This window comes from Streptomyces sp. NPDC050121 (assembly GCF_044460385.1).
Classification (GTDB): Bacteria; Actinomycetota; Actinomycetes; order Streptomycetales; family Streptomycetaceae; genus Streptomyces; species Streptomyces soliscabiei.
The window spans coordinates 113,227-227,213 of the sequence record NZ_JBITJV010000013.1; the positions used below are offsets into that span (position 1 = coordinate 113,227).

The 113,987-nt window shown below is 71.8% G+C and carries 101 protein-coding genes and 2 pseudogenes (2 of these 103 only partly in view); 48 read left to right on the top strand and 55 right to left on the bottom strand.

Annotated features, from left to right (window positions below):
• The 3 genes and pseudogenes from ACIBTS_RS21265 to ACIBTS_RS21275 all read left to right on the top strand — a co-directional run.
• A protein-coding gene (locus ACIBTS_RS21265; RefSeq protein ID WP_399321235.1) for an endoglycosylceramidase crosses the window boundary here: on the top strand, positions 1-774 show its final stretch. The gene continues 1,092 nt to the left of window position 1, outside the view; the window shows 774 of its 1,866 coding nt (coding positions 1,093-1,866); the start codon falls outside the window, past its left edge; its stop codon occupies positions 772-774.
• A 66-nt stretch (positions 775-840) separates the two neighbouring features.
• A complete protein-coding gene (locus ACIBTS_RS21270; protein ID WP_399321237.1) occupies positions 841-1,626 on the top strand; it encodes a MerR family transcriptional regulator in 786 nt (261 codons plus the stop codon).
• Positions 1,623-2,826: pseudogene (locus tag ACIBTS_RS21275) on the top strand (glycosyltransferase). Before ACIBTS_RS21270 ends, ACIBTS_RS21275 begins: the two are co-directional and overlap by 4 nt.
• 23 nt (positions 2,827-2,849) lie before the next feature.
• On the opposite strand, the gene ACIBTS_RS21280 reads toward ACIBTS_RS21275, so the two are convergent.
• The gene (locus tag ACIBTS_RS21280; RefSeq protein ID WP_399321239.1) at positions 2,850-4,112 is read right to left on the bottom strand and encodes a YncE family protein; all 1,263 of its coding nucleotides are present in this window, start codon (positions 4,110-4,112) and stop codon (positions 2,850-2,852) included.
• A gap of 183 nt (positions 4,113-4,295) precedes the next feature.
• Here ACIBTS_RS21280 and ACIBTS_RS21285 point away from each other — a divergent pair, with 183 nt between their 5' ends.
• Positions 4,296-4,958: a TetR/AcrR family transcriptional regulator gene (locus tag ACIBTS_RS21285; protein WP_399321240.1), complete on the top strand. Its 663-nt coding sequence runs from the start codon at positions 4,296-4,298 to the stop codon at positions 4,956-4,958.
• Positions 4,959-5,031: 73 nt separating this feature from the next.
• On the opposite strand, the gene ACIBTS_RS21290 is transcribed toward ACIBTS_RS21285, so the two are convergent.
• On the bottom strand, positions 5,032-6,297 hold the full coding sequence (locus ACIBTS_RS21290; protein WP_399321404.1) for a glycosyltransferase: 1,266 nt from the start codon (positions 6,295-6,297) through the stop codon (positions 5,032-5,034).
• Positions 6,298-6,525: 228 nt separating this feature from the next.
• On the opposite strand from ACIBTS_RS21290, the gene ACIBTS_RS21295 reads away from it, so the two are divergent.
• Positions 6,526-8,484, top strand: a complete 1,959-nt coding sequence (locus ACIBTS_RS21295) for a ricin-type beta-trefoil lectin domain protein (RefSeq protein ID WP_399321242.1) — start codon at positions 6,526-6,528, stop codon at positions 8,482-8,484.
• Positions 8,485-8,533: 49 nt separating this feature from the next.
• On the opposite strand, the gene ACIBTS_RS21300 is transcribed toward ACIBTS_RS21295, so the two are convergent.
• Together ACIBTS_RS21300 and ACIBTS_RS21305 are read right to left on the bottom strand one after the other, a co-directional pair.
• Positions 8,534-8,899: a nuclear transport factor 2 family protein gene (locus ACIBTS_RS21300; protein ID WP_319339019.1), complete on the bottom strand. Its 366-nt coding sequence runs from the start codon at positions 8,897-8,899 to the stop codon at positions 8,534-8,536.
• 418 nt (positions 8,900-9,317) lie between these two features.
• Positions 9,318-11,072 carry an ABC transporter ATP-binding protein gene (locus tag ACIBTS_RS21305; RefSeq protein WP_319673530.1) on the bottom strand — a complete coding sequence of 585 codons (1,755 nt, stop codon included), beginning with the start codon at positions 11,070-11,072 and terminating at the stop codon, positions 9,318-9,320.
• 171 nt (positions 11,073-11,243) lie between these two features.
• Between ACIBTS_RS21305 and ACIBTS_RS21310 the strand changes: the two genes are divergently transcribed.
• The 5 genes from ACIBTS_RS21310 (at position 11,244) to ACIBTS_RS21330 (ending at position 15,242) form a co-directional block, all read left to right on the top strand.
• On the top strand, positions 11,244-12,332 hold the full coding sequence (locus ACIBTS_RS21310) for an S-(hydroxymethyl)mycothiol dehydrogenase (protein WP_399321244.1): 1,089 nt from the start codon (positions 11,244-11,246) through the stop codon (positions 12,330-12,332).
• The gene (locus tag ACIBTS_RS21315) at positions 12,332-12,961 is read left to right on the top strand and encodes an MBL fold metallo-hydrolase (protein WP_399321246.1); all 630 of its coding nucleotides are present in this window, start codon (positions 12,332-12,334) and stop codon (positions 12,959-12,961) included. Before ACIBTS_RS21310 ends, ACIBTS_RS21315 begins: the two co-directional genes overlap by 1 nt.
• A gap of 67 nt (positions 12,962-13,028) precedes the next feature.
• Complete coding sequence (locus ACIBTS_RS21320) at positions 13,029-13,400, top strand: DUF4180 domain-containing protein (RefSeq protein WP_319673532.1); 372 nt, start codon at positions 13,029-13,031, stop codon at positions 13,398-13,400.
• Positions 13,401-13,484: 84 nt separating this feature from the next.
• Positions 13,485-14,399, top strand: coding sequence for an SDR family oxidoreductase (locus ACIBTS_RS21325; RefSeq protein WP_319673533.1), 915 nt, complete (start codon positions 13,485-13,487; stop codon positions 14,397-14,399).
• A gap of 147 nt (positions 14,400-14,546) precedes the next feature.
• Positions 14,547-15,242, top strand: a complete 696-nt coding sequence (locus ACIBTS_RS21330; protein ID WP_319339007.1) for a L,D-transpeptidase family protein — start codon at positions 14,547-14,549, stop codon at positions 15,240-15,242.
• Between the two features lie 39 nt (positions 15,243-15,281).
• On the opposite strand, the gene ACIBTS_RS21335 is transcribed toward ACIBTS_RS21330, so the two are convergent.
• Genes ACIBTS_RS21335 through ACIBTS_RS21350 form a run of 4 tightly spaced genes read right to left on the bottom strand, consistent with a single transcriptional unit; the run spans position 15,282 to position 19,726 of the window.
• The gene (locus tag ACIBTS_RS21335; RefSeq protein WP_399321247.1) at positions 15,282-16,484 is read right to left on the bottom strand and encodes a Gfo/Idh/MocA family protein; all 1,203 of its coding nucleotides are present in this window, start codon (positions 16,482-16,484) and stop codon (positions 15,282-15,284) included.
• 26 nt (positions 16,485-16,510) lie between these two features.
• Positions 16,511-17,857, bottom strand: a complete 1,347-nt coding sequence (locus tag ACIBTS_RS21340) for an ABC transporter substrate-binding protein (RefSeq protein WP_399321249.1) — start codon at positions 17,855-17,857, stop codon at positions 16,511-16,513.
• A 7-nt stretch (positions 17,858-17,864) separates the two neighbouring features.
• Positions 17,865-18,806, bottom strand: a complete 942-nt coding sequence (locus tag ACIBTS_RS21345; RefSeq protein WP_399321250.1) for a carbohydrate ABC transporter permease — start codon at positions 18,804-18,806, stop codon at positions 17,865-17,867.
• A 14-nt stretch (positions 18,807-18,820) separates the two neighbouring features.
• Positions 18,821-19,726 (bottom strand): sugar ABC transporter permease, encoded by a 906-nt coding sequence (locus tag ACIBTS_RS21350; protein WP_319673537.1) that lies wholly within the window; start codon positions 19,724-19,726, stop codon positions 18,821-18,823.
• Positions 19,727-19,895: 169 nt separating this feature from the next.
• Between ACIBTS_RS21350 and ACIBTS_RS21355 the strand changes: the two genes are divergently transcribed.
• A complete protein-coding gene (locus ACIBTS_RS21355) occupies positions 19,896-21,059 on the top strand; it encodes an ROK family protein (RefSeq protein WP_399321251.1) in 1,164 nt (387 codons plus the stop codon).
• A gap of 111 nt (positions 21,060-21,170) precedes the next feature.
• Entirely contained in the window at positions 21,171-21,341 is a 171-nt protein-coding gene (locus ACIBTS_RS21360; protein WP_093770941.1) for a hypothetical protein, read from the top strand.
• A gap of 95 nt (positions 21,342-21,436) precedes the next feature.
• Here the strand turns inward: ACIBTS_RS21360 and ACIBTS_RS21365 are convergent, their stop codons facing one another.
• From ACIBTS_RS21365 to ACIBTS_RS21375, 3 genes are all read right to left on the bottom strand, one after another.
• On the bottom strand, positions 21,437-22,837 hold the full coding sequence (locus ACIBTS_RS21365) for a S1 family peptidase (protein ID WP_399321253.1): 1,401 nt from the start codon (positions 22,835-22,837) through the stop codon (positions 21,437-21,439).
• A 131-nt stretch (positions 22,838-22,968) separates the two neighbouring features.
• The gene (locus ACIBTS_RS21370; RefSeq protein WP_399321254.1) at positions 22,969-23,802 is read right to left on the bottom strand and encodes an SAM-dependent methyltransferase; all 834 of its coding nucleotides are present in this window, start codon (positions 23,800-23,802) and stop codon (positions 22,969-22,971) included.
• 85 nt (positions 23,803-23,887) lie between these two features.
• Positions 23,888-24,922, bottom strand: a complete 1,035-nt coding sequence (locus ACIBTS_RS21375) for a hypothetical protein (protein ID WP_399321255.1) — start codon at positions 24,920-24,922, stop codon at positions 23,888-23,890.
• Between the two features lie 25 nt (positions 24,923-24,947).
• Here ACIBTS_RS21375 and ACIBTS_RS21380 point away from each other — a divergent pair, with 25 nt between their 5' ends.
• Together ACIBTS_RS21380 and ACIBTS_RS21385 are read left to right on the top strand one after the other, a co-directional pair.
• Positions 24,948-26,126 (top strand): MalY/PatB family protein, encoded by a 1,179-nt coding sequence (locus ACIBTS_RS21380; protein ID WP_399321257.1) that lies wholly within the window; start codon positions 24,948-24,950, stop codon positions 26,124-26,126.
• Between the two features lie 139 nt (positions 26,127-26,265).
• Positions 26,266-26,646, top strand: a complete 381-nt coding sequence (locus tag ACIBTS_RS21385) for a PPOX class F420-dependent oxidoreductase (protein WP_399321259.1) — start codon at positions 26,266-26,268, stop codon at positions 26,644-26,646.
• A gap of 72 nt (positions 26,647-26,718) precedes the next feature.
• Here the strand turns inward: ACIBTS_RS21385 and ACIBTS_RS21390 are convergent, their stop codons facing one another.
• On the bottom strand, positions 26,719-29,496 hold the full coding sequence (locus ACIBTS_RS21390) for an alpha/beta hydrolase family protein (protein ID WP_399321260.1): 2,778 nt from the start codon (positions 29,494-29,496) through the stop codon (positions 26,719-26,721).
• Between the two features lie 179 nt (positions 29,497-29,675).
• Between ACIBTS_RS21390 and ACIBTS_RS21395 the strand changes: the two genes are divergently transcribed.
• Positions 29,676-31,034, top strand: coding sequence for a Gfo/Idh/MocA family protein (locus tag ACIBTS_RS21395; protein WP_399321261.1), 1,359 nt, complete (start codon positions 29,676-29,678; stop codon positions 31,032-31,034).
• On the opposite strand, the gene ACIBTS_RS21400 is transcribed toward ACIBTS_RS21395, so the two are convergent.
• From ACIBTS_RS21400 to ACIBTS_RS21410, 3 genes are all read right to left on the bottom strand, one after another.
• A complete protein-coding gene (locus ACIBTS_RS21400) occupies positions 31,031-31,447 on the bottom strand; it encodes a zinc ribbon domain-containing protein (protein WP_319673547.1) in 417 nt (138 codons plus the stop codon). The genes ACIBTS_RS21395 and ACIBTS_RS21400 overlap by 4 nt on opposite strands.
• A gap of 136 nt (positions 31,448-31,583) precedes the next feature.
• Positions 31,584-32,309 (bottom strand): TetR family transcriptional regulator, encoded by a 726-nt coding sequence (locus tag ACIBTS_RS21405; RefSeq protein WP_399321406.1) that lies wholly within the window; start codon positions 32,307-32,309, stop codon positions 31,584-31,586.
• Between the two features lie 138 nt (positions 32,310-32,447).
• Positions 32,448-33,296, bottom strand: coding sequence for a bifunctional methylenetetrahydrofolate dehydrogenase/methenyltetrahydrofolate cyclohydrolase (locus ACIBTS_RS21410; RefSeq protein WP_079657874.1), 849 nt, complete (start codon positions 33,294-33,296; stop codon positions 32,448-32,450).
• Between the two features lie 175 nt (positions 33,297-33,471).
• Here ACIBTS_RS21410 and ACIBTS_RS21415 point away from each other — a divergent pair, with 175 nt between their 5' ends.
• Together ACIBTS_RS21415 and ACIBTS_RS21420 are read left to right on the top strand one after the other, a co-directional pair.
• Positions 33,472-34,299, top strand: a complete 828-nt coding sequence (locus ACIBTS_RS21415; protein WP_399321262.1) for a hypothetical protein — start codon at positions 33,472-33,474, stop codon at positions 34,297-34,299.
• Between the two features lie 96 nt (positions 34,300-34,395).
• A complete protein-coding gene (locus tag ACIBTS_RS21420) occupies positions 34,396-35,187 on the top strand; it encodes a peptidoglycan-binding protein (RefSeq protein WP_399321263.1) in 792 nt (263 codons plus the stop codon).
• Between the two features lie 28 nt (positions 35,188-35,215).
• Here the strand turns inward: ACIBTS_RS21420 and ACIBTS_RS21425 are convergent, their stop codons facing one another.
• The 6 genes from ACIBTS_RS21425 to ACIBTS_RS21450 form a co-directional block, all read right to left on the bottom strand.
• Positions 35,216-37,558, bottom strand: coding sequence for a SpoIIE family protein phosphatase (locus ACIBTS_RS21425; protein WP_399321407.1), 2,343 nt, complete (start codon positions 37,556-37,558; stop codon positions 35,216-35,218).
• 150 nt (positions 37,559-37,708) lie between these two features.
• Positions 37,709-38,089, bottom strand: coding sequence for a hypothetical protein (locus tag ACIBTS_RS21430; protein ID WP_319338986.1), 381 nt, complete (start codon positions 38,087-38,089; stop codon positions 37,709-37,711).
• A 306-nt stretch (positions 38,090-38,395) separates the two neighbouring features.
• Positions 38,396-39,340, bottom strand: a complete 945-nt coding sequence (locus tag ACIBTS_RS21435) for a MurR/RpiR family transcriptional regulator (RefSeq protein WP_319338984.1) — start codon at positions 39,338-39,340, stop codon at positions 38,396-38,398.
• A 76-nt stretch (positions 39,341-39,416) separates the two neighbouring features.
• A complete protein-coding gene (locus ACIBTS_RS21440) occupies positions 39,417-41,078 on the bottom strand; it encodes an ArnT family glycosyltransferase (RefSeq protein WP_399321264.1) in 1,662 nt (553 codons plus the stop codon).
• A 92-nt stretch (positions 41,079-41,170) separates the two neighbouring features.
• Positions 41,171-43,087, bottom strand: a complete 1,917-nt coding sequence (locus ACIBTS_RS21445) for a phosphatase PAP2 family protein (RefSeq protein WP_399321266.1) — start codon at positions 43,085-43,087, stop codon at positions 41,171-41,173.
• 190 nt (positions 43,088-43,277) lie between these two features.
• On the bottom strand, positions 43,278-44,186 hold the full coding sequence (locus tag ACIBTS_RS21450; RefSeq protein ID WP_399321268.1) for a BadF/BadG/BcrA/BcrD ATPase family protein: 909 nt from the start codon (positions 44,184-44,186) through the stop codon (positions 43,278-43,280).
• 332 nt (positions 44,187-44,518) lie between these two features.
• Here ACIBTS_RS21450 and ACIBTS_RS21455 point away from each other — a divergent pair, with 332 nt between their 5' ends.
• The 6 genes from ACIBTS_RS21455 (at position 44,519) to ACIBTS_RS21480 (ending at position 52,726) form a co-directional block, all read left to right on the top strand.
• Positions 44,519-45,652 (top strand): ROK family transcriptional regulator, encoded by a 1,134-nt coding sequence (locus ACIBTS_RS21455; protein WP_399321408.1) that lies wholly within the window; start codon positions 44,519-44,521, stop codon positions 45,650-45,652.
• 273 nt (positions 45,653-45,925) lie between these two features.
• Positions 45,926-47,254, top strand: coding sequence for an extracellular solute-binding protein (locus ACIBTS_RS21460; protein ID WP_399321270.1), 1,329 nt, complete (start codon positions 45,926-45,928; stop codon positions 47,252-47,254).
• 118 nt (positions 47,255-47,372) lie between these two features.
• The gene (locus ACIBTS_RS21465; RefSeq protein ID WP_319670177.1) at positions 47,373-48,287 is read left to right on the top strand and encodes a sugar ABC transporter permease; all 915 of its coding nucleotides are present in this window, start codon (positions 47,373-47,375) and stop codon (positions 48,285-48,287) included.
• Positions 48,284-49,186, top strand: a complete 903-nt coding sequence (locus ACIBTS_RS21470; RefSeq protein ID WP_399321272.1) for a carbohydrate ABC transporter permease — start codon at positions 48,284-48,286, stop codon at positions 49,184-49,186. The genes ACIBTS_RS21465 and ACIBTS_RS21470 overlap by 4 nt, the downstream gene beginning before the upstream one ends.
• Positions 49,187-49,188: 2 nt before the next feature.
• Positions 49,189-50,880, top strand: coding sequence for a hypothetical protein (locus tag ACIBTS_RS21475; RefSeq protein WP_399321274.1), 1,692 nt, complete (start codon positions 49,189-49,191; stop codon positions 50,878-50,880).
• A gap of 13 nt (positions 50,881-50,893) precedes the next feature.
• Positions 50,894-52,726: a hypothetical protein gene (locus ACIBTS_RS21480; protein WP_399321275.1), complete on the top strand. Its 1,833-nt coding sequence runs from the start codon at positions 50,894-50,896 to the stop codon at positions 52,724-52,726.
• A gap of 34 nt (positions 52,727-52,760) precedes the next feature.
• Here the strand turns inward: ACIBTS_RS21480 and ACIBTS_RS21485 are convergent, their stop codons facing one another.
• Entirely contained in the window at positions 52,761-53,414 is a 654-nt protein-coding gene (locus ACIBTS_RS21485; RefSeq protein WP_399321277.1) for a nucleoside/nucleotide kinase family protein, read from the bottom strand.
• Between the two features lie 56 nt (positions 53,415-53,470).
• On the opposite strand from ACIBTS_RS21485, the pseudogene ACIBTS_RS21490 reads away from it, so the two are divergent.
• From ACIBTS_RS21490 to prcB, 3 genes and pseudogenes are all read left to right on the top strand, one after another.
• Positions 53,471-53,863, top strand: a pseudogene (locus ACIBTS_RS21490) (YybH family protein); the annotation flags it as partial.
• A gap of 169 nt (positions 53,864-54,032) precedes the next feature.
• Complete coding sequence (locus ACIBTS_RS21495) at positions 54,033-55,523, top strand: hypothetical protein (RefSeq protein WP_399321278.1); 1,491 nt, start codon at positions 54,033-54,035, stop codon at positions 55,521-55,523.
• 103 nt (positions 55,524-55,626) lie between these two features.
• Entirely contained in the window at positions 55,627-56,481 is an 855-nt protein-coding gene (prcB, locus tag ACIBTS_RS21500) for a proteasome subunit beta (protein WP_399321279.1), read from the top strand.
• Between the two features lie 24 nt (positions 56,482-56,505).
• On the opposite strand, the gene ACIBTS_RS21505 is transcribed toward prcB, so the two are convergent.
• Both ACIBTS_RS21505 and ACIBTS_RS21510 read right to left on the bottom strand, forming a co-directional pair.
• Entirely contained in the window at positions 56,506-57,297 is a 792-nt protein-coding gene (locus ACIBTS_RS21505) for a DUF5995 family protein (RefSeq protein ID WP_399321281.1), read from the bottom strand.
• Positions 57,298-57,388: 91 nt separating this feature from the next.
• Complete coding sequence (locus ACIBTS_RS21510) at positions 57,389-58,324, bottom strand: LysR family transcriptional regulator (RefSeq protein ID WP_399321282.1); 936 nt, start codon at positions 58,322-58,324, stop codon at positions 57,389-57,391.
• Positions 58,325-58,458: 134 nt separating this feature from the next.
• Between ACIBTS_RS21510 and ACIBTS_RS21515 the strand changes: the two genes are divergently transcribed.
• A complete protein-coding gene (locus ACIBTS_RS21515; protein ID WP_399321284.1) occupies positions 58,459-59,703 on the top strand; it encodes an MFS transporter in 1,245 nt (414 codons plus the stop codon).
• Between the two features lie 62 nt (positions 59,704-59,765).
• Here ACIBTS_RS21515 and ACIBTS_RS21520 read toward each other — a convergent pair whose 3' ends face one another.
• The 4 genes from ACIBTS_RS21520 to ACIBTS_RS21535 all read right to left on the bottom strand — a co-directional run bounded on the left by ACIBTS_RS21520 (position 59,766) and on the right by ACIBTS_RS21535 (position 64,165).
• Positions 59,766-60,725: a hypothetical protein gene (locus ACIBTS_RS21520; protein WP_399321286.1), complete on the bottom strand. Its 960-nt coding sequence runs from the start codon at positions 60,723-60,725 to the stop codon at positions 59,766-59,768.
• A gap of 11 nt (positions 60,726-60,736) precedes the next feature.
• Positions 60,737-62,209, bottom strand: coding sequence for an APC family permease (locus ACIBTS_RS21525; RefSeq protein ID WP_399321288.1), 1,473 nt, complete (start codon positions 62,207-62,209; stop codon positions 60,737-60,739).
• 288 nt (positions 62,210-62,497) lie between these two features.
• Positions 62,498-63,901, bottom strand: a complete 1,404-nt coding sequence (gene sthA / locus ACIBTS_RS21530; protein ID WP_399321289.1) for a Si-specific NAD(P)(+) transhydrogenase — start codon at positions 63,899-63,901, stop codon at positions 62,498-62,500.
• Between the two features lie 57 nt (positions 63,902-63,958).
• Positions 63,959-64,165 carry a hypothetical protein gene (locus ACIBTS_RS21535; protein ID WP_079657853.1) on the bottom strand — a complete coding sequence of 69 codons (207 nt, stop codon included), beginning with the start codon at positions 64,163-64,165 and terminating at the stop codon, positions 63,959-63,961.
• 211 nt (positions 64,166-64,376) lie between these two features.
• Between ACIBTS_RS21535 and ACIBTS_RS21540 the strand changes: the two genes are divergently transcribed.
• The gene (locus ACIBTS_RS21540) at positions 64,377-66,623 is read left to right on the top strand and encodes an MMPL family transporter (RefSeq protein WP_399321290.1); all 2,247 of its coding nucleotides are present in this window, start codon (positions 64,377-64,379) and stop codon (positions 66,621-66,623) included.
• On the opposite strand, the gene ACIBTS_RS21545 is transcribed toward ACIBTS_RS21540, so the two are convergent.
• Positions 66,580-67,671, bottom strand: coding sequence for a PP2C family protein-serine/threonine phosphatase (locus ACIBTS_RS21545; RefSeq protein WP_399321292.1), 1,092 nt, complete (start codon positions 67,669-67,671; stop codon positions 66,580-66,582). The genes ACIBTS_RS21540 and ACIBTS_RS21545 overlap by 44 nt on opposite strands.
• Positions 67,672-67,900: 229 nt before the next feature.
• Here ACIBTS_RS21545 and ACIBTS_RS21550 point away from each other — a divergent pair, with 229 nt between their 5' ends.
• Together ACIBTS_RS21550 and ACIBTS_RS21555 are read left to right on the top strand one after the other, a co-directional pair.
• A complete protein-coding gene (locus ACIBTS_RS21550; RefSeq protein WP_319670192.1) occupies positions 67,901-68,788 on the top strand; it encodes a GNAT family N-acetyltransferase in 888 nt (295 codons plus the stop codon).
• Between the two features lie 69 nt (positions 68,789-68,857).
• Positions 68,858-69,184 carry a hypothetical protein gene (locus ACIBTS_RS21555; protein WP_399321294.1) on the top strand — a complete coding sequence of 109 codons (327 nt, stop codon included), beginning with the start codon at positions 68,858-68,860 and terminating at the stop codon, positions 69,182-69,184.
• Between the two features lies 1 nt (position 69,185).
• On the opposite strand, the gene ACIBTS_RS21560 is transcribed toward ACIBTS_RS21555, so the two are convergent.
• The 4 genes from ACIBTS_RS21560 to ACIBTS_RS21575 all read right to left on the bottom strand — a co-directional run bounded on the left by ACIBTS_RS21560 (position 69,186) and on the right by ACIBTS_RS21575 (position 73,617).
• Positions 69,186-70,076 (bottom strand): Gfo/Idh/MocA family protein, encoded by an 891-nt coding sequence (locus ACIBTS_RS21560; protein WP_399321296.1) that lies wholly within the window; start codon positions 70,074-70,076, stop codon positions 69,186-69,188.
• Between the two features lie 95 nt (positions 70,077-70,171).
• The gene (locus ACIBTS_RS21565; protein ID WP_319670195.1) at positions 70,172-70,357 is read right to left on the bottom strand and encodes a hypothetical protein; all 186 of its coding nucleotides are present in this window, start codon (positions 70,355-70,357) and stop codon (positions 70,172-70,174) included.
• Positions 70,358-70,427: 70 nt separating this feature from the next.
• On the bottom strand, positions 70,428-71,786 hold the full coding sequence (locus ACIBTS_RS21570) for a diaminopimelate decarboxylase (RefSeq protein WP_399321298.1): 1,359 nt from the start codon (positions 71,784-71,786) through the stop codon (positions 70,428-70,430).
• 133 nt (positions 71,787-71,919) lie between these two features.
• The gene (locus ACIBTS_RS21575) at positions 71,920-73,617 is read right to left on the bottom strand and encodes a PucR family transcriptional regulator (protein ID WP_399321300.1); all 1,698 of its coding nucleotides are present in this window, start codon (positions 73,615-73,617) and stop codon (positions 71,920-71,922) included.
• 198 nt (positions 73,618-73,815) lie between these two features.
• Between ACIBTS_RS21575 and ACIBTS_RS21580 the strand changes: the two genes are divergently transcribed.
• Positions 73,816-74,676 (top strand): aldo/keto reductase, encoded by an 861-nt coding sequence (locus ACIBTS_RS21580; protein ID WP_319338941.1) that lies wholly within the window; start codon positions 73,816-73,818, stop codon positions 74,674-74,676.
• A gap of 133 nt (positions 74,677-74,809) precedes the next feature.
• Positions 74,810-75,073, top strand: coding sequence for a DUF5133 domain-containing protein (locus tag ACIBTS_RS21585; RefSeq protein WP_399321301.1), 264 nt, complete (start codon positions 74,810-74,812; stop codon positions 75,071-75,073).
• Positions 75,074-75,136: 63 nt separating this feature from the next.
• On the opposite strand, the gene tgmB is transcribed toward ACIBTS_RS21585, so the two are convergent.
• The 7 genes from tgmB to ACIBTS_RS21620 all read right to left on the bottom strand — a co-directional run bounded on the left by tgmB (position 75,137) and on the right by ACIBTS_RS21620 (position 81,509).
• The gene (gene tgmB, locus ACIBTS_RS21590) at positions 75,137-76,123 is read right to left on the bottom strand and encodes an ATP-grasp ribosomal peptide maturase (RefSeq protein ID WP_319670200.1); all 987 of its coding nucleotides are present in this window, start codon (positions 76,121-76,123) and stop codon (positions 75,137-75,139) included.
• Between the two features lie 16 nt (positions 76,124-76,139).
• A complete protein-coding gene (gene tgmA, locus ACIBTS_RS21595; protein ID WP_399321304.1) occupies positions 76,140-76,331 on the bottom strand; it encodes a putative ATP-grasp-modified RiPP in 192 nt (63 codons plus the stop codon).
• Positions 76,332-76,555: 224 nt separating this feature from the next.
• Entirely contained in the window at positions 76,556-76,855 is a 300-nt protein-coding gene (locus ACIBTS_RS21600) for a YkvA family protein (RefSeq protein WP_399321306.1), read from the bottom strand.
• A 230-nt stretch (positions 76,856-77,085) separates the two neighbouring features.
• Entirely contained in the window at positions 77,086-78,297 is a 1,212-nt protein-coding gene (locus tag ACIBTS_RS21605) for a hypothetical protein (RefSeq protein ID WP_399321308.1), read from the bottom strand.
• 436 nt (positions 78,298-78,733) lie between these two features.
• A complete protein-coding gene (locus ACIBTS_RS21610) occupies positions 78,734-79,786 on the bottom strand; it encodes a zinc-binding dehydrogenase (protein WP_399321310.1) in 1,053 nt (350 codons plus the stop codon).
• Positions 79,783-80,643: a fumarylacetoacetate hydrolase family protein gene (locus ACIBTS_RS21615; protein ID WP_319670204.1), complete on the bottom strand. Its 861-nt coding sequence runs from the start codon at positions 80,641-80,643 to the stop codon at positions 79,783-79,785. Before ACIBTS_RS21615 ends, ACIBTS_RS21610 begins: the two co-directional genes overlap by 4 nt.
• A 41-nt stretch (positions 80,644-80,684) precedes the next feature.
• The gene (locus tag ACIBTS_RS21620) at positions 80,685-81,509 is read right to left on the bottom strand and encodes an IclR family transcriptional regulator (RefSeq protein WP_399321312.1); all 825 of its coding nucleotides are present in this window, start codon (positions 81,507-81,509) and stop codon (positions 80,685-80,687) included.
• Between the two features lie 47 nt (positions 81,510-81,556).
• Here ACIBTS_RS21620 and ACIBTS_RS21625 point away from each other — a divergent pair, with 47 nt between their 5' ends.
• Positions 81,557-83,269 (top strand): IlvD/Edd family dehydratase, encoded by a 1,713-nt coding sequence (locus tag ACIBTS_RS21625; RefSeq protein WP_399321313.1) that lies wholly within the window; start codon positions 81,557-81,559, stop codon positions 83,267-83,269.
• Positions 83,270-83,494: 225 nt separating this feature from the next.
• Here the strand turns inward: ACIBTS_RS21625 and ACIBTS_RS21630 are convergent, their stop codons facing one another.
• The 12 genes from ACIBTS_RS21630 to ACIBTS_RS21685 form a co-directional block, all read right to left on the bottom strand.
• Complete coding sequence (locus tag ACIBTS_RS21630; protein WP_399321315.1) at positions 83,495-84,196, bottom strand: FadR/GntR family transcriptional regulator; 702 nt, start codon at positions 84,194-84,196, stop codon at positions 83,495-83,497.
• The gene (locus tag ACIBTS_RS21635) at positions 84,187-85,200 is read right to left on the bottom strand and encodes an aldo/keto reductase (protein WP_399321317.1); all 1,014 of its coding nucleotides are present in this window, start codon (positions 85,198-85,200) and stop codon (positions 84,187-84,189) included. The genes ACIBTS_RS21630 and ACIBTS_RS21635 overlap by 10 nt, the downstream gene beginning before the upstream one ends.
• Positions 85,201-85,247: 47 nt before the next feature.
• Positions 85,248-86,315: a sugar kinase gene (locus ACIBTS_RS21640; RefSeq protein ID WP_399321410.1), complete on the bottom strand. Its 1,068-nt coding sequence runs from the start codon at positions 86,313-86,315 to the stop codon at positions 85,248-85,250.
• Positions 86,316-86,320: 5 nt separating this feature from the next.
• Complete coding sequence (locus tag ACIBTS_RS21645; RefSeq protein ID WP_399321319.1) at positions 86,321-86,968, bottom strand: bifunctional 4-hydroxy-2-oxoglutarate aldolase/2-dehydro-3-deoxy-phosphogluconate aldolase; 648 nt, start codon at positions 86,966-86,968, stop codon at positions 86,321-86,323.
• Complete coding sequence (locus ACIBTS_RS21650) at positions 86,965-87,726, bottom strand: SDR family oxidoreductase (protein ID WP_399321321.1); 762 nt, start codon at positions 87,724-87,726, stop codon at positions 86,965-86,967. Before ACIBTS_RS21650 ends, ACIBTS_RS21645 begins: the two co-directional genes overlap by 4 nt.
• The gene (locus tag ACIBTS_RS21655) at positions 87,723-88,766 is read right to left on the bottom strand and encodes an alcohol dehydrogenase catalytic domain-containing protein (protein ID WP_319670211.1); all 1,044 of its coding nucleotides are present in this window, start codon (positions 88,764-88,766) and stop codon (positions 87,723-87,725) included. Before ACIBTS_RS21655 ends, ACIBTS_RS21650 begins: the two co-directional genes overlap by 4 nt.
• Positions 88,763-89,200: an RbsD/FucU domain-containing protein gene (locus ACIBTS_RS21660; RefSeq protein WP_319338910.1), complete on the bottom strand. Its 438-nt coding sequence runs from the start codon at positions 89,198-89,200 to the stop codon at positions 88,763-88,765. The genes ACIBTS_RS21655 and ACIBTS_RS21660 overlap by 4 nt, the downstream gene beginning before the upstream one ends.
• A gap of 12 nt (positions 89,201-89,212) precedes the next feature.
• Positions 89,213-90,088, bottom strand: coding sequence for an amidohydrolase family protein (locus ACIBTS_RS21665; protein WP_399321324.1), 876 nt, complete (start codon positions 90,086-90,088; stop codon positions 89,213-89,215).
• On the bottom strand, positions 90,081-91,406 hold the full coding sequence (locus ACIBTS_RS21670) for an L-fuconate dehydratase (RefSeq protein WP_399321326.1): 1,326 nt from the start codon (positions 91,404-91,406) through the stop codon (positions 90,081-90,083). Before ACIBTS_RS21670 ends, ACIBTS_RS21665 begins: the two co-directional genes overlap by 8 nt.
• Positions 91,407-91,498: 92 nt before the next feature.
• Positions 91,499-92,539 carry an ABC transporter permease gene (locus ACIBTS_RS21675; protein WP_319338905.1) on the bottom strand — a complete coding sequence of 347 codons (1,041 nt, stop codon included), beginning with the start codon at positions 92,537-92,539 and terminating at the stop codon, positions 91,499-91,501.
• The gene (locus ACIBTS_RS21680; RefSeq protein WP_399321328.1) at positions 92,532-94,094 is read right to left on the bottom strand and encodes a sugar ABC transporter ATP-binding protein; all 1,563 of its coding nucleotides are present in this window, start codon (positions 94,092-94,094) and stop codon (positions 92,532-92,534) included. The genes ACIBTS_RS21675 and ACIBTS_RS21680 overlap by 8 nt, the downstream gene beginning before the upstream one ends.
• Positions 94,095-94,140: 46 nt before the next feature.
• Positions 94,141-95,205 carry a sugar ABC transporter substrate-binding protein gene (locus tag ACIBTS_RS21685; RefSeq protein WP_319670215.1) on the bottom strand — a complete coding sequence of 355 codons (1,065 nt, stop codon included), beginning with the start codon at positions 95,203-95,205 and terminating at the stop codon, positions 94,141-94,143.
• A gap of 445 nt (positions 95,206-95,650) precedes the next feature.
• Here ACIBTS_RS21685 and ACIBTS_RS21690 point away from each other — a divergent pair, with 445 nt between their 5' ends.
• Positions 95,651-97,882: an alpha-L-fucosidase gene (locus ACIBTS_RS21690; RefSeq protein WP_399321331.1), complete on the top strand. Its 2,232-nt coding sequence runs from the start codon at positions 95,651-95,653 to the stop codon at positions 97,880-97,882.
• Between the two features lie 134 nt (positions 97,883-98,016).
• Here the strand turns inward: ACIBTS_RS21690 and ACIBTS_RS21695 are convergent, their stop codons facing one another.
• The 3 genes from ACIBTS_RS21695 to ACIBTS_RS21705 form a co-directional block, all read right to left on the bottom strand.
• Complete coding sequence (locus tag ACIBTS_RS21695) at positions 98,017-98,238, bottom strand: hypothetical protein (protein WP_319338897.1); 222 nt, start codon at positions 98,236-98,238, stop codon at positions 98,017-98,019.
• 228 nt (positions 98,239-98,466) lie between these two features.
• Positions 98,467-101,577, bottom strand: coding sequence for a fibronectin type III domain-containing protein (locus ACIBTS_RS21700; protein WP_399321333.1), 3,111 nt, complete (start codon positions 101,575-101,577; stop codon positions 98,467-98,469).
• Positions 101,578-101,751: 174 nt separating this feature from the next.
• On the bottom strand, positions 101,752-102,654 hold the full coding sequence (locus tag ACIBTS_RS21705; protein ID WP_399321334.1) for a LysR family transcriptional regulator: 903 nt from the start codon (positions 102,652-102,654) through the stop codon (positions 101,752-101,754).
• Positions 102,655-102,789: 135 nt separating this feature from the next.
• On the opposite strand from ACIBTS_RS21705, the gene ACIBTS_RS21710 reads away from it, so the two are divergent.
• The 14 genes from ACIBTS_RS21710 to hypB all read left to right on the top strand — a co-directional run.
• Positions 102,790-103,200 carry a YybH family protein gene (locus ACIBTS_RS21710; RefSeq protein ID WP_399321336.1) on the top strand — a complete coding sequence of 137 codons (411 nt, stop codon included), beginning with the start codon at positions 102,790-102,792 and terminating at the stop codon, positions 103,198-103,200.
• Positions 103,201-103,277: 77 nt separating this feature from the next.
• A complete protein-coding gene (locus ACIBTS_RS21715; protein ID WP_399321338.1) occupies positions 103,278-103,592 on the top strand; it encodes a DUF6400 family protein in 315 nt (104 codons plus the stop codon).
• Positions 103,579-103,836, top strand: a complete 258-nt coding sequence (locus tag ACIBTS_RS21720; protein WP_399321340.1) for a hypothetical protein — start codon at positions 103,579-103,581, stop codon at positions 103,834-103,836. The genes ACIBTS_RS21715 and ACIBTS_RS21720 overlap by 14 nt, the downstream gene beginning before the upstream one ends.
• A gap of 169 nt (positions 103,837-104,005) precedes the next feature.
• Positions 104,006-105,787 carry an enoyl-CoA hydratase-related protein gene (locus ACIBTS_RS21725; protein ID WP_399321342.1) on the top strand — a complete coding sequence of 594 codons (1,782 nt, stop codon included), beginning with the start codon at positions 104,006-104,008 and terminating at the stop codon, positions 105,785-105,787.
• 63 nt (positions 105,788-105,850) lie between these two features.
• The gene (locus tag ACIBTS_RS21730; protein ID WP_399321344.1) at positions 105,851-106,939 is read left to right on the top strand and encodes a hydrogenase expression protein HypE; all 1,089 of its coding nucleotides are present in this window, start codon (positions 105,851-105,853) and stop codon (positions 106,937-106,939) included.
• Between the two features lie 85 nt (positions 106,940-107,024).
• On the top strand, positions 107,025-108,809 hold the full coding sequence (locus tag ACIBTS_RS21735) for a nickel-dependent hydrogenase large subunit (RefSeq protein ID WP_399321345.1): 1,785 nt from the start codon (positions 107,025-107,027) through the stop codon (positions 108,807-108,809).
• Complete coding sequence (locus tag ACIBTS_RS21740) at positions 108,806-109,327, top strand: hypothetical protein (protein ID WP_399321346.1); 522 nt, start codon at positions 108,806-108,808, stop codon at positions 109,325-109,327. Before ACIBTS_RS21735 ends, ACIBTS_RS21740 begins: the two co-directional genes overlap by 4 nt.
• Complete coding sequence (locus ACIBTS_RS21745; protein ID WP_399321348.1) at positions 109,324-109,956, top strand: DUF5947 family protein; 633 nt, start codon at positions 109,324-109,326, stop codon at positions 109,954-109,956. Before ACIBTS_RS21740 ends, ACIBTS_RS21745 begins: the two co-directional genes overlap by 4 nt.
• The gene (locus tag ACIBTS_RS21750; RefSeq protein WP_399321350.1) at positions 109,953-110,639 is read left to right on the top strand and encodes a DUF6084 family protein; all 687 of its coding nucleotides are present in this window, start codon (positions 109,953-109,955) and stop codon (positions 110,637-110,639) included. Before ACIBTS_RS21745 ends, ACIBTS_RS21750 begins: the two co-directional genes overlap by 4 nt.
• Complete coding sequence (locus ACIBTS_RS21755) at positions 110,636-112,093, top strand: hypothetical protein (RefSeq protein ID WP_399321352.1); 1,458 nt, start codon at positions 110,636-110,638, stop codon at positions 112,091-112,093. The genes ACIBTS_RS21750 and ACIBTS_RS21755 overlap by 4 nt, the downstream gene beginning before the upstream one ends.
• Entirely contained in the window at positions 112,090-112,635 is a 546-nt protein-coding gene (locus ACIBTS_RS21760) for a hydrogenase maturation protease (RefSeq protein WP_399321354.1), read from the top strand. The genes ACIBTS_RS21755 and ACIBTS_RS21760 overlap by 4 nt, the downstream gene beginning before the upstream one ends.
• Before the next feature lie 11 nt (positions 112,636-112,646).
• On the top strand, positions 112,647-112,751 hold the full coding sequence (locus ACIBTS_RS21765; protein ID WP_399321355.1) for a DUF6893 family small protein: 105 nt from the start codon (positions 112,647-112,649) through the stop codon (positions 112,749-112,751).
• A gap of 147 nt (positions 112,752-112,898) precedes the next feature.
• On the top strand, positions 112,899-113,297 hold the full coding sequence (locus tag ACIBTS_RS21770) for a hydrogenase maturation nickel metallochaperone HypA (RefSeq protein ID WP_399321357.1): 399 nt from the start codon (positions 112,899-112,901) through the stop codon (positions 113,295-113,297).
• A 3-nt stretch (positions 113,298-113,300) separates the two neighbouring features.
• A protein-coding gene (gene hypB, locus ACIBTS_RS21775; protein WP_079657816.1) for a hydrogenase nickel incorporation protein HypB crosses the window boundary here: on the top strand, positions 113,301-113,987 show its 5' portion. 69 nt of this gene lie beyond the right edge of the window; 687 of the gene's 756 nt are visible here — the first part of the coding sequence; it begins with the start codon at positions 113,301-113,303; its stop codon lies beyond the right edge, outside the window.

Below are 113,987 nucleotides of genomic sequence, written 5' to 3' on the forward strand. Positions count from 1 at the left end.
AGCGAGTTCGGGCACCCGCTGAACGGCTCGACCGCCGGAAAGGCGCCGACCGTCCTGAAGGCGATGTACCAGGCCCTCGACTCCCGGGTGAAGGGCGCCAGTTGGTGGAGCACCCCGGCCACCTCCGGCCCGGTCCTGTCCGGTTCGCAGTGGCAGTGGGACATCTACAACGGCCGTCACCACGAACTGATGAACGCCAACGCCGACAAGGTGCAGACCTCGGGCGACGGCTGGAACGACGAGGACCTCTCGGCCGTGCGCCTCGACGACAGCGGCACGGCGACCCTCCGTCAGGACGCCCGTCTCCTCGACCGGATCTACCCGAGCGCCACCTCCGGCACCTCCGTCGCCTTCACCTACGAGGACCGCTCCCGCGACGGCTCCACCACCCTCACCTGGAACCCGGTCCCCAGCACCCTGCCCAACACGGCACAGCTGGTCGGCTCCGGCCAGTACGGGCTGCTGGTGTGGCGCTCGAACGGCGGCACGGCCCCCACCGAATTGCACCTGCCCGCCTCCTTCCCGACCGCCACCACCACGGTCGTCTCCGACCTCGGCACGGTGTACGGGCCGGCGGCCTACACAACCGGCACAAAGATCGCGGCGGCCCCGGAGCCGGGCGGCACCGGCAGCCGACGCCTGCTGCTCAGCGCCTCCGACTCGGGCACCGTGCACTACGCCCTGGTCACCAACGGCGCCACCGCCCCCTCCGCGACCCTGCTGGCCGCCGCCCGCACGGAACTGTCGGCGTGGGCGGCGCAGAAGGTGGGGTAGCCGCCCGCCGCTTGACCCTCCCCTTGCGTCAGGGTTGAGGCTTGACCTCGACGAAAGGGCAGGTGGATGACGTACTCCGTGAGACAGGTCGCGGCCTTCGCCGGAGTGACGGTGCGCACGCTGCACCACTACGACCGCACGGGGCTGCTGAAGCCCGGCGGTCGCAGCCGGGCCGGATACCGGCTCTACGACGACGCCGATCTGGCCCGGCTCCAGCAGATCCTCTTCTATCGCGAACTCGGCTTCTCCCTCGACGAGATCGCCACCATCCTCACCGACCCGCAGGCGAACGCGCTGGAGCACCTGCGGGCCCGGCAGCGCAGGCTGGGGGAGGAGATCGCCCGGCTCCAGCGGCTGGCGGAGGTCGCCGAGCGGGCCATCGAGGTCCAGCAGACCGGGGTACGCCTCACCCCCGAGGAGCGGTTCGAGGTCTTCGGGGACATCGCCTTCGACCTCAGCTACGCCACCGAGGCCCGGCTGAAGTGGGCCGACTCGGCCGGGCAGCGCGAGGCGATGGCCCGCGCCGCCGCCCACACCAAGGAGGACTGGCGCAGGCTGATGGCCGAGGCCGCCGACTGGCGCGCCGAGCTCCTCGACGCCTTCGAAGCGGAGGAGCCGGCCGACGGCGAGCGGGCCATGGACCTGGCCGAGGAACACCGCCGCCATGTCACCCGGTGGTTCACCGACTGCCCGCCCGCCATGCACCGGCGCGTCGCCGACGACTTCGCGGCCGATCCGCGCGCCTTCGCCCTCGTCGTGCCTCCGCCGCAGCAACGGCCCGGCCTCGCCGCCTACCTGTGCAAGGCCGTCCACGCCAACGCGGCCCGCACCACCGCCGAGGAGAACCCTTGAGAATCCTGATCGCCGCCGCCGGATCCCGCGGCGACATCGCCCCCTACACCGGCCTGGGAGCGCACCTGCACCGCGCCGGACACGACGTCACCCTCGCCGCCACGGACGCCCACGCACCGCTGGTACATGCGGCCGGGCTCGGGTTCCGGGGCCTGCCCGGCCGCCCGGAGGGGGAGGCGGACGGCCGACGCGCACTCCTGCGCACCGCCGCCGCGTTCATCACCGAACTGGGGCAGGGCTTCGCCGACGCGGTGACCGCGAGCGACCCCGAGCTGCTCCTGCTGTCCACCACCACCGCCCCGCTCGGCTGGCATCTCACCGAGGCGAGCGGCCTTCTGGGCCTGGGCGTCTACCTCCAGCCCACCACGCCCACCGGCGACTTCCCGCCCGTCGTCACCGGCGCCCGCTCCCTGGGCCGTCCCGCCAACCGCGCCGCCGGCCGCCTCGCCCTGCGCATGGCCGACCGCCTGTACACACAGGCCGTCTCCGCCCTGCGCCACCGCCTGGAGCTGCCCGCGCTGACGCCCGCCGCGACCCGCCGCCGTCAGGAGCGGGCCGGTGCTGCACGGCTTCAGCACCGCCCTGGTGCCCCGCCCCCGCGACTGGCGCCCCGGCCTGGAGGTGGCCGGCCCCTGGTGGCCGTACGCCGATCCGGCCGAGCGGCTGACCCCCGAGGTGGAGGACTTCCTCGCGGCCGGTCCGCCGCCCGTGTTCGTCGGCTTCGGCAGCATGGCCGCCGGCCACGGGGAGCGGCTGAGCGAGATCGCCGTACGGGCCCTGCGCGCCGCCGGTCTGCGCGGCATCCTGCAGAGCGGCAGCGCCGGGCTTGCCGCCGAAGGCGACGACGACGTCCTGACCGTCGGGGACATGCCCCACGCGCTGCTGTTCCCCCGGACGGCCGCGGTGGTCCACCACGCCGGAGCGGGCACCGCGGCGGCAGGACTGCGCGCCGGGGTGCCCGCGGTACCGGTGCCGGTGACGGCGGACCAGCCGTTCTGGGCGCGGCGGCTGGCCGCGCTCGGCGCCGCCACCGCACCCCTGCCGTTCCGGTCCCTCACCGCCGAACTGCTCACCGACGCCCTCGACCGGGCCGTCCGCGATCCCGCATACACCCGCTCCGCCCAGGCCGCCGCGGAGCGTATGGCGACGGAGGACGGGGCGGGCGCGGTGCTCAAGGCGGTTGAGCAGTACGTCGGTTGAGCAGTACGCCGGTTGACCAGGAGTCAGCTACCCGTCCCCGTCCAGTCGGCGGCGACATGGCCCAGCCGGACCCGCTGCGGGTGGTCGCCCACCGGCACCGACACGACCTTCTGCCCGGTGGCGAAGTCGATCGCGGTGACCTGGTCGGCGCCGCTCTCGGAGATCACGCAGTCCTTGCCGTCGCCGCTGACCGTGGCCCAGTAGGGCTTGGAGGCGGTGACCAGCGGGCCCTCCTGGAGGGTGCTGCGGTTGACGATCGTCGCGTAGTCGTCCATCGTGCCGGCGACGCACAGCTTGCTGCCGTCGGGGCTCATCGAAAGGCCGTGGTGGCGCGAGTCGTTGACGAACGTGGTGCGGTCGTCGCTGGTCGCCGGGTTCTTCGGCAGGGTCTTCGTGCGGGTGATGCGGTCCGAGGCGAGGTCGTACTCGAAGAAACCGTTGAAGAACGAGACCTGGAAGTACAGCTTGGACTCGTCCGGTGAGAAGACCGCCGGGCGCACCGCGTCCGAGTAGTCCTTGAGGCCGATCGCGTCCAGCCGCTGCCGCATGTCGATGATCTTGACCTGCTGGTAGGTGTTCGCGTCGACGACGGTGATGCGCCGGTCGCCCTTGGTGAAGTCCTGCCACGGCGCGTCCATCGAGGTGTTCACGTCGCCGATCGACATGTTGTAGATGTACTTGCCGTCCTTGGTGAAGATGTTCTCGTGCGGCTTGTCGCCGGTCTTGAACGAGCCGACCTGCTTGCCGGTGACGATGTCCAGGACGTGCACCGTGTTCGAGATCGACGCGGAGACCGCGACCCGCTTGCCGTCCGGTGAGACGGCCATGTGGTCCGAGCGGTAACCCGACACGGGGAAACGCCAGTTGATGTTTCCGGTGGCCAGGTTGATGGAGACGACGTCGGCGAAACTCGGTCGCGAGACGACCACCGAGGAGCCGTCCGGCGTGGTGTACATGTCGTCGACGAACTGGTCATGGCCTTCGCCGACGCCGTTGCGGATGGCCGTGAAGTAGATCCATTTGATCGGATCGGCGTTGATCTCCGCCATCCGGGCGTTCTTGTCCGGGATCACGTTGATCCGGCCGACCTTGGCGAAGTCCCCGCTGGACTTGATGACGTCCGCGGTGCCTTCCCAGTTGTTGCCGACGAAGAGCACCTCGCGCAGCGCGGCGGCGGTCGAGGCGTCGGAGGCGGCGGTGGCGGTGGCGGCGGTCGCGGGAGCGGTGACGGTCAGGACGAGGGCGGCGGCTACGGAGCAAAGGTGCCTGGTTCTGAAGGCAGGCATGGCTGCTCTCTCCTCTGGGGGTGGCGGAAGGTACGGGGCAGGGCGAAGCACCCGGCCCGAATCTGAACACGGGCGCGTTCAAAGTTGACTTACTGGAAAGTAAGGAAGGGGTGCCCTTCGCCACAAGAGGCCGTGCACGACAAAATTGGCGGCGGGGGAGCACGCAGCGACGAGGGAGGGTCAGTGACGGGCAGGCTCAGGACGCCGACCGGCAGATACGGCGGCAAGACCGCCGAGCAGCGGCAGGCCGAGCGGCGCGGGAGGTTTCTGGACGCGGCACTGCGGTTGTTCGGGGGCACGCCCGGCTACCGCGGCACCACGGTCGCCTCGCTCAGCGAGGCGGCCGGCCTGTCGACCCGACAGTTCTACGAGGAGTTCCGCACCCTCGAGGACGTCCTGGCGGCGCTGCACCTCCAGGTCAACGCCTGGGCCGAGGAGGCGGTCATGGCCGCCTTCACCGTCGCGCAGGACCTGCCGCTCGTCGACCGCGTCACGGCGATCTTCCACGCCTACGCGGGCAACGTCACGGCGGACCCGTGCCGCATCCGGATCACCTTCGTCGAGATCGTCGGCGTCAGTCCCCGCCTGGAGGAGCAGCGTCTGGCCCGCCGCGCCAGCTGGGTCGACCTCATCTGCGCCGAGGCGACGGCGGCCGCCGCCCGCGGCGAGGCGGCCCCGCGCGACTACCGGCTCGCGGCGGCGGGCTTCATCGGCAGCGTCAACGGCCTCCTCCACGACTGGAGCGCCGGGTGGGTGGACGCGACCCTGGACGAGGTCGTCGACGAACTGGTCCGCCAACTGCTGGGGATACTCCGCCCGCCGGGTTGGGCGCCCGAGGAGCCCTAGTTGTTCTGTCCGCAAAGTCCCGCCTGGCTTCCGGGCAGGCGGCGCTACTTTGCGGATACGACCTGGGGAAGCCTCAGGGCCCGTCCTGGCCGGTGGCGTCGGGACGGTCGGGTGACAGGCGGGCCACCGCCTCCACCACCCGCCCCACGCCGTCCTCCCCGCGCACCCGGCCCCCCACCGTCCGTGCCCGCTCTCGGTACTCGGGCTCGCGGGTGGCCCGCACGAGCGCTGCGGTGAGGGCGTCGGCGGTCAGCCGGCGCAGCGGCAGCGACGCCGGGGCCACCCCGAGGGAGACCAGACGGTCGGCCCAGAAGGTCTCGTCGAACTGGATCGGCACCGGTACCGCGGGCACCCCGGCCCGTACACCGGCCGCCGTGGTGCCCGCGCCGCAGTGGTGGACCACCGCGGCCGTCTCCGGGAAGAGCAGTGCGTGCGGCACCTCGTCGACCGTCAGCATGTCGTCGCCGTCGGCCGCGAGGCCCGCCCAGCCGCGCTGGATCACCCCGCGCAGCCCCGCCCGCCGCAGCGCCCGGACGATCTCGCCGCTCAGCCGTCGCGGGTCGGGCACGGTCGCACTGCCCAGGCCGACGAAGACCGGCGGCGCCCCGGCGTCGAGGAACGTCCGCAGCGCAGGCGGGAGTCGGCTCTCCCGGTCGTACGGCCACCAGTACCCGGTGACCTCCAGTTCGGTCCGCCAGTCCCGGGGCCGGGGCACCACCAGCGGGCTGAAACCGTGCAGGACCGGCCAGCCGCGCCGCTGCCGCGCCCGCAGCGCGGCGCCGGGGCGGGAGGCGGCGGGCAGTCCCAGCCGGGCCCGCACCGTGGGCAGGACGGGCGCGAAGATCTGCTCGACGGCCATCCCGACACCGTGCCCGGCGAGCCGGTTGCCGACCGCTCCCCATGAGCCGCCGCCCAGCATCGGCGGCGCGAACTCCCCTGTGGGGGCGATGGGTTGGAGGTAGAGGCCGAGGCTCGGCAGGGACAGGCCCTCGGCGATGGTGTGCCCCAGGGGCGCCACCGAGGCGGACAGCAGCAGCACGTCGCCGGCGCGGGCGGCGGTCAGGATGTCGTCAGTCATCTGCCCGACCAGTGCCCGCGCCATCCGGGCCACGCGCAGCAACTTGCCCGGGCCGGTGGTGCTGCGGTGCAGACCCCGGCCCCGCTCGGACTCCAACTCGGCCCGCGGATCGACGGGCAGCGCGTGGAAACCCACGCCCGAGCCCGCCACCAGCGGCGCGAACCGGGCGTGGGTGACCAGGGTGACCTCGTGTCCCGCCCGCACGAGAGCGTGCCCCAACCCGGTGAAGGGGGCCACGTCGCCCCGGGATCCCGCCGTCATGATCGCCACTCGCACGACGGACAGTATGGCGGCGCTGGGCCCGGTCGTGGGTGAACGACCCCACGAAAGCGGCCACTTCGTCTGTGGCGGCCAACTTTCGTGACCGGTCACATCACTTCTGTCGCAGCCGTTGACTTCCCTCTCGGGTGGCCCTACTTTCGGCGCGCAATACGTTCGGTTCGCCGACCTTTGTTCGATATTTCGAAGTTCGAATTCCGGAGCCGCCGCATGCTTCCCCCACCCCGCTCCAGCCTCGTCCGGCGCTGCAGATCCGCCGCCGCACGCGTGCTCGCCCTGCTGCTGACCGCGACCGCGGCCCTGCTGTTCGCCCAGCCCGGCCCCGCCGAGGCCGCGACCTCGCGGCAGATCGCCGTGCCCGCCGCCCCGATGGGCTGGGCCTCCTGGAACAGCTTCGCCGCGAAGATCGACTACAACGTCATCAAGCAGCAGGTCGACGTGTTCGTCGCCGCGGGCCTGCCCGCGGCCGGGTACAAGTACATCAACATCGACGAGGGCTGGTGGCAGGGCACCCGTGACAGCGCGGGCAACATCACCGTCGACCAGTCCGAGTGGCCCGGCGGCATGAGCGCCATCGCCGACTACATCCACAGCAAGGGTCTGAAGGCCGGCATCTACACCGACGCCGGCAAGGACGGCTGCGGCTACTACTTCCCGACCGGCCGCCCCGCCGCCCCGGGCAGCGGCAGCGAGGGCCACTACGAGCAGGACATGACCCAGTTCTCCACCTGGGGCTTCGACTTCGTGAAGGTCGACTGGTGCGGCGGTGACGCCGAGGGCCTCGACGCGGCGACGACGTACCAGTCGATCAGCGACGCCATCGCCAAGGCCACGGCCGCCACCGGCCGCCCGATGACCCTGTCGCTGTGCAACTGGGGCCGGCAGAACCCCTGGAACTGGGCGCCCGGGCAGGGCGCGATGTGGCGGACCAACGACGACATCATCCTGTTCGGCAACAAGCCGTCCATGACCAACCTGCTGACCAACTTCGACCGCAACGTGCACCCCACCGTCCAGCACACCGGCTACTACAACGACCCGGACATGCTGATGGTCGGCATGAACGGCTTCACCGCCGCCCAGAATCGCACCCACATGAACCTGTGGGCCATCTCCGGCGCCCCGCTCCTCGCCGGCAACGACCTGAGCACGATGACGACCGAGACGGCGAACATCCTCAAGAACCCCGAGGTCGTCGCCGTCGACCAGGACCCGCGCGGCCTCCAGGGCGTCAAGGTCGCCGAGGACAGCAGCGGCCTCCAGGTGTACGGCAAGGTCCTCGCCGGCACCGGCAAGCGGGCCGTGGTCCTGCTCAACCGCACCTCCGCCGCCGCCGACATCACCGTCCGCTGGTCCGACCTGGGGCTGACCAACGCCTCCGCGACCGTCCGTGACCTGTGGGCGCGCGCCGACCTCGGCTCGTCCGGCACGAGCTACACCGCGAACGTCCCGGCGGGCGGCTCCGTCATGCTCACCGTCACCGGCGGCACCGAGGCGTCGGGCAGCACGTACACCGGCACGTCGAGCTTCTCCGGCGTGGTCGCCGGGAACACCGGCCTGAAGGTCGTCGACGTCGCCTACACCAACACCGCCGCCACCGCCCGCAGCGCGACCCTCAAGGTCAACGGTCAGACGGCGACGACCGTCTCCTTCCCGCCCACGGGCTCCGCGCAGGGCACGATCAGCCTCCAGGTCGCCCTGTCGAAGGGGTCGGCCAACACCCTCACGTTCACGAACGCGCCGACCCTCGCCGACATCACCGTCAAGCCGCTGCCCGGCATGAACGGCACCCTGGTCGTCGGCAAGCAGTCCGGACGCTGCCTGGACATGTACAACACCACCATCACCAACGGCACCCAGGCCGAGATCTGGGACTGCAACGGCGGCTCCAACCAGGCATGGACGTACACCTCCCGCAAGGAACTCGTGGTGTACGGCAACAAGTGCCTGGACGCCTACAACCAGGGCACCACCAACGGCACCAAGGTCGTGATCTGGGACTGCAACGGCCAGAACAACCAGAAGTGGAACGTCAACAGCGACGGCACGATCACCAACGTCAACGCAGGCCTGTGCCTCGACGCCAACGGGGCGGGCACCGCCAACCGCACCCCGATCGTCCTGTGGACCTGCGGCACCGCCGACAACCAGAAGTGGACCCTGACCTGACGCCCCGAGCCGCAGGGCACCTGGCCCTGCGGCTCACCGGTTTTCCTTCCTACTCGTCCCATGCCTGGATCAGCGTCTGCTCGACGATCTTGCCGTCCCGCAGGGTGATCATCGACTCGGCGAGCACGCGCACGCCGTCCGCGTACTGGCAGGACTCGCTGTAGGCGGCGCGATCGCCCTGGACGATGCACTCCTCCAGCTTGTGGGTCATGTCCCTGCCGTAGACGTCCTCGAGCATCAGGGCGATCTCGTCCCGGCCGTGCAGAACCTTCGGCCTGCTGGGCTGGGTGTTGTGGTCGACGACGCGCAGCTCCGCGTCGTCGGCGTAGAGCGACAGCAGCGCCGCCGCCGACTGTCCTTCCACGCCCCTGCGCAGGGTCTCGGTGTCGAATGCGGAGCCTGCCGTGGTGCCCATGGTGACCTCCTCGAAGGGCCGCGGCCGAGGGGAGGACGGAACGCCGGGCCCTCACTTCGAGGCTCCTCCGGCACGGCGGGCTCGGCAAGCGCAGCCGGTCCGCTCCACCTGTCGGGTGAGCGCGGCCGCCCACCCGTGTCCGCCGGCCCGCCCACGGCGCCCCTGAGGGCGTGATCTCCACTCGACGCATCGCCGCAACCGCCGCCGGGGTCACGGGCCTCGCGGCCCCCCTGGCCAGTTGGGCGAGCTCAACAAGGTGAGCGGGCTCGAGCAGCTGAACGAGCTGCACCAGGTCACCGATCTCGTCGCCACCGTCACTGGGCTGCTGCCCGGGATCCAGGGCTGAGTGGCGTACCTCTTCCCCGCTGGGGGCCGTCCGGACGTCCGGACGGCCCCCACCCGCGTTTCGGCCTCCGGGTCACTCGACCGTCGCGAGGAACTGGGTCGCCGCCAGCTCCGCGTAGAGCGGGTCGCCCGCCACCAGCTCACGGTGCGTACCCACCGCCCGCACCCGGCCCGCGTCCATGACGACGATCCGGTCGGCCATCGTGACCGTCGACAACCGGTGCGCGACGACGAGGACCGTGGTCGTCCGGGCGACGTCCGCGACGGTGTCCCGCAGCGCTGCCTCGTTCACCGCGTCCAGCTGGGACGTCGCCTCGTCGAGCAGGAGCAGCCGCGGACGGCGCAGCAGCGCACGGGCGATGGCCACGCGCTGCCGCTCGCCGCCGGACAGCTTCGTCCCGCGGTGCCCGACCAGCGTGTCCAGCCCCTGCGGCAGCCGCGCGACCAGAGCGTCGAGGCGGGTCGTCTTCAGCACACGGCGCACCGTGTCGTCGTCGGCCTCCGCGTTCCCCAGCAGCAGGTTGTCGCGCAGCGAGCCCGACAGCACGGGAGCGTCCTGCTCCACATAGCCGATGGAGGAGCGCAGCTGGGACAGCTCCCAGTCGCCGAGGCCACGGCCGTCGAGGGTGATCGTGCCGGACTCGGGGTCGTAGAACCGCTCGATCAGCGAGAACACCGTGGTCTTGCCGGCTCCCGAGGGTCCGACGAACGCGGTCATGCCCCGGGCCGGCACGGCGAACGTCACCCCGTGGTGGACGTACGGCAGGTCGTCGGCGTACCGGAAGCGGACGTCGGCGAAGGCGAGGGAGGCCGGTTCGGCGGTGGAGGAGGGGAGCGGTGCGGGGCGGGACGCCGGTTCGGCGGGCAGGTGCAGGGCCTCCTGGATGCGGCTCAGGGCGGCGGAACCCGTCTGGTACTGGGTGATCGCCCCGACGACCTGCTGGATCGGCGACATCAGATAGAAGACGTACAGCAGGAACGCCACCAGCGTGCCGACCTCGATCGTGCCCGTCGCGACCCGGGCTCCGCCCACCGCGAGGACGGTGATGAAGGCGGTCTGCATCGCCAGGCCCGCCGTGTTGCCCGCCGCCGCCGACCACTTGGCGGCGCGCACGCTCTGCCGCCAGGACTCCTCGGCCGCCGAGTGCAGCGTCGCCTCCTCGCGCAGCTCGGCGCCCGACGCCTTCACCGTGCGCAGCGCGCCCAGCACCCGCTCCAGCGAGGCCCCCATCACCCCGACCGCGTCCTGCGCGCGCCGGCTCGCCCGGTTGATGCGCGGCACGATCACCCCGAGGACGGTCCCCGCGCCCAGGATCACGGCCAGCGTGACCCCCAGCAGCACCGGATCCACCAGGCCCATCATGACGACGGTGGCGACGAGTGTCAGACCGCCGGTGCCGAGGCCCACCAGCGAGTCGGTGGTGACCTCGCGCAGCAGCGTCGTGTCGGAGGTGATGCGGGCCATCAGATCGCCGGGCTCGCTGCGGTCCACGGCCGGGATCCGCAGCCGCAGCAGATACGAGGACAGCGCCCGCCGGGCACCGAGCACCACCGACTCCGCCGTGCGCCGCAGCACATACGAACCCAGCGCGCCCAGCGCCGAGTTGGCGACCACCAGCGCCGTCAGTGCCAGCAACGCCCCGGTTATCGCCCGGTCATGACCCAGGTCATCGATCAACCCCCGTGCCACCAGCGGCAGTAGCAGCCCGGTGGCGCCGGTGACGAGCGAGAGCGCCGCACCCGCCAGCAGGGCCCAGCGGTGTGGCCGCACATAATCGAGCAACAGTCGCCACGGCGGCCGGCCGCCGGCGGTCTCCGCGATGGTCACAAGGCTCCTCGGAGGTCGGGTCGAAGCCCTCAGGCTACGTCGGCGCAGGCGGGGTGTGGCCGCGGGCACATGTTCAGGGCACGCGTCGGCCCTGCCGCCCATGCGCTTACCGATCAGTCACACGTAGGGTCGGCACCGGGACGGATGACCGCCGAAGAAAGGGGCAACAGCATGCCGCAGGAAGTACGCGGAGTGATCGCGCCGGGCAAGAACGAGCCGGTGCGGGTGGAGACGATCGTGATCCCCGACCCCGGCCCCGGTGAGGCCGTGGTGAAGATCCAGGCCTGCGGGGTCTGCCACACCGACCTGCACTACAAGCAGGGCGGCATCAACGACGAGTTCCCCTTCCTGCTCGGCCACGAGGCGGCCGGTGTCGTGGAGTCGGTCGGCGACGGCGTCACCGACGTCGCGCCCGGCGACTTCGTGATCCTGAACTGGCGTGCGGTGTGCGGACAGTGCCGGGCGTGTCTGCGGGGCCGGCCCTGGTACTGCTTCGACACCCACAACGCCAAGCAGAGGATGACGCTGGCCTCGACCGGTCAGGAGCTGTCTCCGGCACTGGGCATCGGGGCGTTCGCGGAGAAGACGCTGGTGGCGGCCGGGCAGTGCACAAAGGTCGACGCGTCGGTGTCGGCGGCGGTGGCCGGTCTGCTGGGCTGTGGCGTGATGGCGGGCATCGGCGCGGCGATCAACACCGGCAACGTCGGCCGGGGCGACACCGTCGCGGTCATCGGCTGCGGTGGCGTGGGTGACGCGGCGATCGCCGGGGCGAACCTGGCCGGCGCGGCCAAGATCATCGCGGTGGACATCGACGACCGGAAGCTGGAGACGGCGCGGAAGATGGGCGCCACCCACACGGTCAACTCCAAGGAGTCCGACCCGGTCGAGGCGATCCGCGAGCTGACCGGCGGCTTCGGCGCCGACGTCGTCATCGAGGCGGTCGGCCGCCCGGAGACCTACAAGCAGGCCTTCTACGCCCGCGACCTCGCCGGCACGGTCGTCCTGGTCGGCGTGCCCACCCCCGAGATGAAGCTCGAGCTGCCGCTCCTGGACGTGTTCGGGCGGGGCGGGTCGCTGAAGTCGTCCTGGTACGGCGACTGCCTGCCCTCCCGCGATTTCCCGATGCTGATCGACCTGCACCTGCAGGGCCGCCTGGACCTGGGGGCGTTCGTGACCGAGACGATTCAGCTCGACGAGGTGGAGAAGGCGTTCGAGCGGATGCACCACGGAGACGTCCTGCGTTCGGTGGTGGTGCTGTGATGACCGCGCGCATCGAACACCTCGTCACCTCAGGCCGGTTCACCCTCGACGGCGGCACCTGGGACGTCGACAACAACGTGTGGCTCGTCGGCGACGACCACGAGGTCGTCGTCATCGACGCCGCCCACGACGCCGACGCGATCCTGGCCGCCGTGGGCGACCGCAGACTGACGGCCATCGTCTGCACCCACGCCCACAACGACCATGTCTCCGCCGCGCCCGCCCTCGCCGACGCGACCGGCGCCACGATCTGGCTGCACCCCGACGACCTGCCGCTGTGGAAGCTCACCCATCCGCACCGTGAGCCCGACGCCCACCTGGCCGACGGCCAGGTCATCGAGGCCGCCGGCGCCGACCTGACCGTCCTGCACACCCCCGGGCACGCGCCCGGCGCGGTCTGCCTGTACGAGCCCGGGCTCGGCGTGCTGTTCACCGGCGACACCCTCTTCCAGGGCGGCCCCGGCGCCACCGGACGCTCCTACTCCCACTTCCCGACGATCATCACGTCCATCAGGGACCGGCTGCTCGCGCTCCCACCGGAGACGAAGGTGCTGACCGGCCACGGCGACGCGACGACCATCGGCGCGGAGGCGCCCCACCTTCAGGAGTGGATCGCCCGCGGCCACTGACCCGGCCCCGATGCCCGGCAGGAAACACAGCAGCGCCGGTGCGCCGGCCCGCCCTACGATCACGGGCATGACCACTGCACTCGTGACCCTCCATGACACCCGTGTCCTGCGGTGCGCCCCCGACGGCCCACCGCTCGACGGGGAGAGCGCCGCCCTCGACCTGATCGGCGACGCGTTCGGCCAGGACGCCACACTCGTCGCCGTGCCCGCCGAACGGGTCGGGGACGCGTTCTTCCAACTGCGGTCGGGGGTCGCGGGCGCTGTCGTGCAGAAGTTCGCGAACTACCGGCTGAGGCTGGCCGTCGTCGGGGACATCTCCCCGCACGTCGCCGAGAGTTCCGCGTTGCGGGACTTCGTGTACGAGGCGAACCAGGGCGGCCAGCTGTGGTTCGTGGCGGACGACGGCGCGTTGGAGGACCGGCTGCGCCCGGCCGGGTGAGCACCGCAGAAAGGCGACAGAAGATGTCCGGCTTTCCCGGGACCCTCGTAGCGACACCATTCGTTCGAGGCAGGGAGGCCGGACATGTCCGGGCCGCTGGAAGGCAAGGTCGCACTGGTCGCGGGGGCGACCCGGGGCGCGGGGCGCGGGACCGCCGTGGAGCTGGGGGCGGCCGGCGCCACCGTCTATGTGACGGGACGCACCACCCGTGACCGGCGCTCCGAGTACGACCGCCCCGAGACCATCGAGGACACCGCCGACCTGGTCACCGAGGCGGGCGGCCACGGCATCGCCGTCCCCACCGACCACCTCGATCCCGCACAGGTGCGCGCCCTCGTCGACCGCGTCGCGGACGAACAGGGCCGCCTCGACGTCCTGGTCAACGACATCTGGGGCGGCGAGAACCTCTACGAGTGGGACACCCCCCTCTGGGAGCACGACCTCGACAACGGGCTGCGGCTGCTCCGGCTCGCCGTCGAGACCCACGCGATCACCGGTCACCACGCCCTGCCGCTGCTGCTGCGCCACCCGGGCGGCCTGGTCGTCGAGATGACCGACGGCACCGCCGAGTACAACCGCGACACCTACCGCGTGAACTTCTTCTACGACCTCGCCAAGGCGTCCGTGCTGCGCATGGCCTTCGCCCTCGGCCATGAACTCGGCCCGCGCGGCGCCACCGCTGTCGCGCTCACCCCCGGCTGGCTGCGCTCGGAGCTGATGCTCGACCACTTCGGCGTCCGTGAGGACAACTGGCGCGACGCCCTGGACCGGGTCCCCCACTTCGCCATCTCGGAGACACCCCGCTACGTCGGCCGCGCCGTCGCCGCCCTCGCCGCCGACCCCGACGTCGCCCGCCACAACGGACGGTCCCTCTCCAGCGGCGGTCTCGCCCCGGAGTACGGCTTCACCGACCTCGACGGCAGCAGGCCGGACGCGTGGCGCTACCTCGTCGAGGTGCAGGACGCGGGGAAACCGGCGGACACGACGGGCTACCGCTGAGCGCGGGCCTCCCAGCCGCCCGTCGGGCGCTTGGGCGGACAGGAAGTTCACTGTTTCGTCACAGGCTGTGCGGGACTACAACCGCTACCCCCGGACACCGGTCTACGTTGACGAGATCGCCGCAATCGCGCCAGGGAGAGGGCAACCATGGGGGACATACGCAGACGAGGGGCCGTCGTGCTCGGGGTCACCGGCCTTGTCGCACCGCTGACGCTCGCGCTGGGCGCCGCGCCGGCGCAGGCCGCGAGTTGTTCGACGCAGGCCGGGCCGTACCAGAAGCAGGTCGAGAAGTTCCTCGGCCGGCCCGTCGACGGCAGGCAGTCGACCGCCGACTGCAAGGCCATCCAGGCCTTCCAGAACAAGCACGGCATCACCCCGAACATCGGCTACGCCGGGCCCGTCACCTGGGGTGTGATGGACCTCATGAACAAGCAGAAGGCGGTGGGCAACAACCCCAACAAGTCCGGCGCGTGCCCCACCAACAAGGGCCGCATCGCCTGCGTCAACCTCACGCTCCAGCTCAGCTGGATCCAGGACGGCAGCAGGCTCGTCTACGGCCCCGTCCCGGTGCGCACCGGCCGGAACGGGTACGAGACCCGCACCGGTCTGAAGAAGATCTACTGGCGTGACATCGACCACGTCTCGACGATCTACAACGTCCCCATGCCCTACAGCCAGTTCTTCGACGGCGGCCAGGCCTTCCACTCCGTCGGTCTCAGCATGTGGAACCCGCCGGGTTCGCACGGCTGCGTCAACATGACCAGCACGACTGCCAAGAAGTACTGGTCCCTGCTGAAGAACGGCGACGACGTCTTCGTCTACGGCCGCAAGCCGGGCACCTGAGGCCACCGAAGCAGTGCAGGCGCCCGGCGTTGCCGGGCGTCACGCCTCGGGCGCGTCCCCGAAGTCCGGGATCTCCAGCCTCGCCCCACCCTGCCGCGCGGACTCGTGCGCGACGATGCCCGGCAGGGTGTAGCGGGCGGCGACCCAGGCGTTCACGGACGGCAGCGTGCGCGCGTTGACCGCCGTCACGAAGTCGTCCACCAGGAAGTGGTGGCTGCCCTCGTGCCCGTTGTGCAGCTCGTCGAACTCCCGCGGCAGGCGCGCGCGGTCGTGCACCGGCGCCGAACCCGAGGTGAACGCGGCCCGCAGATCGGGCGCGATGTGCTGGAGCGACGGGTCGTCCGGGGACAGCGTGGGCTTCGGCTCCAGCAGCTCACTGATGTCCTTCACGCCCTTCTTGTCCTGCCACAGCGCCACCGTCGCGAGCTGCTCCATGCTCGCCTCCGTACCGAAGAAGCGGAACCGGGACTCTCGGATGTGTGAGGGATAGCCGACCCGCCGGAACTCGTTCGTACGGAACGAGCCGCCGCCGGCCACCTCGAACAGCGCGGTGGCGTTGGAGAAGTCGTTGCCGAACCGGCTCACCTCCTTGTCGAAGACGCCGTCGCCCCGCTCGTCGACCACCCCGATCGCGGACACGCTCACCGCGTGCGTCTGCCAGGCGCCCAGCACCCCGCCCACCGAGTGTGTCGGATACAGCAGCGGGGGATAGCTGGCGGTCGCCTTCCAGTCCGCCCCGCCGCTGTACTGATAGGCCTCGTAGAACCCCAGGTCCATGTCGTGGACGTAGTCGCCCTCGGCGTAGAAGAGCCGCCCGAAGGCGCCCTCGGCGATCTGGTTGCGGGCGTGCACGGTCGCCGGGTTGTACTGGCTCGTCTCGCCCATCATGTACGTCAGTCCGGTCGCCTTGACGGCGTCGATGATCGCCGCGATCTCGGCAGTGGTGATCGCCATGGGGACGGCGGAGTAGACGTGCTTGCCCGCGTTCAGGCCCTGAAGGACCAGCGGGCCGTGCGTCCAGCGCTGGGTGAAGACGGCGACCGCGTCGACCGCCTGTGACTCGAGCATCGCCTCGTACGAGGGGAACGTGCCCGTCAGGCCCACGTCCGCGGCGAGCCGCTCGGCCCTCTCGGGCAGCAGATCGGTGACATGGACGTCGCTGACGCCGGGATGGGCCAGGAACAGCTTGGCGAACTGGCCCGAGAACTGCCCGGCGCCGACGATGCCGAGGGAGAACGTCATGGGTGGCGTGCCCTTCCGAAGTCGATTCACTGGTCGAGGATCAGGTTGATCTGGCTGTTGGTCTCGTCGAGGCTGCTCACCGGCTTGCCGTTGCCGTAGATGTCCTCCATGGCAGGCTGCATGAGCGCCGTGACGTCCGCCGCGTAGTTGGTGATCGGGTAGGAGAAGGTCCGGAAGTCCTTCTTGTCGGCGACCGGCTCCGTGAACGCCGAGACGTCGACGCCCTGCTTCTTGTAGGCGGCGATGGCGGCCTGCGTACCGGCCGGAGTGGCGGGGAGGACGACGCCGTATTTTCCGACGACGGTCTGGCATGCGTCGGAGGCCAGGTAGGCGACCCACTTCCGGGCGCCCGCCTTGTTGTGGGCGCCCTTCGTGATGGAGTCGGCGAGGCCGTTCATCATCGTGGCCCGCTTGCCGGTCGGACCGACGGGAGTCAGGGCGGTCTTGATGTCCTTGCCCTTGAAGCCGTGGTAGGTGGAGATCATCCAGGCGCCGTCGAAGGTGGCGGCCGCCTTGCCGGCGGCGACCTGGGTGTTGCCCTGGTTGGACTGCACGTTGTAGTCGGAGAACGGGGCCATGTACCCCTTCTTCGCCAGCCCGAAGTACCACTTGACGACCGACTGGAAGGTCTTGCTGTCGTACTGGTAGTGGGTGCCCCAGCGCGCCTTCTCCGTGTAACTCCAGCCGGCCGAGGCGGTGAACATGCTCCACTGGGTCTGGCCGTCGCCGTAGCCGCCGCCCTGACTGGCCAGTCCGTAGACCTTCACATGGTTCTTGTCGAAGCCCGGCTCGTCCCCGCGCCGTCCGTTGCGGTCGACGGTGAGGCGGGCGATGGCCTTCTCGAAGGTGCCGCCGTCCTTCGGGTTCCAGGACAGGTCGTCGAGCTGCCCGGCGGTGAGCCCGGCGGCCTTCGCCGACTTCGCGTCGTAGAAGAGGGCGACGGTGTCCCAGTCCTTCGGGGCGCCGTAGCGGTGGCCGTCCTGGCCGATCCAGTTGGCGGCCAGGCCCGGCTGGTAGGCGGAGTTCTCGATGCCGAGGTCGTCCAGCGGCTCCAGCACCTTCAGATCGGCGAACTGGCCGAACTTCTGGATGTGGTCGGTGAACACGTCCGGCTGGGTGCCCGCGATGAACCCGGCGGTGAGCTTGGTCCAGTAGTCGCTCCACCCCAACTGGGTGATCCTGACGTCCAGTCCGGGGTTCTCCCGCTCGAACCCCTTGGCGCAGGCCTGGTAGGCGGGCAGTTGGTTGGCGTCCCACAGCCAGTAGGTCACCGTGCGCGCGGACGCCCCGCTGGAGCCGCCCTGCGCGCAGCCCGTCGCCAGGGACAGCGCGAGCGCCCCGGCCAGCGCGGTGAGCGTACGAAGTCGGTTCACTGTTCCCTCACTTGATCCCGGTGAAGCCGATGGAGCTGACGATGCGGCGGGCGAAGCAGGCGAAGAGCACCAGCATCGGCAGCGCGGCGATCAGCGTCGCCGCGGAGAGCCCTGACCAGTCGACGCCGGTCGCCGGTGTCTGCGCGCGGAAGACCGCCAGCGCCACCGTCAGCACGCGCGAGCTGTCGCTGTAGGAGACCATCAGCGGCCAGAAGTAGTCGTTCCAGGAGGTGATGTACGTCAGCACGGACAGCGTGATGACCGGCGTCGACGCCATGGGCAGGATCACCCGGAAGAAGATCTTCACCTTTCCGGCGCCGTCGAGCAGGGCCGCTTCCTCGATCTCCCCGGGGATGTTCATGAAGAACTGCCTCAGGAAGAAGACCGCGAACGGCGTCATGAAGAGGCTGGGCAGTGCGATGCCCCACAGCGTGTCCACCAGGTGAAGCTGCTTGATGAGGACGAAGTTCGGCAGCAGCGTGAAGATGGTCGGCACCATCAGCCCCGCCAGGAACAGGCCGAACACCTTGTCCCGGCCCCGCCAGCGCAGTCGGGCGAAGGCGTAGGCGGCCATCGCCGAGAAGAAGATCTGGCAGCCGGTGATCAGGGTCGAGACGAACACCGAGTTGAGCAGATAGCGCCAGAAGTCGAGCCCGCCGCCTGCGCCGCCCTGCGCGATCGCCTCCTTCGCGGACTGCAGTCCGAGGGCCCGTTCGAAGCCGCCGGTGCCGAGGCCGACCGGCAGCGGATTGGCCGGGTCGGCGCTGAGGCCCGCGTTGGAGGAGAGCGCGGTGCGCAGGATCCAGTAGAACGGCAGCAGGGTGATGAGCACGATCAGGCCCATCACGGCCCAGGCGGCGGCCCGCCCCAGGGAGATCCTGCGCCGGACTGGCCGGGCGCCGGTCGTCGTGGTGGCCGGTGATGGTGCCGTTGTCGTCGCGACAGCCATGTCCGCGTCTCCTGTCAGCCGAGGTCGGTCCGGCCGGCCCGGGTGAGCCGGTACTGCAGGACGGTGATCGCGCTCAGGACGACCAGCAGGGCGACGGACATCGCCGAGGCGTAGCCGAACTGGAAGCGGCCGAAGGCGGAGCCGTAGATGTAGTACTGGAGGACGTTGGTGGCGTTCGCGGGACCGCCCGCCGTGGTCACCGCCACGGTGTCGAACACCTGGAACGACCCGATCACGGTCATGATCAGCACCACCGCCAGCACCGGACGCAGCAGCGGCATCGTGATCCGCCAGAACATCCGCCACTCGCCCGCGCCGTCGACCCTGGCCGCCTCGTACACGTCGTTCGGGATCGCCTGGAGCCCGGCGAAGAGCAGCAGCGCGGTGTAGCCGACGTGCCGCCAGACGTTGATCATGGCGATCGTCGGGATGGCCCAGGTCTCGTCGGCCAGGAACGGGATCCGGTCGAAGCCGAGCGCCGTGACGATCTCGTTGCCGATGCCGAGCTGGGTGTCGAGGATCCACAGCCAGACGAGGCCCGCGACGACGTTGGACATCAGATACGGGGTGAGCACGATGCCCCGCAGCACCGCCGACTGCGTCAGCCGTTGCAGCAGCACGGCGATGGCGAGGGCCGCGACCGTCTGCACGCCGATGTTGAGGAGCACGTACTCGACGGTGACCTTCAGTGAGTCCCAGAAGATGGGGTCGTGGACCATCCGCACGTAGTTGTCCAGGCCGACCCACTCCGCCGGCGTCAGCAGGTTGAAGCGGGTGAAGCTCAGGTAGACGCCCCGCACCGTCGGCCAGAGCAGGAAGACCGCGAACCCCAGCAGTGCCGGGGCGAGGAACAGCGCGGCGAGCCGGCCGTCACCCCGCCCTTCACGGTGCGACGGGGGACTGCTGGAGGCGATGGTCATCGGGAGACTCCCTCGTCTGCGGCGGCTCGTTCTCGGCGCCACTTACTTTTGGGTCGGAAGAATCCATGCGTCAAGAGGTGCGCAAACATCTTTTCCGGTGGTCAGGTCTGCACCTATAGTGACCTGGATACTTCCAAGACAAAAGAAATCGTGTGGGAGTCTGACCCTCATGACCACAGGTACCGCGGCCGGCTGGCTGCCGCTGAGTTCGGGGGAGCGCTCGGTCGCGATCGAGGTGCTCGTCCACGGCCCGCTGTCGCGCACCGACCTCGCGCGGCGGCTGAACCTCTCCGCGGGCAGCCTCACCCGGCTGACCAAACCGCTGATCGAGTCGGGCCTGCTGGTCGAGAGGCCCGAGGCGGGCGCCACGGCGGAGTCGCGGCAGGGCCGCCCCTCCCAACCGCTCGACGTGGTCGCGGAGTCCGGCTCCTTCCTCGGCTTCAAGATCACCGAGGACATGGTGTACGGCGTCGTCACCACCCTGCGCAGCGACATCGTCGCGCGCCACGACCGCCCGCTCGCCTCGCACGACCCCGACCGGGTCGTCGGCGTGCTGGGCGAGATGGCCGACGAGCTGGCCGGCGCCCACCCGCGCCTCGCCGGGATCGGCATCGGGGTGGGCGGGCTCGTCCAGGACCGCACGGTGGTCGGGGAGTCACGCTTCCTGGGATGGCGGGGCGTGCCGCTGGCCGCGCTGGTCGAGGAACGCACGGGGCTGCCGGTGGTCGTCGAGAACGACGTCGCCGCGCTCGTGGAGGCGGAGACCTGGTTCGGCGCGGGCCGTGGCCTCGACCGCTTCGTGGTCCTCACCATCGGCGCGGGCATCGGCTACGGCCTGGTCCTGGGCGGCAAGCGGGTCTCCTGCGCCGAGGAGGACCGTGACTTCGGCCGGCACTGGATCGTGAACCCCCACGGCCCGCTCACCCCCGACGGCGAGCGCGGCAGCGCCGTCTCGCTGCTGACCATCCCCAACATCCGCTACCAGGTGCAGGCGGCCACCGGCCGGGAGCGGACCTACGAGGAGATCCTCGCCCTGGCCGCAGCCGGGGAGTCCATGCCCGCCCGGGTCGTCGACGAGGCGGCCCGCGCCCTGGGTGCCCTGGTCGCGCAGATCGCCAACTTCGTCATGCCGCAGAAGATCCTGCTCGCTGGTGAGGGCGTCGGTCTGATGGACGTGGGCGGGGCGACGGTGGAGGCCACCATCCGCGCCCACCGGCATCCGCTGGCCGCCCCGGTGGCGCTGGAGACCAAGGTGTCCGACTTCCACGACTGGGCGCAGGGGGCCGCGGTACTGGCGATCCAGGTGCTGGTGCTGGGCGCTGCGGAGGGGTGAAATCGGGTGTGGGGGTTGACAGATGGACGTGATCAGTAACACGTCCGGTATGTCCGGTTCGCGCACGATGACTCACGCTGCCTTCACCTGGGACACCGTAAGATTCACACCATGTCCACCACTGTTGAATCCCTCTCCGAGCGATCGGCCGCGGAGGTCAACGAGGAGATCCGGGCCCTGTGGCTCCGGTCGGGCGGGACACTGAGCGTCGAGCAGCGCGAGGAATATCGGCGGCTCGTCCTGGAGTGGGCCGCCGCGCCCCAGCCCGTCGAGGCGGCCTGACGCTCCCCGAGGACCCCGAGGCTCCCATTCCGAAGCGGGCACCCTGACCGGGTGCCCTTTTCACTGTCCTCCCGGCCCTCCCGGCCCGGCCCCGCTCAGCCCCAGGTCGCCGAGTAGTGCCGCTGGTAGGCCTTGCGGTCCTGCTCGGCGCGGATGTAGCGGGTCGCGACGAGGGCGACCATGCTGCCCGCGATCACCAGCAGCCCGGGGCCGATGTTCCTGGGGTCGGTGAGCCGGGAGGCGAGGGTCGTGCTGCCGCCGATGCCCGTCACGGGAGTGGTCGAGCCCGGCGAGGTCCCGCCCGGGGCGATCGCCGCCTGGGTGTTCGAAGCGGTCGGCTGAGGGGCGCCGGACGCCGCGGGAGCGCCGCCCTGGTTGTTCGCGGCGGACGGCGCGGCCACGATCAGCTGCACCCCGAGCTGGGCCAGCGCCCTCGTCACCGGCTGGAAGAACGTCGTCCCCCCCGACTTGCAGTCGCCGCTGCCGCCCGAGGTGATGCCCAGGGCGACGCCGTCGGAGAACATCGGGCCGCCGCTGTCGCCGGGCTCGGCGCACACGTTCGTCTCGATGAGCCCGCCGACCGTGCCCTCCGGATAGTTCACCGTCGCGTCCAGACCGGTGACCTGCCCGTCGCGCAGCCCGCTGGTGCTGCCGCTGCGGAACACCCGCTGTCCGACGGCCGCGTCGCCCGTGCCCGTGATCTTCACCCCGTTGCCGTTGCCGATCGCCACCACGTCGGCGCCGTCGCCCGCCTTGCCGCTCGCGTACTGCACCAGCGAGAAGTCGCTGCCGGGGAAGTTGGAGTTGACCGTCTGGCCCACCTGCTGGGTGGCCTGGTTGTCCGCGAACCAGGTCGACCCGGTGGGCCCGCAGTGTCCGGCGGTGAGGATGAAGTCGTTCGATCCGTTGGTGACGTTGAAACCGGCCGAACAACGTCCGCCGGTCGACAGGATCGGCAGCGCGCCGTTGATCCGGGTGGTGAACTTGCCGGTGGTGCGCTCCATGCGCACGAAGCTGCCGATGCCGGTGGCGGTCCGCGTCAGCTGCGACCAGTCGGCGGCCGACACGGTGCTGTCCGCCTGCACGACGATCTGGTTCGACCGGTAGTCCATCACCCACGCCGTGCCGGCCACCCTGGGCGCCGAACGCAGCGTGGCCGTGGCCGACTTGAGCTCGTTCATGCTGTGGGAGACGACCTTCGCCTCGGCGCCCGCCGCCCGGACGGCGTCGGCGGTCTGCTGGTCGGTGACCGCCACGACCGGCTGCCCGTCGGAACCGATCCAGGTGCCCGCCGTACGCGCGGTGCCGAGCTTCGTGACGAGCGCCGCCCCCGGATTGGTGACGACGGTCTCCGGCGCACTGCGCGGCACCGCCGACGTGGCGGGTGGCTCGCTCGCCATGGCCGCCTGCGTGACCATGGCCCCTCCCAGGAGGAGTCCGCCGACTGCCGCCAGCCGCGTCACTCGCCGGACGGTCCGTCGTCGTACGTGCCTCATGCATGGCTCCCGAAACCCGAACACGCGGCCTCAACACCGCGGGGCCCTCCGGTCGTTGAGCGCCCTCACTGTCCATACGCGCCGGGACCCGGCAGCGTTCAGCCCGAAAGTGATCACTTGCGTGCCGCGCCTCAGTGTTTACGTGCCACCCCGCCGAACATCGCGACCTCCTCCGGCTCGCCCCCGTCCCCGGTGCCCTCCGGACGCCACCGCGAGCACGACACCACGCCCGGTTCCAGCAGGTCCAGACCCTCGAAGAAGCGGGCCACGTCCGCGGGCGTGCGCTGGGTCAGCCTGGGCGTGCCGTGCTCGTTCCAGAACCGCACCGCCTCGTCCACCTCGGGCATCGCCGGGCTGGTCACGGTGTGCGACAGCACCAGCAGGCTGCCCGAGGGCAGCCGGTCGACCAGCCGCCGCACCAGAGCGTAGGGGTCCTCGTCGTCGCCGATGAAGATGACCACGCTGAGCAGGACCAGTGCGACGGGCTCGCTGAAGTCCAGCGTCCTGGCGGCGTGTTCGAGGATCGCGTCCACGTTGCGCAGATCCTCGTCGAGATAGTCGGTGCGGCCCTCCGGCGTGCTGGTGAGCAGCGCGCGGGCGTGTGCCAGGACCAGCGGGTCGTTGTCGACGTAGACGACCCGGGACTCCGGGGCGAGGCGCTGCGCGACCTCGTGCGTGTTGTCGGCGGTGGGCAGACCGGTGCCGATGTCGAGGAACTGGCGGATTCCCGCCTCGGTCACCAGGTGCTCCACCGCGCGGCCCAGGAAGAGCCGGTCGGCGCGGGCGTACTCACTGATGCCCGGATGCAACTCCCGGATCCGGTCGCCGGCCGCCCGGTCCACCTCGTAGTTGTCCCTGCCGCCCAGCCAGTAGTTCCAGATCCGGGCGGTGTGCGGCTGCCGGGTGTTGATGCGCGTGTACGGGGACGGTGCGGCCACGTCGACGGCCGGCGCGTTCTCGGTCATGGCGGGGGCTCCTGAAGGGAGGCGGAGGAAGGGAGGCGGAGGAAGGGAGGCGGAGGAAGGGCGACGTGCTCGGTCGGCAAGCAATCTAGACAGCCGAGTCGACCGGCGCCGACCGTCCTCCCGATTCCCGGGTCGGGCCGAGCCGCGCCCAGCTCCGTTCGTCGCCCCACACAGCCGCCGTGCCGGTGTAGGGACGCAGCAGCGCGGTGAGCGCAGGGTCGCCGTGGCCATTGAGTTCGTCCGAGGCGATCCTGCGGGCGATGCCGGCGAGGAAGTCGGCGAGCTGCACCCGGGCGTCGAGCCGCGAGACGACCAGCCGCAGCCCGGCGAGCCGGATGCCCCGCTTCCGGGCCGCGTCCTCGATCCAGGCGATGCGCTCCGGGGTGAGCATGTTCTGCCGGTCGTGCGCGAGCCGGACCGGACGTCCCGGGTCGCTCCAGTGCGCGGCCGTGTGCAGGATGGAGGGGAGAAGGGGATTGAGGACCGGGGTGAGGACGAACGGCCCGTCCCGAATTCCGGCACGGTAGGAAAAGGCGCGGGAGCGTTCCTGCGAGAGCCGGGAGAGCGTGTCCGCCGCAGGTGTCCCCGCATATCGCTGCCGCAGTTCCTCGACCGTGCGGAAGAACTCCTCGACGGGTGCGTCCGGTTCGCCTTCGTGGCGCACGCGCAGCAATTGGTTGGCGGCCTCCAGGAATTGCCGCCACTCAGTGTCCGTGAAAATCCGCCGCCCCTCCCGGAAGAGGGGAGCGGCCGCGTCCGGGGCGCCCAGTAGCAGGTCGACGGCCCGGTCCACGACGAAGAAGGCCTTCTCGACGAGGTGCACATGGGCGTGCCCGTACAGCGGGCCGGACGTGGAGAGCAGCCATTCCAGGACGGCCCGGTGCTTCTCCCGGAGCAGATGGTTCGCCTTGTACTCCTCGGCGGGCGAACGGATCCGGTCGCGGATCTCCTGCACATGCCCGGCGGCGGAATCGACCGACAGCCGCACACTGGCATGGGCGAACACGTCCGTGTTTCCGCCAGTGAGATTCTCGCCGTCCGACCCCGACTCGTCGCAGGCGATCTCCAGGATTCCGGCGGCGTCAGCCACGATTGTCCCGTTCACCTGATCCCAGGTCATACCACTGCCCCCTATCTTGTGCCCCATGACCAGCATCCCGCACGAGACGCCCCGTGAGCCGAACCCTTTGCACGCACTCACCCTCGACCGGCTGCGATGTCGTACGAGCATGAAGTGGCGGACCCATCCGGCCGGCGTCCTGCCGTTGTGGGTCGCGGAGATGGACGTACCCCTCGCCGAGCCGGTCGTCCGTGCGGTGACGGAGGCTCTCGCGCTCGGCGACACCGGCTATCCGACGGGCACGGCCTACGCCGAGGCGCTGGCGGGGTTCGCCGCGAAGCGATGGGGCTGGGACGGGCTCGCCGTCGAGCGGACGGCGATCGTGCCCGATGTGATGCTGGGCGTCGTCGAGATGCTGAAGCTGGTGACCGGGCCCGGTGATCCGGTGGTCGTCAACCCGCCGGTTTATCCACCGTTCTTCCAGTTCGTCGAGCACATGGACCGGCGGATCGCCGAGGCGCCCCTCGACGATGACGGGCGGCTCGACCTCGATGTGCTGGAAGAGGCGTACCGGCGGGCGGTCGCGGGAGGCGGACGCGCCGCGCATCTGCTGTGCAGCCCGCACAACCCCACCGGCACCGTGCACACGGCCCGCGAGCTGTCCGCCGTCGCCGAGCTCGCCGGGCGGTACGGCGTCCGGGTCGTCGCCGACGAGATCCACGCCCCGCTCACCGCCCCCGGCGTCGACTTCGTGCCCTACCTCGCCGTCCCCGGCGCGCAGAGCGGACTGTCGCTGATGTCGGCGTCCAAGGGGTGGAACCTGGCCGGCCTCAAGGCGGCGCTGGCCGTCGCGGGCCCCGAGGCGGCGGCCGACCTGGCCCTGCTGCCCGAGGAGGTCGGCCACGGGCCGAGCCATGTCGGCGTGCTCGCCCACACCGCCGCCCTGCGCGAGGGCACGGCCTGGCTGGACGCCCTGCTGGCCGGCCTGGACGAGAACCGGCGCCTGCTCGCGGCCCTCCTGGCCGAGCATCTTCCCGGTGTCGTGCACCGGCCCGGCGAGGCGACCTACCTTGCCTGGCTCGACTGCCGGGCACTGGGCCTCGGGGACGATCCGGCCTCGGTGTTCCTGGAACGAGGCCGGGTGGCGCTCAGCTCCGGGCCGGACTTCGGCACGGGCGGAACCGGGCACGTACGCCTGAATCTGGCCACCTCGCCGGAGATCCTCACCGAGGGCGTACGGCGGATGGCGCAGGCCGTGCGCTGAGTCGCGAGCAGGCCAGGACCCTCGGGCTTCAGCCCGAGGAGCACGTCGGATGCGGCGGTTCCGGCCCGACCACGAGCCGCGACCGCCGCGGTGGTCATGGGCACGCACGCCCGGAGCGCCGGGTGCCTAGACTGCGGGAATGGATGACACGTCGCTCGATCGGCTCGGGGCGGGCAAGTACCTGCTGATCACCAGCTATCGGAAGAACGGGACGGGGGTCGCGACCCCGGTCTGGGTGGTGCGCGACGGGGACGCCCTCGGGGCCTGGTCGGCCGCCGACGCCTGGAAGGTCAAGCGCATCCGGGCCCGCGGCGACGTCCTCGTCGGCCCCTGCGACGTACGCGGCAGGCCGACGGGTGAGCAGGTCCCGGCCACCGCCGAGATCTGCGACGCACAGACCACCGCCCGCTACCGCACGCTGCTCGCGCGCAAGTACGGGATCCTGGGGCGCCTGACGCTCCTGGGCAGCCGGCTGCGGCGAGGGCTCGACGGCACGGTCGGGATCCGCGTGACCCTGTGAGCGACCGGACGCCGGGAACAGGTCAGGGGGCGTGGACCGCTCGGTCCAAGCCCCCTGACTGATCAGCGCGGCTTACGACGCGTCGGTCACCGTCCCCGTCAGGATCGGGGGCAGCGGCTCGACGTTGTCGTCCGTCAGCGCCAGCCGCAGCGACTCGACCGGCTCGGCCAACTGGTCCTTGACCGTCGGCACGGTGAATTCGGTGGTGGTGGTTCCTGCCGGGATGCCCATCCACACCCACAGGTTCGCCTGGGACAGCGGGCGCTCCGGGTCGGGCAGATCACCGGCGTAGTCCATCAGCCACTGCGCGTCCACGTCCTTGGTGGACAGCTCGGCGCCCTCGGTGACCGGGAGCACCCGCAGCGGCTGCCAGATGCCCACGTCGACGGGTTCCGACAGGGAGATCCGCCAGCTCAGCGTCTCGCCCTCGGTCACCTTGTCCGCCACCGGGGTCAGGGTGACCTCGGGCGCGGGGTCGTCGTTCAGCGCCGTGACCCCGCCCCGGTAGGAGCCGACGACCGCACCGTGCACGGCCTTCACGAGAAGGTCGGTCTGCTGGTCGTTGCCGAAGCGCGTGTCACCCTTCACCTCGACCGGCAGGTCGATCGGGGTGCTGCCGGGCCGGACGGTGACCAGCTTCTCCGTGGGTTCGCCGGTCGCCGGGTCGACGACGTAGAAGCGGGCGGTGCCGCTGCCGTGTCCGGACACCTGGACCGGGATGTGGTAGGTGCGGGTGCCGGAGTCGCCCTCCTTGACCGTGATCCGGCCGATGTCGACGCGCGGCAGCGCGGCGGCCTTCACCGCCGAAGTGCCGGGCGCCCAGCCCCAGGCGTCCATGAACCACGCCTGCCCGGACCCCGAACGCGGAGTCAGCTCAAGGGACTTGATGTGCCTGAGGTCGATCCCGGCGCGGGTGGCGGCCGTCAGCGGGACGCGCAGTTCGCGAGCCCAGTAGGAGGCGGTGCGGCCGGAGCCCGGCAGTCCGTCGGCCGTGATGCGGCCGAGGGCGGCGCGCTTGCCGGCGGAGTCGGTGACGGCCACGTCCAGTGCGGTGCCGGTGGTGTTCGGCGGTACGAACACGCGCAGCGCCAGGCTCTTGGCGCCGGCGAGCGAGACGGGAGCGGTGGACGTGATCTTCGCCGGGGTACCCGGCGCCGACCAGTTCAGCGCGATCGCGCTCTTGCCGGAGTCCTTCTCCAGATCCCACCACCCGAAGTGCGGGGACCTCCCCGTGGCGTCCTCGCCCAGACACGCCTTGGCCGGGTCGGGGTCCGCCCAGCACACCCGGCCGCCGGTCACCTTGACCGAGCCGTCGGGCACGAAACCGCCCGTGCGACGGGCGCCGACCGCGTGCGTCAGGACGCGGGCCGGGTCGGCGGAGGGAGCGCGCACCCCCGTGCCGTCGAGCAGCGGGCGAACCCGGTCGTCACCGCCCACGAACAGCCGGGCCGCGGCGGCGATGTAGGTGGCGCCGGCCTGGTGCTGCTGGTCGGCGGTCAGCCGGGTCGGGGCGCCGTTGGAGCACACCGGGTCGGTCTGCTCCGGGTCCTCGGAGAAGTCGTCGAAGGAGGGCGCCACGGCCTTGCCGGGCGTCCACTCCGTGTTGAAGAAGTTGTGGTTGGCGCCGACCACGTACACGGCGCTGTGCAGGGCGGTGCCGCTGCTGATGCCGCGCGTGCCGTCGAGGTACGTCTCGCCCTCGAGGTCGGCGACGTCGCCGTCGCAGCCGGGCAGGATCGTCGCGGACGGGACGTCGGCGACCGGATTCTGGCCGAAGATCGTCGGTCCGATGAGGACGGTGCCGCGGATCTTCCAGCGGACCGGACCGTGATAGCCGTCCTCGGCGGCGGGCGCCAGGTAGAGGCTGTCCATGGCGGCCCGGTTGACGCCCTCGCCGCCGCGCGAGTGGCCGACCAGCAGGACGCGGGAGAGATCGGCCTTCGTCGCGTCGGGCACCGCCGCCGGGGCGGTGGCCGGGTGCGCGGCCCAGTCGGCCCACTTGGCGAGGTGCTGGCGCACCAGCGAGGAACGGGCCTGCGCGCCGGCGTCCTCGGCCTGTGCGTCCTGGCCGTTGATGCCGTTCGCCGAGATCGACACCGTCACATAGCCCTGCGAGGCCAGCAGTTGCTGGTCCTGCAGGTAACCCTTGTAGCTGGGGATCGACTTCATGCCCGCCGGGCAGGGCCAGGAGATGTCGAGGTCGTCGCTGCCGGGCGTGTAGCAGGTGGTGTGCCGGCCGTGCAGGAAGAGCGCGAGCGGCCGCTTGCCGGTGGCGCCCTTCGGCGCGACGACGACCGCCTGCATCTCGATCGGCTGGGCATAGCCGGGCAGCTTCAACGGGGCGAGGTCGTACTCGCCGCTGACCGTGCGGTACGAGCCCGGCTTGCCCGGGTCGACGGAGTTGGCCGGAGCCGGAGCGGGAGTCCGGGCCGGGGGCTGCCCGGCGGCGAGTGAACGCCGCTCGGCCGCAGCGGAGTTGTCGGCGGGTGCGTCCAGACGGCGTCCGCTCGCGAGGACCTGCAGGTCCTTCAGGGGGCTGTCGCCGGCCTCGTCGAGGGAGAGCCGGAACGTGCGGCCGTCCTTCGCCGCCTTCGGTACGCCGAGCAGTCGGTCGCCCGCGTGGAACTCCACACGGGCGTCACCGAAGGGAACGGGCGTGGGCGAGCGCCATATCAGCTCGCGTGCGGCGCCCTGCCCGCCGATCTGCCACCCCTGCGGCAGCCCGCTGTCGGTGGACGAGGTCAACGGTCTTGTCTCGGACGGTTGTTGGGCTTGTGCCAGTCCCGGTGTTCCCGCCAGGGCCGCGATTGCGGCCACGGCGGTGACACCTATGCGCCGGGCACGGATCAAGGGTCCACTCCTCAACACTCGGAGCGCGGGGGCCCCGTCCGTACCGGGAGCCCCTCGCGTCCCGAAGGAAGCCGTACGGGCCCTGTGGGTTGCCTGTGCGGACGGACTGTGCCCTCAGGGGCAGAGAAAACCGGCCAGCAGGACGACTGCCCGGACGACCCCGGGGAAAGGCCTGCTGCATGAGCCGAACTCCCTACCTCCGCACGGCAGTCGTCGGCACCGGACACCGCGCTCGGACCTTCACCCGGGATCTCGCCGCCCGGCCCGGCCACCGCGTCGTCGCCCTCTGCGACCCCAGCCCCACCCGCATGGCCTTTCACAACCGGCTGCTGGCCCGGGCGGGGGCCCCGCCCGCCGCAGAGTGGGACCCGGACCGCTTCGCCGAGCTGCTCATCGAGGAGAGCGTCGACCAGGTCGTCGTCACCACCGTGGACGCCGCGCACGACCGCTACATCGTGCCCGCACTGAAGGCGGGCTGCCGTGTGGTCACCGAGAAGCCGATGACCGTCGACGCGCCCCGCTGCGCCCGCATCCTCGACACCGTCCGCGAGACCGGCAACTCCCTCACCGTCGCCTTCAACTACCGCTTCAATCCCGTGCACGAGCGGGTGCGCGAGATGCTCGCCGAGGGCGCGGTCGGGGAGATCCTCTCCGTCCACTTCGAGTGGCTGCTCGACACCCGGCACGGCGCGGACTACTTCCGCCGCTGGCACCGCGAGAAGCGGCACAGCGGCGGACTGATGGTGCACAAGGCCGGCCACCACTTCGACCTGGTCAACTGGTGGCTCGCCGACGAGCCGGACGAGGTCTTCGGCTATGGCCGGCTCGCCTTCTACGGCCCCGAGGCCGGCGCCCGGCACGGTCTGCGCCGCGCGTACGACCGTGCCCACGGCGCCGAGGAGGCTGCCGACGACCCGTTCGCGCTGGACCTCGCGGCCGACGACACCCTACGGGCGCTGTACCTCGACGCGGAGCGGGACGACGGCTACCACCGCGACCGCAACGTCTTCGGCGGGCCCGTCACCATCGAGGACGACATGGCGGTCCTGGTGCGCTACACGCGGGGCGCGACGATGACGTACCACCTCACCGCCTACTCCCCGTGGGAGGGCTACCGGGTGATGGTCAACGGCAGCGCCGGACGCCTGGAGCTGGAGGTCGAGGAGAGCCGCTGGCAGCCGCCCCGCACCCACATCACCTCCGGCAGCGGTGCGCTGCACTCAGACACGGCGGCCGAGCACGCGGGCGGAGTCCGGTTGACGCTGCGCCCGCTGTGGCGGCCGCCGGTCGACATCCCGGTCACGGCGCGGCACGAGGCGCACGGCGGCGGAGACACCCGGATGCTGGACGCGCTGTTCGGACCCGCGGCGTCCCGGAACACCGGCAGCACGGCCGGGACCGGGAGCACCGCCACCGAACGCGACGGCGCGCTCGCCCTCGCCGTGGGACTCGCCGCGAACCAGTGCTTCGACACGGGACAGCCGGTACGCGTCGGCGACCTGCTGCCGGCCCTCGGTCCGGTGGACGGGCCGTCCTAATGCCAGGCCCGGTAAGGCTCGTCGAGGAGTTGGAAGACCGGCTCGCCCCGTACCGGGTCCTTGACCGTGGACAGGCGGACGCGGTCGCCGCTGTGGATGCCGATGAGCGGGCCCATGACCCGGCCGCGGACGACGAACCCCTCGGCCATCTCGACCAGGGACACATTGCGTGCGGCGGGGGTGTTGCGGTGCACCACGGTGGCGTGGCGGACCGTGCCGGTGCCCTCGCTGCGCTCGGTGCGCAGGTCGCCGCCCTGACACGACGGGCAGAGCAGCCGGTGGTACATGGCGGTGCCGCACCAGGTGCAGCGCTGGAAGAGGATGGTGTCGCCGTCGGCGTTCGCGCGGTCGAGGACGCCCGCCGAGGAGCCGGCGGCCTGCTGGACGGCGTTTCCTGAGTGGTAGTGGTACACGCGGGTCAACTCCCTGCACTCGGCCGGAATCCACGTGCGCGGCTCACCCGTGCACGCACGTGCCCGGTTCACCGTGCCACCGTGCACGCCCACAGCGTATGGCACTCAGTGCCAAGCGTAAAGGCACTGCGTACCCCTATTCTGGCGGGATTCGGTCCCGGCCGAGCGTGGTCTCGATCTCCTGCACCACCCGCCACAGGGGTGCCCCGCGCCGCGAGACCACCACGACGACGTCCTCGTCCGTCGGCCGTTCGTCGGCGGGAGCCGCCAAAGCGGCCGGAGGGATGGGAGCGGCCGGGGCTTCCCGGGTAGTGCCGAACGCCGCCTGTACATACCGCAGAGCGTGGTCCACGGTCGCGCTCGCATCGCCCCGGCCGTCCGAACGCAGCCAGGAACGCAGCGCGTTGTTGTGGGCGGCGACCACCGCGGCCGCGATCACGTCGGCGCGGAGATTGCCGTCGGGCCGGCCGGTGAAGCGGCCCCGCAGATACTCGGCGAGGGCGCGCTCATAGCGCCACACCACCGACAGCTCGTATGCGCGCAGCCCCGGCACCCGCTTGGTGAGCCGGTAGCGCTGCACCGAGAAGGAGGGGTTCTCCGCGTACATCAGCAGCACCAGCCGGGCCGCGTCGCACACGCGGCGCACCGGCTCGTGCTCCGTCCCGCTCGCGGCGAGGAACGCGGTCATGTCGGCCAGGCACCGCTCGTGGTCCGGGAAGACCACGTCCTCCTTGGAGGGGAAGTAGCGGAAGAACGACCGTCGGCCGACCCCCGCGAGCGCCACGATGTCGTCGACGGTGGTCTGCTCGTAGCCCCGCTCCAGGAACAGCCGGAAGGCCGCCGCGACCAGGGCGTCCCGCATGGGCGGCTTGGCCTCCGCCTTGTCAGTGGCGCTCATGGACGGGAACGTAACATCTGAACGCCGCCGATGGCACTCAGTTCCCTGCCCACGGGGAACCGAGTGCCAGGGAGCCGGAGCCGGAGCCGGCCGGGGCCGGCGTCAGATCCGCTCCGCCGCCTCCACCACGTTGGTCAGCAGCATCGCCCGGGTCATCGGGCCCACCCCGCCGATGGGCGGCGCGAAGGAACCGGCGACGTCGCTCACGTCGGGGTGGACGTCGCCGAGGATGCCCTCGACCGTGCGGGTCAGGCCCACCGACAGCACGGTCGCCCCCGGCTTGATCCAGTCCGGCCGGACCAGGTGCGCCACGCCCGCCGCGGCCACCACCACGTCCGCCTCCCGGGCGTGCGCGGCGGTGTCCTGCGTGGCCTCGTGGCACAGGGTCACCGTGGCGTGCTCGGTGCTGCGGGTCAGCATCAGACCCAACGGCCGGCCCACCGTGACACCGCAGCCGATGACGCAGAACTGCTGGCCGGTGATCTCCACGCGGTTGCGGCGCAGCAGGTCGATGATGCCGCGCGGGGTGCACGGCAGCGGCCCGGGGATGCCCAGCACCAGCCGGCCCAGGTTGGTCGGGTGGAGCCCGTCGGCGTCCTTGACGGGGTCGATCAGCTCCAGCACGGCATGGGTGTCGATGTGCGCGGGCAGCGGGAGCTGCACGATGAAGCCGGTGCACGCCGGATCGGCGTTGAGCCGCAGCACGGCGGCCTCGACATCGGCCTGGGAGGCGTCGGCGGGCAGCTCCACCCGGATCGAGGCGATGCCGACCTGCGCGCAGTCGCGGTGCTTGCCGCCCACGTAGGAACGGCTGCCCGCGTCGTCGCCGACGAGGATCGTGCCCAGCCCCGGGGTGACGCCGCGCTCCTTCAACGCCTGGACGCGGAGGGCGAGTTCGCTCTTGATGTCGGCCGCTGCGGCCTTGCCGTCGAGAAGTGTTGCGGTGGTCACGGGAGTCGACGAGCCCTTCAGGAGAAGACGACGGTCCTGTCATCGTACGACCCGCCCGTCCGCCGCCGACCAGGAGTCCCGCCCGTCGCCGCCGTCCCGCCCCCGCTCGCGGCACCCCGCTCGAGCCCGCTGACGTAACCTTTCCGCACCGCTTGACGGACACCAGGAGACCCGTATGCCCGCCGCCCGCCCCCGTCTCCTCTATGTCACCGACCTGGCCTACCCGGCCCGCGGGCGCCGCTACTGCGACGAGGACATCCACCTCACCTCGCGGCTGCGCGCGGAATTCGATCTGGCCCTGTGCCATCCGAAGGACGCGGCGGCCCTGATGCACGCCTTCGACGGCGTCGTCGTCCGCAACAGCGGCCCGGTCCTCGGCTACCAGGAGGAGTACGCGGCCTTCCGGGAGCGCGCGCTCCACGACGGGGTACGCGTCTACAACCCGCTCACGGGCCGCGCCGACATGGCGGGCAAGCAGTACCTCCTCGACCTGACCGCCGAGGGATTCCCCGTCATCCCCACCGTCGACCGCCCCGGGGACCTGCACCTCCTGCCCGCGGCCGACCGGTACGTCGTCAAGCCCAGGGCCGGCGCCGACTCCATGGGCCTGCGGATCGTCACCTCCGACGCCCTGCCCGCCCTGGTGGACGGCTCGGTCCTGGTCCAGCCCCGCGTCGACTTCGTGTACGAGGTGTCGTTCGTCTACGTCGACCACGACTTCCAGTACGCCCTCCACGCCCCCGATCCCGACCGGCGCTGGGAGCTGCAGCCGTACGCCCCCGCCGTCCGGGACCTGGAGTTCGCCCGTCGCTTCGTCGACTGGAACGGTCTCGCGTACGGCATCCAGCGCGTCGACGCCTGCCGCGCCCCCGACGGCGAGCTGCTGCTGATGGAGCTGGAGGACCTCAATCCGTACCTTTCCCTGGACGCCCTCGACGAGGCGGCCCGGGACGCCTTCGTCGCCGCGACGATCCGCTCCCTGCACCGCTTCCTCGCCGACTGAACCCCGCGGCTGATCCCCGCCGTTGATCCGCGCGGCTGAACCGGCCGGCCCGCGCGTCCGTATCCCTCCCGGGGGACCCACGGGAGGGAGACGAGCGTGCCGACACCGGAGGAACCCGGACAGCCGCACGAACGCCCGGTCCTGGAACCCATCCGGGTCCTGCGACCGCGCAACACCGACGCCCTCGCGGAGCTGTTCCGCGAGATGACCGAACTGACCCAGGACACCGACGCCTACGAGGCGATCGCCCTGCCGGCGCGGCAGGCCGTCGACGAGGCGAAGACGGAGGAGCTCCCGCCCCGGGGCCCACGCCCGGCCCTCACCCCGCCGCCCCGCGGCGGCCGGGACTGGACGAGCGAGCGTGGCGGCCCCCGGCCCAGGGCCGTGCCCGGCAGCGGCACAAGCGCGGCGCGCAAGCGGGGCGGATCCCGGGCCGCCCCGGTCCAGGACGGCGCACGGGCACGCGCCCGCACCGACTCCGGTGCGGGCCGGCGCCGGGCCGCCATCACGATCGGGGTGTGCGCGGCGGCACTCGTCGGATTCGCCGGTGCACTGCTGCTGCCCGGCCGGGGAGGCGAGGCCGCCGCTGAGACGCCCGCCGCGAGCTCCGCCCCGACCCCGGCCGCCACGGCGGCCGGCTCCGCCGACCCCGACGGCGCCGGCACCCTGCGCGAGGGAGACAGCGGCCCCGAGGTGAGCGACCTCCAGAGGCGCCTGCTGCGCATCCCGAACGTGTACGACAAGGGCCCCACCGACGGCCGTTACGACACCGTCCTCACCGAGGCCGTGGCCCGTTTCCAGCTCTGGTACGGCATCCGCGGCGACGAGAGCGGCGTCTACGGCGACGACACCCGTCGTGATCTGGAGTCCCGCACGGGCGGCGGATGACCCGACGGCACGGCGCCGACCCGAGGTCCTACCGCGCGGTGTCCCGGGGCCGCGGCACCTGGATGTCGAGCACGCACACGTCGTCGCGGCCCTCGGGGTCCAGCATCGTGGCGAGCAGCCGGTCCAGCGGGGCCGGACCGGTCGCGGCGCGGGGGGCGGCGGCGCCGGCGAGCCGCTCCAGGCCCCGGTCGATGCTCTCCGCGGGTCTTTCGACCAGGCCGTCGGTGTAGAACAGGAGCCGGTCGCCGGGCTCGAGGCGGACCTCCGCCTCCTCGTACTGGGGGGTGTCGGTCGCGCCGAGCAGCATCCCGAAGGGTCGCTCCAGGTAGCGCGCCGCACCGGCCCGTACCAGCAACGGCGGCGGATGGCCGGCCTGCGCCCACTTCAGCCGCCGTCGCTGCGGGCTGTAGCGGGCCAGGACCATGGTCGCCGAGCCGTGCGGGTCGCGGGAGTGCAGCAGCAGCGCGTTGAGCCGGGCGAGCGCGCCGGTCAGCGACGAGCCGGTGATGACCATGCCCTTGGCGGTGAACCGCAACAGGGCCATCGCGGCGACGGCGCCTATGCCGTGACCGGCGACGTCGCCGACCACGAACAGGGCGTCGCCGTCGGGCAGCTCGATGGCGCTGAACCAGTCGCCGCCGACGCTGAGGCCCGACTGCGCGGGCAGGTAGGCGATGTCTATGCGCAGCCCGGCCAGCCGGACGGGCTGCTTCGGCAGGGGCAGCAGCGCGTCCTGCAGCCGGGCCGCCACGGTGCGCTCGGCCTGGAGCACGCCGTGCTGGGTGAGGATGGCCCGCTCGCTGGCGACGAGCGCGAGTTCGGCGCTGCGCTGCGCGGTGAGGTCCTGCACGAAGCCGTGCACCTCGACGGGCGTGCCGTCCATGTCCGGCACCGCTTCGGCGACCACCCGCAGATGCCGTATGCCGTCCTCGTTGACGATCCGGAACGGCACGTCGCACGGCCGCCCGTGCCGCACCAGCTCCCCGATGGCGCGGGCCAGCACGGGCACGTCCTCGGGCAGGGCGAGGCGGGGCAGCCGGGCGAGCGGGACGACGCCCTGAGCGGGATCACGCGCGAAGATGGCGAAGACCTGGGCGGACCAGTTCGTCTCGCCCGTGACCAGGTTCCAGGTCGCCCAGCCGAGGTTGCCGAGCCGCTGCACGTCCGCCAGCCGCTGCTCCTGCCGGTCGGAAGGGTCGTGGCGGCCCCAGCTGACGACCAGTCCGTCGCGCAGCCGTGCCGCCCGCGCGCAGTACGTGGCGAGCTCGCTGACCCCGGCGACCACCTGCTGCCGGGCGAACGGCTCGCCCTCGTACGGTTCTTCGCCGGCCAGGGTGTCCAGACAGCCCTGCCAGAGCCGCTCGTCGGCGATCTCCGGCCAGCACTCCAGGAAGCGCAGACCGACCAGCTCGCGGCCGCTGCGGCCCACGGCGTCGGAGGTGATGCCGGTCGCGGCGTCGATGCGGAAGTCCTCGACGCGCCCCGACGGGGTACGCAAGGGGGCGAGCAGCACGGCGGCGACCGGCAGCCGGTCGAAGACCGTCTGCACCGCGTCCGCGGCGGCGTCCGAGGCAGGACCCTGCCGGGTGCCGAACGTGCGCAGCGGGCCCGCGCACAACCGGGCGACGGCCTGCAGGAGTTCGCGGACCCGGGGCGGGAAGGCGCCCTCGCGGCGGCGCAGGATCCCGAGCACGACGTCGGCCGTGTCCCCGGTGACCACCGGCAGCCAGGCCCGCGACCCCCACTGCTCGGGCGGGTCCCCGATCAGCAGATACCGCTTCCCGTCCTCGCGGAGGTCCTCCAGCCAGCGCGGCCGGCCGGTTTCGAGGGCGTCCAGTGCGGCGATCCCGGCGAGCGGCGGCACCTGGCTCCACTGCGCGGCCAGCGTGTCGTCGAGGCCGGCGTGCCCGACGAGCGTCAGTCCGCCGGCGGGCAGCCGCGTGTAGAGCATCACGGCGTCGGCCGCCACGTCCGGTCCGAGCTGTTCCAGCAGGCACCGGGCGAGATCGTGCGGGGTGCCGACGCGGACGAGGGCCCGGCCCAGCCGGCCGAGGGCGGCGGCGTCGATCTCCTCGGGGTCCGGCGCGGGCGCGGCCGACCGCGCGGAAGCGGCGGCGGCCGGTGTCTGCTCCGGGTCGGCGCGTGGCGGCGGGGTGAGCGCGCCGAGGGTGATCCAGCACTCCTCCAGCAGCGTGCGCCGCGCGTTCTTCGCCCGCAGCTCGAGCTCCTCCTGCGCGATGTCCGGCGAGCAGCCCAGTTGTGCCATCACCGCGCCCTTGGCACGCTCCAGCACGGCCGAGGTGGCCGCCAGGTCCTGCAGCCGGTCCATCTCGGCGCGTTGGCGGGCCACGACCCGGGTCAGCGCGGCCATGTCGGGCACGCCGCCGGATTCCGCGGGCAGGGCGGGTTCGCTCGTCACGTCTTGAGCATGGCACATGGACGAGGATTCGATCGGGGTGTGTTACGGCAACACCCCCGCCAGGCGTGATGCCCTTCGGCGCACCGGAACGGATCGTCCCGTTCAGCGCCCGGCGCTCTGCTCCACGAGGGCCTGGGTGACCGCGCGGACGCTGCGGGCGATGTGCTGCAACTGCATGACCTCGGCCGCATACATCTTGATCGTGTGCTCGATGACCGACTCCGGCAGTCCGAGCCGGGGCAGATCGGCGCGGGCGGTCTGCAGGGCGGTGCGGGCGACCCGGACCTCGTTCTGGACCTGGATCTGCGCATGGCGGGCGAGCAGCACCGGGTGGCGCAGCAGCGCGGGGTAGCTCGCGTAGCGCGCGGGCACCAGCTCGCGCAGCCACTTGGCCGCCGAGCGCTCCCAGTCGTAGCTGCCGGGCGTCTTGACCTGGCACGGCCAGTCCGAGCTGATGCGCGTCGTCGTCAGGGTCATGATCATCGCTTCCGGTGTGTGGCGTCGTGACGGTGGTCCGACTGTTGGGGGCGGTCCCGGCCCAGGGGAAGACCGGGACCGCCACGGGCGCTCGCGCAAGCGATGCCCCGAACACCCCGCGCGCCGACGCGGGTAGGAGACGGCGGCTTGGGGTGCTCGTACGGGAGCCCTTCGCGGGCGGGTGCGGCCGTGAGCAGTATTTATATATGCCGTCGGCTTTGCAAGGAGTATGAAAACATTCATGCGCGAAATGGGTGCAATGATCCCTCTGTGTACTTCTGGGGGAGGGGGGTGGCCTTTCGAAGGAGCCGGTCACTCACGCAGGAAGAACCTGTGCTCTTCGGCGATCTGCTCGTACTCCTCGAGCCGGGCCTGGGTGCGTTCGGGACCGGCGTCGCTCATGGCCTGGAGCAGCGCCGCCGCCATCACCCCGGGGGCCGCGTAGGAGTCGAAGACCAGGCGGGAGCCGGTGCCGGTGGCGAAGGTCGCGTCGGCCTCGTCGGCCACCGGCCCGAGCGCCAGGTCGGTGATCAGCGCGACCTTGAGACCGGCGCTGCGCGCGACCCGTACGGCGGTCAGGGTCTCCTGCGCGTGCCGGGGCATCGAGAACGCCAGCACCCAGGTCCCGCCCGCCTCCCGGGACTGCAGCAGCGCGTCGTAGGCGACGCTGCCGCCCCGGGTCACCAGCCGTACGTCCGGGTGGACCCGGCGGGCGGCGTAGGCGAAGTACTCGGCGAGCGAGGCGGAGATCCGCAGTCCCACGATGGTCAGCGGCGTCGACTGCGACAGCTTGCGGCCGACGTCGATGACCTGGTCCGGGTCGGCGAAGTCGCGCCGAAGGTTCTCCAGGTTCTCGATCTCCGCGTCGACCGCTGCCTGCAACTCGTTGCTCCGGTTCACCTCCGCCGTCGGCCCGACCGCCAGGGTGCCCAGCGCGATCGACTGGAGCCTCTCCCGCAGCGCCGGATACCCGCTGAAGCCGACGGCCGCGGCGAACCGGGTCACCGAGGGCTGGCTGACCCCGACACGGTCCGCGAGGTCGGTGATCGACAGGAACGCCGCCTCGGTGATGTGCTCGATCAGATACTGGGCGATGCGCCGTTGGCCCGGGGACAGATGGGGCCCGTCGAAGAGCGCCCGGAGCCGGGAGGTCGGGGACACCTCCGTCTCCGGACCGGTTCTGCCCGAGGTGATCGCGGATGCCTGTGCGCGTGCCTGTTGCGGCGATGGCACCGGTGCGCCTCCTTTGTCTTCCACGCAACTCAACATACTTCAGGGACCCTGCCGGTCAGGGAGGGCGAAGACGCCCTTTCGCGTCCCCCGCGACCGCGGTTCACCGGCGGTACAGGGTGATCGAGTGCCCGACCTCGTCGACCGGCCGGCTGGAGCGCAGCAGCTCCGCCAGCGGGCCCTTCGCCTTGGCGGCGGCGGAGTCCGACACGACGAGCAGTCCGTGCACCCGGCTCGCGGGCGCCCGGCGTGGATCGGAGGCCTCGATGCCGTAGGCGGCGGGCACCCCGCTGCCCTTGTACACCAGCCACACCCGCTCGCCCCGGTACCGGCTGCGCAACCGGTCCGCGAGCCGTCCCAGGTCCTGGCCCCAGTCCACGTTGGAGTCGTGCAGGCGCAGGTGGGTCTTCGACGGCCCGCCGAACGCCTCGTTGGAGTACGGCAGGTAGTAGGGATACGTCCGCAGCGAGCTGACGGCGACGAACGCCACCAGCGCCGCCACACCCACCGGTGCCCACCGCCGGCGCACCGCCATCACGCATCCCGCGGCCACGGCCAGGAACATCGGCAGGAACACGGCGTACCGGGTGCCCAGGTCCCGTGACCCGGTCACGGCCGAGGCCAGCAGCACGGCCGCCGGGAGCAGCACATACGGCGCCGCGGGCCGCAGCCGGCGCACCGCGACCATCGTGACCGCCCCCGCCGCCCACAGGGCGAGCATGCCGAGCGGGGTCTTCACGACCAGCGCGACCGGCAGGTAGTACCACCGCGAGCCGGAGTACACATGGCCGAAGAGGAAGCCCTGCCACGCCTGGTTCTCCAGCCCGAACTGGATCCGCATGCCGTCCCGGTACGCCTCCGGGAAGGGCAGCAACCGCACGAGGAGCCCGCGCAGACCGTGCACCACGGGCACCTGAACCGACCGCGGATCCCAGCGCAGCAGCGGATCGACGACGAGATACGCGGCCCAGACGACGGCCACGGCGGTCACCGCCACCACACCCGCCGCCCCCAGAGCCCTGCGCAGGTCACGGGGGCGCCGGGCCCACATCGACAGCGCCGCCAGGGCCATCAGGACACAGATCGCGGGCAGCGTGCTCATCTTCGTGGCGAGGCCCGCGCCGAGCGCGACCCCGGCGAGCGGCAGGTACAGGCGCGGCCTGCCCTGTCGGGCCCGCCACAGCAGCCACGCCGACATCAGCAGGAAGCCCGCCGCCGGGACGTCCAGCGTCGCCAGCGAGCCGTGCGCGACGACGTCGGGGGAGAAGGCGTACAGGGCGAGCGCCGTCAGCGCGGGGGCGCGGCCGGCGATATCGCGGGCGAAGGCGAACACCACCAGGCCGAACAGCAGTGTCAGCACGATCACCGGCAGCCTCGCCCACAGCATCACCCGCCAGGGATCGTTGCCCGACTCGTACAGCAGGTGCCGGCCCGCCGCCTCCTGGGTGCCGGTGAACGAGGGATCGACGTGCGGGTCGGCCAAGGCCACGCCGGCGGCCACGACGAGCTTGCCGAGGGGCGGATGCTCCGGGTTGTAGTGCACGCGGTGCTCGTGCAGGTAGTCGGCGGCCGTGGCGACGTACACCGGCTCGTCGATCGTCGGCGTCTGCCGCACCGCGGTGGTGACCATCGCGACGGCCATCTGGGCGAGCAGCACGGCCACCAGGAGCGGGACGAGCCGGCGCCGGCGGGCCGGCCACGAAGGCTCTCGCGGCCCCGCGTCGGAGGAGGGCTCCAGGACCGTGTGCAGTTCGCGCGCCATCATCCGCCCTGCGGTGACACCGGCCGGGCGGTGGCGGGAGCGATCCGGAGCGGCCTCATGGGCCCACTCTGCATCAGCTCCCGCCACTCGGGGCCCTACCGCTTCAGGAGTCGTACCGACAGACCGTCTGCCGTGTACACGGGTACGGCCCGCAGGCGGTCGGAGTTCAGCTCGACGCGGTCGAACTGACCGCGCAGCGCGCAGGCGTCGATCACCGGGACGGTCGTCCCCGCGGCCGGCGGCTTTTCGGCGTCGAGGCGCAGCTTCAGCACCGAGCCCCGGTCGAGCCGGACCCGCCCGGACACGGTGAGGACGGCCCCGTGGTGTCCACGCAGCGTCAGATCCAGCACCGCGCCGGACTCCTGGGCCCACGCGCCGCGCACCCGCACCGGCGCGCCCGCGCGCAGCGTGCCGCCGGCCAGCCGCACATCGCCCTGACCGAGGGCATCGGCGTGCCCGGCGACGAGCACGCCCTCCTCCAGCACGGTGCCGCCGTGGTAGCGGTTGTGCCCGGTCAGGGTCAGCGTGCCGGAGCCGCGCTTGGTCAGAGAGCCCTCGCCCTCGATGTCGTTGCGCCAGGCGTCGGCCGCCTGGAAGCCGCCCTTGGACGCGTCCAGGGTGACCGTGACGTCGGAGTCGAAGGCGCCGTAACCGTCCGCCGCCGCGAACAGGTTGATCCGGCCCCACTGCTCGAAGCCGTCCAGCAGGACGTACCCGGAGGGCAGCGCGGTCGTGCGCAGCACCTCACGGCGCTGGGCCGCGGTGAGGTACGGCTGCCGGGTCTCCAGCAGCACCTCGGCGCCCTTGGGCACGGTGAGGGGCTTGTTGCCGCCCTGCCGGGTGAGGACGTAGGTCAGCCGCGGCCGGACGGCGCGGGCGTTGGCCTCCCGGTCGGCGTACTCGTCGGAGGCGTCGGAGTGCGCGTAGGAGTACAGCGTGTCGGGCGTGGTGCCGGTCTTCTCGGTGAAGTAGGCCAGGGCCTGGGCACGGGCGGCCGCTTTGAGGTCGGCGTTGGCCGGGTCGGCGAGCGTGGCGGCGGCGAGCGCGGTGGCGAGGACGCGGCCGCCGATCACGTCGACAGGGGAGTGCATGCCGGAGACGATCCGGGTGTGGCTGAGCTCGAGGGCGCGCGTCACCAGCTCCTGGAACCGCTCCGGGACGGCGTACGCGTATGCCAGCGACGCCAGGTGGAACGCGTTGGTGTGGCCGCTCGGGAAACCGCCGTCGTCCGTGGGGGAGGTGCTGCGCTGGCGCAGCAGCTGCGGCACCACGACCACCCTCGAGTCGTACACCGGGAAGCCGAGCGTGTCGGTCTTCCCGGTGTCGACGACCTGACTGTTCTCGTTCATGCGCCAGGGCCGCGGGTACTGGAAGGCGTACTTGCTCGGGTTACCGGAGGCGAACGGGCCGCGGACGGTGTCCACCAGTTTGGCGACCAGGCCCAGGTCGGAGGTGTACGAGCCGGCGCCGAGCGTGGAGCCGGCGGGCGCGCCGGCGGGCACGGCGTCGTCGATCTTGGTGGCGGGGGTGGTGTCCGGCGCGCTGGTGATCGAGGTGACCGCCTTGGCTCCGGCCTTGTACAGGTCCGCCAGGGGGCCCAGGCCGGCGATCATCGCGTAGCTCTGGTGCTGGCGGTCGTAGACGAACGCCTTCTTGCCCTGCGCCTCCGTGCGCGCCCCGGTGATCGCGGCGCAGTAGCGCATGTTGGCGCGGAGTGTCTCCGGGCGCAGCGGACTGCCGGTGTTCCAGGCGGAGCCGGTCTTCCACACCTGCGCGAAGCCGCTGAGGATGCGCACCGCCGCGTTGGTCTCGGGCGTGGAGTTGGCGACCAGGTTCGTCTTGTAGTCGTCGACGAACGGCAGCGGCGCGGTGGCGGCCTTGGCGTCGGCGGCGGCCAGCCAGGAGACCAGCGTCGGGGACGCGACCAGGGCCGCGGAGCCACCGAAGGAGACCTTCAGGAAGCGCCTTCTGTTCACGGCCGAGGGGGAGCTGAGCCCGGCGGATGACGGCATGGGTGTACCTCTCTTGAGTTCTGCGGCCGTGAGGCCAGAGGGGAGGTGCGATCATGTGCGGCTCGTACGCCTTCTGTTGACCTGTGAGCCGGACGACGCGTACGAGCGAAGATCTACGGCCGGGCTGTGTCTCTTCTGCGATGGCCCGGCGACCGGTACATGGCGTGCAGGTGAACGTGAGATCGGCGGCTCACAGAAGTGAACGCGCCAGCGCCACCGCGCCCTCGACCGGCGCCGCGGTGAGCGGCTGCGGCCGGGCCCCCGGTACGGCGTCGGCGAGGGCCGCGGCGAACGCTTCGTACAGCACCGGCTGGCCGAGCACCGTGCCGCCCGCCACGACCACGTCGTCGACCGGGACCCCGCGTGCGGCGAGCCGGCCGACGAGCGCGGCGAGCGCGGCGCCTGCCTCGGCGATCACGGTCCGGGCGAGCGCGGAGCCCTCGGCGGCGGCCGCGAAGACGACGGGGGCGCGCCGTCCCCACTCGGCGGAGACGTCCGTGGCGCTCTCCAGGGCCGCGCCGAGCGCCGGGACCTCGGGCACGCCGAAGGAGGCGACCAGGCCGCGCGCGAGGGCGTCGGGTTCCTCGCCCCGGTCGTGCGCGGCCCACACCGCCCGGGCCGCCTCGCGGACCAGGCCGGCGGCGCCGCCCTCGTCGCCGAGGACCGCGCCCCAGCCGCCCACCTGGACGGGCGCCCCGTCGGGCAGCCGGCCCACGGCCACCGAACCGGTGCCGGCGACGAGGCCGACGCCCTTGTCCAGCCCGGCCGCGGGAACGAGCAACTCGGCGTCCCCCACGAGGTAGGTGGGAACGCCGAGCAGTTCCTGAAGCGCGACCCGGATCCGTGCGCATTGGAGGGGGGTCTCGCAGGCGTGCGCCCCCACCGCGAGCGCGGCGGGGTGCGCGGCCTCGGGCAGCGCCTCACGGAGGAGGGCGGCCAGCCAGTGTGCGGCGGCGGCCGGGTCGTGCGGTCGCCAGCCGCTGCTGGCACGGACGTGGTCGGACACGACGTCGTCGCCCGCGGTGGCGCGCAGGTGCGTCTTGGTACCGCCCACGTCGATGCCGACCACAAGGGGGCGCGAAGGGGGAGAGTCCTGCACGGATCCTCTTTCGTCGATGCGTTGAGCTGCGACGGCGGGCGAACCGTGACCGAAGGATGGTCGGGCCTGGATGCATGCTTGAGCGAACTAGGGAAGCCCCGGGACGGGCTTCTGACGAACACGGCAGGCGTATACCGTGAAGTTCGTTAGGAAGTTAACTAACGAAGTACAGTGCGTCAAGAGGAATCGCGCACTCGACCACCGGGAGGCCCGTCCGGGCCGCCGCGGGGCGGGAACGCGCGACGTCGGAGCATCCCATCGCCGCAGCCCGCCGAGCCGATCGGCGGGCCGCGCGGCCCTGTACCCGTGTGGGGGAAACTGTGGAACTCGACGTGGTGGAGGCCCCCCGCCTGACCGAGAGCGCGAGCGCCGTATTTGCCGTGCTGGCCCAGGCGGGCAGCGCGACCCGGCCCCAGCTCGCGAGCCTCGCGGGACTGTCCAAGCCGACGGTGTCCTCCGCCGTGGCGGAACTTCAGGCCGCCCGGCTCGCCGCGCACTCCGGGACCGCCTCCAGCGGCACCGGCCGCTCCGCCGCCGTCTACTGCCTCGGGCCGGCCGCCGGGGCCGTGCTGGCCGTGGACCTCGGCCCGGCCCTCACCCGGGTCCGGGGTTGCGCCCTGGACGGCGCGCTGCTCGCCGAGGCCACCGCCTCCCGCGAGGACGCCGCCGACGCGGTGCGCGAGGCGCTCGACGCGCTGCCCCACGGCGTACCGCTGCGCTCCATCGTCGTAGCCGTCGGCGATGTCGCCGCGCGGGACCGGCAGGGCAGCGGGATGCGTCCCGCGACCGCCAAGGCGGGCCCGGTCTTCGACGCCATGGCCGTCGCGCTGCCGCCGGGCGTGCCCGTCCACCTGGAGAACAACGTCAACTGCGCGGCCCTGGCCGAACTGCACGAGGGCGCCGCCCGGGGCCGCCACACCTTCGGCTATCTGCGGATCGGTGTGGGCATCGGCCTCGGCATCGTCGTCGGCGGCCAGGTGCTGCGCGGGTCGAACGGGGCCGCCGGAGAGCTGGCCCGGCTGCCCTATCCCTGGGACGACGGCCGTGAGCCGCGCCAGGAGGCCCTGGAGGAGTACATCGGCGCCCGCTCCCTGCTGCGCCGGGCCAGGGAGGCCTGGGAGGCCGCGGACGGGCCGTGCCCGCGCACCACCGAGCGGCTCTTCGCCCTCGCGGGCGAGGGCAGAGCCACAGCCGGCGCCGTCGTCGGCCGCCATGCCGTGGACGTGGGCCGGCTCGCCGCCGCCGTGACGGCGGTCCTGGACCCGGGGCTCATCGTGCTCGGAGGCAGCACCGGCGCGGATCCGCAGCTCCTGCCCGGCGTGCGGGCCGAGCTCGCACGGCTGAGCTGGCCCACCGAGGTGGTCAGCAGCACGGTCGGGGATTCCGGCACCGTCGTGGGCGCCGCGCGGCTCGCGGTCGCCCGGGGAGTCCAAACCGTGACCGAGACCGCGCGGGCTAAGGATTGACGGCCTCCGACTCGGTCTGCCAATGTCCGGACAAGCGCTTTCTAAGTCGGCCGGGACGCCGACTCGGGGTAGCTTCCCGCCCGTACTCGAAGTACGGCAGCCGCACGAGGGCGTGCTTGTGCGACGACGGCCCTCATGGCCGGGGATCCCACCCGTGAAGGCGACGCGGCCGGGCGAGGCCGCGCCCCCGGAAAGCGAAATCTCCTGCAAAATGCACCCGTGCCGCCTCGGCTGGCGCCGTGCTCCGTCCAGTACGACGAAAAGGGATCGAAAATGACCAGTGTGGGTGTGCGGCGCTCCCGCCGACTCGGCCGCGGCGGCATACGCCGGGTGGTTCCCCTCGCTGCCGTGGCCACGGCAGGTGTCCTTCTGCTCTCGGCCTGCGGGTCGGGATCCGACTCGGGCGGGACCTCGAAGTCGCTGACGTTCTGGATCTCCACGGTTCCGGGGCAGGACGCGGGCTGGAAGAAGCTGGTGGCGCAGTACAAGAAGGAACAGGGCGTCGACGTCAAGCTCGTCAACATCCCCTACGACGGCTACACGACGAAGCTGAAGAACGCCGCGCAGGCGAACTCCCTGCCCGACGTGGCGGCCGTGCCGTCGCTGGACCCGATCTGGTCGGCCAAGCTGATCGACCTCAAGTCCATCGCCGAGAACAAGACCAACAAGATCAACGCGAACTTCATCGCGAAGGACTCCTCCGGGAAGGTGCTTGCCATCCCCTCGGACGTCACCGCGTCCGGCCTGTACATCAACAAGTCGCTCTTCGAGAGGGCCGGCGTTGCCTTCCCGACCTCGCCCCAGAAGACCTGGACCTGGACCGACTTCATCGAGGCGGCGAACACGGTCCGCGAGAAGACCAAGGCCAAGTACTCCCTCACCTTCGACCAGTCGCCGTCCCGGCTCCGTGCCATGGTGTACGAGATGGGCGGCAAGTACGTCCACGCGGACGACTCCGGCAAGTTCTCGGTGGACGACGCGACCAAGAAGGCCGTGAACACCTTCGTCGGCTGGAACGACGACAAGACCATGCCGAAGTCGGTGTGGACCAGCGGCGCCGACCCGTCGGCGATGTTCCAGAGCGGTGACGTGGTCGCCTACTGGTCCGGCGTGTGGCAGGTCGCCTCCTTCGCCGAGAGCATCAAGAAGTTCGAGTGGGCGAGCGTCCCGACCCCCGCCCAGCCGGTGCAGGCCTCCGACGTCAACGCCGGCGGCATGATGGTCGGCTTCAACAACAACGGCGACGCGGCCACCGCCACGACCAAGTTCATGTCCTGGCTGTACGAGCCGGACCACTACCGCGTGCTGTGCGAGACGTCCGGCTTCCTGCCGGTCGAGAGCGGGCTGAACCCGAAGTACCCCTTCACCTCGGAGGCGGCGCAGGCGGCGTTCAAGCTGTACAACGAGGAGATCCCGCTCTACGCCCCGATCTCCGGCTACTTCAACGGCGCCCAGACGGAATGGGTGCTGAAGGGCAAGAGCATCACCGAGGACCCGACCAAGACGGAGCTCGGCAAGGCGATCAACGGCCAGCAGTCGGCCGACAAGGCCCTGGAGAACATCGTGGCCGGCTACAACCAGCAGGTCGGCACCGGATCGTAGGCCACAGGGCCGGGCGGCGGGACCTGAACCCCCCCCCCCCGGCCCTGGACGCCCACGTGATGCCGGGCTCATGGCGTGAGCCCACGAAGATCCCTTCCACCAGCACGGAGTCAGGAAGATGACCAAACACGCCCCGGACGTGTCCGTGAGCCCGCCCAGGAGACGACGCAGCCGCTACGTCCTCGCGCCGCTCGTCCTCATCGCGGCCAATGTCGTGCTCTTCTCGCTGTTCTTCGTCTGGCCGGCGGTGATCGGGTTCGTCTACTCCTTCACGAACTACACGGGCGTGGGGGCGTTCAGCTTCGTCGGACTGGACAACTACCACCAGCTGATCGGGGACTCCGCCTTCTACGGCGCGCTGACCCGCACGCTCCTGTACGCCGTGCTCTTCGTCCCGCTCAACTTCGGGGCCTCGCTGCTTATTGCCAACCTGCTGGTCAGCAAGAACGCCAAGGGCACGTCCGTGGCCCGCGTCATCTTCTTCATCCCGTGGCTGCTGTCGCCCATCGTCGTCGGCGTCCTGTGGCGCTGGCTGTTCGGCGAGAACTTCGGACTGGTCAACTACCTCATCGAGCAGCTCGGCGGAAGCGCCGTCCCCTGGCAGTCGAACGCGGACCTCTCGCTGCTCGTGGTGGTGATGGCGGCGTCCTGGACCTGGACGGGCTTCTCGATGCTGCTGTTCATCGCGGCGATCAAGAACGTGCCGGTGTCGTACTACGAGGCGGCCTCGCTCGACGGCGCCGGTCCGTGGCGCCAGTTCTTCAGCATCACGCTGCCGAGCATCGCGCCCACCTCGTTCATCGTCATCCTGCTCAACACGATCAACGCGATGAAGGAGTACCCGGTGTTCGTCGCCCTCAACAACGGCGGACCCGGCACCTCGAACAACCTGCTCGTCCAGTACATCTACGAGACCGGCTTCAAACGGGGCCAGATCGGCTACGCGAGCGCCGCGTCGTTCGTGCTCATGCTCATCCTGATGGCCGTCGCGATCATCCAGCTGATCGTCAACCGACGGGTGGAGAACCGATGACAACCACCGACATCCCGCGCCCGGTCGACGCCGGTTCCGGACGGGCCGTTTCCAAGAAGCGCACCCGCGGCACGGGCAGCGGCGGACTGCGGCAGGCGGTGTCCGCGACGACACTGCTGTGGATCATGGCGTGCCTGTACGGGCTGCCGGTGCTGTGGTTCATCCTCAGCTCCTTCAAGCCGGCCAGCGACCTGTTCTCCTATCCGCTGACCCTGGTTCCGCACAACCCCACTCTGTCGGGCTTCAAGGCGGCCTGGGACAGCGCCAACTTCTCCCAGTACTTCATCAACACCGCCCTCGTGTGCGTCATCACGACGATCCTCACGGTGGGCGTCAGCTGCTGCACCGGGTACGCGCTGGCCAAGTACGACAACCGCTGGCTCAAGGCGTTCTTCCTCTGCATCCTGGCCACCACGATGCTGCCCGGCGAGGTCATGCTCGCCCCGGAGTTCCTGGTGGTCCGCAACCTCGGCCTCTACAACTCGTTCGCCGGCATCATCCTCCCGGCGGTGCTCACCGCCACCGGATGCTTCATGTTCCGCCAGTTCTTCCTGACGGTTCCCGACGAACTCGTGGAAGCCGCACGCATCGACGGCGCCCGCGAACTGTCGATCTTCCTGCGGATCATGGTGCCGCTCTCCCGGCCCATCATGCTGACCCTCGCCATCCTGTCCTTCCAGTGGCGGTGGAACGACTACATCTGGCCGCTGCTGATGCTCAACGACCCCAACAAGTTCACCGTGCAGATCGGCATCCAGTCCATCGTCGGCGCGCAGAACATCAACTGGTCGGTACTGCTCGGCGCCTCGGTCATCTCCATGATCCCGCTGATCGCCATCTTCCTGGTCTTCCAGCGCTACGTCATGGGCGCCGACATCAACGCCGGTCTGAAGGACTGACCTTGCCCGCTCCGATCGACCACGAGTTCGTACGCGCGGCGGCGCTCGCCGCCGACGGGTCGGCCGACCCGTCGGCGGAATTCATTGAGCCGCACCGCGCCCTGGCCCGGCGGGTGAAGACCCTGGTCGCGGCGTACCGCTCGCCGGAGTCGGCCCTGCACGGCAGCGAGCAGGCCGTCGCCGCCGCGCTGACCCACCTGCGTGCCCTGCGGTCCGCGCAGACGGCGTCCGGCCTCTTCGCGGGCGGCGACAACGTGCAGTCGCCGCCGGACTCCGCGTTCACCGTCAACGACGTGTGCGACGCGCACGTCCTCGCCGCGGGCGCGGGGCCCGAACTGGCCGACGTCACGGCGGCGCTCGCCGAAATCGCCGGCGCCGCCACCGAAAGCCTCCTGACCGGTGGGGTGCACACCCCCAACCACCGCTGGGAGCTTTCCGCGGCACTGGCCCGGCTGCACCGGTCGTTCCCCGACGACCGGCTGCTCGCCCGCGCCGAGGAGTGGCTCGCCGAGGGCGTCGACATCGACGCGGAGGGCCTGTACTCGGAACGCAGCGCCGTCTACGCGTCCATCGTGACCAACCCGGCGCTGCTGTTGCTGGCCGAGGTGCTCGGGCGTACCGACCTGCTGGATGCCGTCGAACGCAACCTCACCGCGACCCTGGGCCTGATCAGGCCGGACGGCACGGTGGAGACCGTCCACTCGCGCCGCCAGGACCAGAGGCTGCCGTTCGCGCTGTGGCCGTACCTGCCGCACTACCGGCTGCTCGCGATCCGCACCGGCCGGGGCGACTTCGCCCGCGCGGCCCGCCTGGCGGCCGCCGGCGGCATCCACGACCCCGACCTGCTCGCCCAGATCCTCCTCACGCCGGATCTGTGCCGCGCCCTGCCGGCCCCGGACGCGGAGCAGCTCCCGCGCGACCGGTACCTCCCCACCGCACGCCTCGCCGCACACGCCTCGGACACCGCGCACACGGTGGTGTACGGCGGCTCCGACGTGCCCGAGCATCGGCGCATCCGCTCGGGCCTCGCCTGCAACCCCACCTTCCTGCGCATGTTCGCCGGGGCCGCCGTCCTCGACGCGGTCCGCCTCTCGCGGGTGTTCTTCGACCTGGGCCCGTTCCGCGCCGCCGACATGGAACAGCTCGCCGACAACCGGTACCGGCTCACCCAGACCCTCACCACCGCCTACTACCAGCCGCTCCCGAAGGACCGCAGGCGCGACGACGGCGCCTACCGCCTGGTGGACGAAGGCCGCTTCTCCGCGGCGATGGCCTTCCCGGACCGCCCTCAGGACGAGGTCTCCCACACCACCCGGGTCGAGGTCGACCTGCGGGAGGACGGGGCCGACCTGCGGATCGACATCAGCGGCCCAACGGTGCCCTGGGCCCTCGAACTGACCTTCCGCCCGGGCGGCGAGCCGCAGGGCGCCGTACCGCTGGGCGACGGACGCTGGTGCATGACGACCGAGCCCCTGACCTACCGCGTCGGCGACGACGAGATCCGGGTCGAGGCCGCCGTCGAGACGGGCGAACCGCTCGCGGGACCGGACCGGAGCGACGTACTGCGCTACGACCCGGGGCAGGACTACACCGTGGCCGGCGGCACCGACGCGACGACCGGGAACCGCGTCTACCTCGGTGGGCACGGGCCGCAGACACTGACCCTCACACTGCGCGCCACCTCTCAGGCATGAAGGGCTGATCTCCTTGCACCTCCCACGCCAGCTCGGCCCGCTGCACGACCTGCCGGACACCCCTGAGGCGTACGACGCCGTGCTCGCCGACGTCACCGAGGTTGCCCTCGCGCGCCTCACCCCCGAGGGCAACCTCGAACACCCCGACTGCGACGACGACATCGGTGACACCTCCCTCGGCATCACCTCACTGCTCGCCTTCGCCTGGCAGCGCACCAAGGACGACCGACTGCCGGAGGCGGTCCGCCGCAGCCTCGCCTTCCATTTGCGCGAGCGCGTCTACGTCGACGACAACCCCGGCTACCCGAACCTCAAGGTCCGCAACTCCGGTCTGCCGTACGCCCGTTACACCCTCGTCGCCGGCGCCCACCCGATCGGCGACTGGCCGAGTACGGTGTGGGCGCTGCTCCAGGCGGTGAACCTGCTCGACGCGGCCGACGGTCTGGTCGACGACGCCCAGCGCGCCGAACTCCTCGACGTGGCCCACGGATACTGGCGCTGGCTCACCGAGGCGACCTTCTTCAACCCGCAGGAGGCCGGGAACCAGGCGATCGGCTGTGTCGTCGGCGGCCTGATGCTCGCCCGCCATCTCCCGCCGGAGGAAGGCGAGTCGGTCCGCGCCCGCGCGATCGAGCTGTACGTCGAGAAGATCCGCGACCACCGGGTCGCCGACCGGGGCGCGCTGCTGCCCCCCGAGCACGGCGGCGCCTACGACAACAACTACGGCCCGATCTCCCTCTCCTTCCTCGCCCAGGCCCACCGGATCAGCGGTGAGGAGATCTTCGCCGAGGACGGCGACGCGCTCGCCCGCTACATCGACGCCCGCCTCACCGGCGGCGGCTTCGACAACGGCGGCCCCCGCTACAGCGAGCAGCACTCCGCCTTCGAGTCCGTCCTCGGCCTGCGCTACTTCGGCGCCCGGATCAGCGCCGACCTGGGCCGCTACCGGGGCGACAGCCGCTGGGCCAGGCACGCGGCGAAGGACGACGGCGGGGTCGACGGGCACTTCGCTTGGATGCTGGTCTGGCAGATCCAGGACACCACGCCCTGGCACCGCGAGCCCTCCTCCCGGACCGCGCGCCACCAACTGCGGTCCGGGACGGTCTCGGTGGCCTTCGACGACCGGATGACCCCGGCGGTGATCGAGGCGGCCGGGACGTATTGCCTGCCCGCCGCCGTGGGCCGTCAGCACGGCTTCGGACCCGTCACCGACGGCTTCCTGCTGTGCCGCCCCATGGGCGAGGTCCGTGTGCGTGACGTCCGCGCCGACGGCCTGACCGCCAAGCTCGTCACCAAGCCGGTCGTGGGCCGCGACCACGTCCTGCGCCACGTGCGCTCCCTGTACGTCACCGACGGCGCCACCCTGTGGACGGCCGTCGCCGTGGAACGCCTCGACGGCACGCCGTACCTGCTGGCCGGCCTGCCGTACGCCGAGGACGACGGCGACCGGGTCCGGCGTACGGCGCACGCGGCCGTCTCCTCGGCGGGCGCCCTGCGGCTCACACACCCGCAGGCACCGGGGCCGGAGCACTTCGACGCCCGCGCCGAACTCACCCAGGAACAGGCCGCCTTCGCCCTCGCCGCCGACCCGCGCGGCTACGGCAACCCGGACGAGGGGTGGCGCCATCTGGTCAGCTCGACGGCCCTGGAGGCGGGGCCGGTCGCCGACGCACCGGACGACCTGCATGTGTTCGCCGTGCGGTACGGCACCGAGGAGCCGTTCACGGTGGCGGTCGAGCGGGGCGAGCAGGGGCTGACCGTGCGCACGGACGCCTTCACCGCCGTCCTCGGACCGGACGACGCGCACGCCGAGCCGCAGCTGACGCTCAGCGCGGTCAGCCGCTGACGGCGGCGGGGGAGAGGGAGAGCCCGAACCTCCGCTACCGTGCGCCGGTGGCAGTCGGGGTGACCACCAGATCCGCCCGGTCCCGCGTCGCCGCCACCAGGTCGGCATTGCGCTGGTCGGTGCCCAGGACCCAGGCCACCGCCTCCTCGTGCCCCTTGCCGAACTCCTCGTGGCGGGCGACCAGCCGCCGGACGCGCTCGTCCTCCGCGACCGCGCAGAACCACACCTCGTCCAGCGCGGCCCGCACCCGCTGCCACGCGCCCGTGTCCAACAGCAGGTAGTTGCCCTCCGTCACGATCAGCCGGGCCGTCGGCGGTACCGGCACCGCGCCGGCGACCGGCTGCTCCAGGACCCGCTCGAAGGCCGGCGCGTACACGACCTCGTCGCCGTCGCTCTCCTCCCGCAGCCGCCGCAGCAGGGCCGCGTACCCGGCCGCGTCGAAGGTGTCGGGCGCGCCCTTGCGGTCCCGGCGGCCGAGGCGGTCCAGTTCGACGTCGGCGAGGTGGAAACCGTCCATCGGGACATGCGCGACCCAAGGCTCACCGGCGCCGTTCAGCTCCCGCACCAGGCGCTCTGCGAAGGTCGTCTTGCCCGCGCCGGGGCTGCCGGTGATGCCGAGGAGCGCGCGCCGGCGGCCGTCCCCGGCGAGGGCGCGGGCGCGTATGAGCAGGTCGTCGAAAGTGAGCACACAGCAGAGTGTCGCAGTCTCCTGGAAGGAGACCCGTGGGCGAGAGGAGGACGACCGTGTCCGACGACGAGACACAGATCCGCGCGCTGATCACCCGCTGGGCCGACGCCGTCCACCGGGGCGACCTCGACACCGTCCTCGACCATCACGCGGACGACCTCGTGATGTACGACGTGCCGGCGCCCCACGAGGGCATCCGGGGTCTGGCCGCCTACCGGGCGACCTGGCCGCCGTTCTTCGTGTGGCAGGCCCAGGGCGCCCGCTTCGACATCGACACCCTCGACGTCACCGCCGGCCACGACGTCGCCTACGCCCATGCCCTGCTGCGCTGCGGCACGCCGCAAGAGCTCGCCGCGTGCCCCTCGCTGCGGCTGCGGCTCACCTTCGGCCTGCGCAAGGAGCGCGGCCGCCGGCTGATCGCGCACGAGCACCACTCCTTCCCGCACGACTCAAGCCGAGGGCGAGGCGAGAGCAAGCCGAGAGCAAGCCGAGAGCAAGCCCTGGGCAAGCCCTGGGCAAGCCGAGGGGCGTACGCCACCCTGCATCCCCGAGCGATGCGGGTTAGTTTGTCCGTGTTTTTCTGTTCTTTCGTTATTCGGTTGTTCGAGGGGACGGACGATGGTCAACGGCGCGAACGCCCTGCTCGTGGGCAGGCGACGGCGCGTACCGGCGAGCCGGCCCGGCAGCCCGTGGCGACCACGTGGCCACCGGCTGCTCGCGGCGGTGGCCGGTGCCTTCACCCTGGCCCAACTGCTCCTGGTCCGCCCGGGCATGGGCCTCGGCTGGGACGAGACGGTGTACGTCAGCCAGGTCGCCGCCCAGGCGCCGCCGGCCTTCTTCAGCGCGCCACGCGCCCGGGGGGTCACCCTGCTGGTGGCGCCGGTGACGTCCTGGTCGACGTCGACGGAGCTGCTGAGGATCTATCTGGCCCTCGCGTCGGGCCTCGGCCTGTATCTCGCCCTGCGCGTGTGGCGCGGACTGTTCCCGGCCCGTGTCGTGGCTGTCGCCGGCGCGCTCTTCGCCTCGCTGTGGGTGACCCTGTTCTACGGGCCGCAGGCCATGCCCAACTACTGGGTCGCCCTCGGCGGCCTGGCCTGCGTCGGCTGTTTCCTGCGGGCCCGCGCCCGCCCCGACCGGGCCGCCCTGTGGGGCGTCGCCGCGAGCGGCTCGCTGATGGCATGGATGCGGCCCGCTGACGCCGTGTGGCTGTCGCTGCCGCTGCTCGTCCTGGCAGCCGTCCGCCACCGGCGCGTCGCGCTCCCGCTCCTGGCAGGACTCGCGACGGGCGCCGGACAGTGGGTGATCGAGGCGTACACCACGTACGGCGGCCTCGGCCGGCGGCTGACCGACGCCTCCCGTATCCAGGGCGGACTGGGCTGGAACGTCGCCGTGGACGACCAACTGCGCGCGCTGGCCGGGCGCACCCTGTGCCGCCCGTGCACCGGATCCCTGCCGAATCCGGCGGTCATGGCCTGGTGGTTCGTCCTTCCGGCGCTCGCCGCCGCCGGACTCGTGCTCGCGGTACGAGCCCGGCGCACCGCACCCACGCTGCTGCCGCTGACCTGCGCCACGACGGCCGCCGTCCCCTACCTGTTCCTGATCGGCTATGCCGCCCCCCGCTTCCTGCTGCCCGCCTACGCACTGCTCGCGATCCCGGTCGCCGACGCGCTGCTGCACCTGGTCACCCGGCCGGACGGCCGCCCGCGTCCGATCGTCGCGACGCTGACCGCGCTCGCGCTCGCCGGGCATCTGGCCGTGCAGTACGCCGTCCTGGACCACACCGTGGACCGCACCACCAAGAGCCACCGCGACTGGACCCGCGCCGCCGCGCAACTGCACCGGCTCGGCGTCCGTCCGCCCTGCCTGCTCACCGGGCACGAGGCCGTCCCCGTCGCCTTCTACGCCGGCTGCGCCTCGGCCGGCACGAGCGGCCACGACGCCGACACCACCGAGGCGGCGATCCTGCGCACCGCCCGCCGGATGCCCACGGCCGTGCTCACCCGACCGGGCGATATGCCCCCTGCCTACGCCCGTACCTGGGAAGCCCGTCACACAAGCCGCCTGGACCTGTACATCGCACCGATCGCGCGCGAGCACCGGGCCGCCTGACGTCATCTTCCGGCCATCGGCCTCCGTGCGTCGTACATGTGTTTCCCGGCCGTCCGGCGCAGGTAGGTAGTGGGGTGTCGGAGGCGACGGCGAGGGGAACGGCATGGTGCAGAGCGGAACCGAGGGACGGCCGGCGGACGAGTTCTTCACGGTGGGCGGCTCGTCCTTCCGTGACTTCCTGGCGGCGCACCGACCCGAACTGCTCCCCACCCGCCGACCGTTCCCCGACGGTGTCCGGGCCGCCCCGGACAGCTTCCCGCACGGCACGACCGTGCTGGCCCTCGCCTACCGCGACGGTGTGCTGATCGCCGGTGACCGCCGGGCCACCATGGGCAACCTCATCGCGCAGCGCGACCTGGAGAAGGTGCACCCGGCGGACGACCTCACCGCCGTCGCCTTCGCCGGCAGCGTCGGACTCGCCCTGGACATGGTGAAGCTGTACCAGGTCGAGCTCACGCACTTCGAGAAGGTCGAGGGCGTCCCCATGACCCTCGGCGCGAAGGCGCGCCGGCTGGCCACGATGATCCGGCAGAACCTCGACCAGGCCATGCAGGGTCTAGCCGTCGTCCCGCTCCTCGCCGGCTACGACACCGCCGCCGCCCCGGGCGCCCGGGGCCGCATCTTCAGCTTCGACGTGGCCGGCGGCCTGTACGAGAAGTCGCCCTTCCACGCCGAGGGCTCCGGCTCCCCGTACGCCCGCGGGTCGCTGAAGAAGCTGTACCGCGCCGGCATGTCCCGGCGCGAGGCGGCGCTGGCCGCGCTCCAGGCGCTGTACGACGCCGCCGACGACGACTCCGCCACCGGCGGCCCCGACCTCAACCGCCGTATCTTCCCGATCGTCTCGGTCATCACCGAGGAGGGCTTCGAGCGGCTGCCCGAGTCGGAGACGGAGCAGCTCAGCCGCGAGGTGGTCGACCGGCGCCGAAACAACCCGGACGGCCCGAACGCCACCGCGTGACACCCCGGAGCGATCCGCCGGGCCTCACGCCGTCTCCTGCCGGGCGGAGGGTCGCTCCACGGCGTCGTCCAGATGAGCGATGACGGCCGGCACGTCGTCGCTCTCGGTGCTCCGGATCAGCTCCAGGGCCGGCCGGACGAGGCCGCTGGGCCGGGCTGTCAGACGTGCGAGGACGGCGGCCCGGACGTCGAGCCGCTCGATGGTGGCCTCGCGCTCCCGCTCGCTCTGGCCGGCGAGCAGGACGGCGTTGTACCACGCCTCCTCGCGGGACTGACGGACGCTGAAGTCGAGGATCCGCTCGTCGGTGCGGGCGCCGACCCGATCCAGCAGGAACAGGAGCGGCGACACGGCGCCGACCGACTCCTCCACCGCCAGCACCACCCCGGCGAGGATGTCGTTGATCAGCAGAAAGTCACGCCGCAGTTCGTGGATGGCCTCGCCGGGGCTGGTCCGGGCGGCGGCGACGGCCAGGTCGAGGTTGATGTGCGCGTTCACGCCGAGCAGCAGATGCTGGACGATGACGGTGTCGGCGTCGTCGAGCAGCCCGAACGCCTCACGCCAGCAACGCGGCCCGCTCCGGTCCCGACGCCAGGCGTCGTACGCGTCGAAGTAGCGGTTGCCGAAGTGCGTGTCGAACCGGTCCATTCGGGCGCCGTCGTCGAACTGCCCACCGTGAACGGCCGCCCGGACCCGGACCGTCACCTGCCGGTACAGCGCCGCGAAGTACCCCACCCGGTCACCGGCGCGGCCGGCCTCCCGCACGATCCCGGCAAGCCCGTCCACGACATCGTCGATGTTCTCCGCCGCCGTGCCCAACTCCCCTCTCCCGGTTCCTCGTTCGGCCCGCGCGCCGGCTGTGGCGCGCGGCGCCCACCACAGCCCCGTCCTACCACCGACGTGGCGGCGTTCAGCGGGGAATCACCCAGTCCGGCGTCCAGATGCCGGCGGCGTCGTGGCCGGCCGCGGTGGCGGCGAGGTGGGCGCGGAGAGCGGTCAGCGCCGGGTGGGGGTTGTCGCGGTGCCAGAGGAGCGAGTGCGGGTAGACAGGGGTGGGGCCGGTCACCGGGATGCGGCGCAGGCCGTGGCCGGCGGGCCAGACGAGGCGGGTCTGCTCGCTGATGAAGGTGGCCAGGGCCGGGGTGTCGGCGACGGTGTCGAGGAGCGCGTCGGAGCCGAAGTTGGGGCCGGTCGCCTCGATGGTGAGGCCGAACGCGGCGACGAGGTCGTCGTAGTAGGCGGCCCACTCGGTTCCGGGGACGATGCCGGGCATCCAGATCCGGTGCCCGACGAGCTGGGGGAGGGTCACCGACCGGGCGCCCGCCAACGCGTGGGCGGGGCCGGTCAGGAGCTGGAGCGGCTCGTCGAGCACACGGACGGACTCGATGTCCTCGGGGAGGGGACGGCCCGGCATGGCGACGGCACGGAAGGACGCGTCGATCTCACCGGACCGGATGGCGGCGACGGCCGTCTCGACGTCGAACAGCCACACCACGTCGAGCTCGATCTCGGGGTGCGCGCGGTGGAAGCCGCGCATCAGACCCGACGGCGCGACGCGAGAGGCGATCACGTCGACGCGCAGCGGACGGCGGGCGGGACGCACGGAGGCGACCGCGCGCTCGGCGACGCGCAGCAGCTCGCGCGCGTGGGGCAGGAACGCCTGCCCGTCGATGGTGAGCTGGGCACCGCGCGCGGTGCGGGTGAACAGCCGCACGCCGAGGGTGCGTTCCAGCGCGGCGATGCGCTTGGAGACGGCCTGCTGGGTGACCGCCAGCTCGGCGGCGGCCTCCTGGAACTGCCCCGCGTCGGCGGCGGCGACGAACGTCCGGACGGTGTCGAGGTCCATGTCGCCACCCTAGGGGTACAACCACCAGTTGTGGCCAGGAGGTCCTGCGGTTGTTTGATCCCTACGTACGCTGCTCGCTTTGATGTATCCGATCGCGGATCGGTTGTGCGGGCGAGTGGCGGGGGGCGGCGGGCATGAGAAGCGGGCACCGGCTTGGGCGGCGGTTCGGATGGCTCTGGGGAGCGTACGGGACCAGTGCGCTCGGCACCTGGCTCGCCTTCGGCGCGTTCCCGCTGATCGCCATCCAGGTGTTGCACGCCGGACCGGCCGAGGTCGCCGCGCTGTCCTGCGTCGGGGCCGCGGTGGGCGCGGCCGTGGCGATGCCGCTCGGCCCGTGGGTGGAGTTCCGCCGTAAGCGGCCGGTGCTGATCGCGATGGACCTGGTGCGGTTCGCGGCGCTGCTGACGGTCCCCGCCGCGTTCGCGCTCGGCGTGCTCACCTTCCTTCAGCTCCTGCTGGTCTCGGTCGTCGTCGCGGCGGCCGACATCACCTTCCGCGCCGCCTCCGGCGCGTACCTGAAGACGCTGCTGCCGGCCGAGGACCTGCTCGTCGCGGGCGCCCGGCTGGAGTCCACGGCCTGGACGACCACGATCATCGGACCGCCGCTGGGCGGCGCGGCGATCGGGCTCCTCGGCCCGGTGGCGACGGTGGTGGCCGACGCGGTCAGCTACCTCCTCTCGGCCCTGGGCATCCGCGCGATGGGCGGGGACGAGCCGCGGCCCGAGCGCCGGGAGACCGAACGCATGCGGGCCCGCGACCTGCTCGACGGGTGGCGGTACATCCTCGCCGACGCGACGCTGCGACCGCTGTTCTTCAACACCGCCTTGTTCAACGCCCTGGTGATGGCCGCCCAGCCGCTGCTCGCCGTCCTGATGCTCGGCCGGCTCGGGTTCTCACCGTGGCAGTACGGCCTCGCCTTCGCCGCGCCCTCCATCGCCGGCCTGCTCGGTTCGCGGCTGGCCCGGCCGCTCGTCACCCGGTTCGGGCAGCACCGGGTGCTGGTCGTGGTCGGGGCGCTGCGCGCGATCTGGCCCGTCGGCCTGGCCTTCCTCGGGCCGGGCGCCGGCGGTCTGCTGCTGGTGATCGGCGTCGAGCTCGGGCTCATCTTCTGCTGCGGAGTCTTCAACCCGGTCTCCGCCACCTGTCGCCTGGAGCGCACCGCACCCGACCGGGTCGCCCGCACCCTGTCCGCCTGGGCGGTGACGACCAAGGCCTCGACCGCACTCCTGACGGCCCTCTGGGGCGTCCTGGGCGGTCTGCTCGGGCTGCGCACGGCCATCGGCCTGGCCGGCCTGCTCCTGCTGGCGACCCCGCTGCTGCTCCCCCGCCGCGCGGCAGCGCCACTCGCCGAGCCGCAGCCGGCGCCGAACCGCGCCTGACGGACCGCCGCCGCCGTCACGGACGCTCGGCCCGGCAGCCGACGCGATGTGGGTGCCTGCGCTCAGTCGCGTACCCCCCACTCCTTGCGCCACCGCGCGATCTGCTGGGTCGGGTCTCCCGTGTACGACCAGGGAGTGCGTGTCGCCCGTCGGCCGAGGAGTCCCAGCAGCGGCATCGCCACCTCCGCCACGCCCGCCGAACACGCCGCGTGGGCCAGGTAGTTGACGTCGCGCAGCTCGCCCGGCGCGATGGTGTCCTCCTTGCGGCCCATGATCCAGCGGTCCCAGGTGCGGCGGACGTCGCTGACGGCGCCGTCGTTGTTCCAGTGCTGGCCGAGACCCACCGACGCGGAGCGGCCCTGCGTGGTGTCGAGGGAGTGACGGAACTCCTCCACGCGCGCGTACTGCACCAGCACCGGCAGCGGGCAGCCCGGCGGGGCCACGCCGGCCGCGTCCCGGGCGAAGTCGTACATCAGACCGTGCGAGCCGTGCCAGCGGGCGGAGTAGTAGTGCAGGACCTGGAGGTGACCCTCCATGCTGTAGGGGTCCCGCTGGTACAACTCGTCCCACCAGCGGGCCAGTTCCTGTCGGCGTACCCCGGCCGGGTAGAGGCGGGCGACCGAGATCAGCGAGGTCCACGGCGTCGGATCGCCCAGGTACGCCTCGGCCGCCGCCAGACACGCCAGGACCGCGGCGTCGATCCGCGTCTGGTCGATCGGCATGCCCCGGCCCGCGTTGATCGCCAGGTTGAACGCGCGGGCCGTCTCGGTGGCCGCCCGCAGCACCAGCGCGTCGGCGCTGTGCGGCTCGGCGGCCAGCCAGGTCTCCACCGTCGAACTGCCCGCACAGGCCTGGGCGAGGAGCCGGACCCGGTGACCGCGGGCGAGCCAGTCGGGTCCGGTCGCGCGCAGCAGGTCCCGCAGCCCCTGCCAGCGGCCGATGACGATGTCGTGCCGGGTGGAGGAGAGAGGGGCGTCCCCGCAGTCGGGGTCGAAATCGGGAGCGAAACGGTCCCGCGCCATCGGGTTCCTTCTCAGAAGTCGGTGGACAGACCCTCATGGGCGGTGGGCCGCCCGGCCTGATGCCCGTCGGGCACATAGCCGGCCTCCACGGTCCGTGAGGCGTCCAGCCGGGCGGGCCGGTAGTAGTCGCTGCCCTCCCGCCAGTACCAGAGCATCGGCACCAGTCCCACGGCGAGCCCGCCGAGGCCGATGGCGACCGCCGCCGGGTCCAGCTCACCGAGCGACTCCGCGAAGATCCAGAACATGAACAGGGCGCCGAACAGCGGCCACAGCCCGCCGAGGAGGAAGTCGGACACGGATTTCAGCAGGGTCCTGCGGTACGCGACGACCGCGGCCAGGCCCGCCAGCCCGTAGTAGACGGCGATCTGCAGGCCGATCGCCGAGATCGCGTCGGCCAGGATGTCGCCCACCGAGCCCAGCGCGTTGGAGGCGACGAACAGCACCAGCGCCACGCCGCCCACCACGGCGATCGCCACCCAGGGCGTGTTCCATGTGCGGTGCACCCGGCCCAGCGCGGACGGCATCGTACGGTCGCGGCCCATCGCGAACAGCGAGCGCGTGACCTGGATCAGGGTGGTCTCCAGGGTGGCGACGGTCGACAGCATCACCGCCACGATCAGCAGCTTGCCGCCCCAGCCCGGCCACACCTCCTCGCCCAGCGCCGCCAGCACGTTCGCCCCGTTGTCCTCGATCCGCTGCGAGCTGAGGACGACGTTCACCGCGATGGTGAAGACCTCGAAGAGCAGAAAGACGATGCCGACGCCGATCAGCCCCGCGAGACCGGTCGTACGGCGGCTGTTGCGGGTCTCCTCGCTGAGGTTGCTGGTGACGTCCCAGCCCCAGTAGTAGAACGCGGCGACCAGCGCGCCCGACGCGAACCCGGACACCCCTTGGAAGTGGCTGAACCCGAGCCAGGACCAGTCGAACGGCAGCGCGTTGTCCGTGTGGAAGACGGCGAGCACCGCGAACAGCGCCAGAATCGCCAGCTCCACGCCGGACATGATCAGTTGCGCGCGCACGGTGAGCCGCGCCCCGCCCAGCACCACCGCCAGCATCACCAGGAACCAGGCGGCGCCGACCACGGTCGCCAGCGCGGTGTTGTCGCTGAGGCCCTCGTCGAACAGGGCGAGCGTCATCGACCCGGCCGGCAGCGACCCCGCCACCATGAAGATGGTCGCCGAGATGACCAGCGCCCAGCCGCTGATGAAGCCCAGGAAGGGGTGGAGCGTGCGCCCCACCCAGGAGTAACTGGCCCCCGCGTTGACGTCGATGCGGCTGAGCCGGCTGAACGCCAGCGCGATGCCCAGCATGGGTATCGCGCAGTACAGCAGCGCCGCCGGACCGGCCAGTCCCACGGCGCCGGCCAGGACCGCCGTGGTGGCGGCGATGGAGTACGCCGGGGCGCTGCCCGCGACCGCCATCACCACCGTGTCGAAAGTGCCCAGCACATTCGCCTGGAGCCCTCTTCCCGTGCTGTTGCTCATGGTTGTGCTGCTTTCCTTCGTGCACGCCGCCCGGGTGGGGACCACCCGGCGGCGTATGGGGGGGTGAGGAGTGGAGCAGTGGAGCCGTGGAGCACCGCCGCGCGTCGAGAGGGGGACCTCGGGAGACGTCGGCGGAGAAGAGCGCGCGGAGAGTACCGTGCCAGCACTGCGTCGGCGGACGGTCACACCGAGTGTGCGAGTGACTATAGCCCTAACGCTTGAGCTTTCAAGATTGGCGGATGGGTAATGTTCATGACGGCGAGAGGCCCGCGGGCGGCGCCTCGCGGATCAGTCGCCGATCCGGTCCAACTGCCGTAGCCGATTGGTGGCGTCCAGAGCTGCGACCTTGTACGACTCCGCCAGCGTCGGGTAGTTGAACACCGCGTTGACCAGGTAGTCGACGGTTCCGCCGCAGCCCATCACGGACTGGCCGATGTGGATCAGCTCGGTCGCCCCGCTGCCGAAGCAGTGCACGCCGAGCAACGTCCGGTCCTCGGGCGAGACCAGCAGCTTGAGCATGCCGTGCGCGTCCCCGATGATCTGCCCGCGGGCCAGTTCCCGGTAGCGGGCGACGCCCACCTCGAACGGCACCCGATCCTCGGTGAGCTGGTCCTCCGTGCGCCCCACGAAACTGATCTCCGGGATGGTGTAGATGCCGATCGGCTGCAGGTGGTGCATCTGCCCGACGGGCTCGCCGCAGGCGTGGTACGCGGCCGCCCGGCCCTGCTCCATCGCGGTCGCCGCGAGCGCAGGGAAACCGATGACGTCACCGACGGCGTAGATGTGCGGGACCGGTGTGCGGTAGTGCTCGTCGACCTCGATCCGGCCGCGCCGGTCGGCCGCCAACCCGGCCTTGTCCAGCTCGAGTTCATCGGACAGGCCCTGCCGGCCCGCCGAGTACATCACCGCGTCCGCCGGGATCTTCTTGCCGCTCTCCAGCACGGTCAGCGCACCCCGCGGATGCCGCTCCACGGCGGCGACCGTCTCCCCGAACCGGAACGCCACCGCCAGGTCCCGCAGGTGGTACCTGAGCGACTCGACGACCTCGACGTCGCACATGTCGAGCATCCCGGCGCGCTTCTCCACGACCGTCACCCTGCTGCCCAGCGCGGCGAACATGCTGGCGTACTCCATGCCGATCACACCGGCGCCCACGATCACCATCGACCGCGGAACCCGCTCGATGGTCAGGACGTTGTCGGAGTCGAGGATGGTCCGCCCGTCGAACTGCACGCTGTCCGGCCGCGCCGGCCGCGTCCCGGTGGCGATCACGATGTGCTCGGCGCTGATCAGCCGCTCCTGCCCGGTGGTCTCCCGCAGGGCGATCGTGTGGGGGTCGACGAACCGGCCGGTGCCGGCGAACAGGGCGACATGGTTGCGGGACAACTGGCTGCGGATGACGTCGGTCTCCCGCCCCACCACGTGCTGGGTGCGGGCCGTCAGGTCGCCGACGGTGATGTCCTCCTTGAGCCGGTAGCTCTGTCCGTACAGGTCGCGCTGGGTGAGGCCGGTGAGATAGAGCACCGCCTCGCGCAGCGTCTTGGAGGGAATGGTGCCGGTGTGGAGGGAGACCCCGCCGACCATGTCGGGGCGGTCGACGACGGCGACCCGGCGGCCCAGTTTGGCCGCGGCGATGGCGGCCTTCTGACCGCCGGGACCTGATCCGAGGACGAGCATGTCGAAGTCGGGCACCCTCCGCAGTCTGGCAGTGCGAGGGTCCGCCGCGAAAGAGTGTCGCCGGGGCCCGGCCTACGGCAGCAGCTTCTCGATCGCGCTCGGGCCCTCCTCGTCCAGCTTGCGCCGGGCCCACTCGAGGTTGCGCGGAGTGAGGTCCCGGCCGGTGGCGAGGACCATGTCCTCCGGCGACACCTCGGTGCCGGTGCGGGTGTGGAGCAGCTTGTCCGGGGTGGCGCGGTCCGGGGACGGCCGGGACGCGCCGGGCTGTGACGTCGACATGGTCTTGGCTCCTCGGGTCCGGTGGCTGCGACGGCCCGGTGCGCACATCGGGTCCACTAACACCATTCATCCTGGGCGCGCACCCTGCATCCGGAAGGGGCGCAGCGCCGGTCGTCGTCCGAGATGCCGGGGTGATCGGGCTGGCGTCTAATGGGCCGTGGGGCGTCCGAACCGTTCACGCGGCATCCGCGCGGCAGGGAAGGCGCAGGTCATGGAAGCTGCCGACGCGGGGGAACCGCGACCCGGGGGACTGCGAAGGCTCGGCGCCTGGTGCGCCCGCCACTGTGCGATCGTCATCGTCGCCTGGCTCGTGGCGCTGGTCGCCCTCCAGGTGATCGACCGCGCCGTCGGCGGGACCTACGAGGACAACTTCCAGCTGTCGGACGTGCAGTCCCACAAGGGCCAGGAGGTACTGAAGGAGCACGACCCACAGGCCGGCGGATTCAGCAGCCAGATCGTCCTGCACGACGACAAGCAGGCTCTGACCGCACTGAGCTCCCAGATCTCCGGCACCGTGGGCGACCTGCAGAAACTGCCTCATGTGCTGTCGGCCCAGAACCCGCTCTCCCCGACCCCGACCAAGGTCGGCCCCGTCTCCGGCGACGGAAGGACCGGGTACATCACGGTCCGCTTCGACGTCCAGCCCTCAACCCTGGGCGACGGCTACCTGCACGGCGTCGACACCGCCGTCCAGCCGCTGCGGGCCGCCGGCGCCGACGTCGAGTACGGCGGCTCCCTCGGCGAACTCGCCCGCCCCAGAGCCGACGACCGGATCAGCGAACTGATCGGCTTCGCGGTCGCCGTCGTCGTCCTGCTCGTCGGCTTCGGCAGTGTCATCGCCGCCGGCCTGCCCCTGGTCACCGCACTGGTGAGCGTCGTCGCCGGCGTTGCCTGCCTCGGGCTGCTCGCCGCCGTCTTCACCTTTGCGACCGTCTCACCGACCCTCGCCACCATGATCGGCCTGGGCGTCGGCATCGACTACGCCCTCTTCCTGATCACCCGGCACCGCCAGAGCCTCATGGACGGCGCCGACCCGGCACAGGCCGCCGGACACGCCAACGCCACCAGCGGACGGGCCGTCCTCGTCTCCGGCACCACCGTGATCATCGCCCTCGCCGGCCTGAACGCCTCCGGGGTGTCCTTCATCGGCAAACTCGGCCTCGCCGCCGCCGTCACGGTCGTCACCGCCGTCGCCGGCGCCCTCACGCTCGTACCCGCCCTGCTCGGGCTCGTCGGCCGCCGCATCGACCGCTACCACGTGCGCAGACCGGTCGCCGAGACCGACGCCGAACCGGGCGCCACCCCGCACGGCACCTGGCACCGCTACGCCAAACGCGTCGAGCGCAGGCCCTGGCAGTACCTCGGGGCGGGCGTCGCCGTCATCGCGATCCTCGCCATCCCCGCCTTCTCCCTCCAGTTCGGCCACATCGGCGACGGCGCCGACCCGACGTCCTTCACCGACCGGCGCGCCTACGACCTGATGACCGACGCCTTCGGGCCAGGCTCCAACGGCCCCCTCACGGTCGTCATCGACCAGACGTCCGTCCCCACCGCCCAGCGCTCCGCCCTCTCGGCCCAGGCGCAGAAGATCCTGAGCGCCGTCCCCGACGCGGCCACGGTCACCCCGCTGACGGCCACCGAGGACGGCGACGTCCTCGTCGGCACCGTCTACTCCACGCAGGCCCCGCAGGACGCCACCACCACGAACCTGACGAACCGGCTCGTTCACCACACCCTCCCCGACGCGGTCTCCGGCTACGACGCCAACGGCTACGTCACCGGCACCACGGCAGCCCAGGTCGACTTCCGCGACATCGTCGCCAGCCGGCTCCCCCTGATCATCGGCGTGGTCGTCGCGCTCGCCTTCCTGATCATCCTCGCCGTCTTCCGCGGCCTCCTCGTGGCCGTGAAGGCCGCCGTCCTCAACGTCCTGTCGATCACGGCCTCCTACGGTGTCGTCGTCGCCGTCTTCCAGTGGGGCTGGGGCGGCCCCGCGCTGGGCGTCCACGGCGACGTGCCCATCGAGAGCTATGTGCCGATGATGATGTTCGCGATCATCTTCGGCCTGAGCATGGACTACGAGATCTTCCTCCTGTCCCGCGTCCACGAGGCCTGGCTGCGCACCGGCGACGCCGAGGACTCCGTGGCCCACGCCCTGGAGATCACCGCCCGGGTCATCACCTGCGCGGCCCTGATCATGGTGAGCGTGTTCGCGGCGTTCATCGTCAGCGACAACATCGTGGTCAAGATGCTGGGCCTGGGCCTCGCGGTGAGCGTGCTGATCGACGCCACCGTCGTACGGCTGCTCATGGTGCCCGCCGTGATGACGCTGCTGGGCAGACACGCCTGGTGGACGCCGCGATGGCTGGACCGGCTGCTGCCGCACATCGACGCGGAGGGGGACGCCGAGCGGCTCAGCGCCCCTGCGGCCGCACCGGGGCGAGAACGAGCATCGTGACGTCGTCGCGGACGGCGGGGCAGTGGCGCCGGACGTCGTTCCACACACGGTCGGCCGTCGTCGCCGGGTCGGCGTCGGCGGCGAGGGAGGGCAGCCGGTCGAGAAGCGGATAGAAGACGCCGTCGGCGTCCCTGGCCTCCGAGACGCCGTCCGAGGCCAGAAAGAGGCGGTCGCCGGGGTGCAACGGCAGGACGAGAGCGGTCAGCGGGGCGTCCTCCATGAGGCCGAGCCCCAGCGGCGTCCACGGGACGGCGTCCACTTCCGTGGCCGTGCCGTCGCGCAGCAGCACCGGCGCCGGATGCCCGCAGACGACGATGCGCACGGCGTCCGCGCCCGGGGTGAACTCCAGCAGGACGGCCGTCGCGAACAGCTCCGCGTGCGCGACCCGCGCCGAGTCCACCGCCAGCCGCCGGTCCAGGCGGGCGGCCACCGCCTCCAGGGCCGGCTGGTCGAGCACCGCCTCCCGGAACGCGCCGAGCAGCGAGGCCACCGTGGCCACCGCCGCCAGCCCGTGCCCCTGCACATCGCCCAGCACCGCCCGCACCCCGTGGGCGCTCACGCGCACGTCGAAGAAGTCGCCGCCGACCAGCGTCCCGCGCTGCGCCGCCCGGTACAGACCCGCGCAGCGCACCGGACCGACCCGCTCGGGCACCGGCGGCACCAGCGCGTTCTGGGCGGCCTCGGCGATCGTGCGCTCGATGTCCAGCTGAAGGTCCCGGCGCCGGCGCACGAACGCCACGAACACGCTCAGCACGGCGACGAAACACACCGTCAGCACATCGGTCTGACCCGGCTGGTCGAGCTGGAACGCGGGCACGTTCAGCATCACCACCACGGCCGCGCCCAGCACCCCCGTCGCGACCGGACCGTAGGACAGCACGGCCAGCGGCGGGATCGCGCCCAGCACGAAGCCGAGGCCCAGCGGGTCGGGGCTGATCAGCGTGGCCACGCACACGCCCGCGATCAGGAGCAGCGGCAACGCCCGCACCCAGCCGGGCGGCGGCGCGCCCCGCAGCCAGCCCCGCCGGTCCCCGTCGCCTCGTCCCACACCCCCACGCTCCACCCCGGTACGGGCCGCCGCACGCCGAAAAACCGATGGACCTCGACCGCGAACCACCCCTACGGTGTGACCGCACGCCCGGAAACCCACGGAAGGAGGCGAGCGCCATGAAGTCCACACCCGTCCCGCGCTCCCACCCCGTGACCCCGGCGTGCCCCTTCTGACGGTCGTCCGACGCCCGGGAGCGCACCACGCCGTACGCGACCCGGAGGAATCCGTGACCGATCTGGTCATCCGCGCTCTCGACGAGAGCGACGTCCATCTGTTCGACACCCTGCCCGACCCGCTGCGCGCCGCCGAGGCGTTCGGCCATGTGCGGTACCGCCCGCAGTGGAAGCGCGTCGCCCTGCGCGACGGCCGGGTCGTCGCCCGCGCCGCCTGGTGGGGCGGGCCCGAGGACACCGAACCCCTCGCCGTCGAGTGGTTCGACTTCGCCCGAGGCGAGGAGGAGGCCGCCGCCGAACTCCTGCGCACCGCGCCCTGGCAGGTCGGCCTGGAACTGGTGATGCCCGGCGGCTGGCGCGCCGACCCCGTCATGCGGGCCGCCGCCGAGGCCCGGCACCGAGCGGCCCGCGCGGCCGGCCACACCCCGCTCGTGGAACGCTTCGTGTACCGATGGACCCCGCGGTGCGGGCTTCCCGAACGCCCCGGACGCCTGCGCTTCGCCCCCGAACCCGACGACGCCGTCTTCTTCGACGCCCTGCGCCGCATCCACTCCGACACCCTCGACGCCCATGCCCGCAGGGCCGTCGCGAAGGGCGGCCTCGACCTGGCCGCCCAGGAGGAGCTGGACTTCTTCCGCTGGTGCCCGTCCCCACGCGAGTGGTGGCAGATCGCCCGCACCCCCGACGGAGACCTGGCCGGCCTGCACATCCCGGCCCACAACCCCTCCGGCCCCTGCGTCGGCTTCATCGGCGTCCTGCCGGAACACCGGGGCCACGGCTACGCCTACGACCTGCTCGCCGAGTGCACCCACTATCTCGTCGACCGGGGCGCCGAGTTCATCGCCGGCGCGACCGACCAGGGCAACTTCCCCATGGCGGCCCATTTCACGAAGGCCGGCTACCCGGTGGTCCGGGAGCGGGTGAACTTCGAGCTCGGCTGAGAACCGAAATGCCGGACCCGGGTGACAGGCTGTCCTTCGGTGTGATCGGCCGCGGACGACGGAGGCGCGATGGGGTTCGACTCAGAGGTCTGGCGCGTGCACGGCGCCGACGGCCGGGAGGACATCGGCGAGATCGTCGTCGACGAGGCCGACTTCCCCTGGCTGTCGGGACACTTCACCGCCGGACCGGGCTACGCCGCCGTCGAGCCCCTGTTCACCCGGGAACTGGCGCTCCTGGAGGACGAGGACCGGCAGGAGTGGGAGGCCGTCGCGGCCGGGATACGCCGCCGGGTGTCGATGGTCTCGCCCCGGGGGCCGGTCCCCGAGTTCCTGCTGCACATCGAGGGGGACCGGGCCTGGTTCCGGTGGAGCGACGAACCCTTCGAGGACGACTGAGTCAGCGGGCCGCGTCCGTCAACAGGGCCTGTGCGTCGGCGAGTATCTCGGTGACGCGCAGACCGAAGGCGGCGTCGCAGGGGTGGGGGCGGCCGTCGCGGGCCGCGGCGAGGAGGGCGTCGGCGGCCCGGGTGAGAGCGGCGGCGGCGTCCGTGCCGGAGCGGGGGAGCCGGGTGACCCCGGACGTGCCGCGGAGCTCGACGCTCGCGTCCGTCGCCGCGGGCGGGGCCGTCAGGCTCAGCGTCAGGGTGCTGGAGGCGCCGGTGACATGGTCCAGGACCACGTGGACCGTGTCACCGGGGCCGTGGGCCGCCGCCGTCACCCGGCGGACCTCGCCGAGGACCGGCAGCAGCACGGACAGCGCATGCGGCCCCACGTCCCACAGGGCGCCCTTCTCCCCGCGCCAGGGCGTGGCGAACGGATGGCCGCTCTCACCGTGGAAGACGTCCCCCAGCCACTGGGCGTGTCCCGTGAACCACCCCGCGGTGTCCGCCTGTTCGGCGATCCAGTCGCCGGCCTCGGGCATGAACCGGGTGGTGAAGAAGACCACCGACGCGACCCGCGCCTCCCGCACGGCCCGCACCACGGCGCGCGCTCCCGCCGCCGTCGTGGCGACGGGCTTGTCGAGCAGCAGATGACGGCCCGCCCCGGCGGCCCGCACCGCGAGCTGCGCCTGGACGTCCGGCGGGAGCGCGACGGCCACCGCGTCCACGTCCGCGAACAGGGCGTCGACGTCGTCGTAGGGCCGGGTCCCGTGCCGGTCGGCCAGTTCCTTCGCGGCCTCGGGGCGCCGTCCCCACACCCCGACGAAGTCCAGCTGGTCGTGTGCCTGGAGGACGGGCGCGTGCACCATCTGGGCCCAGGGGCCGGTGCCGAGCAGACCGATGCGCATACCGCTGACTCTTCCTGCCGATGCCGAGTGGCCGAAGCCGGCCGTGGGCGAGCCTCGCACACCGGCGGCGTCCAGGACACCCCCGTCCGAGCCGCTCAGGCCGCCCGGGCGTCGTCCGTCCCCGCGCCCGGGGAAGCGCCCCGCACCAGCCGGAGATGCCGCCGCGGGGCGGCATGACGCCGCCTGTCCCCGGCTGGGGCGAACAGGCGGTCCTCGACCCGGTCCAGGAGCGCCAGCAGGACGGACAGCAGCGGCAACAGCAGTACGGCGACCCAGAGCACGGTTCTCTCCTCCTCAGGGGATGGGATGCCGGGTGCTCCGGATCGGGCCGTTGATGCGTGCCGGACGCCGTCAGGGGCGCGCCGGGGCCGCGAAACCCGTCAGCAGGGCGTCCGCCTGGGCCAGGCCGCTCTCCGCGGAGATCTCCCGGAGCGTCTGCGCGGCCCGGACCGTGGCGAACGTGAGCCGACCGGCGTCGGCCAGATACCCGTACACGGCGGGCCTCGGCAGGCTGTTGTACGACCAGTGCGCCGAGAAGTAGTAGCCGCCCGTGTCGTGCAGGACCACCACGTCCCCCTCGGCGAGCGCCGGCAGCGGCCGGTCGTGCGCCACGACGTCCCCGGCGAAACAGAGCGGCCCGGCGACGTCCTGCCGCACGAGGGGCGTCCGCTTGGGCGTTCCGTCCGGGCCGTACGCGGACACCCGCAGCGGCCAGGCCTGCGGCATGAGGACGGTACGGGTGGCGACCTGCCCGCCGACGTGCGTGAGGGCGACCCGCCGGCCGCCGGCGTCCTTGACGTACTCGACGAGCGCCGCCGTGAAGCCGTTCTTGGCGATCAGGGAGCGGCCGAACTCGGTGACCACCTGGTAGCGGCCGTCCAGCAGGGCCGGCTCCGCGGCGGTCAGCGCGGCGACGTAGTCGGCGTACGTGGGCGTGACCGTGTCGTCGGCGAAGTTCACCGGCAGTCCGCCGCCCAGGTCGAGGCTGGTCACCTGGCGGCGGCCGACGTGGTCGTTGATCTCCTCGGCGAGCCGGTGCGTCGCCGCGAGACCCTCCGCGATCAGGGACAGCGGGCAGCCCTGGGAGCCCACGTGCGCGTGCAGCCGGGTCAGCCACGGCCGCCGAGCGAACGCCTCGATCACCCGGGCCCGCGCCCCGGGATCGCGCAGCGCCACCCCGAACTTGGAGTGTGCGGTCGCCGTGCTCATCGCGCCGATGGACCCGCCGCCGACCTGGGGGTTGACCCGCAGTCCGAGCACCGAGGCGCAGTCCGCGGGGCGCAGCGCGTCGATCCGGTCGAGCTCGTCGAGGTTGTCCGCGTTGAGCGCGACCCCCAGGGCGAGGGCCTCCCCGATCTCCTGCCGGGCCTTGGCCGGCGAGTCCAGCACGATCCGCGCCGGCGCGAATCCCGCGTCCAGCGCCAGCCGCAGCTCCCCGGGGCTCGCCACCTCGCAGCCCATGCCGGCGTCGGCGAGCAGCCGCAGCACGGGCACCAGCGAACAGGCCTTGGCGGCGAAGGTGTGCAGGACGTCCGGCACGTGCGCGAACGCCTCGTGCAGGGCGGCGACGCTCTCGCGCACCCCCCGGACGTCGACGAAGCCGGCCACCGGCCGGTCCTCCCCGAGCAGCCCGTCCGTGACGGCCTGCCGGACGGCGAGCGCGACCCGCGAGTCGGCACCGGTGTGATGGTTCTCGGTGGGGAGCAGCACGTTCTGGTCTCCTTCGGACGAGGAAGGGGCGTCACCGAGTGGCGGTGACACGTCCAGACTCGCCCCCGCGCCACCCCTACGTCTTTGGGGTACCGCACAAAGTCAACCGGAACCTTCGTGTCCACGCACAAGGTCAATGTTCCGGCGGCCTCGTTGCCAGCCGCACCGCGAGGGTCAGCAGCAGCCGGGCGTCGGCATCGTCCAGATCCACGCCGTACCGCTCCCTGACCCGGCCCAGCCGGTAACGCAGCGTGTTGGGATGCACGACCAGCCGACGGGCCGCCTCCGCGACGTCGCCCCCGGCGTCGAGGTACGCCGCCAGGGTCCGCACGAGCTCGCCGCCCGCCGCGAGGTCGGTGCGGATCAGGTCGTGGACCGGCCCGCCGCCGGACTCCCACACCGGGCGCGCCGCGTCCAGGATCCGCAGCACCTCCAGCGCCGCGCCCGCCCCGGCCGCGTCGGCGTGCCGCGGCGGCCGGGGCCGTCCGGCGGCCGACGCCCGCGCCTCCCGCTCGCGCAGCGCCCGCACGACCAGCACCGCCCGCTCGTAGGACAGACAGGCCCGCTCCGGAGTGCCGACCGGACCGACGCCCAACCACACCGCCGCCGACCCCGGCAGCGAGGACACGACCGCGTCGAGATCGCGTACGACGCCCCGTACGGCGGCCTCGTGGTCCGCCGCCGAGGCGGCCCCGGTGAGCAGCAGCGCGAGCCGGTCGCCCTCGCGCATGATCCCGGTCCCCGGGCGGTGCGCGGAGACCTCCAGGACGAGGACGTCCAGGGCCCGGTCGTCGGCCGGTGCGCCCGGCTGCCGCTCGGCCACCACCACCGCGCACGGCGCGTCCGGGGACAGACCGAGCGACCAGGCGTGGGTGCGCCGGTCCCCGAGGCCCCGCAGCAGACCGCGCAGCGCGGCCTCCCGACGGTGCGCCGTGCCGCTCTCGCGCAGCCGCTCGCGCACCAGCAGCGGGGCGGCGAGCCCGGCGGCCGTCCGCAGGTACCGGGCGGCGTCCGGGGCGAGGGCGGCGTCGTCCGCGGCGGCCCAGATCGAACCGAGGACCTCGCGCCCGCTGCGCACGGCGACGACCAGGCGCTCCGGGTTGTCGCCGTCGGCGGGCCGGTGGATGACGTCCTCGGAGGTCCACAGCGCGCGCAGCAGCCCGCTGCGCCGCAGTTCGGCGACCCGCCAGTCGGGCACCCGGCCGCCGAGGATCACGGTCCGGCGCAGCGCGTCGGCGCCGGGGCCGGTGGCGGAGTGGGCCAGGACGCGCAACCGGGTGTCCTCGATGGTGATCGACCCCTTCACCTGCGCCGCGACCCGCGCCGCCAGGACGGCGAGGGAGGGCGCCGCCGGGCCCCCGAGCGCGTCGGCGTCCTCGCCGTCGCCGGCCCGGGCGTAGGACAGCGCCGACCGCAGCAGCGCGGCGGCCTCGGCCCAGTCGGCGCCCTCGGCGCGGGCGAGCAGCGCGATGCCGGACTCCCGGGCCGCCGCCACCGGCCCGGTGAGCGGCTCGCCCGCGTCGCCCGCGTCGCCCACCTCGCCCGCGGCCCCCTCGCGCGAGTCCCGCACCTCGCCCAGAACGACGGCGCAGGCGCCCCGCCGGGCGGCCTCCCGCACGGTCCCGGCGTCCGGGGCGGCGCCCACGGCCAGCAGCAGGACACCTTCGCCCTCCGCGGACCCCCGGTGCTGCGGACGCGGACCCAGATCGTCCAGACCGACGGCGATCCGCGTGACGACGGTGTCGGGCGCGGCGGGCGCGCACACCAGCCGCACCACGTCGCCGTCCTCGAAGGCCAGCAGGGACCGCAGGGTCGGCGTCTCCAGGCTCACCGGCCCGAGGATAGTTCGCCGCACGCGCACCCGCCCGCACCACGATTCAGCTCCCGTACTGCTGAATGCGTTCGGTTTCTTCCATTGGACCCACGGCCGACGCCGGGGCCAGGCTGGATGCGTCCGGTGTGCCGCAATCACCTTCCGGAACACCGGACTTCCCGCTTCCGCAGCACATTCGAGAGAGGTCACGCGTACATGGAGACCCGCCGCATCGGGGACGTGGACGTCAGCGCGATCGGCCTGGGCGCGATGCCCATGTCGATCGAGGGGCGGCCGGACGAGGCACGTTCCCTCGCCACCGTGCACGCCGCGCTGGACGCCGGCGTGACGCTGATCGACACCGCGGACGCCTACCACCTCCACGCCGACGAGGTCGGCCACAACGAGACCCTGATCGCCAAGGCCCTCGCCGGCCACGACCGGGGCGGCGACGTCCTGGTCGCCACCAAGGGCGGCCATCTGCGCCCCGGCGACGGCAGTTGGACCCTGGACGGCAGCCCCGCACACCTCAAGGCCGCCTGCGAGGCGTCGCTGCGCCGGCTCGGCGTGGAGGCCATCGGCCTGTACCAGTTCCACCGCCCCGACCCGCGGATCCCCTACGCGGACTCCGTCGGCGCGGTACGGGAACTGCTCGACGAGGGCAAGATCCGCGCGGCCGGCATCTCCAATGCGAACCCCGAGCAGATCCGGCAGGCGAACGACATCCTCGGCGGGCGGCTGGTCTCCGTGCAGAACCAGTTCTCCCCGGCCTTCCGCTCCAGCGAGCCCGAACTGCGCCTGTGCGACGAGCTCGGCATCGCCTTCCTGCCGTGGAGCCCGCTCGGCGGCATCTCCCGCGCCCGTGAACTGGGCTCCTCCTACGCCCCGTTCGCCCATGTCGCCGAGGCCCACGGCGTCAGCCCGCAGCGCGTGTGCCTGGCCTGGATGCTCGCCAAGTCGCCCGTCGTGGTGCCGATCCCGGGCGCGAGCCGTCCCGAGACGATCCTGGACTCGCTCGCCGCGCCGGACCTCCGCCTCACGGCCGACGAACTCGCGGAACTGGACGCCGTCGTCTGACACGGGCACCGGGAGGGCCGCTGGTACGGGCGGGATGGCCGGATCATGACCCCGGCGGGTGACATGACGGGCCGACAGGCATGAATCGCCCAGGTCCGGGCACACGCAGCGCAAAACAGAGAGAGGGGCGCTCGTGATCGTTCCGGACCCTAAGGTCGCCAGGACGTTGCTGACCCGGTACGCGACGCTGAAGATCGCTCAGGCGGAGAGGGAGAGGCCGCAGACGGCTCGTGAACTGCAGGACGTGACGTACACCTTGTGCGTGCTGATGGGCACGGCCGACGTCCGCGAGGCGGTGGCCGCGGCGGACACCCTGCTCGCGTCCGCGGCGCCGCCGCCGCCCGCCGAGGAGCTGCCCGTGAAGGACGGGGAGAGCGGACTGTCCCTGGCTGTCTGAGGACGGTCCGCGGCCGGACCCGGCGCGGCGGTGGCTCCCTGGAGCTCCCGCCGCGTCCGCGCGTCAGGAGGCGGTGGAGCCGCACCGGTCGGCGGGCCGGGCACCGCGCTCCGGGGACGACCCGGCGAGCCACTCCGCGATGGTGCGGGCGATGGGCTGGCCGGTGTCCACCTCCACGAAACCGAACTGCCCCGACTGGTTGCACTCCAGAAACCACCAGGTCCCGTCGGCGTCCTCGGCGAAGTCGAAGGCCCCGTACGCCAGTTCCGCCTCCCGCAGATACACCCGAACGGCCTCGCCGAGGCGCGGCGGGACGTCGACGGGACGCCACGGCGTGGTGGAGGGCGCGAAACGCACGTCCACCACGTCGGGGTCGCCGCCGGGGACCGTCTCCTTGCGGGCGGCCAGCAGGCGGTCGCCGACCGCGGTCAGCCGTATGTCGGCCCGCTTGGCCACCCGGCGTTGCAGCAGCGTCGGACCGTAGGCGACGGCGGCGAAGTCGGCGCCCGGGGGGACCCGGGTGGTGGGCACCGCACGGGGCGGATCCTGCGGATGCGCCCCGGACACCGGCTTGACCACCAGATCCGGGTAGCGGTCCGCGAACTCGCGCGCCGCCTGCGGGAACGTCGTGACGATCGTGGCCGGCACCGGCAGGCCGCTGCGCTGGGCGAGCCGCAGCTGCCAGGGCTTGTGCCGGGCGCGCAGGGACGCGTCCGGGTGGTTCATCCAGCGTGCCCCGGTACCGCGGAGCATGCCGTACAGCGCCTGCGAGGCCTCCTCCGTGAGCCACGCGGACGGCTGCGGCGCCCGGGCCGCCGCGGCGCCGGGCCTGCGGATCCACACCGACCGCAGCCCGTCGAGGCTCACCAGCCGTCCGGCGGACGACAGATGACCCCGAAACGCGCCGTGCACGTACTCGCCGGACAGCGCGACGGTATGGGTGAGGTCGGCGGGATCGAGCCGGACGACCGGGACGCCCGCGGCGTTCAGGTGCACGACCACCATGTCCGCCGTGACGTCCTCTTCACAGGTCAGAATGAGCACGGTCATGTTCGTCGGCCCGTGTTCAGTCGTCGAAGTGGGTCTTGGAGCCCGCCGTCGAGGTCGTGGTCCCGAGTTCTCTCAAAAGCGCGTGGTCACGAGCGGCGATCCGGCCGTCGAGAGTTACGTTCAACTGCATTGCGGGGTCATAGGCGTACGGAGTGCTGAACTCCAACTCGGCCGCAGGGCGTGCGTAGTTGAGCGTGAACGGTTGCATCGTCTCTCCCTCGTCGGTACTGCCTCGATCAAGCGGTGCCGCTGTGCGACGTCACTCGGGCCCGCTGCGTGGTGCTGGATTGGCGCGACCTTCAGTCACTTATACGAATCGAACGGGTGGTTGGTTTCCCTACTCTCCGTGATCATCGGGGAGTGGGGCCACCGAACAGGGCGCGGAGCAGGGGAGATCGGGTCGAGCGGGCGTGAAAACGTCTTCCGGAGCGGTCAGTCGGGGACGTGCTCAGGGGCGTGGTCGGGGGCTCGATCGGGTGCATGGCGCAGGGAACGCAGCGCCAGCAGGAGGACGCCGATGTCGTCGAGGTACACGGGGTCCGGCAGGAGGTCGGTCGGGAGCACGAAATACAGGACCGCACCCCAGAACACCCAGCGCGGGCCGGTGGGAAGCCCCGCCCGCCTCAGGTTCCTGCGGGTGCGGACCAGCCGCACCAGTACCGCGGCCGCCACGGCGAGCAGAGCCGCGGCCGAGACCGCCGCGACGACGACGAGCGTGGTTGGCGCATCCACGGGCCCTCCCAGGTGGTCCGTCGCGCGGCGTCTGCTCTCTTTGTCGTTCTCTGTCCGGACCCGGTCCTGGGGTCCTGTCTGTCGATTTCCCCGCTTTCGGTTTCCGAATTCCCGTTTCCGGCGGGATTACCGCATGGGACGTAGCTCACACGAGCACCATCGCACCACTACTCACTGTCACACCACCGGGAGTGGGGCGCCCCCTCTGGGAGGACGTGCCAGAGCCGGCCTCAGCGGTCGCCCGGCCCCGGTTCGTCGGCGTCTGGGGTGTCGGTCTCGTGCCGCTCGGGAGGGCCGTCCGGTGCGGGGGAGCCGTCCGGTGCGGTAGAGGCGGGCGTCGACGACAGCGGGCGCAGGCTCTTGGTCGACTCCCTGAGGCGCTCCAGGGTCCGGCCGAGCTGCTGGAAGGGGGAGCCGCTCTTCCTGGCCGGCGCCGGACGCGGTTCGCCGGCCTCGGCGGCGGCCTCCCGGTACGCGGCCAGCGCCTCGTGGGCGTGTTCGGCGGCCTCCCGGTACAGGTCGCGGGACTCCGTCATCGCCTCCAGCGCCTCCTTGTACATCGCCACGAGCCGGCGTTCGCGCGCGAGCTCCTCCTCCAAAGTCAGCAGCTGCCACTGCTCCCGCAGCACGGTGAGCGCGGCGTCGCCGCCCTCCGGCAGCGGCTTGGGCAGGGCGGCGAAGCGCCGTACCGCGTCCAGGAGTTCGGTGGGATGCGTGCCGTCGAGGAACACACTGCGCACCGAGAAGCCGGCGGCGTCGTAGTCGGCCGGAGCGGGAGCGCCGGGCAGTACCAGCGCACCGCCGCGCGGCACCTCCACCCCGGACTCCTTGAGCGCCCAGTTCACGGTACGCAGCTGGTGCGGGGCCGCCCGGTGCTCGATCACCCGGTGGTGCAGGCCGGGCGGCAGCAGCGGAACCAGTGACCGGCGGCCCTGCTCGGTGGGCGTCATCGCCTCGTGGACGACGACGTGGACGGCCCAGGTGTCGCGCACGGCGTTGCGGAGCTTCCGCCGCAGTTCCTTCTCGTCGGCCGGCAGCGGGTTGGTGTCGAGGAAGCGCTCGCCCGCCACGGTCTCGTGCCCCCACGCGGTGTCCGCCTCCCAGGGCCAGAACAGGCCGGCGGGCGAGGGCCACCGCAGGTCCCACGGCCGCTCCGCCTCCGCCGTCAGTGTCCACTCCTGGCCGCGGCCCGACCACTCGCCGAGGGTGAGCCGGGCACGGACGGTGACCTCCTCCGCCACCGGCCACCGGGCTTCGAAGGCCGTCTCCCCCTCGGGGGTGTCGGCGTCGGGCAGCTCCATGAAGTCCTGGACGGTCCCGGCGTCCTTGAGCGCCTGGAGGTGGTCGCGCAGGACGTCCGGCGCGGCGGGGCCGGTGTGACGGCCACGGGTCTGCCACACCGTGGAGGGAGTCGTGGGCGCAGCGGTCGCGGAGATGTGCATGAGTCCATTCGTGAGGGCGGGCGACGAGACGAAGGCGTACGCAGGCCAGTATCGCGCGCCGCGGGGCGTGGGCGATCAAGCGGGTCGGTGACGCGGGTGTCCGAAGGCACCCCGTCGGGGCGCGCCTTCCCCACCGGGACACCGGTCACGCGTGCGGAGGGGCGCGGGGTGTGGGTCGCTCGTACGGGGTGTGCGCCGTTCACCACGGCAAGCGCCCCCGCACTCATGGGCTCGACGGGGGCCGGGACCCCAGAATCGGAGGCGGACAGGGCTCGCCCACCATCCGCGTCGGGGCGAGCCCTGCCCGCGTGCCCGAAGCGCCCGCCCCGGCACGCCGGGGAACACCAGGTCCATCATCTGCCGGTCGTCGAGGCCTTCCTGCGCGGCCGGTTCGGCGCAGGTGGCGTCGGGCAGCCGGGAGTCGCGGTCGAGTTCGTCAACGGTCGCTGTGAAGCCCTGGCCGCAGTCGGGGGTCGACGTGGATCTTGGGGCCGGGGCCGGCGCCGGGCGGGCGGTGGCCGGCGAGCACGGGGCCGGCCCCGTCGAGGCTCACGGTGGCGGCGACGAGCGGCCTGGGGTCGACCGTCCCGTCGGCGTAGGCCCGGATGGTCGCGTCGAGGCCGGGGGAGGCGGACAGCACGCCCACGGCCCGCACGTCCTTCAGAGCCAGCGTGCGGGTGTCGATCCTGCTGGGCTCGCCGGCCAGCCCGATGTACACCACACGGCCGCCCGGCTCCACCAACTGCAGGGCGACGTCCGGCAGATGGGCGGCGTTCGAGGCGTCGACGACGGCGTCGAACGGCACATCGGGAAGGCAACCCTCCGTCCACACATGCTCGAAGCCCAGGCCGCGGGCGAAGGCGAGGGAGTCGGCGGTGACGCCCATCAGGTGGACCTCCGTGCCGGCGGCTCGGAGGAACATCGCGACCAGCAGCCCGATCGTCCCGGGGCCCAGGACCAGCGCACGGTCCCCCGGCTGCCGCGCGGCGGCCCGGGCGGCGCGCAGGGCGTTGCCGCCCGGCTCGACGAGTGCACCGAGCACCGCGTCCACGGAGTCGGGCAGGGCGTGCAACGAGGAAGCCGGCACCGCCAGTTGATCCGCCAGCGCACCGGCCTGGCCGCCCCGGATGCCGACCTCCTTCCGCTCCTCGCAGACGTGCTGGTGACCCCGCAGACAGCGGCGGCAGCCGCCGCAGCCGAGCATGGTGTCGCCCATGACGCGCCGGCCGAGCCAGCCGGGGTCGACCCCGTCACCCAGCGCCGCCACCCGGCCGGCCCACTCGTGGCCCGGCCGCATCGGGTAGGAGGAGTGGCCCTGGTGGAGATAGGCCATCGCGCCGGTGAAGAACTCCACGTCGGTGCCGCAGACGCCGACCCGCTCGACGTCGACGACGACCTCGCCGGGGCCGGCCGTCGGCGCCGGGAGCTCCTGGACCTCGTACTCACCGGGACGGGTCAGCACGAAGGCGCGCAGGGAACGGCTGCTCACCTCGGCGCGACCACGCGCTGGCGCTGGGCGCCGAGGCCCTGGATGCCCAGCTCCATGACGTCGCCCGGCCGGAGATACACGGGCGGGGTGAGGCCCATGCCGACGCCGGGCGGGGTGCCGGTGTTGATCAGGTCGCCGGGCTCCAGGACCAGGAACTGGCTCAGGTAGTGCACGATGAAATACGGGTCGAAGATCATCGTTTTGGTGTTGCCGGTCTGGCGGCGGACGCCGTTGACGTCCAGCCACATGTCCAGCGCGAGGACGTCGTCCATCTCATCGGCGGTGGCCAGCCACGGGCCGGCGGGGTTGAAGGTCTCGGCGGACTTGCCCTTGGCCCACTGACCGCCGCGCTCCAACTGGAAGGCGCGCTCGCTTACGTCGTTGACGACGACATACCCGGCGATGGCGTCGCGGGCCTCGTCCACCGAGTCGAGGTAGCTGGTGCGGCGGCCGATGACGATGCCGAGCTCGACCTCCCAGTCGGTCTTGGCGGAGCCGCGCGGGATGCGAACGTCGTCGTGCGGGCCGATCAGGGTGTTGGGGGACTTGGTGAACAGGATCGGCTCGTCGGGGACGGGCATGCCGCTCTCGGCCGCGTGGTCGCGGTAGTTGAGCCCGATGCAGAGGATCTGGTGCGGGCGTGCGACGGGTGCGCCGACGCGCTCTCCGGCGAAGCGGGACACGCGGCCCGCCGCCGCGCGCTCGGCGACGACGGGGCGGACCCGGTCGACGCCCTCCGAGCCGAAGAACGCCTCGTCGAAGTCCGTGACGACGTCGGAGAGGTCGACGTACGTCTCGTCGTCGATGCGGGCAACGGGCTTCTCGGCGCCGGGGGCGCCGATGCGCATGAGGTACACGGGGGCTTTCTCCAGGGTGCGGTCGTCTGCGGGCTGGGGGTTCAGGCGTGGGGTCGGCCCAAAGGTCCGAGCAGGTCGCGGATCTCGTCGAGCGCGTCGACCAGGGTGGCCAGCGGCGTCCGGTAGGCCAGCGCGCTGATGCTGAGGGCGCCGGAGGGCGTCGTCGGGGAGGTCAGGTACACCGGCAGGGCAAGGCAGTTGACGCCCGTCTCGTTCTCCTGGTCGTCGACGCCGTAGCCCCGTTCGAGCGTGGCTGCCAGCTCGTGGTGGAGGTCGGCGGCCGCGCAGAGCGTCCGTGGCGTCCGGCGCTCCGGCGGCGAGCCGCCCATCCATGCCTCGACGTCAGCGGGCGAGCTCAACCGCCGGCTGAGGAGGAGTTTGCCGACGGCGGTGGCGTGGGCCGGGTTGCGGCCGCCGATCGTCGACGTCAGCCGGACGGCGCCGCTGGGCGGGTCGACCTTGGCGCGGTAGACGACCTCATGGCCGTCGAGTACCGCGTAGTGCGCGGTCTCGCCGAACCGGTGGGCCAGTGCGACCAGCACGGGACGGACCCGGACATGCTCGGGACGGGCCTCGTGATGAGCGAACGCCATGCGCAGGAACTCGTCCCCCAGGACATAGCGCCCGTGGGCGTCCTGCTCGGCCAGTCCGGCCCGGCGCAGCGCGCCCAGCGCCCGGTGCACGGTCGGCTTGGGACTGCCCATCACCCGGGTCAGCTCCTCGAGCCCCACCCCTTCGGAATACCGTGCGAGCTCCTTGAGGACCGCGAGCACCCGGTCCGAGCCCACCAGGCGGCCGCCCTCGGTCCCCGGTGCGCCGTGCTCGCCGGGGTCTGTCGATCCGTCGGACGTCTGCGTAGGCTTCATCGCGTTCCGAACAGTAGACCGACGTACCGACTATTGGAAGGGGCATCGTGAAGCTCCGCAGCGCACAGTGGTACGCGGGTCAGGACCGCAACGCCTACATCCACCGGGCGTGGATGCGACGAGGTGTGCCGGGCGACGCCTTCACCGGCCGCCCGCAGATCGCCATCGCCAACACCGCGTCCGACCTGACGCCTTGCAACGCGCATCTGAACGAGGTCGCGGCCTCCGTGCGCAACGGCGTCTACGAGGCGGGCGGGATCCCGCTGGACCTGCCCGTGGTGTCGCTCGGCGAGACACAGGTGCGGCCCACCGCGATGCTCTGGCGCAACATGGCGGCGATGGCCACGGAGGAGATGCTGCGGGCCAACCCCGTCGACGGAGTGGTCCTGCTGGGCGGCTGCGACAAGACCATCCCGTCGCTGCTGATGGCGGCCGCCTCGGTGGACCTGCCCGCCGTCGTGGTGCCCGGCGGTCCGATGCTCACCGGCACCTTCCGCGGCGCCCCGCTGGGCTGCGGCACCGACGTGTGGCGGCTGTCGGAGGAGGTCCGGGCCGGCACGCTCTCCCAGGAGCAGTTCGCCCGCTCCGAGTCGGCGATGATCCGCAGCCGCGGGCACTGCAACACGATGGGCACGGCTTCGACGATGGCGCTGGTGGCGGAGGCGCTGGGCACGGTACTCCCCGGCGTGGCCGGGACCCCCGCGCCGGACAGCCGGCTGCTGGAGGCCGCGCACCGCACCGGCCGGCTGGCGGTGGACATGGTGGGCGCCGACCGGCGGCCGGGAACCTTCCTGACCAAGGCGTCCTTTCACAACGCGATCGTCGCGCTGGCCGCCATCGGCGGCTCCACCAACGCAGTCGTCCATCTCCTGGCGATCGCCGGCCGGTCGGGCATCGCCCTCACGCTGGACGACTTCGACCGGATCGGCTCCCGCGTGCCCGTCCTCGTGGACCTCCAGCCGGCCGGCCGCTTCCTCATGGAGGACTTCCACCGCGCCGGCGGCCTGCTCGCCGTCCTGCGCGAGGTACGCGACCTGCTCGACCCCGACGCGCTGACCGTGACCGGCGCGCCACTCCTCGACTCTCTCGACGACGCCCCCATCTGGGACACCGACGTCATCCGCACCCGCGCCGAGCCGCTGGTCGCCGAGGGCGGCATCGCCGTCCTGCGCGGCAACCTCGCCCCGGACGGCGCGCTCATCAAACCGGCGGCGGCCTCCGCGCACCTGCTGCGCCACCGGGGCCGGGCCGTCGTCTTCGACTCCATCGAGGACTTCCACGCCCGCGTCGACGACCCCGGACTCGACGTGGACGCCGACTCGGTGCTCGTCCTGCGCGGCTGCGGCCCCAAGGGCTACCCGGGCATGCCCGAGGTGGCGAACATGCCACTGCCGAAGAAGCTGCTCGAACAAGGCGTCCGCGACATGGTCCGGGTCTGTGACGGCCGGATGAGCGGCACCGCCTACGGGACCGTGGTCCTGCACGTGGCCCCGGAAGCCGCGGCCGGCGGACCCCTCGCGCTGGTGCGGACCGGCGACTTCATCACCCTCGACGTAGAAGCCCGCCGCATCGACGTCGACGTACCCGCCGACGAACTCGCCCGCAGGACCCCCGACGAGGCCACCCTCACCGGCTTCGCCCGCCCCCGGCGTGGCTGGGAGCGGCTCTACGTGGACCACGTCCTGCAGGCCGACACCGGCGCCGACCTCGACTTTCTCGTCGGCTCGAGCGGGTCCGAGGTGAGCCGCGAGTCGCACTGACCGCGGGCCGGGGGCCGGGGGCCGTCAAGACGATCGCGCGTTCACGGCGGCCGGATGCCCAGGCCGTCTGATCCCCGGCGCCGGCGGCACGGTGGGCCTGCCGCGCCGGATCGGCCGCAGGCGGACCCTGTTCCTGGTCCTCGACGGCCGGACCGTCGCCGTCGACGCGCCCTGGTCCGGGGGCTGGTGGACCGCATCGAGGAGTGAGCCGTCGCGCCGCGCGCCTCAGGCCCCGGTGTCGGTGGAGTCGAGGTGTTCTCTCAGCCACTGTTCGGTGCTGCTCACGTGCAGCAGGGCGGCGGCCTGGCTGAGGGCGGTGTCGCGGCGGGACAGGGCCCGGAAGATCGCCTCGTGCTCGGCGAGGGTCCGGCCCGCCGCGTGGGTGTCGACCAGGCCGCGCCAGATGCGGGCGCGCAGGGTGCGACCGGAGACGCCTTCCAGGAGGGTGAGCAGGCTCTCGTTGCCGGTGGCGGAGACGACGGCGCGGTGGAAGGCCGCGTCGTGGGCGTTGAGCCGCTCGACGTCGTCGCGGGCCTCGCGCATGGCGTCCAGATGCTGCTTCACCTCGGCCAGCTGGGCGTCGGTGATCCGCGTGGCCGCGAGTGCGGTGGCCACCGGTTCGAGGAGCCGTCGTACCTCCATCAGGTCCAGCAGCGCCGCCGAGTCGCCCTGGAGCAGCTCCACGGCACCGCCGAGACCCTCCAGGAGCAGGCTCGGCTGCAGGCTGGTCACATAGGTGCCGTCGCCCCGGCGGACCTCCAGGACCCGGGCGACGGACAACGCCTTGACCGCTTCCCGGGCGAGGTTGCGGGACAGCCCCAGCTGGCCGGCCAGCTCCTGTTCCGGGGGCAGCTTCGAGCCCGGTGGGAGAGCACCGGTCCGGATCAACTCACGGATCTGCTCTATGGCCTTGTCGGTCAGAGACACCGCGAACTCCTTCCGTCAGTGTCCTCGGCGGACACGTCCGACCTGATCAGCCTCCGGGCACGAAGGTCGTCCCAGAGTCCTTCGGGGATGTGCCGACGGTGGAGTTCCACGTTGCGTGTGACCTGTTCCGGATGCCGCATACCCAGGGTGACGTTGATGATAGTGGGGTGCGCGAGCGGGAAGGCGATCGCCGCGGCGGGAAGCGTCGTACCGTGCGCCTCGCAGACCTCGGCGATCGCCCGGGCACGCTCGACCAAATCCTTCGGGGCGTCCTGGTAGTCGTACTTCATGCCCGCGGCGGGCCGCTCGCGGGAAAGCAGCCCCGAATTGAACACACCGACCGCCACCACGCTCTTTCCCAGCTCCTGCGCGGCCGGCAGGACGTCGTCCAGAGCCGACTGGTCCAGCAGCGTATAGCGCCCGGCCAGCATCACCACGTCGGCGGCGGTCTCGCGGAGGAAACGGGCGAGCATGGCCGACTGGTTCATACCGGCGCCGATCGCCCCGATCACCTTCTGGTCGCGCAGTTCCGCCAGCGCCGGCATGGCCTCCTCGGCGGCCTGCCTCCAGTGCTCGTCGGGGTCGTGCAGATAGACCACGTCCAGGCGGTCCAGGCCGGTGCGCTCCAGCGTCGCCTCGATGGAGCGCAGTACGCCGTCCCGGCTGAAGTCCCACTCCCTGCGCAGATCGTCCCGTACGACGAAGCCCTCGCTGTCGACCCCACTCGGCCGTTCGTTGGGGACGAGCAGACGGCCCACCTTGGAGGAGACGACGTACGTGTCCCGAGGGCGGTCCCGCAGCGCCGCTCCCAGGCGGCGCTCGGACAGGCCGAGACCGTAGTGCGGCGCCGTGTCGAAGTACCGGATGCCGGACTCCCAGGCGGCTTCCACCGTGGCCGCCGCCTCGTGGGGCGGGGTGATCCGGTACAGGTTGCCGATCACGGAGGCGCCGAAACCGAGCTCGGTGAGTGCGACCGAGGTGTGGGCGATCTTCCGGTTGCGCAAGGGGAGCTCCTCGAAGGTGCGGTTCGTCGGGCCGGCTGCCGGCGGGATCAACGTCTGACGGCGGCGGAGCCGCCCGCCATGAGGGCCTCGACCTCGGCGAGCGAGGCCATGGAGACGTCTCCGGGCGTGGTCATGGTGAGCGCCCCGTGAGCGGTGCCGTAGGCGAGCGCGCGGCGCAGATCCGCTGCCCCGACGTCGGCGCCGCCCCGCCCGGCGCCGGTCAGCAGCCCGTAGATCAGTCCGGCCGCGAAGCCGTCGCCGGAACCGACCCGGTCCAGAACGTGCAGGCCGGGCATCTCGGGGCCGCCGACGAAGCCGCTCGCCGCCGACCACGCGGCGGAGGACCAGTCGTTCACCCCGGCCGAGGGGACATTGCGCAGCGGGGTCGCCAGCACCTTGGCCTCGGGCACCAGGGCGGCCACTTCGGCGAGCGCGTCCGGCACCTCGGCGGCCGGGACGGGCGAGCCGCCCGGACGCTTCCCGGCCAGGCCCAGCGCGCCCACCACGACGTCGGCGTGGCGGGCGAGCCGCAGATCGGTCTCGCGCGCCCGGTCGGCGCCGCCCCGGCCGGCCCACAGACTTGGGCGGAAGTTGGGGTCGTAGGAGACCGTCACGCCGTGGCGGCGGCCGGCCGCCATGGCCTCCTCCGCGACGTCGGCGGTGGTCTCCGACAGGCCGGCGAAGATGCCGCCGGTGTGGAACCAGCGCGGGCCCGACACGAACAGCGCGTCCCAGTCGACGTCCCCCGCGCGCAGCTGGGACACCGCCGTGTTCGCACGGTCGCTGACGCCCAGCGCGCCCCGGATGCCGAAGCCGCGCTCGACGAAGTTCAGGCCGTTGCGCGCGGTGCGGCCCGCGCCGTCCGCGGACACCCAGCGGAGGAGGGACGTGTCGACGCCGCCCTGCAGAATGAGGTCCTCGACGAGCCGCCCGACCGCGTTGTCGGCCAGCGCCGTGACGACCGCCGTGCGCAGTCCGAAACAGCGGCGCAGGCCGCGTACGACGTTGTACTCGCCGCCGCCCTCCCAGACCTGGAAGGAGCGCGCCGTGCGGATCCGCCCCTCGCCCGGGTCGAAGCGGAGCATCACCTCACCGAGGGCGACCACGTCGGTCACGTCCGTCACGTCGAACTCCTCTCCCACGTCGTACTCCTCTCCACGGCCTCGGCGGTCAGCCGCCGGATCTCCGGGTACGCCGCACGGTCCAGATGGGCGGGGGTGGCCATCCAGCTGCCGCCCACGGCGAGGACCGCGGGGTGACCGAGGTAGTCGCCCAGGCGGTCGGCGCCGATGCCGCCGGTCGGCACGAACTGCGCCCCGGGGAACGGCGCGGCGAGCGCCTGGAGGGTCCGCAGGCCGCCCAGGGGCTCGGCGGGAAACAGCTTCACGGTGTCGACACCGGCCCGCAGGCACCGCATCAGCTCGGTGGCGGTGGCGATGCCCGGCACCACGGGAACGCCCAACTCCCGGCAGGCGGCGACGACTTGCTCGTCGAAGCCGGGGGAGACGACGAAGCGGGCGCCGGCCGCCACCGCGCGCTCCGCCTGCTCGGCGGTGAGTACGGTGCCGGCGCCGACGACCAGCCCGCCGTGCGCCGCCATCGCCCGCACCGCCTGCTCGGCGGCCGGGGTGCGGAAGGTGACCTCGGCGCACCGGGCGCCGCCCGCCGCGAGCGCCTCGGCGAGCGGGCCGGCGGTCGCGGCGGACGGGACGGTGAGCACCGGCATGACTCGGGCGCCGGACAGCACGGAGGCGAGGTCGGCGGTCATCTGCCGAGCCAGCCGCCGTCGACGGGCAGGACGGTGCCGTGGATGTAGGCGGCCGCGTCCGAGGCCAGGAACACGGCGGCCCCCGCGAGGTCGTCGGCGCCGCCCCAGCGTCCGGCCGGAATGCGCTCCAGGATGGCCTTACTGCGCACCGGATCGTCTCGCAGGGCCTGGGTGTTGTCGGTGGCGATATAGCCGGGGGCGATGGCGTTGACGTTGACGCCGTGCGCCGCCCATTCGTTGGCCAGCGCCTTGGTCAGTCCGGTGACGCCGTGCTTGGCGGCGGTGTAGCCGGGGACGTTGATGCCGCCCTGGAAGCTGAGCAGCGACGCCGTGAAGATGATCTTCCCTTGGCCGCGGGCCACCATCGCCGCGCCGACGGCCCGGGTCAGCGCGAACTGCGCGTTGAGATTGACCTGGAGCACCAACTCCCAGTCTGCATCAGGGTGTTCGGCGGCGGGGGCGCGGCGGATGGTGCCCGCGTTGTTCACCAGGATGTCCACCGGCCGCTCCCGCCCCGCGAGGTCCTCCCCCAGGGCCCGTACCGCCTCGGCGTCTGCGAAGTCGGCGCGGATCGCCTCAAAGGCGCGCCCCGCGGCGACGACGTCCTTCTCGACGTCGCTGCCCGACGCCTCGAGAGAGGCACTGACGCCGATGACGTCCGCGCCGGCCTCGGCGAGGGCGCGGGCGACGGCCCGGCCGATGCCGCGCCGCGCGCCGGTGACGACGGCCAGCCTGCCCGTCAGATCGAAGACGTTCATACGGCGGCTCCTTCGGCCTCGTCCGTGCAGTCCACCAGGATCTTCATCACGTCGCCGCCCGCCTCCAGCGCCTCGAACGCCGCGGGCGCCTCGGTGAGCGGCACCACCTTGCTGATCAGCCGCTCGGCGGGGATCGTGCCGTCCGCCACCAGAGCGACGGCCCGCTCGAAGTCGGAGCGGTCGTACAGCCGGGCTCCCACGAGCGTCAGCTCGCGCCAGAAGAAGCGGTGCAGGTTGATCTCGCGGGGCTTGGGGTGGATGGCGACCAGGCAGAGCCGGCCGCGAACGCCGAGTACGTCGACGGCGGTGTTCACGCCGCCGGCGGCGCCGGAGACCTCGAAGGCGACGTCGGCACCCGCGTCGGCGGTCCACTCTCCCACCAGGGCGGTCACGTCGGTGGCGGCCGGGTCCCAGGTGGTCAGGCCCTGTTCCTCGGCGAGCAGCCGCCGGTGGGCGTTGAGTTCCACCACGCGCACCTCGGCACCGGCGGCCCGGGCGACCAGAGCGATGAGGACGCCGACGGGTCCGCCGCCGACCACGACGACCTTCTCGCCCTCTGCGACGGCGGCGCGACGGACGTCGTGCACCGCGACCGCGGTGGGTTCGACGAGGGCGGCCTGGTCCAGCGGGAGGCTGGCGGGCAGGCGGATGAGGGCGGAGGCCGGGACGGTCCAGCGCTGCTGCATCGCGCCGGGGGAGTCGATGCCGATGAAGTCGAGGTGCTGGCAGATATGCCGGTGACCGGCCCGGCAGGCGGGGCAGGTGTCGTCCCACCGCAGGGGCATCACGGTGACCGCGTCGCCGGGCTGCCAGCCCTCCACGCCGACTCCGACGCGGACGACACGGCCGGACATCTCGTGTCCCAGTACTGCGGGCGTGCTGACCCGGGCGTCCATGTCGCCGTGGAAGATGTGCAGGTCGGTGCCGCAGATGCCGACGTAGGCGGGGGCGAGTTCCACCTCGCCGGGGCCTGGCTCCAAGCTGTCTGCGGGCGCGGTGTCCAGGGTGCGGGCGGACGTGTATCGGACGGCGAGTGTCATCGTGTTCTCAGGGTCCCTTCAGCGCGGACGCCGATGGTCAGCAGCAGGTTGGCGTAGGTACGGATGTCGGCGGTGACGACGGCCAGCGCCAGGTCGGGGGAGCGGGCGGCGTCGTAGAACTCGAAGCGGCCGAGCGTCTCGACGGGGATGGGCGCCAGCAGGGAGCGGTACTCGGCGATGGCCGGCGGCTCCGGTTCGCCCTCGGGCGGCACCATCACCTGCGCCGACTCGACGGGCACGGCGCGCAGCAGCACGTCGAGGACGGTGGTCACGTCCAAGGTGCCCGGCGCCAGGTTGAGGTGGACGGTTCTGGCTCGTTCGCCAGTGGCGGTGCCGGCGGGGTAGTGGCCGTCGGCGAGCAGGACGCGGGCGCCGTGCCCGGCTCCGGCGAGCGCTTCGAGGATGCCGGGGTGGAGCAGCTCGGTCAGCAGCACTGCGTTCTCTCCTTACTTCTCGGACAGCCGGTAGAAGGCGGTCGCCGTGTCGCAGAGCACCGCCTGCTTCTCGTGCGGGGAGCAGGCGTTCAGCAGTTCCTCGACGGTGGCGGCCCAGCGGTTCCAGCCGCCGGCGAGGACACAGACGGGCCAGTCGGAGCCGAACATCAGCCGGTCGGGGCCGAAGGCGGCCAGCAGGGTGTTCCAGACCGGGCGGATGTCGTCGAGGGTCCACTCGTGGTGGTCGGCCTCGGTGATCAGTCCCGAGACCTTGCACCGGACCTGGGGACAGCCGGCCAGGACATGCACGTTCCGTGCCCAGTCGGAGATCGTGTGGTGGCCGATGGGAGGCTTTCCCGCGTGGTCCAGGACCAGCGGGAGGTCCGGGAAGCGCTGGGCGAGACGGATCGCCTGGGGGAACTGGTGGCTGCGGATGAGCACGTCGTAGCCGAGATCTCTGTCCTGTACGGCGCGTAGACCCCGCTCGACGGCCGGCTGCTGCAGCCACTCCGCATCGGACTCACCCTGCACGACGTGGCGCAGGGCCCGCAGATACCCGCCTGAAGGCCGGGCGCGCAGTTCGTCGAGTACGTCCCCGACATCGGGCGCGGTCAGCTCCACCCAGCCGACGACCGCGCCGACCATCGGGTCCTGGTCGGCGAGGTCCAGCAACTCCTCCGTCTCGGGGACGGACGCCACGCACTGGACGAGCACCGTACGCGTCAGCCGCCGTCCGGCGACGGGCCGGGTCGCGGCCCGTCGCAGCTCCTCGACGCCGTAGCTGCGACGGATCGGTTCGTGGCCGGGTTCGTCGAGCCATGGCTGGGGGCGCCGGTCCAGGTCCCACACGTGGTGGTGGGCGTCGATCAGGGGCAGCGGCTCAGACACGGGCCGCCCAGACGGGGCCGTCGGGGTAGGTGTACTCCTTCAGGGATTCGGGGTGCATCTGCGCGCTCAGTCCGGGGAGGGTGGGCGCGAGGTAGTGGCCGTCGGTGACGTGCACCGGGTCGACGAAGTGCTCGTGCAGGTGGTCGACGTATTCGATGACCCGGTCCTCGATGGTGCCGGAGACGGCGACGTAGTCGAGCATCGACAGGTGCTGCACCATCTCGCACAGGCCGACGCCGCCGGCGTGCGGGCAGACCGGGACGCCGAACTTCGCGGCGAGCAGCAGGATGGCGAGGTTCTCGTTGACGCCGCCGACGCGAGCCGCGTCGATCTGCACGATGTCCACCGCGCGGGCCTGCAACAGCTGCTTGAAGACGACGCGGTTGGCCACGTGCTCGCCGGTGGCGACCTTGATGGGGGCCACGGCCTTGCGGACGGCGGCGTGGCCGAGGATGTCGTCGGGGGAGGTGGGCTCCTCGATCCAGTACGGGTCGTAGGGAGCCAGGGCCTGCATCCAGTCGATGGCGGGCTGGACGTCCCATCTCTGGTTGGCGTCGACGGCGATGCGGATGTCGGGGCCGACGGTCTCGCGGGCGGTGCGCATGCGCCGTACGTCGTCCTCCAGGTCCGCGCCGACCTTCAGCTTGATCTGGGTGAAGCCGTCCGCGACGGCCTCGCGGGCCAGGCGGGCCAGCTTCTCGTCGGAGTAGCCGAGCCAGCCGGGGGTGGTGGTGTAGGCGGGGTAACCGCGCTCCAGGAGGCGGGCGGTGCGCTCCGCGCGGCCCGGTTCGGCGCGCTTGAGGATCTCCAGGGCCTCCTCGGGGGTGAGGGCGTCGCTCAGCCAGCGGAAGTCGACCTGGGCGACCAGTTCCTCGGGTGACATGTCGGCCAGGAAGCGCCAGACGGGCTTGCCCGCCCGCTTGGCGGCGAGGTCCCAGGCGGCGTTGACGACGGCGCCGGTCGCCATGTGGATGGCGCCCTTCTCCGGCCCGAGCCAGCGCAGTTGGGGATCGTGGACCAGGGTGCGGGAGAACGCTCCGAGGTCGGAGCAGACCTCCTCGACCGACAGGCCCACCACATGCGGGGCCAGGGTCGCGATGGCGGCGGCCTGCGCGTCGTTGCCCCGCCCGGTGGTGAAGGCCAGGGCGTGGCCCTCCAGCCCGTCACCGGCGTCGGTGCGCAGGACGACATAGGCGGCCGAGTAGTCGGGCTCGGGGTTCATGGCGTCCGAGCCGTCGAGATGTTCGGAGGTGGGGAACCGCACGTCCAGGACGTCCAGGGCGGTGATGCGGGCGGATGAGGGCGCGGTGGAGGACATGGCGGCAACTCCTGTGAGGGCAAGGGGAACCCGGTCCCCTTGCGACGAGAGGTGAACACGGCGGAGGTGGGCGGCCGGCGGGGCCGCCCGGGTCACTCCTGGACCTTGCCGCCGGTGATACGGGAGATGGCGAGGGCGACCAGGATGATCAGGCCGTTGAGGGCGCCGATCCACTGGGCGGGGACGCCGGCCAGCGTGAGCACGTTCTGGATCATGAAGAGCAGCAGGACGCCGCAGAACGCGCCGAACATGGTGCCCTTGCCGCCGTTGAGGCTGATGCCTCCGATGACGGCGGCGGCGAAGACGGTGAAGATGTAGCCGTTGCCCTGAGCGGAGGCCACCGAGGCCAGGCGTCCGGAGAGCATCAGCCCGGCGAGGGCGGCGAGCACACTGCCGGTGACGATGACGATCCACAGCACCCGGTCGGTACGAATACCTGCCGCCTTCGCCGCGTCGACGTTGCCGCCGATGGCGTACAGCGAACGGCCGAAGCTGGTCCAGCCCAGGACCACGATGGCGACGGCGAACAGCGCCAGGCAGATCCAGATGGAGGCGGGCATCCCGAACCATTGGGCGGTGCCCAGGTACAGCATGGACTCCGGGAGCTGGAAGAAGGTCTGGCCGCCGGAGACGCCGGTGAGGATGCCGCGCAGGACGATCAGCATGCCGAGGGTGACGATGAAGCCGTTGAGGCCGAAGCGGATGATCAGCAGGGAGTTGATGACGCCGACGAGCGCGCCCACGGCGAGGGTGACGGGGATCGACCAGGCGCCCGGAAGGAGCCCGAGCCCGTGACCCGCACCGACCGGGACCACCAGCCAGGCCGCGATGCCGGGTGCGAGTCCCATGGTGGACTCCAGGGAGAGGTCCATCTTCTTGACGATCAGGATCATCGTCTGGGCGAGGACCAGCAGGGCCATCTCGGACATGGTCTGCAGGACGTTGATGAGGTTGTCGGCCTGCAGGAAGACCGGGTTGACGATCTGGCCGACGATCGCGATGACGACGATCGCGGGGACGAGCGCCAGGTCGCGCAGCCGGGCCAGGGGGATCCGGCCGCCGAGCAGCGCGGTCCGCTTCTGCCGCGGTTCCACGGCGTTGGCGGCGGCGTCCGCGAGGACGGTTTCAGGCATTGAGGTCCACTCCTTCCATCGCGGCCACGAGGTCGTGGTCGTGCCAGCCGCGGGTGATTTCCGAGGTCACTCGGCCCTGGAACATCACCAGGACCCGGTCGCACATCCGCAGGTCGTCGAGTTCGTCGGAGGCGATGAGCACCCCGGTGCCGGCCTCGGCGATCTCCTCGACCTTGCCGAGGAGGAACTCCTTGGAGCGCACGTCGACGCCCGCGGTCGGGTTGATCAGCACCAGCAGCCGGGGGTCGTCGGCGAGAGCGCGCGCCATGACGACCTTCTGCTGGTTGCCGCCGGACAGCGCGGAGACCGGCAGGTCCGGCCCCGGGGTCTTGATCGCCAGCTTCTCGATCATGGCCTCGGCGAGCCGGTCCCGGCGCTGGGCGCTGATGAACCCGTTGTGGCCGAGCCGGCCGGGCACGGAGAGAGTGGCGTTGTCCGCGATCGACATGTCGGGGACGAAGCCCTGGTGGTGCCGGTCCTGCGGGACGAACCCGGCGCCGGCGGCCAGCGCGGCGGGCACGCTACCCGCCCGGGGCCGCTGCCCCGCGATCTCCACATCACCGCTGTCGGCGGCCCGCAGTCCCACCACGGTCTCGGCGATCTCCGTACGGCCGCTGCCGGCCGCTCCGGCGAGTCCGACGATCTCGCCCGCGCCCACCCGGAAGGTGACGTCGCCGTAGGTCTCGCCGGTCAGGGCCCGCACACTCAGCGCGGCCGTCGCCTCGGCGTCCAGGCTGCTCGCCCGTTCCTCACGCCGGTCGGCCGCCGCCTCACCGGTCATGGCGGCGACGAGTTCGGTCCGCGGGAGCTCGGCGACCGGCGCGGTCAGGATGTGCCGGGCGTCCCGGAACACCGTCACCATGTCGCAGATCTCGTAGATCTCCTGGAGGTGGTGGCTGATGAACAGGAAGGTCACGCCCTGGCGTTGCAGGTCGCGGATCCGGTCGAAGAGCCGGCTGATCGCCGCCGCGTCGAGCTGCGCGGTCGGCTCGTCGAGGATGATGAACCGGGCGCCGAACGACAGCGCACGGGCGATCTCGACGAACTGACGCTGTTCGACGTCGAGTTCACCTGCGGGGGTCTGCGGGTCGACGTCCACGGACCACGTCGACAGCGTCTCCTGTGCACGGCGGCGCACGCCCGGCCAGCTGATGAGCCGGCCGCGGCCGTGGTGGTGCCGGTTCAGGAAGAGGTTCTCGGCGACCGTCAGGGTGGGGATGATCGTCGACTTCTGGTAGACGCAGGCCGCGCGCTGCCGCCAGGCGTCACGGTCGGCGAGCCGTGGGGCCGCGCTGCCGCCGAACGTCACCGTGCCCTCGTCCGGGGCCTGCAGACCGGTGAGGACGGAGACCAGGGTCGACTTGCCCGCTCCGTTGCGGCCGACGAGTGCGTGGGTCTCGCCGGGCCTGATGGTGATCCGGGCGCCGTTCAGGGCCACCGTCGGACCGAATCGTTTGACTATGCCCGTCGCCTCGACCACGGGCGGGTCCGCCGGGACCCGTCCGTCGTCCGCCGGGGCGGGCGCGGGGGTGGCTGCTCGCTCCCCGTCACTCATCTCAACCGCCTTGCGTTCGTGAGCCGTTGGATATCCAGGCAAGCCGTCAGCCGAGGTGGTTGCCCCACAGGGAGGTGTCGGTGCTCTTGAGGCTCGGGACTCCGCCGTACGTGCCGCCGTCGGCGGTGACCAGCGGCGCGGAGAGCTGGTCCTCCAGCAGGCCGTCACGCACCTGCACGATGGTGCTGTCGTGGTCGGTCCTGCCCGGCTTGAAGGTCTTTCCGTCGATCGCGGCCTTCAGGTAGTACAGGGCGTACTGGGCGTAGAGGTCGGCCGGCTGGGAGACCGTGGCGTCGATCTTCCCCGCGGCGATGGACTTCAGCTCCTCCGGTATGCCGTCGTTGGAGACGACGAACACATGCTTGCTGTCCTTCGGGTCGACCAACAGGCCCTTCTGCTTCAGGACCTGGAGGGTGCCGGCCAGGGCGAAGCTCGACTCCATGTAGACGCCCTTGATGTCCGGGTTGGCCGTCAGGTCCGTCTGGAGCTTCTGCGCGGCGACGGCGCCGTCCCAGTTGGTGGCCTCGCCGAACACCTTGATGCCGGGGTAGTTCTTCTTCATGCAGTCGTTGAACGCCTCGGTGCGGTCACGGCCGTTGATGGAGTCCAGGCCGCCCTCCAGCATCACGACCTTGCCCTTGCCGCCGAGCTTCGTGCCGAGGTACTGGCACGCCTTCTCGCCGTACGCGCGGTTGTCGGCGCGCACCACCATGAAGACCTTGCCGCTGTCCGGGCGGGTGTCGACGGTGACCACCGGAATCTTCTTCGCCTCCAACTGCGCCAGCGTCGGCGCGATGGCGGCGGTGTCCTGCGGGGCCATGGCGATGCCCTTGACGCCCTGGCTGACGAACGTCTGCACGTTGGCGGTCAGCTTGGCGACGTCGTTCTGCGAGTTCGTGGTCTTGAGCGAGAGGCCGAGCTTCTTCGCGGACTCCGGCGTGTACTTGATGTACGAGTTCCAGAAGTCGGTGTCGGAGCGCGGGTAGTCGACGCCGACCAGCGGCGCGTCGCTCGACGACGCCGAGGTGCTGGAGCCGCTGCCGCAGGCGCTGAGCAGCGCCAGTGCGGACAGGGCGGCGGCGGTGGAACAGAGTGCGTTTCTGAGTCTCATCGGTACTTCCTCGCGCCGGTCCCGTAGCGGGAGATGTTTCGCATGGGCGACAACTGTGTGCCGTCACTTCGAAGAGATGGGATGTTTATAGGGTGCGTGGCGGCGGACTGTCTAGTCCTCGGTGCGATTTCATGCAAAGATGCACGTCAATACGGGTGTTTGAGGCCTGGCGGGTCCTGGGAGGGTGGATCGGTGGCGGGATCCATCCCATCAATCAGGAGGGGCTCCTGGTGTGATCCAGGTGGGCGTCATCCGGCAGACATGCCATGTCTGGGCAGTGAGAAAGCGCAAGAAGAACGAACAAAAGGGGCAAAACGCCTGGCCGGGTAAGTCTTTTCATCCCTGCGCCACCGTTGACATCCCGGGGACGCATGGTCGACCTTCATGCGTAACAACCGGCCGTCCCGGTTCTCCCCCTCCCCCCTTCCGCATCAGGGATGTCTCCATGTCGAGTTCGCTCAACAGACGCCAGTTCCTGGCCGGTGCCACCTTCGTGGCCGCGGCGGCCGTCGCCGGAGGTGTGTTCGCCGCCGGCGGCGCACAAGCGGCGCCCGCCACCTACACGCCCGACTGGAGCTCGGTCGACCAGCACCCACCGGCCCCGGAATGGTTCCAGGATGCCAAGTTCGGCATCTACTTCCACTGGGGCGTCTTCAGCGTCCCCGCCTACGACAACGAGTGGTACCCGCGCAACATGTACATATCCGGCAGCGCGGCCAACCAGCACCACATCGCGACCTTCGGCCAGCCGTCGGCATGGCCGTACCACAACTTCATCAACGGTGCTCAGGACCTGGCGGGCAACACCGTCAAGTTCGCGCCGAAGCTGAAGTCGGCGGGCGGGAACTTCGACCCCGACGAGTGGGCCCAGTTGTTCGTGGACGCCGGTGCCAAGTACGCCGGCCCGGTCGCCGAGCACCACGACGGTTTCTCCATGTGGGACAGCCAGGTCAACGAGTGGAACTCGGTGAACAAGGGCCCGGGGCTGAACCTGCTGCAGCTCTTCTCCACGGCCATCCGCGCCAAGAACCTCAAGCTGCTCGTGGCCATGCACCACGCCTACAACTTCAACGGCTTCTACGACAACGTCCCCGCACAGTCGGACCCGAGCCTCAAGAAGCTCTACGGGCAGCTGGGCTCGGCCGCGGAGAACCAGCTCTGGTACGACAAGCTCAAGGAGGTCATCGACCGCGCCCAGCCCGACATCCTGTGGCAGGACTTCAAACTGGACGCGGTCGACGAGACGCAGCGCCTGAACTTCCTGTCCTACTACTACAACCAGGCCAACGCCTGGGGCCGCGAGGTCGTCGCCACCTACAAGGACGGGTTCAACGGCAAGGGCGAGGTCTTCGACTACGAGCGCGGCGGCCCCGCCGACCTCACCACCCCGTACTGGCTGACCGACGACAGCATCTCCAACAGCAGCTGGTGCTACACCCAGGGCATCGGCTACTACAGCATCAAGCAGATGCTGCACTCGTTCATCGACCGGGTCAGCAAGAACGGCAACGTGCTGCTGAACATCGCGCCGATGGCCGACGGCACGATCCCTCAGGCCCAGAAGGACATCCTGCTCGGCATGGGTGACTATCTGAAGCGCTTCGGCGAGTCGATCTACTCGACCCGCGCCTGGACGGTGTACGGCGAGGGCCCGACGAAGATGGGCGGCGGCGCCTTCACCAACCCGACGGCCGGCACGGCGCAGGACATCCGCTTCACCCGCAACAAGACCAACAATGTCCTGTACGCCACCGTCCTGGGCTGGCCGGGCACCTCGCTGACGATCAAGACGCTCAGCTCGGACCGGATCAACCTCTCGTCGCTGACCTCGGTGAAGCTGCTCGGCTCCACGGCCGGCACCTACATCGACCTGCCCACACCGACGCAGAGCTCCTCCGGCCTCACGGTCACCCTGCCCTCCTCCGCGCCCTACAGTGCCAACGCCTACGTCCTGAAGCTCTCTTTCTCCGGCACCATCCCGGCCATGGCACCGCTCGCCGGCGCCGTCGCCTTCACGGACGTCAACTACACCGGCGGCTCCGCCGCGTTCGCCCTCGGCGACTACACCGCGGCCGATCTGACAGCGGCCGGACTGGGCACGCGCAGCATCTCCTCCCTGCGTCCGGGCCCCGGCTACCAGGTGATCGGCTACTCAGCAGACAACTTCACCGGCACCGCCTGGACGTTCACCGCCGACAACCCCGACCTCAGGGTCACCGGCAACAACGACCAGATCACCTCGCTGAGGGTCCAGTTCAACCCGTCGACGTACTTCCGGCTCACCAACGTCACCGACGGTCTCGCCCTGGACAGCGGTGGCAACGTCGCCTCCGGATCGAACCTCAAGCAGTGGACCTGGGACGGCAGCTCGAACCTCCAGTGGCAGGCGGTCGACGTGGGCGGCGGCTACTACAAGCTGGTCAACCGCACGAACGGCATGGTCGCCGACGGCTGGGGCGCCACCGGCGACGGCTCCGCAGCCCGACAGGCCGCCTGGAACGGCGGCACCAACCAGCAGTGGAAGATCACCCACCGGGGCGGCGGCAGCTACTCGATCGCCAACCGCACCACCGGCCTGGTCCTCGACGGCGGCGGCAACGTCGCCTCGGGTTCCGTCACCAAGCAGTGGACCTACGGCAGCAGCACCAACCTGCTGTGGACCTTCACGGCGCTCTGACAGTTCGAGCCGGTGAAGGATCCGTCCGGCCGTCGCCGGGGGTGCGGGCGGAGAAGGTCTCCGACAGGCGGCGGGGTGACGCGGGGCAGACCACAGCGTCCCCTGCCCCTGCCGGCTCGCGCTCGGTCGCTGCGCTACGGCATTTCCGTGGACACCACACCGCCGAGATTGCTGGGATCGACTTCGAGAAACAGCTTCGCATTCTCAGCCGCCGAGCTCTCGGGTATTGGAGCTGGAGAGAAAACGGAAATGACTCCGACCCGCCCGTCGACTTCGGCGTTGAAGGTCCATCGGAACTGTCCCGATGCTTCGTCTATTCCCTTCTGCCCGGGCCTGAGTATGGTGACGGAAGGCATGTGATCTCCCAGAATAGACATCAGGGAAAAATCGTATCGCCAATATTATTCGGCCGCCATTCGGGTGACGGTGAAACGATCCCTTGGGCAAGGTCTTTCCCACACGCTGTGCGTTTCGTCAGCATCGAGGCGTCCGGTTTCCGCGACTTTCGCAACCGGACCGCCCCGACCCATGAGGAACGGAAATCCAAGCTCAACGCGCTGTTCAAGACCATCCGCCGCGCGCCGTCAGTTCGCGGCAGGCACCGAAGGGCGGGTGCCGGGGACCGCCCCGTAACCCAACTGCTCGGGAGTGCCGCCGTCCTGGCCGTAGATCTGCACCCGATAGTAGGAGGTGGCCCCGGCCGCCGCGGTGGTGTCCAGGTGGGACACGGCGGTGCCGGGCAGGGTCGAGGTCAGCTCGTCCCACACCTGGGTGGCGGGGTTCCAGCGCTCGATCGTGACCGAGGACGGCGCCGGGCACCAGTCGTTCTGGCAGGACCACGTCCAGGTGAGCAGCACACCGTCCGCGGAGCCGCTCGCGGCCAGGCTCATGGAGGCCGCGTAGCCGTCGCCCATCCACGGCAGCACCGCCGCCTCGGATCGCACCCCGGCGGCGTCCACGGCCACCACCGCGTAGTAGCCGTTGGAGGAGGGGTAGGGCGCGGCGGTGTCGGTCACGGTGGTGCCGGTCACGGGCTGGTCCTGGATCCGGGTGCCGGGGTTGGCGGCGTTGCCCCAGTACCGGTAGACCAGGTAGCCGGTGGCGCCCGGGACGGGCTGCCAGGACAGCACCGCGTGGTCGCCGTCCTGCCGCGCGCCGAGCCCCGCGGGCCGGTCGGGACGCGCGGTGCCTTCGGGGTACGGGCGCACCGCGCAGTCGTCGTCGGAGAATCCTGAGCGGCTCCCCGCCGCGTTCACGGCGACGGTCCGGTAGCAGGTGGGTATTCCGGCCGGTGCGCCGGTGTCGGTCCACTCCGGGGTCGTCGTCGCGGGGAGGCCGGCGGTCTTGATGTACACGGCGTCGGTCTCGGAGCGGCGCCAGATCTCGTAGCGGGCTGCGGTCGGGTCGTTGACGGACCAGGTCACCCGGATGCCGTCCGCGGCGCCCACCGTGGTCGGCAGGTCGGGCGCCTGCGGGGCGGGGGCCGGCTCGTCGGATACGTCGATCCAGATCGGGTCGCTGTAGCCGCCCTGGAAGTTGGCCACCGTCAGGCAGTAACGGGCTTTGTGGAACGGTTCGGTGTCCAGGTAGTAGGAGTCGGCCGTGTGGAAGGTGTCGACGCTCGCGCACCGGCTGCCGTACGTCGTGCGGAACAGGTAGTAGAGGTAGACCTCGGACGGTGGGGAGTCGTCCCAGTCGAGCAGGATGCCGCCGCTGTCGTCGCGGGTGGCGGTCAGCCCGGTGGGCGTGGACGGTTTCGGCGCCGGCGGGGGCAGCCGCTTCAACTGCACCACCGTGCCTGCGGAGCGGTTGCCCACCTGGTCGACCGCGACGACCCGGTAGTAGGGGGTGGCGTCGGCGGCGATCGGGCCGTCGGTGAGGACGCAGCGGACCTGCTGCTCGGTGTCGGGTACGGCGGCGCACTGGGGCGTGCGGGGGCTTCCGACGTCGGTGAACGGGCCGTCGGCGGTCGCACTGCGGGTGACCTGGTAGCCGGCGAAGTCCTGCTCATGGCCGGGCGGGCCGTCGGTGGTCCAGGCCAGGGTGGCGGTGGTGCCGCCGTCGGGCGCGGTGACCTCGGGCGCGCCGGGCGCGGTGGGCGGGTTGGTGTCCGGCGGCACCGGGCGGCTGACGGCGACCGGCTCGGTCCAGGCCGAGTACGCGGGCGCAGTGCCGGCCTCGACGGTCCTGCCGACGGCGCGCACCCGGTAGTAGCGGGTGCCGCCCTCGGGCAGGTCGGTGTCGGTGAACTGCGACGGGGTGAGCGGTGCACCGGCACCGGCGCGCACGGTCCAGGGACCGTTGGTCGAGGAGGCGGACTGCACCTGGTAGCCGGCGGTCAGGCCGTGCACGGGACTGCCGACCGGGTTGTCGGCCCAGTCCACCGTGGCGTTGACATCGCTCAGTTCGCCCTTGAGCCCGGTGGGCTGCCGGGGCGGGTAGAGGCCGGTGTCGGGGCGGAGCGCCGAGGCGACGGTTCCGGCGTACTCACCGGGCTCGGTGGTCGCCGCGGCCGACTCGTTGCCGGCGGTGTCGACGGCCGTCACCCGGTAGTACGCGGTGACGCCGATCGGGGCGTCCTTGTCGGCGTAGGCGTTGTCCTGGACCACTCGGGCGTCGGCGCTCCTGATCCTGGCCCACGGGCCGTCAGGGGCGGTGGCACGGTACACGTGGTAACCGGCGAACGAGTCCTGGGTGCTGGAGTCGTCGTCCCAACTCGGCCCCCAGCTCAGGTGGTTCTCGCCGAGGTCGTCGTCGGGGTCGGGCACGCCGTTGCCGTTGAGGTCGATGTCGCCGTAGCCGTCGGCCCCCAGGTCCTCCGGAGCCCGCGGCGGCGTGGTGTCGGCCGGGACGGCCGGGACGGCGGCCGATGCACGGGACTGGTTGCCGGCGCGGTCCACGGCGGTGACGGCGAACCAGTACTTGGTGCCGTTGCGCAGCCCGGTCGAGGTGAACGTCCTCGCGGTCAGCAGGCCGGAGCCGCTGATCCGGTGTGCGGTGTCCAGCGCCACGGGGGTGCTGGTGGAGCGGTAGACCCGGTAACCGGCCAGATCCGCCTCGGCGTTGCGGGCCCAGTTGACGGTGGCCCGGCCGTCACCGCGCACCGCGCTCACGGAGGCGGGAGCCAGCGGGGCCACCCTGTCCGCAGTGGTCGGGGCAAGGTCGGCGGAGACATTGGCCGAGCCCGTGAAAGCCACGTAGTCGACCCGCACGGTGTGCGTTCCGGCGGGCACGGTCACCTTGACGCTCGCGCGCCGGGTGGAGACGTAGTCGCGCCACAGGTTGACGTAGCGCGTGCCGTCGATCCAGACCCGGACGCCGTCCTGGGCCGCGGTCCGCAGCAGGAAAGGGCCACCCCCGCCGAAGTTGCGGCGCATCGTCCAGCGGACGCCGAAGCGGTCGTTGGGCAGGGATGTCCGGGCGGGGTGGCCCGCGCCCCAGTTCTCGTTGACGGAGGCGTCGCACAGTGACGCTCGGGGCGTGCCGGTGAGGGTGGTGTTGGGGTAGTAGTCGGCCTTCCACACCCCGTCGGAGCAGTTCACCGACGCGACCGGCACTGCGTCCGGCGGGGCCGCGCGGGGCGGGCTCTGCACGGTGCCGGCGATGAGCGCGGCTCCGGCGGCGGTGACCGGCCACAGCAGTCGGAGTCGGCGCGACGCGCGGACACGGGATTGCGGGGGAACGGGTCTGCCCATCGGGGGCGTCATCCTTCCTCGGATCCGGTGCACCACCTGGGACATGACGGCTCGTGGGGTCCACCGAGTGATCACTTCCTGCCCCCGCGATGATGGCATGCGAACAGACATTCGTGTGCGAAATCGTGCAGAACTCGTGCAGAACTCGTGTACGTATCGGTCTTCGAGGTCATCTCACTCGGCGTGCTGAGCCGGCTCGGGCTGGGTGAATGCCCGTCGGCTGTGCGCGAGCAGTTCGCGCACCGACGGGTTGTGCGTGCTCTTCCAGATCAGGGCGAGCGATGCCGGCGCTTCGACGTCGTCGATGGTGCGGGCGACGAGCCGGTCGCGGTAGCTCGCGGCCATCGAGGCGCTGAGGACCGCGACGCCGAGCCCGCGGACGGCGAGACCTGCCATGGCGTCCGCGGCGCTGGCTTCCAGCGCGATCGCCGGCCGCAGGCTCTGTGCGGCGCAGGCGCGGTCGAACACCGTGCGCAGGCCGGTGCCGGGTGGCATGCACACGAGGGGGTGGGCCGCCAGGTCGCGCAGCGTGACCCGGCGCCGTTTCGCCAAGGGGTGCCCGGCCGGAACCGCTGCGACGAGCCGCTCACTGACGATGGTCAGCGCCTCCAGCCCCTCCGGCGCGGCGGTCGCGGTACCGACGAGGGCCAGGTCGACGGCGTCGGTGCGGACCTTCTCGACGAGAAGGTCGGAGCTGTCCTCGAGGAGCGAGATCTCCACCCCGGGATGCGCCCGGTGGAACGCGGCGAGGGCGTCGAACAGCGGGGTAACGGTGCAGCCCATGACCATCCCCACCGTGACCCGGCCCCGGATCAGCTCGGTCACCTCACCCACCGCCTGGCCGACCGCTGCAGCGGCGGCGAGTGCGGCGCGGGCCGGTTCGAGGGCGGCCTTGCCTGCCACGGTCAGGGTGGCGGTGCGCGCCGACCGGTCGAACAGCTCGGCGCCGAGCTCACGCTCCAGTTGGCGGATCTGGGCGCTGACGCCGGACTGGCTGATGTGCACCCGCTCGGCGGCCCGCGTGAAGTTCCGCTCCTCGGCGACGGCGACGAAGTACTCCAGCTGCCTCAGTTCCATGACTACAGATTCTAGCTACCAGAAAAACCATCTGTTGGACTTCTGATCGGCAGGCCACCAGGCTGGGAGGCAGGCCAGGAAACACCGAGAAACTCAGCAGCTCAGCAGCACAGAAGCCCGATGGCAGGAGGAACCATGCCGGCGTACGAGAAGGCGCAGTACGAGAAGGCGGAGTACGAGAAGGCGCAGTACGAGAAGGCCCTGCGGCCCGAGGACATCACCCGCTTGTTCGTCGAGCGCTCCAACGCCGGCGACGCGACCGGGGTCGCCGCGCTCTACGAAGAGGACGCGGTGATGGCCTACCCGCCCGGCGAGCTGACCGTGGGGCGGGAGGCGATCCGTGCGCTGTGGGAGAAGGTGCTGGCCCACCGTCCCCGCTTCGAGCCGGAACAGCCGCTGCCGACGCTGATCAGCGGCGACATCGCCCTCACCTCGACGCCGCCCAGGGACGGGGCCGGCGCCCGGGCGCAGGTCGTCCGGCGCCAGCACGACGGAAGCTGGCTGCGCGTGCTCGACCAGCCAGAGTTCGTCCCACCCACCGGCTGAGCGCTCGGCAGGCAAGGGCTGTGACTTCCCCCACCTGCTCTTGCCGGGCCGAGGAACGCTTACCTACGTTCGGTCGCATGTCCCCCCACGGCCGTGCCCTTCCTGACGAACCGGACGATCCCGCTGCGGCGAGCAGGCCCGCAGCCGACCGACCGGACACGCCCCCGTTGGTCGATCTGGCCGTCGACCTGAGCTCACACGAAATGCTCCGGCGCGCCCATGTCCTGGCCGCACTCGGCTCCGACTGGGACCCCGTCACCGCGCTACGCGGCGAGCAAGCGGCGCACGAGCTGCTCTACTCCGGCCTCAGCGCGGAGCAGCAGCGCATGTACGACGAACTGGTGTCGGCCGGTGTGCTGCCGCGGAGAGGCGGCGGCGATGCTGCCGCTTGACCCGCAGGCCGACGTCGGGCGCCGAGCCTGGGTGGCCTGCCCGAACTGCGGCGACCACCGCGGCTGCACCACCTGCGAGCAGGGCCGCACCTGCTCCGAGCACTGGCGCTACCTGCTCTCCAACGTGGGCAGCCTGCTCCACCTGCAGTGCAGTTCGTGCACCCACATCTGGGCTCACGAGACCCACTTCGGCGCCACCCGCTCGCCCTGGGAACGGATCGCAAGCGGTCTGCGACGACGGTGATCCTTCACCACGGCCGCCTCGGCGCGCCGGACAGGTGAGGCCGGACGGCGGATCGGTGCCCGCTTTCGGATGACCTCACCGTCTGTCGTCGAAGGCGACGAGCGGCCGCGGCCGAGGATCGCGATCGGCGGCCGTCCCTGCCTGGCCGTTCGTCCGTCCGGAGGCAGCCGTGCACATCCTGCTCCTAGCCAGCGCGTTCAACAGCCTCACCCAGCGCGTCCACGCCGAACTGCGCGACCGCGGCCACACCATGGCTGTGGAACTCGCCCTGCCCGGCACCGAGTTGCCCGAAGTCGTGCGGCGCCACGCACCCCGGCTCATCGTCGCGCCGATGCTGAAGACGGCGATCCCCGAGGAGGTGTGGTCGGCGTACACATGCCTCGTCGTCCATCCCGGGCCCGTCGGCGACCGAGGACCGTCCTCCCTGGACTGGGCGATCCATGACGGCGTCGACCAGTGGGGCGTCACCGTCCTGCAGGCCGACGGGGAGATGGACGCCGGTGACGTGTGGGCCTGTGTGCCGTGCCGGGTTCCTGCGGTGTCCAAGAGCGAGCTGTACCGGGGGGAGATCGCCGACGCCGCGCTCGAGGCCGTGCTGCTCGCCGTGGAGCGCTTCGCCGGAGGCGCCCACGTTCCGCGCGGGCAGGACGCCGCCTGCGCGTCCGAGGCCGGGCTGTGCCCGCGCCCGTACCTCGACCAGAGCGTCCGGCGGATCGACTGGGCCGAGGACTGCACGCAGGACGTCCTGCGCAGGCTGCGGGCGGCGGACTCGCAGCCCGGTGTGCTGGACACCCTGCTCGGCGGCGAGTGGTACCTGCACGGCGGCCACCCCGACAGCGAGTTGCGGGGCCGGCCGGGCGAGCTGTTGGCCACCCGGGCCGGGGCGCTCTGCCGGGCCACCAAGGACGGCGCCGTGTGGATCCCCGAGCTGCGGCCCCGGCGCGCGCCCGGACAGCCGCCCACGTTCAAGCTGCCTGCCGTGCTCGCCCTGGGCGACCGGCTGCCGCCGCTGCCCGAGCACGCCCTGCCGCCGCTGCCCGAGGCATGGCACCGGACCTGGTCCGACATCCGCTACCGGGAGGACGGGCGGGTGGGCTTCCTGTCGTTCTCGTTCCCCGGCGGGGCCATGAGCACGCAGCAGTGCCGACGTCTGCTGGACGCCTACCGGCAAGCCTGCGCGCGACCCACGTCGGTGCTGGTGCTCGGCGGCGAACGGGACTTCTTCTCCAACGGGATCCACCTCAACGTCATCGAGGCCGCGGCCGACCCCGCCGCCGAGTCCTGGGCGAACATCAACGCCATCGACGATCTGGTCGAGGCCGTGCTCACGACGACGGACCGGCTGGTGGTCTCGGCGGTCGCGGGCAACGCCGCGGCGGGCGGAGTGATGCTGGCCCTGGCGGCCGACGAGGTGTGGTGCCGCGCGGGCGCCGTGCTGAACCCCCACTACCGTCTGATGGGCCTGTACGGCTCGGAGTACTGGACGCACACCCTGCCGCGCAGGGTGGGTCCCGCGACGGCCGGGCGACTCATGCGCGAGGCGCTGCCGGTGAGCTCGGCGAGCGCACTGCGCCTCGGGCTCGTCGACCGGGTCGTCGACTGCGGTCCTGACGCGTTCGCGCGGGAGGTCGGCGACCTGGCGGCACGCCTCGCGTCCCGCCCGGCGACGGCGTCACGGATCACCGCGAAGAAGAGGGAGCTGGACCGGCTGGAGAGCGCGACCCCGCTGGCCGGCTTCCGTGAGCAGGAGCTGGCCCGGATGCGCCGGACCTTCGAGGACCCGGACGCCCCGTACCACGCGCTGCGCCGTTCCTTCGTCCACAAGGAACGGCCGATGTGCACCCCACCGCACCTCGGTCTGTCAGCGGTTGCGCAAACCGGCCGGACCCACTCTGCCGCCGACGTCACCGGAACGGCCCCCGCTGGTGTCTCGTCACGGCCGAACGGCTGATACGAAGAAAGCCGACGGCCGAAATGCAGGCCTTCATCCCTTACCTCCCCAGAAGGCGGTCCCATGACTGAGGCGACGCCGGACACGGTCGGCGCTGCGGACGCGGACGGCGCGCCCGCCGGCGAGACACCCACGATCCACATTCTCTGGATCAACGCGGGGCTGAGTTGCGACGGCGACTCGGTCGCCTTGACGGCGGCCATGCAGCCCAGCATCGAGGAGATCGTGCTCGGCGTGCTGCCGGGGCTTCCGAAGATCGCCGTGCACTGGCCGCTCATCGACTTCGAGTGCGGCCCGGTCGGCGGCTCGGACACGTTCATCGAGTGGTTCTTCAAGGGGGAGCGGGGCGAGATCGACCCGTTCGTCCTGGTCGTCGAAGGCTCCATCCCCAACGAGGCGATCAAGCCCGAGGGCTATTGGTGCGGCTTCGGCGACAACCCGGAGACCGGCCAGCCGATCACCACCAGCGAGTGGATCGACCGGCTCGCCCCGAAGGCGCTGGCGGTCGTCGCGATCGGCACCTGCGCCACCTACGGCGGCATCCACGCCATGGCGGGCAACCCGACCGGCGCGATGGGCGTGCCGGACTACCTCGGCTGGGACTGGAAGTCCCACGCGGGCATCCCCATCGTGTGCGTCCCCGGCTGTCCGATCCAGCCCGACAACTTCTCCGAGACGCTCACCTATCTGCTCTACCAGGCGACCGGTGCCGCCCCGATGATCCCGCTGGACGACAAGCTGCGCCCGACCTGGTTGTTCGGGGCCACCGTGCACGAGGGCTGCGACCGCGCGGGCTACTACGAACAGGGCGAGTTCGCCCTGTCGTACGACTCGCCGAAGTGCCTGGTCAAGCTCGGCTGCTGGGGTCCTGTCGTCAAGTGCAACGTGCCCAAGCGCGGCTGGATGAACGGGATCGGCGGCTGCCCCAACGTCGGCGGCATCTGCATCGCCTGCACCATGCCCGGCTTCCCCGACAAGTTCATGCCGTTCATGGACGAGCCGCCCGGGGCCAAGGTGTCCAGCAGCGCCAGCGGAGCGTACGGCGCCGTGGTCCGCAAACTGCGGTCGATCACCGCCAAAACGGTGGACAAGGAGCCCAGGTGGCGCCGCTCCGGAGACAGGATCACCACCGGATACCGGCCCCCGTGGTGAGCGTCCGCCGCACGTAATCCGCTCCCCGCATCGTGCACTCCCCCCACCCACGTACCTCCCGCGCAACGAAGGGCACGGCACACAGATGGCACCGAAGACGAAGGCGGCCGGCGACGGCAGCGGCCTGGTGGAGATGGCCTGGGACCCGATCACCCGGATCGTCGGCAGCCTGGGCATCCACACCAAGATCGACTTCAAGCAGAAGCGGGTCGCGGAGTGCTACAGCACCTCGTCGGTCTTCCGTGGCTACAGCGTCTTCATGCGCGGCAAGGACCCCCGCGACGCCCACTTCATCACCAGCCGCATCTGCGGCATCTGCGGGGACAACCACGCCACCTGCTCGGTGTACGCGCAGAACATGGCGTACGGCGTGAAGCCCCCGCACCTCGGCGAGTGGATCATCAACCTCGGCGAGTCCGCGGAGTACATGTTCGACCACAACATCTTCCAGGAGAACCTGGTGGGGGTCGACTACTGCGAGAAGATGGTCAGGGAGACCAACCCCGGAGTCCTCGCCCTCGCCGAGCGCACCGAGGCCCCGCACGCGGCCGAGCACGGCTACCGCACCATCGCCGACATCATGCGCTCGCTGAACCCCCTGGAAGGCGAGTTCTACCGCGAGGCCCTCCAGGTGAGCCGTTACACGCGGGAGATGTTCTGCCTGATGGAGGGCCGCCATGTGCACCCCTCCACGCTCTACCCGGGCGGCGTCGGCACCATCGCCTCCGTGCAGCTCTTCACGGACTACCTCAGCCGCCTGATGAAGTACGTGGAGTTCATGAAGCGCGTCGTGCCGCTGCACGACGACCTCTTCGACTTCTTCTACGAGGCGCTGCCCGGCTACGAGGAGGTCGGCCGCCGGCGGGTCCTGCTCGGCTGCTGGGGCGCGCTCAACGACCCCGAGTACTGCGACTTCACCTACGCCAACATGACCGACTGGGGCCGGCGCATGTTCGTCACGCCCGGCATCATCGTCGACGGCAAGCTCGTCACCAACGACCTCACCGAGATCAACCTCGGCATCCGCATCCTGCTGGGCAGCTCCTACTACGAGGACTGGCAGGGCCAGGAACAGTTCGTCACCCACGACCCGCTCGGCAACCCGGTGGACCCGCGCCACCCGTGGAACCAGCACACCATCCCCGCCCCGCAGAAGCGGAACTTCGACGACAAGTACAGCTGGGTCATGTCCCCGCGCTGGTTCGACGGCAAGGACCACCTCGCCCTGGACACTGGCGGCGGCCCCATCGCCCGCCTGTGGTCCACCGCCCTGTCCGGACTCGTCGACACCGGGTATGTGAAGGCCACCGGCCACAGCGTGGTCATCAACCTGCCCCGCACGATGACCAGGCCCGAGACCAGCTTCGAGTGGAAGATCCCGAAGTGGTCCAACGCGCTGGAACGCAACCGCGCGCGCACCTACTTCCAGGCCTACACCGCCGCCGTCGCGCTGCACTTCGCGGAGAAGGGCCTGGAGGAGGTCCGGGCCGGACGCACCCAGACCTGGGAGAAGTTCGAGGTCCCGGACGAGGGGCTCGGCGTCGGCTTCACCGAGGCCGTCCGAGGAGTCCTCTCGCACCACATGGTGATCCGCGACGGCAAGATCGCCAACTACCACCCGTACCCGCCGACGCCCTGGAACGCCAGCACCAGGGACACCTTCGGCACGCCGGGCCCGTACGAGGACGCCGTGCAGAACACGCCGATCTTCGAGGAGAACACCCCGGACAACTTCAAGGGCATCGACATCATGCGCGCCGTCCGCAGCTTCGACCCCTGTCTGCCCTGTGGCGTCCACATGTACGTCGGGCGCGGCAAGACGGTGAAGTCGATGCACGTGCCCACCGGCCTGAGCGGACTGGGCGGATGAGCGCGCTCCCCTCGGCCGAGCAGACCGGACGCCAGGTCGAGGAAGTCCTCGACCAACTGGCCACGAGCGGCGACCCGGCCGCCGCCGCGGCCGCGGAGGAACTCGTCCGCTCCCTCATGGCCTTCTACGGTGCCGGTCTCGCCCGTATCCTCCAGCTGCTGTCCGCCGCGCCCGGCGAACCGACGGCACACCTCCTGCAGGACGAACTGGTCGCGAGCCTTCTCGTCCTGCACGACCTGCACCCCGAGGACCGCGACACCCGTATCGCCCGGGCCCTCGACAGCGTTCGGGAACACGATCTGGACATCGTCGGCTTCGACGAGGACAGCGGCGCCCTGACCCTGCGGGCGGCCTCGGCCTCGGCCTCGGCCTCGGCGGGCGGCGGATGCGGATGCGGTTCCGGAGCGGGAGCCCGGGAGGCCGCCGAGGCGGCGCTGGCCTGTTTCGCGCCGGAGGTCAGGACGGTCGATCTGCGGCAGGCGCCGGCCCTGCTGCAGATCGGGACGAGGACCCGGTGACCGCCGCCACCGCCGGACTGCGCCGGTTCCTCACCGAGCGTCCGCCCCGGCCCGAGCGCTGCGAGCTGTGCGCACTGGCCGTGACCGAAGCGGACCACCGCCACCTGGTCGACACCGAGAAACGCGCCCTGGTCTGCGCCTGCGCCGCCTGCGCGCTGCTGATGGAACAGCCGGGCGCCGCCGCCGGCCGCTTCCGCACGGTCCCCGCCCGCTACCTCACCGACCCCGCACATCGCCTCGACGAGAGCGCGTGGGACACGTTGCAGATCCCGGTCGGCGTCGCCTTCCTCTTCCGCAACGCGGCGCTCGACCGGCTCGTGGCGCTCTACCCGAGCCCGGCAGGCGCCACCGAGAGCGAACTCGAACCGGCCGCCTGGACGGAGGTCCTCGCCGGCAGCCGCCTCGCCCAGCTCCTCGAACCGGACGTGGAGGCGCTGCTGCTGCGCCGCGCCGACGGCCACTGCGAGTGCCACCTCGTACCGATCGACGTCTGCTACGAACTCGTCGGCCGCATGCGCCTGTTGTGGCAGGGCTTCGACGGCGGGGCCGAGGCCCGCGCCGCGCTGGACGCGTTCTTCACGGACGTCGCGCGACGCGCCCGGCCCGTGGAAGCGGGGGTGCGGCCGTGACGGAGTTCTCCTTCACCTGCACCGGCGTCCGCGCCGACCGGTACGCCGCCGGACCGACCCTCGTCTTCCGGCTGCGGGTCACCGCCTCCGGCGGCATGCCCGTGCACGCCCTCGCGCTGCGCTGCCAGATCCGCATCGAACCCGCCCGCCGCGGTTACGCGTCCGCCGAGGCCGACGGTCTCGCGGACCTCTTCGGCGACCGCTCACGTTGGGGCAGCACCCTGCAGCCGGTGCAGTTCGCCCAGGTCCCGCTGATGGTTTCCGGCTTCACCGGGGAGACCGAGGCCGACCTCGTCGTGCCCTGCACCTACGACATGGACATCGCCGCGACCCGCTACCTCGCCGCCCTCACCGACGGCGAGGTCCCCCTGCTGATGCTCTTCTCCGGCACGGCGTTCACCGGGACCGGCGGCTTCCAGGTGGAGCCCGTCCCGTGGGACCGGGAGGCGGCCTTCCGGATGCCGGTCACCGCCTGGCGGGAGATGGTCGAGCAGCACTTCCCCGGCTGCGGCTGGATCCGGCTGCCGCGCGACGCCATGGACGCCCTCCTCGCCTACCGCTCCCGGCACGCCCTGCCCTCCTGGGAAGCGACCGTCGAGACGCTGCTGGACACGGACAGGGCCGACAGGCCCGCGCACGATCCGCTGCGCGCCCTCACCACCACCGGAAGGACCGATCCGTGACCGTGACCGCGTTCGCCCCCGAGACGGAGGAGCGGTTCGCCGTCGCCCGGCAGGTGGCCGACGCCGTCCTCTTCGAGGGCTACGTGCTCTACCCCTACCGGGCCTCGGCGGCCAAGAACCGGCTGCGCTGGCAGTTCGGGGTGCTCGTGCCGCCCGGCTGGGGCACCGAGTGCGAGGAGCACGACTTCCAGCACACCGAATGCCTGATGGAACCGAAGGCCGGCGCGACCCTCTCTCTCGAGGTGCGCTTCCTGCACGCCCGACGGCGCACGGTGCAGCGGGCCCGGCCGGACGGCGGCTACGACACGGTGCCCGAACTCCGCCTCGACGACCGCGTGTTGGTGCCCTGGGACGAGGGGGACGAGGAGCGCGTCGAAGTGGTCGCGTCGGTGGCCGAGCTCCTCGGCGAGGGCGTCACGTATCCCTTCCGACGCCCCGCCCGCGAGGACACCGCACCGGTCCTGGACGCAGCCGGCCGCACCGTGGGCCGACTGATCCGGCGGTGCGAGGAGATCAGCGGGGCGGTCCGGCTGTCCGCCCGCGAACTCGACGGCCCCTACCGGACCGTGCGGCTGACCGCCGTCGTCGAGAACACCAGCGACTGGACACCCCCCGAGGGCCGCGGCGCCGACCGGGACGCGGCACTGCCGCGCTCCCTGGTGGCCACCCACCTCCTCATGGCCCTCAGCGCCGGATCGTTCCTGTCGATGACCGATCCTCCCGAGTGGGCCAAGGGCGCGGTCGCCGCCTGCCGCAACCTGCACACCTGGCCCGTGCTCGCCGGCGAACCCGGCCGCGCCGACCTCGTGCTGTCCTCGCCGATCATCCTGGAGGACCATCCGGCCATCGCACCGGAGAGCCCCGGCGCGCTGTACGACGCCACCGAGATCGACGAGATCCTCGCGCTGCGCACCGCGGCCCTCACCGATGAGGAGAAACGCGAGGCCCGGGGCACCGACGAGCGGGCGGCCGCAGTGATCGAGCTGGCGGACTCGATGCCGGCCGAGGTCCTGGAGCGTCTGCACGGGGCGGTGCGCAGCCTGCGCGAGGCGACCGGCCCGGCCACCCCCGCCCCGGGCCCCGCCGCCCCGGGCCCCGCCCCGCACGTCGGCTTTCCCGACGAGTACGGGGTGCCACGGCCGGACACCCCTTGGTGGGACCCCGCGAGCGACGCGGGCTTCGACCCGGCGCGGGACCGGGTGGTCGTGGACGGCCGGTCGGTGGGCAAGGGCAGCCGTGTCGAACTGCGCCCGGGCCTGCGGCACACCGACGCGCAGGACATCTTCCTTCGGGGCCGCACCGCGAGGGTCGAGGCGGTGCTGCACGACGTCGACGGCGGGGTGCACCTGGCGGTCACCGTGGACGGCGACCCGGGCGCCGACATCCGCCGCGAGCAGGGACGGTTCCTGTACTTCCAGCCCGACGAGGTCACACCGCTGGAGGACGGCGTATGAGCCATCCCCCGCCGACTGCCCCACGGACGCTCGTGGCGGGCATCGGCAACATCTTCCTCGGGGACGACGCGTTCGGGGTGGAGACCGCGCGCCGCCTCGCCGGGCGCGACCTGCCCGGACACATCGAGGTCGTGGACATCGGGGTGCGCGGGATGCACCTCGCCTACCAGCTCCTGGACGGCTACGACACCGTCGTCCTCGTTGACGCCACGGCACGCGGCGAAACCCCCGGCACGCTGTACCTGATCGAACACGACGTCGGCGGCGGAAGTCCCTCGTCCGCCGCCCCGGCGCTGGACGGCCACCGGATGACCCCCGACGCCGTTCTGGCGCTGCTGGGCACCCTGTGTGCCGGGACCGGCGGCGAACCGCCCCGCCGCGTGCTGGTCGTCGGTTGCGAACCGGCCTCGGTGGGCGAGGGCATCGGACTCAGCGCGCAGGTGTCCGACGCCGTGCCGGAGGCCGTCCGGCTGATCGAAGAACTGCTGCGCACCGGCGAGCCGGCCACGGCGCAGGCCTTGACCGCTGAGCGTTCGACATGAGGAGAGACGCGATGAAGAAGATGGTCCTCTGCGGAGCGGCTCTGGCCGCCATGGTCGCCGTCGTCGCCGAGTTGTTCCCCGACCTCAGGCGCTACCTGCGGATCCGACGGATGTGAACCGTGCCCGCCAACCGGTGTGCCGTGCGGTTGCGTCGAACGGCGTACCTCGCACGCCGGTGACGGCGTGCCGGGCCCCACGGCCCGGGTCCGCACGCCTCTAATGAAGGCCGACCGAAGGCCGCCTGCGGAGGGACGGTGGAACCCGTGCACGAGATGTCCGTCGCGCTGGCCGTCGTCGACCAGGTGGCAGAGGCCGCCACCCGGGCCGGCGGTGTCACGGCGGTGCGTTCGGTACGGCTCCAGGTCGGCGAACTGGCCGGCGTCGTACCCGATGCACTCGCCTTCTGCTTCGAACTGGCCTGCGCCGGAACCCTGCTGGAGGGCGCCGAACTGGTCACCGAGGCGGTGCCGGGGCGGGCCCGGTGCACGCCCTGTGCGCACGAATGGGCCGTCGGCATGCCGCCCCGGCTGACCTGCCCCGACTGCGGCGGGACCCGTACCGACCTGCTCGCGGGCCGGGAACTGCAGATCCTCGACGTGCACTGGGAGGACGGCGGCCCGCCGCACCCGCCCACCCGCGAACCGATCTCCGAGGAGAGCTGAACCATGTGCCGTGTCGTCGACCTGCGGCAGGCCGTACTCGCGAAGAACGACGTGAGCGCCCACGGACTGCGCGCGCGACTCGCTGCCCGGGGCACCGCGGTCGTCAACCTGCTGTCCAGTCCGGGCAGCGGCAAGACCGCGCTGCTGGAGCGCGAGTTGCTGCGGGCACGCGAGCGGGCCGTTCCCGTGGCGGCGCTGAGCGCCGATCTCGCCACGGAGAACGACGCGGCACGCCTGGCGCGTTCGGGTGTCCCGGTCAAGCAGGTGCTCACCGACGGACTGTGCCACCTGGAAGCGGGGATGCTCGCCGCGCACCTGGAGGGATGGCTGCCCGACGACACCCGGCTGCTGTTCGTGGAGAACGTCGGCAACCTGGTCTGCCCGGCCTCCTACGACCTGGGGGAGACGCTGAGGGTCACCCTCGCCTCCGTGACGGAGGGCGAGGACAAGCCGCTCAAGTACCCCACCGCCTTCGGTCTCGCCCACCTGGTCGTGGTCACCAAGACCGACATCGCCGAGGCCGTCGAGTTCGACGAGGACGCGTTCCGCGCGAACGTGGAGCAGGTCAACCCCGGAGTCGAGGTGGTGCTGACCTCGGCACGCCGGGGGCAGGGAGTCGGCGCGCTGCTCGACCGGGCGCTGGCCGCCGCCGACGGCGCCCCCGTCCACTCGCCGGTCATGGCCCGGCCG

What these genes read in the sequence shown, in the direction of transcription:
- ACIBTS_RS21710 (WP_399321336.1), top strand. Translation starts at nt 102,790, where the DNA reads ATGCCGGCGTACGAGAAGGCGCAGTACGAGAAGGCGGAGTACGAGAAG.
- ACIBTS_RS21730 (WP_399321344.1), top strand. Translation starts at nt 105,851, where the DNA reads ATGACTGAGGCGACGCCGGACACGGTCGGCGCTGCGGACGCGGACGGC.
- ACIBTS_RS21605 (WP_399321308.1), bottom strand. Translation starts at nt 78,297, where the DNA reads ATGCACATCTCCGCGACCGCTGCGCCCACGACTCCCTCCACGGTGTGG.
- ACIBTS_RS21690 (WP_399321331.1), top strand. Translation starts at nt 95,651, where the DNA reads ATGTCGAGTTCGCTCAACAGACGCCAGTTCCTGGCCGGTGCCACCTTC.
- ACIBTS_RS21525 (WP_399321288.1), bottom strand. Translation starts at nt 62,209, where the DNA reads ATGAGCAACAGCACGGGAAGAGGGCTCCAGGCGAATGTGCTGGGCACT.
- ACIBTS_RS21355 (WP_399321251.1), top strand. Translation starts at nt 19,896, where the DNA reads ATGACCACAGGTACCGCGGCCGGCTGGCTGCCGCTGAGTTCGGGGGAG.
- ACIBTS_RS21430 (WP_319338986.1), bottom strand. Translation starts at nt 38,089, where the DNA reads ATGATCATGACCCTGACGACGACGCGCATCAGCTCGGACTGGCCGTGC.
- ACIBTS_RS21295 (WP_399321242.1), top strand. Translation starts at nt 6,526, where the DNA reads ATGCTTCCCCCACCCCGCTCCAGCCTCGTCCGGCGCTGCAGATCCGCC.
- ACIBTS_RS21765 (WP_399321355.1), top strand. Translation starts at nt 112,647, where the DNA reads ATGAAGAAGATGGTCCTCTGCGGAGCGGCTCTGGCCGCCATGGTCGCC.
- ACIBTS_RS21555 (WP_399321294.1), top strand. Translation starts at nt 68,858, where the DNA reads ATGGGGTTCGACTCAGAGGTCTGGCGCGTGCACGGCGCCGACGGCCGG.
- ACIBTS_RS21445 (WP_399321266.1), bottom strand. Translation starts at nt 43,087, where the DNA reads ATGCCGTCATCCGCCGGGCTCAGCTCCCCCTCGGCCGTGAACAGAAGG.
- ACIBTS_RS21735 (WP_399321345.1), top strand. Translation starts at nt 107,025, where the DNA reads ATGGCACCGAAGACGAAGGCGGCCGGCGACGGCAGCGGCCTGGTGGAG.
- ACIBTS_RS21650 (WP_399321321.1), bottom strand. Translation starts at nt 87,726, where the DNA reads ATGAACGTCTTCGATCTGACGGGCAGGCTGGCCGTCGTCACCGGCGCG.
- ACIBTS_RS21365 (WP_399321253.1), bottom strand. Translation starts at nt 22,837, where the DNA reads ATGAGGCACGTACGACGACGGACCGTCCGGCGAGTGACGCGGCTGGCG.
- ACIBTS_RS21685 (WP_319670215.1), bottom strand. Translation starts at nt 95,205, where the DNA reads ATGAGACTCAGAAACGCACTCTGTTCCACCGCCGCCGCCCTGTCCGCA.
- ACIBTS_RS21580 (WP_319338941.1), top strand. Translation starts at nt 73,816, where the DNA reads ATGGAGACCCGCCGCATCGGGGACGTGGACGTCAGCGCGATCGGCCTG.
- ACIBTS_RS21385 (WP_399321259.1), top strand. Translation starts at nt 26,266, where the DNA reads ATGGATGACACGTCGCTCGATCGGCTCGGGGCGGGCAAGTACCTGCTG.
- ACIBTS_RS21350 (WP_319673537.1), bottom strand. Translation starts at nt 19,726, where the DNA reads ATGACCATCGCCTCCAGCAGTCCCCCGTCGCACCGTGAAGGGCGGGGT.
- ACIBTS_RS21760 (WP_399321354.1), top strand. Translation starts at nt 112,090, where the DNA reads ATGAGCCATCCCCCGCCGACTGCCCCACGGACGCTCGTGGCGGGCATC.
- ACIBTS_RS21405 (WP_399321406.1), bottom strand. Translation starts at nt 32,309, where the DNA reads ATGCGGGACGCCCTGGTCGCGGCGGCCTTCCGGCTGTTCCTGGAGCGG.
- ACIBTS_RS21705 (WP_399321334.1), bottom strand. Translation starts at nt 102,654, where the DNA reads ATGGAACTGAGGCAGCTGGAGTACTTCGTCGCCGTCGCCGAGGAGCGG.
- ACIBTS_RS21655 (WP_319670211.1), bottom strand. Translation starts at nt 88,766, where the DNA reads ATGACACTCGCCGTCCGATACACGTCCGCCCGCACCCTGGACACCGCG.
- ACIBTS_RS21375 (WP_399321255.1), bottom strand. Translation starts at nt 24,922, where the DNA reads ATGACCTGGGATCAGGTGAACGGGACAATCGTGGCTGACGCCGCCGGA.
- ACIBTS_RS21740 (WP_399321346.1), top strand. Translation starts at nt 108,806, where the DNA reads ATGAGCGCGCTCCCCTCGGCCGAGCAGACCGGACGCCAGGTCGAGGAA.
- ACIBTS_RS21360 (WP_093770941.1), top strand. Translation starts at nt 21,171, where the DNA reads ATGTCCACCACTGTTGAATCCCTCTCCGAGCGATCGGCCGCGGAGGTC.
- ACIBTS_RS21720 (WP_399321340.1), top strand. Translation starts at nt 103,579, where the DNA reads ATGCTGCCGCTTGACCCGCAGGCCGACGTCGGGCGCCGAGCCTGGGTG.
- tgmB (WP_319670200.1), bottom strand. Translation starts at nt 76,123, where the DNA reads ATGACCGTGCTCATTCTGACCTGTGAAGAGGACGTCACGGCGGACATG.
- tgmA (WP_399321304.1), bottom strand. Translation starts at nt 76,331, where the DNA reads ATGCAACCGTTCACGCTCAACTACGCACGCCCTGCGGCCGAGTTGGAG.
- ACIBTS_RS21700 (WP_399321333.1), bottom strand. Translation starts at nt 101,577, where the DNA reads ATGGGCAGACCCGTTCCCCCGCAATCCCGTGTCCGCGCGTCGCGCCGA.
- ACIBTS_RS21520 (WP_399321286.1), bottom strand. Translation starts at nt 60,725, where the DNA reads ATGGCGCGGGACCGTTTCGCTCCCGATTTCGACCCCGACTGCGGGGAC.
- ACIBTS_RS21335 (WP_399321247.1), bottom strand. Translation starts at nt 16,484, where the DNA reads ATGACGTTCTCCCTCGGCATCGTCGGCGCCGGGCAGTTCTCGGGCCAG.
- ACIBTS_RS21440 (WP_399321264.1), bottom strand. Translation starts at nt 41,078, where the DNA reads ATGATGGCGCGCGAACTGCACACGGTCCTGGAGCCCTCCTCCGACGCG.
- ACIBTS_RS21345 (WP_399321250.1), bottom strand. Translation starts at nt 18,806, where the DNA reads ATGGCTGTCGCGACGACAACGGCACCATCACCGGCCACCACGACGACC.
- ACIBTS_RS21270 (WP_399321237.1), top strand. Translation starts at nt 841, where the DNA reads ATGACGTACTCCGTGAGACAGGTCGCGGCCTTCGCCGGAGTGACGGTG.
- ACIBTS_RS21415 (WP_399321262.1), top strand. Translation starts at nt 33,472, where the DNA reads ATGCCCGCCGCCCGCCCCCGTCTCCTCTATGTCACCGACCTGGCCTAC.
- ACIBTS_RS21675 (WP_319338905.1), bottom strand. Translation starts at nt 92,539, where the DNA reads ATGCCTGAAACCGTCCTCGCGGACGCCGCCGCCAACGCCGTGGAACCG.
- ACIBTS_RS21515 (WP_399321284.1), top strand. Translation starts at nt 58,459, where the DNA reads ATGAGAAGCGGGCACCGGCTTGGGCGGCGGTTCGGATGGCTCTGGGGA.
- ACIBTS_RS21300 (WP_319339019.1), bottom strand. Translation starts at nt 8,899, where the DNA reads ATGGGCACCACGGCAGGCTCCGCATTCGACACCGAGACCCTGCGCAGG.
- ACIBTS_RS21315 (WP_399321246.1), top strand. Translation starts at nt 12,332, where the DNA reads ATGACCGCGCGCATCGAACACCTCGTCACCTCAGGCCGGTTCACCCTC.
- ACIBTS_RS21460 (WP_399321270.1), top strand. Translation starts at nt 45,926, where the DNA reads ATGACCAGTGTGGGTGTGCGGCGCTCCCGCCGACTCGGCCGCGGCGGC.
- ACIBTS_RS21620 (WP_399321312.1), bottom strand. Translation starts at nt 81,509, where the DNA reads ATGAAGCCTACGCAGACGTCCGACGGATCGACAGACCCCGGCGAGCAC.
- ACIBTS_RS21330 (WP_319339007.1), top strand. Translation starts at nt 14,547, where the DNA reads ATGGGGGACATACGCAGACGAGGGGCCGTCGTGCTCGGGGTCACCGGC.
- ACIBTS_RS21465 (WP_319670177.1), top strand. Translation starts at nt 47,373, where the DNA reads ATGACCAAACACGCCCCGGACGTGTCCGTGAGCCCGCCCAGGAGACGA.
- ACIBTS_RS21290 (WP_399321404.1), bottom strand. Translation starts at nt 6,297, where the DNA reads ATGACGGCGGGATCCCGGGGCGACGTGGCCCCCTTCACCGGGTTGGGG.
- ACIBTS_RS21680 (WP_399321328.1), bottom strand. Translation starts at nt 94,094, where the DNA reads ATGAGTGACGGGGAGCGAGCAGCCACCCCCGCGCCCGCCCCGGCGGAC.
- ACIBTS_RS21280 (WP_399321239.1), bottom strand. Translation starts at nt 4,112, where the DNA reads ATGCCTGCCTTCAGAACCAGGCACCTTTGCTCCGTAGCCGCCGCCCTC.
- ACIBTS_RS21695 (WP_319338897.1), bottom strand. Translation starts at nt 98,238, where the DNA reads ATGCCTTCCGTCACCATACTCAGGCCCGGGCAGAAGGGAATAGACGAA.
- ACIBTS_RS21645 (WP_399321319.1), bottom strand. Translation starts at nt 86,968, where the DNA reads ATGACCGCCGACCTCGCCTCCGTGCTGTCCGGCGCCCGAGTCATGCCG.
- ACIBTS_RS21540 (WP_399321290.1), top strand. Translation starts at nt 64,377, where the DNA reads ATGGAAGCTGCCGACGCGGGGGAACCGCGACCCGGGGGACTGCGAAGG.
- ACIBTS_RS21535 (WP_079657853.1), bottom strand. Translation starts at nt 64,165, where the DNA reads ATGTCGACGTCACAGCCCGGCGCGTCCCGGCCGTCCCCGGACCGCGCC.
- prcB (WP_399321279.1), top strand. Translation starts at nt 55,627, where the DNA reads ATGGTGCAGAGCGGAACCGAGGGACGGCCGGCGGACGAGTTCTTCACG.
- ACIBTS_RS21325 (WP_319673533.1), top strand. Translation starts at nt 13,485, where the DNA reads ATGTCCGGGCCGCTGGAAGGCAAGGTCGCACTGGTCGCGGGGGCGACC.
- ACIBTS_RS21380 (WP_399321257.1), top strand. Translation starts at nt 24,948, where the DNA reads ATGACCAGCATCCCGCACGAGACGCCCCGTGAGCCGAACCCTTTGCAC.
- ACIBTS_RS21510 (WP_399321282.1), bottom strand. Translation starts at nt 58,324, where the DNA reads ATGGACCTCGACACCGTCCGGACGTTCGTCGCCGCCGCCGACGCGGGG.
- ACIBTS_RS21425 (WP_399321407.1), bottom strand. Translation starts at nt 37,558, where the DNA reads ATGGCCGCGCTGACCCGGGTCGTGGCCCGCCAACGCGCCGAGATGGAC.
- ACIBTS_RS21395 (WP_399321261.1), top strand. Translation starts at nt 29,676, where the DNA reads ATGAGCCGAACTCCCTACCTCCGCACGGCAGTCGTCGGCACCGGACAC.
- ACIBTS_RS21715 (WP_399321338.1), top strand. Translation starts at nt 103,278, where the DNA reads ATGTCCCCCCACGGCCGTGCCCTTCCTGACGAACCGGACGATCCCGCT.
- ACIBTS_RS21370 (WP_399321254.1), bottom strand. Translation starts at nt 23,802, where the DNA reads ATGACCGAGAACGCGCCGGCCGTCGACGTGGCCGCACCGTCCCCGTAC.
- ACIBTS_RS21310 (WP_399321244.1), top strand. Translation starts at nt 11,244, where the DNA reads ATGCCGCAGGAAGTACGCGGAGTGATCGCGCCGGGCAAGAACGAGCCG.
- ACIBTS_RS21470 (WP_399321272.1), top strand. Translation starts at nt 48,284, where the DNA reads ATGACAACCACCGACATCCCGCGCCCGGTCGACGCCGGTTCCGGACGG.
- ACIBTS_RS21670 (WP_399321326.1), bottom strand. Translation starts at nt 91,406, where the DNA reads ATGTCCTCCACCGCGCCCTCATCCGCCCGCATCACCGCCCTGGACGTC.
- ACIBTS_RS21320 (WP_319673532.1), top strand. Translation starts at nt 13,029, where the DNA reads ATGACCACTGCACTCGTGACCCTCCATGACACCCGTGTCCTGCGGTGC.
- ACIBTS_RS21560 (WP_399321296.1), bottom strand. Translation starts at nt 70,076, where the DNA reads ATGCGCATCGGTCTGCTCGGCACCGGCCCCTGGGCCCAGATGGTGCAC.
- ACIBTS_RS21495 (WP_399321278.1), top strand. Translation starts at nt 54,033, where the DNA reads ATGGTCAACGGCGCGAACGCCCTGCTCGTGGGCAGGCGACGGCGCGTA.